The organism is Asticcacaulis sp. DW145, assembly GCF_037101385.1.
GTDB lineage: Bacteria > Pseudomonadota > Alphaproteobacteria > Caulobacterales > Caulobacteraceae > Asticcacaulis > Asticcacaulis currens.
In genome coordinates, this window is sequence record NZ_AP029025.1 from 485158 (window position 1) to 599024 (window position 113867).

Annotated in this window: 100 protein-coding genes and 2 tRNA genes (2 of these 102 only partly in view); 59 read left to right on the top strand and 43 right to left on the bottom strand. The window is 61.4% G+C overall.

Going from position 1 to position 113867, the window contains the following annotated elements:
• On the top strand, positions 1-115 hold the 3' portion of the coding sequence (locus AACH73_RS13410) for an alpha/beta hydrolase (RefSeq protein ID WP_338736270.1). The gene continues 830 nt to the left of window position 1, outside the view; 115 of the gene's 945 nt are visible here — the last part of the coding sequence; its start codon lies beyond the left edge, outside the window; it ends in the stop codon at positions 113-115.
• On the opposite strand, the gene AACH73_RS13415 is transcribed toward AACH73_RS13410, so the two are convergent.
• Positions 86-1090: a calcium/sodium antiporter gene (locus AACH73_RS13415; protein WP_338736271.1), complete on the bottom strand. Its 1005-nt coding sequence runs from the start codon at positions 1088-1090 to the stop codon at positions 86-88. The two genes, AACH73_RS13410 and AACH73_RS13415, sit on opposite strands and share 30 nt — an antisense overlap.
• Positions 1091-1190: 100 nt before the next feature.
• On the opposite strand from AACH73_RS13415, the gene AACH73_RS13420 reads away from it, so the two are divergent.
• From AACH73_RS13420 to AACH73_RS13430, 3 genes are all read left to right on the top strand, one after another.
• Positions 1191-1937 (top strand): 16S rRNA (uracil(1498)-N(3))-methyltransferase, encoded by a 747-nt coding sequence (locus AACH73_RS13420; RefSeq protein ID WP_338736353.1) that lies wholly within the window; start codon positions 1191-1193, stop codon positions 1935-1937.
• Between the two features lie 78 nt (positions 1938-2015).
• The gene (locus AACH73_RS13425; RefSeq protein ID WP_338736272.1) at positions 2016-3389 is read left to right on the top strand and encodes a glutamate--cysteine ligase; all 1374 of its coding nucleotides are present in this window, start codon (positions 2016-2018) and stop codon (positions 3387-3389) included.
• Positions 3390-3529: 140 nt separating this feature from the next.
• Entirely contained in the window at positions 3530-5413 is a 1884-nt protein-coding gene (locus tag AACH73_RS13430) for an oligopeptide:H+ symporter (RefSeq protein WP_338736273.1), read from the top strand.
• A 114-nt stretch (positions 5414-5527) separates the two neighbouring features.
• Here AACH73_RS13430 and AACH73_RS13435 read toward each other — a convergent pair whose 3' ends face one another.
• Positions 5528-7504 carry a hypothetical protein gene (locus AACH73_RS13435; protein ID WP_338736274.1) on the bottom strand — a complete coding sequence of 659 codons (1977 nt, stop codon included), beginning with the start codon at positions 7502-7504 and terminating at the stop codon, positions 5528-5530.
• A gap of 148 nt (positions 7505-7652) precedes the next feature.
• Complete coding sequence (gene tldD / locus AACH73_RS13440; RefSeq protein ID WP_338736275.1) at positions 7653-9092, bottom strand: metalloprotease TldD; 1440 nt, start codon at positions 9090-9092, stop codon at positions 7653-7655.
• A 434-nt stretch (positions 9093-9526) separates the two neighbouring features.
• On the opposite strand from tldD, the gene coxB reads away from it, so the two are divergent.
• From coxB to AACH73_RS13485, 9 genes are all read left to right on the top strand, one after another.
• Complete coding sequence (gene coxB / locus AACH73_RS13445; RefSeq protein WP_338736354.1) at positions 9527-10468, top strand: cytochrome c oxidase subunit II; 942 nt, start codon at positions 9527-9529, stop codon at positions 10466-10468.
• A gap of 23 nt (positions 10469-10491) precedes the next feature.
• Positions 10492-12174, top strand: coding sequence for a cytochrome c oxidase subunit I (ctaD, locus tag AACH73_RS13450; RefSeq protein ID WP_272741604.1), 1683 nt, complete (start codon positions 10492-10494; stop codon positions 12172-12174).
• A 122-nt stretch (positions 12175-12296) separates the two neighbouring features.
• Positions 12297-13265, top strand: a complete 969-nt coding sequence (gene cyoE / locus AACH73_RS13455; RefSeq protein ID WP_338736276.1) for a heme o synthase — start codon at positions 12297-12299, stop codon at positions 13263-13265.
• A gap of 4 nt (positions 13266-13269) precedes the next feature.
• Complete coding sequence (locus AACH73_RS13460) at positions 13270-13443, top strand: hypothetical protein (protein ID WP_272741606.1); 174 nt, start codon at positions 13270-13272, stop codon at positions 13441-13443.
• Entirely contained in the window at positions 13440-13976 is a 537-nt protein-coding gene (locus AACH73_RS13465) for a cytochrome c oxidase assembly protein (protein ID WP_338736277.1), read from the top strand. Before AACH73_RS13460 ends, AACH73_RS13465 begins: the two co-directional genes overlap by 4 nt.
• Before the next feature lie 182 nt (positions 13977-14158).
• On the top strand, positions 14159-15049 hold the full coding sequence (locus AACH73_RS13470; protein WP_338736278.1) for a cytochrome c oxidase subunit 3: 891 nt from the start codon (positions 14159-14161) through the stop codon (positions 15047-15049).
• Between the two features lie 2 nt (positions 15050-15051).
• Positions 15052-15423 (top strand): DUF983 domain-containing protein, encoded by a 372-nt coding sequence (locus AACH73_RS13475; RefSeq protein ID WP_272741609.1) that lies wholly within the window; start codon positions 15052-15054, stop codon positions 15421-15423.
• Positions 15420-16106 (top strand): SURF1 family cytochrome oxidase biogenesis protein, encoded by a 687-nt coding sequence (locus AACH73_RS13480; RefSeq protein WP_338736279.1) that lies wholly within the window; start codon positions 15420-15422, stop codon positions 16104-16106. The genes AACH73_RS13475 and AACH73_RS13480 overlap by 4 nt, the downstream gene beginning before the upstream one ends.
• A complete protein-coding gene (locus AACH73_RS13485) occupies positions 16103-17383 on the top strand; it encodes a pitrilysin family protein (protein ID WP_338736280.1) in 1281 nt (426 codons plus the stop codon). Before AACH73_RS13480 ends, AACH73_RS13485 begins: the two co-directional genes overlap by 4 nt.
• On the opposite strand, the gene AACH73_RS13490 is transcribed toward AACH73_RS13485, so the two are convergent.
• Positions 17380-18534 carry a glycerophosphodiester phosphodiesterase gene (locus AACH73_RS13490; RefSeq protein ID WP_338736281.1) on the bottom strand — a complete coding sequence of 385 codons (1155 nt, stop codon included), beginning with the start codon at positions 18532-18534 and terminating at the stop codon, positions 17380-17382. The two genes, AACH73_RS13485 and AACH73_RS13490, sit on opposite strands and share 4 nt — an antisense overlap.
• Positions 18535-18624: 90 nt before the next feature.
• On the bottom strand, positions 18625-19275 hold the full coding sequence (locus AACH73_RS13495; protein WP_338736282.1) for a YqgE/AlgH family protein: 651 nt from the start codon (positions 19273-19275) through the stop codon (positions 18625-18627).
• 124 nt (positions 19276-19399) lie between these two features.
• Here AACH73_RS13495 and AACH73_RS13500 point away from each other — a divergent pair, with 124 nt between their 5' ends.
• Positions 19400-19882 (top strand): peroxiredoxin, encoded by a 483-nt coding sequence (locus AACH73_RS13500; protein WP_272741614.1) that lies wholly within the window; start codon positions 19400-19402, stop codon positions 19880-19882.
• Between the two features lie 137 nt (positions 19883-20019).
• Here AACH73_RS13500 and AACH73_RS13505 read toward each other — a convergent pair whose 3' ends face one another.
• From AACH73_RS13505 to AACH73_RS13515, 3 genes are all read right to left on the bottom strand, one after another.
• Positions 20020-21804, bottom strand: a complete 1785-nt coding sequence (locus AACH73_RS13505; protein ID WP_272741615.1) for an acyl-CoA dehydrogenase C-terminal domain-containing protein — start codon at positions 21802-21804, stop codon at positions 20020-20022.
• A 70-nt stretch (positions 21805-21874) separates the two neighbouring features.
• Positions 21875-22297 (bottom strand): MerR family DNA-binding transcriptional regulator, encoded by a 423-nt coding sequence (locus tag AACH73_RS13510; protein WP_272741616.1) that lies wholly within the window; start codon positions 22295-22297, stop codon positions 21875-21877.
• 160 nt (positions 22298-22457) lie between these two features.
• Positions 22458-23909, bottom strand: coding sequence for a hypothetical protein (locus AACH73_RS13515; protein ID WP_338736283.1), 1452 nt, complete (start codon positions 23907-23909; stop codon positions 22458-22460).
• Positions 23910-24080: 171 nt separating this feature from the next.
• Between AACH73_RS13515 and AACH73_RS13520 the strand changes: the two genes are divergently transcribed.
• A complete protein-coding gene (locus tag AACH73_RS13520; RefSeq protein ID WP_272741618.1) occupies positions 24081-25748 on the top strand; it encodes a lysine--tRNA ligase in 1668 nt (555 codons plus the stop codon).
• Here AACH73_RS13520 and AACH73_RS13525 read toward each other — a convergent pair.
• Positions 25741-27420: a hypothetical protein gene (locus AACH73_RS13525; protein ID WP_338736284.1), complete on the bottom strand. Its 1680-nt coding sequence runs from the start codon at positions 27418-27420 to the stop codon at positions 25741-25743. The two genes, AACH73_RS13520 and AACH73_RS13525, sit on opposite strands and share 8 nt — an antisense overlap.
• 235 nt (positions 27421-27655) lie before the next feature.
• Between AACH73_RS13525 and AACH73_RS13530 the strand changes: the two genes are divergently transcribed.
• A complete protein-coding gene (locus tag AACH73_RS13530; RefSeq protein ID WP_338736285.1) occupies positions 27656-28816 on the top strand; it encodes a serine hydrolase domain-containing protein in 1161 nt (386 codons plus the stop codon).
• Positions 28817-28955: 139 nt separating this feature from the next.
• On the opposite strand, the gene AACH73_RS13535 is transcribed toward AACH73_RS13530, so the two are convergent.
• From AACH73_RS13535 to AACH73_RS13550, 4 genes are all read right to left on the bottom strand, one after another.
• Positions 28956-29585 carry a helix-turn-helix transcriptional regulator gene (locus AACH73_RS13535; RefSeq protein ID WP_272741621.1) on the bottom strand — a complete coding sequence of 210 codons (630 nt, stop codon included), beginning with the start codon at positions 29583-29585 and terminating at the stop codon, positions 28956-28958.
• Between the two features lie 73 nt (positions 29586-29658).
• A complete protein-coding gene (locus tag AACH73_RS13540; protein WP_272741622.1) occupies positions 29659-30060 on the bottom strand; it encodes a hypothetical protein in 402 nt (133 codons plus the stop codon).
• Positions 30061-30170: 110 nt separating this feature from the next.
• A complete protein-coding gene (locus tag AACH73_RS13545; protein WP_272741623.1) occupies positions 30171-30584 on the bottom strand; it encodes a PaaI family thioesterase in 414 nt (137 codons plus the stop codon).
• Positions 30581-31033, bottom strand: coding sequence for a PaaI family thioesterase (locus AACH73_RS13550; RefSeq protein WP_272741624.1), 453 nt, complete (start codon positions 31031-31033; stop codon positions 30581-30583). Before AACH73_RS13550 ends, AACH73_RS13545 begins: the two co-directional genes overlap by 4 nt.
• 196 nt (positions 31034-31229) lie before the next feature.
• On the opposite strand from AACH73_RS13550, the gene queC reads away from it, so the two are divergent.
• Together queC and queE are read left to right on the top strand one after the other, a co-directional pair.
• Complete coding sequence (gene queC / locus AACH73_RS13555; protein ID WP_272741625.1) at positions 31230-31955, top strand: 7-cyano-7-deazaguanine synthase QueC; 726 nt, start codon at positions 31230-31232, stop codon at positions 31953-31955.
• A complete protein-coding gene (gene queE, locus AACH73_RS13560) occupies positions 31955-32605 on the top strand; it encodes a 7-carboxy-7-deazaguanine synthase (protein WP_338736286.1) in 651 nt (216 codons plus the stop codon). The genes queC and queE overlap by 1 nt, the downstream gene beginning before the upstream one ends.
• On the opposite strand, the gene AACH73_RS13565 is transcribed toward queE, so the two are convergent.
• Complete coding sequence (locus AACH73_RS13565) at positions 32598-33785, bottom strand: Ppx/GppA phosphatase family protein (protein WP_272741627.1); 1188 nt, start codon at positions 33783-33785, stop codon at positions 32598-32600. The two genes, queE and AACH73_RS13565, sit on opposite strands and share 8 nt — an antisense overlap.
• A gap of 266 nt (positions 33786-34051) precedes the next feature.
• Here AACH73_RS13565 and hspQ point away from each other — a divergent pair, with 266 nt between their 5' ends.
• Positions 34052-34432: a heat shock protein HspQ gene (hspQ, locus tag AACH73_RS13570; RefSeq protein ID WP_272741628.1), complete on the top strand. Its 381-nt coding sequence runs from the start codon at positions 34052-34054 to the stop codon at positions 34430-34432.
• A gap of 200 nt (positions 34433-34632) precedes the next feature.
• Here hspQ and AACH73_RS13575 read toward each other — a convergent pair.
• Positions 34633-34709 (bottom strand) — tRNA-Lys (locus AACH73_RS13575).
• Between the two features lie 145 nt (positions 34710-34854).
• On the opposite strand from AACH73_RS13575, the gene AACH73_RS13580 reads away from it, so the two are divergent.
• Positions 34855-35562, top strand: a complete 708-nt coding sequence (locus AACH73_RS13580; RefSeq protein ID WP_272741629.1) for a hypothetical protein — start codon at positions 34855-34857, stop codon at positions 35560-35562.
• Positions 35563-35598: 36 nt separating this feature from the next.
• Here AACH73_RS13580 and tgt read toward each other — a convergent pair whose 3' ends face one another.
• Positions 35599-36729 (bottom strand): tRNA guanosine(34) transglycosylase Tgt, encoded by a 1131-nt coding sequence (tgt, locus tag AACH73_RS13585; RefSeq protein ID WP_338736287.1) that lies wholly within the window; start codon positions 36727-36729, stop codon positions 35599-35601.
• Between the two features lie 93 nt (positions 36730-36822).
• Here tgt and AACH73_RS13590 point away from each other — a divergent pair, with 93 nt between their 5' ends.
• Positions 36823-37365 carry a hypothetical protein gene (locus AACH73_RS13590; RefSeq protein WP_272741631.1) on the top strand — a complete coding sequence of 181 codons (543 nt, stop codon included), beginning with the start codon at positions 36823-36825 and terminating at the stop codon, positions 37363-37365.
• Between the two features lie 4 nt (positions 37366-37369).
• Here the strand turns inward: AACH73_RS13590 and AACH73_RS13595 are convergent, their stop codons facing one another.
• Positions 37370-37960: a hypothetical protein gene (locus AACH73_RS13595; protein WP_272741632.1), complete on the bottom strand. Its 591-nt coding sequence runs from the start codon at positions 37958-37960 to the stop codon at positions 37370-37372.
• Positions 37961-37984: 24 nt separating this feature from the next.
• Positions 37985-38491, bottom strand: a complete 507-nt coding sequence (locus tag AACH73_RS13600; protein ID WP_338736288.1) for a GNAT family N-acetyltransferase — start codon at positions 38489-38491, stop codon at positions 37985-37987.
• A gap of 72 nt (positions 38492-38563) precedes the next feature.
• Here AACH73_RS13600 and AACH73_RS13605 point away from each other — a divergent pair, with 72 nt between their 5' ends.
• Positions 38564-39697 carry an aminotransferase class I/II-fold pyridoxal phosphate-dependent enzyme gene (locus AACH73_RS13605; RefSeq protein ID WP_338736289.1) on the top strand — a complete coding sequence of 378 codons (1134 nt, stop codon included), beginning with the start codon at positions 38564-38566 and terminating at the stop codon, positions 39695-39697.
• Between the two features lie 139 nt (positions 39698-39836).
• Here the strand turns inward: AACH73_RS13605 and queA are convergent, their stop codons facing one another.
• From queA to AACH73_RS13625, 4 genes are all read right to left on the bottom strand, one after another.
• Positions 39837-40883 carry a tRNA preQ1(34) S-adenosylmethionine ribosyltransferase-isomerase QueA gene (gene queA / locus AACH73_RS13610; RefSeq protein ID WP_338736290.1) on the bottom strand — a complete coding sequence of 349 codons (1047 nt, stop codon included), beginning with the start codon at positions 40881-40883 and terminating at the stop codon, positions 39837-39839.
• A 46-nt stretch (positions 40884-40929) separates the two neighbouring features.
• Entirely contained in the window at positions 40930-41355 is a 426-nt protein-coding gene (locus AACH73_RS13615) for a hypothetical protein (RefSeq protein ID WP_338736291.1), read from the bottom strand.
• Positions 41356-41473: 118 nt separating this feature from the next.
• Entirely contained in the window at positions 41474-41941 is a 468-nt protein-coding gene (locus tag AACH73_RS13620; RefSeq protein ID WP_013480115.1) for a peptidylprolyl isomerase, read from the bottom strand.
• A gap of 159 nt (positions 41942-42100) precedes the next feature.
• On the bottom strand, positions 42101-42472 hold the full coding sequence (locus AACH73_RS13625) for a hypothetical protein (protein WP_338736292.1): 372 nt from the start codon (positions 42470-42472) through the stop codon (positions 42101-42103).
• 90 nt (positions 42473-42562) lie between these two features.
• Between AACH73_RS13625 and AACH73_RS13630 the strand changes: the two genes are divergently transcribed.
• The 3 genes from AACH73_RS13630 to AACH73_RS13640 all read left to right on the top strand — a co-directional run bounded on the left by AACH73_RS13630 (position 42563) and on the right by AACH73_RS13640 (position 44196).
• Positions 42563-43279 (top strand): RlmE family RNA methyltransferase, encoded by a 717-nt coding sequence (locus AACH73_RS13630; protein WP_338736293.1) that lies wholly within the window; start codon positions 42563-42565, stop codon positions 43277-43279.
• 75 nt (positions 43280-43354) lie between these two features.
• The gene (locus AACH73_RS13635; RefSeq protein ID WP_338736294.1) at positions 43355-43690 is read left to right on the top strand and encodes a DUF1523 family protein; all 336 of its coding nucleotides are present in this window, start codon (positions 43355-43357) and stop codon (positions 43688-43690) included.
• A 26-nt stretch (positions 43691-43716) separates the two neighbouring features.
• Positions 43717-44196 carry a polyhydroxyalkanoate granule-associated phasin gene (locus AACH73_RS13640; RefSeq protein ID WP_272741640.1) on the top strand — a complete coding sequence of 160 codons (480 nt, stop codon included), beginning with the start codon at positions 43717-43719 and terminating at the stop codon, positions 44194-44196.
• Position 44197: 1 nt separating this feature from the next.
• On the opposite strand, the gene AACH73_RS13645 is transcribed toward AACH73_RS13640, so the two are convergent.
• Both AACH73_RS13645 and AACH73_RS13650 read right to left on the bottom strand, forming a co-directional pair.
• On the bottom strand, positions 44198-45262 hold the full coding sequence (locus tag AACH73_RS13645; protein ID WP_338736295.1) for a metallophosphoesterase: 1065 nt from the start codon (positions 45260-45262) through the stop codon (positions 44198-44200).
• A 61-nt stretch (positions 45263-45323) separates the two neighbouring features.
• Entirely contained in the window at positions 45324-45467 is a 144-nt protein-coding gene (locus AACH73_RS13650; RefSeq protein WP_338736296.1) for a hypothetical protein, read from the bottom strand.
• 226 nt (positions 45468-45693) lie between these two features.
• Between AACH73_RS13650 and guaB the strand changes: the two genes are divergently transcribed.
• The 17 genes from guaB to AACH73_RS13735 all read left to right on the top strand — a co-directional run bounded on the left by guaB (position 45694) and on the right by AACH73_RS13735 (position 63981).
• Entirely contained in the window at positions 45694-47151 is a 1458-nt protein-coding gene (gene guaB / locus AACH73_RS13655) for an IMP dehydrogenase (RefSeq protein ID WP_338736297.1), read from the top strand.
• A gap of 12 nt (positions 47152-47163) precedes the next feature.
• On the top strand, positions 47164-47553 hold the full coding sequence (locus AACH73_RS13660; RefSeq protein ID WP_338736298.1) for an MAPEG family protein: 390 nt from the start codon (positions 47164-47166) through the stop codon (positions 47551-47553).
• A gap of 9 nt (positions 47554-47562) precedes the next feature.
• The gene (locus tag AACH73_RS13665; RefSeq protein WP_338736299.1) at positions 47563-48852 is read left to right on the top strand and encodes an RsmB/NOP family class I SAM-dependent RNA methyltransferase; all 1290 of its coding nucleotides are present in this window, start codon (positions 47563-47565) and stop codon (positions 48850-48852) included.
• 35 nt (positions 48853-48887) lie between these two features.
• Positions 48888-50438, top strand: a complete 1551-nt coding sequence (gene guaA / locus AACH73_RS13670; protein WP_126423652.1) for a glutamine-hydrolyzing GMP synthase — start codon at positions 48888-48890, stop codon at positions 50436-50438.
• Between the two features lie 229 nt (positions 50439-50667).
• Positions 50668-52425 (top strand): ABC transporter permease subunit, encoded by a 1758-nt coding sequence (locus AACH73_RS13675; RefSeq protein ID WP_338736300.1) that lies wholly within the window; start codon positions 50668-50670, stop codon positions 52423-52425.
• Between the two features lie 22 nt (positions 52426-52447).
• On the top strand, positions 52448-53758 hold the full coding sequence (locus tag AACH73_RS13680) for a nitrate/sulfonate/bicarbonate ABC transporter ATP-binding protein (protein WP_338736301.1): 1311 nt from the start codon (positions 52448-52450) through the stop codon (positions 53756-53758).
• 15 nt (positions 53759-53773) lie between these two features.
• Positions 53774-54469: a hypothetical protein gene (locus tag AACH73_RS13685; protein WP_338736302.1), complete on the top strand. Its 696-nt coding sequence runs from the start codon at positions 53774-53776 to the stop codon at positions 54467-54469.
• Between the two features lie 227 nt (positions 54470-54696).
• A complete protein-coding gene (locus AACH73_RS13690; RefSeq protein ID WP_338736303.1) occupies positions 54697-55044 on the top strand; it encodes an ArsC family reductase in 348 nt (115 codons plus the stop codon).
• A 30-nt stretch (positions 55045-55074) separates the two neighbouring features.
• The gene (locus AACH73_RS13695) at positions 55075-56961 is read left to right on the top strand and encodes an FUSC family protein (RefSeq protein WP_338736304.1); all 1887 of its coding nucleotides are present in this window, start codon (positions 55075-55077) and stop codon (positions 56959-56961) included.
• A gap of 101 nt (positions 56962-57062) precedes the next feature.
• Complete coding sequence (locus AACH73_RS13700) at positions 57063-57458, top strand: DUF6249 domain-containing protein (RefSeq protein ID WP_126423662.1); 396 nt, start codon at positions 57063-57065, stop codon at positions 57456-57458.
• A 28-nt stretch (positions 57459-57486) separates the two neighbouring features.
• Positions 57487-58074, top strand: a complete 588-nt coding sequence (locus AACH73_RS13705; RefSeq protein WP_338736305.1) for an RNA polymerase sigma factor — start codon at positions 57487-57489, stop codon at positions 58072-58074.
• Between the two features lie 4 nt (positions 58075-58078).
• Complete coding sequence (locus AACH73_RS13710) at positions 58079-58504, top strand: hypothetical protein (RefSeq protein WP_338736306.1); 426 nt, start codon at positions 58079-58081, stop codon at positions 58502-58504.
• 162 nt (positions 58505-58666) lie between these two features.
• Entirely contained in the window at positions 58667-59488 is an 822-nt protein-coding gene (gene panB / locus AACH73_RS13715; RefSeq protein ID WP_272741654.1) for a 3-methyl-2-oxobutanoate hydroxymethyltransferase, read from the top strand.
• A gap of 188 nt (positions 59489-59676) precedes the next feature.
• On the top strand, positions 59677-60408 hold the full coding sequence (locus tag AACH73_RS13720) for a tetratricopeptide repeat protein (RefSeq protein WP_272741655.1): 732 nt from the start codon (positions 59677-59679) through the stop codon (positions 60406-60408).
• A 40-nt stretch (positions 60409-60448) separates the two neighbouring features.
• On the top strand, positions 60449-61864 hold the full coding sequence (locus AACH73_RS13725; RefSeq protein WP_338736307.1) for a PQQ-binding-like beta-propeller repeat protein: 1416 nt from the start codon (positions 60449-60451) through the stop codon (positions 61862-61864).
• Between the two features lie 92 nt (positions 61865-61956).
• Complete coding sequence (gene der / locus AACH73_RS13730; RefSeq protein WP_338736308.1) at positions 61957-63576, top strand: ribosome biogenesis GTPase Der; 1620 nt, start codon at positions 61957-61959, stop codon at positions 63574-63576.
• 3 nt (positions 63577-63579) lie between these two features.
• Positions 63580-63981, top strand: a complete 402-nt coding sequence (locus AACH73_RS13735; protein ID WP_338736309.1) for a DUF6334 family protein — start codon at positions 63580-63582, stop codon at positions 63979-63981.
• A gap of 11 nt (positions 63982-63992) precedes the next feature.
• On the opposite strand, the gene AACH73_RS13740 is transcribed toward AACH73_RS13735, so the two are convergent.
• The 11 genes from AACH73_RS13740 to AACH73_RS13790 form a co-directional block, all read right to left on the bottom strand.
• On the bottom strand, positions 63993-64829 hold the full coding sequence (locus AACH73_RS13740; protein ID WP_338736310.1) for a PhzF family phenazine biosynthesis protein: 837 nt from the start codon (positions 64827-64829) through the stop codon (positions 63993-63995).
• Positions 64826-66169: an aminotransferase class III-fold pyridoxal phosphate-dependent enzyme gene (locus tag AACH73_RS13745; RefSeq protein WP_338736311.1), complete on the bottom strand. Its 1344-nt coding sequence runs from the start codon at positions 66167-66169 to the stop codon at positions 64826-64828. Before AACH73_RS13745 ends, AACH73_RS13740 begins: the two co-directional genes overlap by 4 nt.
• A gap of 71 nt (positions 66170-66240) precedes the next feature.
• The gene (locus AACH73_RS13750; RefSeq protein WP_272741660.1) at positions 66241-66978 is read right to left on the bottom strand and encodes an SDR family NAD(P)-dependent oxidoreductase; all 738 of its coding nucleotides are present in this window, start codon (positions 66976-66978) and stop codon (positions 66241-66243) included.
• Positions 66979-66997: 19 nt separating this feature from the next.
• On the bottom strand, positions 66998-68494 hold the full coding sequence (gene purF, locus AACH73_RS13755) for an amidophosphoribosyltransferase (RefSeq protein ID WP_272741661.1): 1497 nt from the start codon (positions 68492-68494) through the stop codon (positions 66998-67000).
• Between the two features lie 116 nt (positions 68495-68610).
• Entirely contained in the window at positions 68611-69108 is a 498-nt protein-coding gene (locus tag AACH73_RS13760) for a CvpA family protein (RefSeq protein ID WP_338736312.1), read from the bottom strand.
• Positions 69109-69322: 214 nt separating this feature from the next.
• On the bottom strand, positions 69323-70696 hold the full coding sequence (gene radA, locus AACH73_RS13765) for a DNA repair protein RadA (RefSeq protein ID WP_338736313.1): 1374 nt from the start codon (positions 70694-70696) through the stop codon (positions 69323-69325).
• Positions 70697-70990: 294 nt separating this feature from the next.
• On the bottom strand, positions 70991-72466 hold the full coding sequence (locus AACH73_RS13770) for a replicative DNA helicase (protein WP_338736314.1): 1476 nt from the start codon (positions 72464-72466) through the stop codon (positions 70991-70993).
• 105 nt (positions 72467-72571) lie between these two features.
• Positions 72572-72937, bottom strand: a complete 366-nt coding sequence (locus AACH73_RS13775) for a hypothetical protein (RefSeq protein WP_338736315.1) — start codon at positions 72935-72937, stop codon at positions 72572-72574.
• Positions 72937-74559: a S41 family peptidase gene (locus AACH73_RS13780; RefSeq protein WP_338736316.1), complete on the bottom strand. Its 1623-nt coding sequence runs from the start codon at positions 74557-74559 to the stop codon at positions 72937-72939. Before AACH73_RS13780 ends, AACH73_RS13775 begins: the two co-directional genes overlap by 1 nt.
• A 129-nt stretch (positions 74560-74688) precedes the next feature.
• A complete protein-coding gene (locus AACH73_RS13785; protein WP_338736317.1) occupies positions 74689-77085 on the bottom strand; it encodes a TonB-dependent receptor in 2397 nt (798 codons plus the stop codon).
• Positions 77086-77397: 312 nt separating this feature from the next.
• A tRNA-Leu gene (locus AACH73_RS13790) sits at positions 77398-77481 on the bottom strand.
• A 134-nt stretch (positions 77482-77615) separates the two neighbouring features.
• Between AACH73_RS13790 and AACH73_RS13795 the strand changes: the two genes are divergently transcribed.
• From AACH73_RS13795 to AACH73_RS13820, 6 genes are all read left to right on the top strand, one after another.
• Entirely contained in the window at positions 77616-78152 is a 537-nt protein-coding gene (locus AACH73_RS13795; RefSeq protein ID WP_338736318.1) for a DUF1697 domain-containing protein, read from the top strand.
• A gap of 91 nt (positions 78153-78243) precedes the next feature.
• The gene (locus AACH73_RS13800) at positions 78244-79488 is read left to right on the top strand and encodes a dicarboxylate/amino acid:cation symporter (RefSeq protein WP_338736319.1); all 1245 of its coding nucleotides are present in this window, start codon (positions 78244-78246) and stop codon (positions 79486-79488) included.
• A 3-nt stretch (positions 79489-79491) separates the two neighbouring features.
• The gene (locus tag AACH73_RS13805) at positions 79492-79830 is read left to right on the top strand and encodes a hypothetical protein (protein ID WP_272741670.1); all 339 of its coding nucleotides are present in this window, start codon (positions 79492-79494) and stop codon (positions 79828-79830) included.
• A 191-nt stretch (positions 79831-80021) separates the two neighbouring features.
• Positions 80022-81362: a trigger factor gene (gene tig / locus AACH73_RS13810; protein ID WP_272741671.1), complete on the top strand. Its 1341-nt coding sequence runs from the start codon at positions 80022-80024 to the stop codon at positions 81360-81362.
• Positions 81363-81483: 121 nt separating this feature from the next.
• The gene (locus AACH73_RS13815; protein WP_338736320.1) at positions 81484-81999 is read left to right on the top strand and encodes a DUF2059 domain-containing protein; all 516 of its coding nucleotides are present in this window, start codon (positions 81484-81486) and stop codon (positions 81997-81999) included.
• A gap of 126 nt (positions 82000-82125) precedes the next feature.
• Positions 82126-82755, top strand: coding sequence for an ATP-dependent Clp protease proteolytic subunit (locus tag AACH73_RS13820; protein ID WP_013480178.1), 630 nt, complete (start codon positions 82126-82128; stop codon positions 82753-82755).
• Here AACH73_RS13820 and AACH73_RS13825 read toward each other — a convergent pair.
• Positions 82752-83354 (bottom strand): HAD-IB family phosphatase, encoded by a 603-nt coding sequence (locus AACH73_RS13825; RefSeq protein WP_338736321.1) that lies wholly within the window; start codon positions 83352-83354, stop codon positions 82752-82754. The genes AACH73_RS13820 and AACH73_RS13825 overlap by 4 nt on opposite strands.
• Positions 83355-83613: 259 nt before the next feature.
• Between AACH73_RS13825 and clpX the strand changes: the two genes are divergently transcribed.
• The 3 genes from clpX (at position 83614) to AACH73_RS13840 (ending at position 89226) form a co-directional block, all read left to right on the top strand.
• Positions 83614-84873 carry an ATP-dependent Clp protease ATP-binding subunit ClpX gene (gene clpX, locus AACH73_RS13830; protein WP_272741674.1) on the top strand — a complete coding sequence of 420 codons (1260 nt, stop codon included), beginning with the start codon at positions 83614-83616 and terminating at the stop codon, positions 84871-84873.
• 279 nt (positions 84874-85152) lie between these two features.
• Positions 85153-86592 (top strand): PAS domain-containing methyl-accepting chemotaxis protein, encoded by a 1440-nt coding sequence (locus tag AACH73_RS13835; RefSeq protein WP_338736322.1) that lies wholly within the window; start codon positions 85153-85155, stop codon positions 86590-86592.
• A gap of 204 nt (positions 86593-86796) precedes the next feature.
• Entirely contained in the window at positions 86797-89226 is a 2430-nt protein-coding gene (locus AACH73_RS13840; protein ID WP_338736323.1) for a glycoside hydrolase family 2 TIM barrel-domain containing protein, read from the top strand.
• A gap of 30 nt (positions 89227-89256) precedes the next feature.
• On the opposite strand, the gene AACH73_RS13845 is transcribed toward AACH73_RS13840, so the two are convergent.
• From AACH73_RS13845 to AACH73_RS13860, 4 genes are read right to left on the bottom strand one after another with little or no spacing between them, the layout of a single operon-like run.
• Positions 89257-91641, bottom strand: coding sequence for an ABC transporter permease (locus AACH73_RS13845; RefSeq protein WP_338736324.1), 2385 nt, complete (start codon positions 91639-91641; stop codon positions 89257-89259).
• Positions 91638-92324, bottom strand: a complete 687-nt coding sequence (locus AACH73_RS13850) for an ABC transporter ATP-binding protein (RefSeq protein ID WP_272741678.1) — start codon at positions 92322-92324, stop codon at positions 91638-91640. The genes AACH73_RS13845 and AACH73_RS13850 overlap by 4 nt, the downstream gene beginning before the upstream one ends.
• A 4-nt stretch (positions 92325-92328) precedes the next feature.
• Positions 92329-93501 carry a HAMP domain-containing sensor histidine kinase gene (locus AACH73_RS13855; RefSeq protein WP_338736325.1) on the bottom strand — a complete coding sequence of 391 codons (1173 nt, stop codon included), beginning with the start codon at positions 93499-93501 and terminating at the stop codon, positions 92329-92331.
• Positions 93491-94702, bottom strand: a complete 1212-nt coding sequence (locus AACH73_RS13860) for a response regulator (protein WP_338736326.1) — start codon at positions 94700-94702, stop codon at positions 93491-93493. The genes AACH73_RS13855 and AACH73_RS13860 overlap by 11 nt, the downstream gene beginning before the upstream one ends.
• Before the next feature lie 292 nt (positions 94703-94994).
• Between AACH73_RS13860 and AACH73_RS13865 the strand changes: the two genes are divergently transcribed.
• On the top strand, positions 94995-97043 hold the full coding sequence (locus AACH73_RS13865) for a beta-galactosidase (protein WP_338736327.1): 2049 nt from the start codon (positions 94995-94997) through the stop codon (positions 97041-97043).
• A gap of 142 nt (positions 97044-97185) precedes the next feature.
• A complete protein-coding gene (locus AACH73_RS13870) occupies positions 97186-98715 on the top strand; it encodes a beta-xylosidase (RefSeq protein WP_338736355.1) in 1530 nt (509 codons plus the stop codon).
• Between the two features lie 55 nt (positions 98716-98770).
• Here AACH73_RS13870 and AACH73_RS13875 read toward each other — a convergent pair whose 3' ends face one another.
• A complete protein-coding gene (locus AACH73_RS13875; RefSeq protein WP_272741682.1) occupies positions 98771-99475 on the bottom strand; it encodes an FCD domain-containing protein in 705 nt (234 codons plus the stop codon).
• Between the two features lie 291 nt (positions 99476-99766).
• Here AACH73_RS13875 and AACH73_RS13880 point away from each other — a divergent pair, with 291 nt between their 5' ends.
• The 6 genes from AACH73_RS13880 (at position 99767) to AACH73_RS13905 (ending at position 111010) form a co-directional block, all read left to right on the top strand.
• Positions 99767-100189, top strand: coding sequence for a hypothetical protein (locus tag AACH73_RS13880; RefSeq protein WP_272741683.1), 423 nt, complete (start codon positions 99767-99769; stop codon positions 100187-100189).
• Between the two features lie 343 nt (positions 100190-100532).
• Positions 100533-103979 carry a TonB-dependent receptor gene (locus AACH73_RS13885; protein ID WP_272741684.1) on the top strand — a complete coding sequence of 1149 codons (3447 nt, stop codon included), beginning with the start codon at positions 100533-100535 and terminating at the stop codon, positions 103977-103979.
• A 204-nt stretch (positions 103980-104183) separates the two neighbouring features.
• The gene (locus AACH73_RS13890; RefSeq protein ID WP_338736328.1) at positions 104184-105707 is read left to right on the top strand and encodes a tryptophan halogenase family protein; all 1524 of its coding nucleotides are present in this window, start codon (positions 104184-104186) and stop codon (positions 105705-105707) included.
• A gap of 215 nt (positions 105708-105922) precedes the next feature.
• A complete protein-coding gene (locus AACH73_RS13895; RefSeq protein ID WP_338736329.1) occupies positions 105923-107212 on the top strand; it encodes a glycoside hydrolase family 5 protein in 1290 nt (429 codons plus the stop codon).
• 101 nt (positions 107213-107313) lie between these two features.
• Entirely contained in the window at positions 107314-109353 is a 2040-nt protein-coding gene (locus AACH73_RS13900; RefSeq protein WP_272741687.1) for a glycoside hydrolase family 9 protein, read from the top strand.
• A gap of 67 nt (positions 109354-109420) precedes the next feature.
• Positions 109421-111010, top strand: a complete 1590-nt coding sequence (locus tag AACH73_RS13905; protein WP_272741688.1) for an alpha-L-fucosidase — start codon at positions 109421-109423, stop codon at positions 111008-111010.
• A gap of 122 nt (positions 111011-111132) precedes the next feature.
• Here the strand turns inward: AACH73_RS13905 and AACH73_RS13910 are convergent, their stop codons facing one another.
• Together AACH73_RS13910 and AACH73_RS13915 are read right to left on the bottom strand one after the other, a co-directional pair.
• Entirely contained in the window at positions 111133-112458 is a 1326-nt protein-coding gene (locus AACH73_RS13910) for an alpha-L-fucosidase (RefSeq protein WP_338736330.1), read from the bottom strand.
• Positions 112459-112478: 20 nt separating this feature from the next.
• Positions 112479-113867: the 3' portion of a family 43 glycosylhydrolase gene (locus tag AACH73_RS13915; protein WP_338736331.1), read on the bottom strand. It continues 216 nt past the right edge of the window; the window shows 1389 of its 1605 coding nt (coding positions 217-1605); its start codon lies off the right edge, out of view; it ends in the stop codon at positions 112479-112481.

Consider the following 113867-nt stretch of genomic DNA (forward strand, 5'->3'; position numbering starts at 1 on the left):
AGACAAGAGCCACGGCGAAATCAACAAGATGGTCGGCGTGCCCGGTCCCTATACCGACGCCATCGACGCCTTTATCGCGGCGCGTTTAGGGCAGGCTCTGGGGGCCCACAAATAGCCACGCCATATAGGCGGCATAGAGGCCGAGGAACAGAAGGCCGCTCAGCCGCCCGACCTTTTGAGCGAACAGGATGATCAGCAGGACCAGAGCGGCGACGCCCAAGGCGACCGGCATGTCTATCTGTGCCATCTGAGGCGCTATGCGCAAGGGGGCAATGCAGGCCGTCACCCCTAAAATGCCCAGTATATTAAAGATGTTGCTGCCGATCAGATTACCGAGGCTGACCTCGCCCTGACGGCGGAAGGCGGCGATAATCGTCACGGTCAGTTCGGGCAGGGACGTGCCGACCGCCACCAGAGTCAGGCCGATCACGGCCTCCGAAATGCCGAACCCGCGGGCGACGTTTTCGGCCCCGCGCACCAGCGCGTCGGCCCCGCTGACCAGCATTAGCAAGCCCACCGCTACCCAGATCAGGGCCACAAGGGGTGACCCCTGACGTTCGCTGTCGGGTTCCCCGGCCGGAGCCGTATCCTTACCTGTCAGGACCTTTTCCCAGACATAGACACCCATCAGATAGACGGCGAATATGCCCAGCATGATCCAACCGTGATCCCGCGTCACCACGCCCTGCAAACCCAGCCACAAAAGGCCCGCCGTGACGGCGCACATGATCAGGGCGTCCCGCTTCAGGCTCAGACCCCTCGCCACCATTGGCGACAGCAGGGCGCCAATGCCCATGATCAGCAAGATATTGGCGATATTGGAGCCGACCACATTGCCCACAGCCAGATCAGGCGAGCCTTTGAGCGCCGACTGCACCGACACCATCAGTTCCGGGGCCGACGTGCCCACGCCGACCACGGTGAGGCCGATCACCAGACGCGACAGTCGCAGGTTCAGCGCAAGGGCCACCGCACCCCGGATCAGGCTCTCGCCCCCGACAAACAGCAGGCCCAGCCCGCCGATGATCAGCACGTAATCGAGCCAGGCGGCGTCGATATAGGCGGCGATAAAATTGATAATGGCATCCATGTCCGCACCCCCGGTCATTAACCATCCTGCCCTGAGGGATGCCGAAGGACAAGACTATTCGTCGCTTGGCGGCAGAGGCGTGAGGCAGTATGACAGCCTCATGATCCGACTGTTTATCGCCGAAACCACGCCGCCCTTTGCCGACGGGCTGATCTTCCCGCTCAATCCCGATCAGGCGCGCTATGTCGCCGCCGTGATGCGGCTGGGGGAGGGCGATGAGATCAGCGTCTTCAATGGCCGCGATGGCGAATGGCGTGGCCGTTTGCAGAGCGTCAGCAAAAAGCACGTCCATGTCGAACTTATCGTGCAGACGCGCGCGCAACCGGCCGCAGGCAACGCCCCAAAGCTGTTGATTGCACTGGTAAAACGTGCGCGCTTGGAAGCCATCATCGAGAAAGCGACCGAGCTGGGCGCGGGCGAAATTCAACTGTTGATCACGCGCCGCACCAATGCCGACCACACCAATGTCGCGCGGCTGCAACTGATCGCGCAGGAGGCGGCGGAGCAGACCGAGCGCCTCGACGTACCGCAGGTTCTGGCCCCCGTCAAACTGGAGGCCTATCTGAAAACCGCAGCGGAAATCCTGATCTATGGCGACGAAGATTCCACCCACGAGACGGGGGAACGTACCATCCCGCCCATGCTGGAAGCACTGAGCGGGCTGGGCGAAGGGGCGGTGTCCATCCTGATCGGCCCGGAAGGCGGGTTCGATGCGGTCGAGCGCCAGACCCTGAGTGCCCTGCCGAACGCGGTGGCCGTCAATCTGGGGCCACGCATCCTGCGCGCCGACACGGCGGCCATTTCCGCCCTGACCCTGTATCAGGCCGTAAAGGGTGATTGGAAATAGTTTAGAGTTATTCGCTTGTGCCGCTGGGCCCTTACGCCCATATACCCGTGAATTGCAATTGAGCCTGTTACTTTAGGGATGGGGCGCGTGGTCAAGATTTCGGAACCCATTCAATCGTTTTCGCAGCTTACCGACTATTTTGCGTCGGGTGAAAAGCCGTCTGAGCGCTGGCGCATCGGGGCTGAGCACGAGAAGTTTGTTTTCCACCTCAGTGATCTGCGGCGTCCCGAATATGCGGGACCGGACGGCATCGAAGCCCTGCTGAAAGGGCTTATGCGCTTTGGCTGGAGCGGCGTCTATGAAGACGAACACCTGATCGCGCTGGAACGCGACGGCGCGTCGGTGTCGCTGGAACCCGGCGGTCAGTTTGAGTTGTCGGGCGCGCCGCTTTCGACCATCCACGAGATTTGCAGCGAAACGGGTCAGCACCTTGAGGAGGTCAAGGCCGTGGCCTCCGAACTGGGGCTGGGCTTCCTAGGCGTCGGTTTCTCGCCTCTGTGGACGCGGGCCGAAACGCCGGTCATGCCCAAGGGCCGCTATAATATCATGCGCGCCTACATGCCAAAGGTCGGCACGCTCGGCCTCGACATGATGCTGCGCACCTCGACCATTCAGGCCAATCTCGATTTTTCGTCCGAAGACGACATGGTGCTGAAATTCCGCACCTCTCTGGCCCTGCAACCCATCGCCACGGCGCTGTTTGCCAATTCGCCCTTCACGGAAGGCAAGCTCAACGGCTTTTTGTCGGCGCGCGCCAATGTGTGGACCGACACCGATGCCGACCGCACGGGGATGCTCGGTTTCGTCTTCGAAGACGGCTTCGGCTATGAAAACTATGCCCAATACGCCCTTGATGTCCCTATGTATTTCGTCAAGCGTAAGGGCGCGCCCAATGGCGGCTATATCGACGCCTCTGGTCAGTCGTTCCGTGACTTTATGGACGGCAAGCTGCCCGCCCTGCCGGGGGAGCGCCCGACGATGGACGACTGGGCCGATCACCTGACGACCCTGTTCCCCGAAGTGCGCCTCAAAAAGTACCTCGAAATGCGTGGGGCCGATGGTGGCCCGTGGTCGCGCATCTGCGCCCTGCCGGCCCTGTGGGCGGGGCTCCTCTATGATCAGACGGCGCTGGAAGCCGCCTGGGATCTGGTCAAGGGCTGGCGCATCGAAGACCACGACACCCTGCGCGGCATGGCGGCCAAAACCGGCCTGAAGGGTGAGATCGCCGGGCGTCCGGTGAAGGACTGGGCGCTCGACACCCTGACCATCGCGCGTGAGGGCTTAAAGCGCCGTCAGCGCCTGTCCGGCGGGCTGGTCGATGAAACCGGCTATCTCAGCGAACTGTTTGAAATCGCGGAGAGCGGCGTCACTCCGGCCGAGCGTCTGATCGAAAAATATCAGGGACCGTGGGCGGGCGACCTTCGTAAATTGTACACAGAAGAAGCCTATTAAAACCGTATACCGTTTCCCCTGAAACGGAAGTGCGCTTGCCAACCGGTGCATTTGCTGCTCCTATCGCCGCAAATTAACTGTCTGCTGTCCGATTGCGGCCCGAATGGTGCCCCGGCACAGGCCTTACGGGGCAAGTTTACATGATCAATATCGTTATCGCCGCAGGGATTCTGGTCACCCTGCTGACGGCCATTCCGGTCATCGTGCAGATGCGCCACCATCCGCGTGGCCTGATCGTCTGTTTCTTCGCGGAGATGTGGGAGCGCTTTTCCTATTACGGGATGCGGGCGCTGCTTATCTATTATCTGACGCGCCACTTCCTGTTTCCGGACGACAAGGCCAGTGCGCAGTACGGCTCCTACACGACTCTGGTCTATCTGCTGCCGCTGATCGGCGGTCTGGTCGCGGACCGGCTGATCGGTACGCGCAAGGCGATCGTCTTCGGGGGTATTTTGCTGGTGCTTGGCCACTTCGGCATGGCCTTTGAGGGGAAGCCGACACAGGAATTCCTGCATTATCAGGGCCAGACCTATGGCTTTGAGGTGCGCACCACCAATTCCGGCGACGCGCCGCGTCTGCAGGTGGGGAATGCCAGCTATGAGGTCGGTGCCACCCCCGATGGCGGCTATCAGATCAAGGGCCTGCCTGCGGGTGCGCCCCTGCCGGAAATCCTCGAAAAGGGCAGCTTCACCAAGAGCAAGGCCACCGAGACGCCGTGGGCCGAACACGCCTTCTTCCTGTCGATTGCCCTGATCGCCATGGGCGTCGGCTTCCTCAAGCCGAACATCTCCTCTCTGGTCGGACAACTCTACCGTGAGAAGGACCCGCGCCGGGATTCGGGCTTCCAGCTCTACTATTTCGGCATCAATATGGGCTCGTTCTGGGCCGCTATCCTGTGCGGCTATCTGGGCGAGCGCGTCGGCTGGTGGGCCGGTTTCGGTCTGGCCGGGGTCGGTATGCTGATCGGCCTTTTGTGCTTCATCTTCGGCAAGACACTGCTGGAAGGCAAGGGCGAAGCCCCGAACCCCGCCGCGCTGAAACAGAAGGTGGCGGGCGTTATCTCGAAGGAAAATCTGGTCTATCTGCTGGGCTTTGCCGCCGTGCCGCTGATCTATTTCGTCATTCAGCGCAACGACATTGTCGGTTACGCGCTGGGCGTGGCGACGGTGCTGATCCTCGGCTATGTCTTTACCCAGATGGCCACCAAGTTCAGCCGGGTCGAGAACTTCCGTCTGGGGCTGGCCATGGTCCTGACCCTGTCGTCGGTCGTCTTCTGGACCCTGTTTGAGCAGGCCGGTTCGTCGCTCAGCCTGTTTGCCGAGCGCAACACCGCGCTGGACCTGATCGCCGAACCTATCCGCCTGGGGACGCTGCTGCTGGCCACGCCGGGTCAGGTGAAGGCCATGGGCGGTGTGCCCGAAGGGGCCCTCTGGATCGACATGGGCTTCAATGCGTCGAATACCCAGAGCTTCAACCCCTTCTTCATTCTGGTCTTCGCGCCGATCTTCGCCGGCATCTTCACCTTCCTCGCCAAGCGCGGCAAGGACCCGGATCCGGTCAAGAAGTTCGCCTTCGGTCTGGTCATGGCGGGTCTGGGCTTCTTCGTGCTGGTGTGGTCGATGCCTCTGGCAGGGGCGGACTTCCGCGTGCCGCTGTTCTGTCTGTTCCTGACCTATATGTTCCACACCTGGGGCGAGCTGGCCGTGTCGCCCGTCGGTCTGTCGCAACAGACCAAGCTGTCGCCGACCGTGCTGGTTTCGACCATGATGGCCATCTGGTTCCTTGGTACGTCGGGCGCGCAGTATCTGGCCGCCTTCGTCGCCACCTATGCCTCGACCGAGACGGTCGGTGGGCAGGTTCTCGATCCCAACGCCGCGCTTCAGGCGTCGCTCAAGACCTTCAACACCATCGGCTGGGCGGGTATCATCCTTGGCGGTATTCTGTTCGCCCTGTCCTTCGTGCTGAAGGGCTGGGCGCACGGGGCGTCGGATACGGTGGACGAAGCACCGAAGGCGGGCCACTAAGTCAAGCAGGAGCGGGGTGACATCATCTCGCTCCTTTTGGCCGCTCCAACTGGCTGACACGAAAAACCCCGGCAGTGCTCTACCGCCGGGGTTTTTCTTTTGAATGTGAAGGGCTTAAAGCTCGTTCCGGATGCGCAGATAGAGCTTGGGTTCCGAGTTGCGCTGTGTCGATTCCTCATAGGACAACACATTGCCCGACCGCAGGCCCTCATAGCGCGTTACGTCATAGCGCGTGGTGCGTGCGCCAAGATTCTGCAATTCCGTGCGTACCGACAGCTTGGGCGAGGGCTTGAACTCGGCATAGAGGCTGACCCAGGGCGAACCTTCGGAGTGGCTGACCTCCTTGGCGCGCCAGCTGGTATTGTCCCAGCCGCTATCCACCGACCAGCCCCAGGACATGCCCGGACGGTCCTGATTGAAGCTCAGGGACAGGGAGCGCGGCGTCTGACCGGAGATGCGCCGCTTGCGGCCCGTCACCGGGTCGGTGATCTCGGAGTCGTACCAGGTGGCGTTCAGGCGGATCATGCCGTTTTCGAGATAATTATCCACCGGGACGCTGAGGCGCGTCGAAATCTGCTGATTGGCCCCGTCGCCGACATTGCCGACAATATCCTCGATCCCGCCATTCTGGGTGTAAAGAGGGACGCGCTCGACCGCATCGTCGATGTCGTTCAGTTCGTAGCTGAGCGCCAGTTGCCCCTTTTCCCAGAAGCGGTAATCGACGCTGAACTCGTTCGACCACTGGCGATAGGGGACGAGGTTGAGCGGGTAGAGCAACTGATCCGGGCGCTCATACTGCCAGTTGGCAATCGACACAAAGTCCCAGTAGCCCATATAGCCGACTTCGCGGGCGCGGCTGAGGCGCACCTGAAGCCCCTGATCGGGCTTCCATTGCAGGCTGAGGCGCGGCTTGGGGTATTCGTAGCTCCGCTCGGCCGCATAGACGCCGCGATGGCGGAAGGTCATGCTCTCGACCGCCAGCCCGCTGTCGATGGTCAGGGTGTCACTGGGCCGCCAGTTGCTGGAAATATAGAGCGAGCCGCGTTGTTCCTCGCCGCGCGTGCGGCTGGGGTCGGGCCGCTCGTCATCGCTCAGCCAGGAGCCGATCGACAGGCCCTGTGCGTCGAAAGTGTTGAAGCGGCGCTCCCCCCCGGCCTGAAGCATCAGGGCCTTGGAATAGTGCCAGGTCGCCTGCGCCGCCAGCGAGCCTTCGCTGGTTTCCTTGTCCTCGGTATAGGTGGAAAACTGATCGGGCTTCTGATGGTCGGTGCGGCTGTCGCTGACGTTGCGCTTGCCCCACAGGTTAAGGTTCAGCTTGAATGTCTTGCTGACACTTTTTTCGTAGCGTCCGGACACTTCCTGCGTCAGGTTTTCGTTCTTGCGCTGCTCGTATTCGGTGACGCCGTTCTCATAGACGGCATCAAAGCCCGACCGGTTGTAACGGACCGTGCCGTTGACGTCGAGCCGCCCGCCGCTGGCCGGGCCGGCCCAACCGCCGCGCACCTCTGCGCCTTCGCTCTGACCTTTGGAATCGAGCGCCTGATGCCGGGTCGTGCCGTCGGCATAGGTGGTGTACTTGTCGCCGTGGCCGGTGCCTTCGTCGTGGTTCTGATACAGATTGACCCCGGCCTCCAGATTGCGGCCGTTCTGGTTCTTCTGCCACGTGAAGCCGACCTGCGGCTTGATCTTGCCGTCCGGATAGATGTTGGCTGAAGACTGAAGCGTCACGACGGGCTTCGACATCGACTTGCGCACGATGTTGATCAGCTCGCTGTGGCCCTGCATGTCATAATTGGCGCTGCCCGCGGCAATGCGCTCGATACGTTCGATCTGATTGAACGGCAGACGGGCGAGGGCGTCATTGGTGTCAGACGGGCGCTGACCGTCGATCAGTACGTTGGACGAGCCGCCCGAACCCGTGACGATGAAGTTGGGGATGTATTTCAGGGCGTCGGCGGCCGATTGCACCGGCTTACCCACAAAGTCCGAAGCCGTGTACCGGGCGGCGGCGGCAATGGTTTCCCCCCCCGCCAGGGCCTGTACGGGCAGGAGGGCAAGTGCACACACCGATGTCAGCCACACAAGCCGCATAACGCCCGATCACCTCTGTCTGGAACAACTGAACGGCACCACACCGGCACCTTCGTGAGGCAATATGACGCCATACGGGCGAAATGACAAGTTCGCGGGTGCGAAAAAGACGAATAGATCAGCCTTAACAAAAGCTTGTAAACTTCGGTTATGCGGAGGTCCCGCCCACCGTCAGGCCGCCGATCTTCAGGCTGGGCTGGCCTATCCCGACGGGCAGGCTCTGACCCGCCTTGCCGCAGGTGCCGACACCCGGATCGAATTTGAAATCATCGCCGATCATCTCGACCTGACGCATCACCGCGGGACCGTCACCGATCAGCGATGCGCCCTTGACGGGGGCCGTCACCTTGCCGTCTTCGATCAGATAGGCCTCGGTGCATTGAAAGACGAACTTGCCATTGGTGATATCGACCTGACCGCCGCCGAAATTGACGGCATAGAGGCCGCGTCTGGTCGAGGCGATCATGTCGGACAGCTTGTCCTGACCGCCCTTCATGAAGGTATTGGTCATGCGGGGCAGGGGGGGATGGGCATAGGACTGGCGCCGGCCGTTGCCGGTCGGCGCCACGCCCATCTGACGCGCCGACAGCCGGTCGTGCATATAGCCAACCAGAATGCCGTCTTCGATCAGGGGCGTGGCGTGGGTCGGCGTCCCTTCGTCGTCCATATTGAGCGAGCCACGCGCATCGGCGATCGTGCCGTCATCAACCACGCTAACGCCCCTGGCGGCGACCTGCTGTCCCATCTTGCCGGAAAAGGCCGAGGTGCCTTTGCGGTTGAAATCGCCCTCAAGGCCATGGCCCACGGCCTCGTGCAGGAGGACGCCGGGCCAGCCGGGCCCAAGGACAATATCCATCTCTCCCGTCGGAGCCGGTTTGGCCTCAAGGCTGATCAGGGCCTGCCGCAGGGCCTCATCGACCTGCGCCTGCCAGTATTGGGGATCACTGAGGAGATCGAGCGCGATACGTCCGCCGCCGCCCGCCGAGGCGCTTTCGCGGTGACCGTTCTTTTCGACCGACACCCCCACCGAGAGGCGGACAAGGGGGCGATAGTCGTGGAAGACCTCGCCACCCGCCCGCAGTATGGTGATGTGCCGCTGATCGGCGGCGACCGAAGCCGAAACCTGCACGACGCCCGAATGGAGGTTGCGCGCATAGGCGTTAATAGCCTCCAGCAGCGCAACCTTGTCGCCAAACGGCATGGCGCCGATGGGATCGTGCTCGCCATAATAGCGGTTGTTCGAGCGGGCCGGTGCCGTCGAGAGGTTCAGGCGGACCGCCTGTCCCTGTTTGGCCAGTACCGCCGCATCGGCGGCGCGGCGCACCGCCTCAACCGACAATTCGGCGGCATTGGCGAAGCCGACCGTCTCGCCGGCCACCACACGCAGGCCAAACCCCTGATCCGCGCCGTAGGTGGCGTGTTTCAGCCGACCGTCATCGAAGACCAGTGATTCGCTTTCGCGCGTCTCAAAATAGATTTCCCCGTCGTCGGCCCCCGCGAGGGCGTTTTCGAGAAGGGTCTGACAGGCACCGAGGTCGAGATCGCGCAGGGAGTCAGGCAGGGCGGCGGCGAGGGAAGCGGAGGACATAAGCGGGTACCGGCGTGTAACTGTAGCGCCCTATGTAGGACGCCGCGCGACGCTTGACCAGAGATTCGCGCTCGGAGATGGGGTAACCCTCAGGCGAAGCTCGGGGTGACCTGTCGGGGGCGCGACAAAAGCGCGCAGGCGGGGGCTGTGCAAAAGCCATATACCGCCCTGAGCCGTACCAGATCGCAACTGTCTTCAATGACAGCGCCGCCGCCTTGCTTTTAGGCCTTTGCATTTTGCAAATATGGCATTAATGGGGAAGAACGGGGTGAGACCATGTGTCCCATTGGGACCCATTGTCGCGCCCGAAGACCGAGGATTAAACGGGACTGCGCGGAAACTCCTGCTCACGAGAAGGCAGGCGCGCCGGGCACCCACAGTTAGGGATTGAAGGAATGCGCATCCGAAGGCTGATGGCAGGGACCGCCGCCGTGATGACTGCCCTTGCAGGAGCATTGGGGGCCGGAGCCGTCTGGGCTCAGGAAAAACTGGGGCAACCGACCGACAAATCGCTGGGGCTTCAGCCGGGCGCTGCGCCGCTGAAGCACGACGCGATCTGGTTCCACGACGTCATCTTGCTGCCGATTATCACCGTCATCGTTCTGTTCGTGCTGGCGCTGCTGATCTGGATCGTGCTGCGCTATAACAAGCGCGCCAATCCGAAGCCGGCCAGCTTCTCGCACAATACGGCCATTGAGATCCTGTGGACGGTTATCCCGGTCCTGATCCTTGTCTTTATCGCCTTCTTCTCCTTCTCGCTGCTGCGCAAGTATAACGACATGCCGACCCCGGATGTCGTCGTAAAGGCCACCGGTTATCAGTGGTACTGGGCCTATGATTATCCGGAACTGGGCGTCGAAGGCGTCGAGTCGCGCCTGCTGCCCGAAGCGCGCGAACTGAAGACTGCGCACGCTGCCAAAGTGCCCTTCCTGCTGGGTGTCGATAACGAACTGATCGTGCCGGTCAACAAGGTCGTTCAGGTGCAGGTCACCGGCTATGACGTCATCCACTCCTTCGCCATGCCGGCCTTCGGTCTGAAGACCGACGCCATTCCGGGCCGTCTGAACTCGACCTGGTTCAAGGCCGAAAAGACCGGCATCTATTACGGTCAGTGCTCCGAACTGTGCGGCGTCGATCACGCCTACATGCCGATCGCTATCCGCGTGGTCACCGAAAAGGAGTTTGACGCCTACATCATCAAGGCAGGCGGTAAGACCAAGGCCATGATCGCCGCCGAAGAAGCGGCGGCAGCGGCGGCGGCCCAGCAAACGGCGGCGAACGCGGCCGCTTCGGCAGACGCATCGGCAGCGGCTTCGGCTGCGGCCCCGGCAGAAGCGGACGCAGCGGCCTCGGCCGCGGCCCCCGCCGTTCAATAATTCAGGTAAGAGAGACGCTCGTCATGGCATCGAATGCTTCTGTCGTTCACGATCATCATCACGACGATCACGACCACAAACCCGGCTTCTTCGCGCGCTGGTTCCTGTCCACCAACCATAAGGACATCGGCACGCTTTACCTGATCTTCGCCATCTTCGCCGGCCTTCTGGGCGGCGCGTTGTCGGGCCTGATCCGCTGGGAGCTTTATGAACCCGGCCTGCAAGTCTTCGTCAAAGGCTCGCTGCTCGACCAACTGGGCGTGTTTCAGGGCAAGCACGGCTATAATTCGGTGGTTACCGCCCACGCCGTTCTGATGATCTTCTTCATGGTTATGCCCGCCATGATCGGTGGCTTCGGCAACTGGTTCGTGCCGATCATGATCGGCGCGCCGGACATGGCCTTCCCGCGCCTCAACAACATCTCCTTCTGGCTGCTGGTCGCCTCCTTCATCCTGCTGATGGTGTCGATCTTTGTGCCGGGCGGACCGGGCGGCGCGTCGGAGCACGGCTTCGGCGGCGGCTGGACCATGTATCCGCCGATGTCATCGAACAAGGGCAGCCCTGGTGCGGCCTTCGACCTGATCATCTTCTCCTTCCACCTGTCGGGGGCGTCGTCGATCCTGGGGGCGATCAACTTCATCACCACCATCTTCAACATGCGCGCGCCGGGCATGACCCTGCACCGTATGCCGCTGTTTGCGTGGTCGGTGCTGGTCACCGCCTTCCTGCTGCTGCTGTCGCTGCCGGTCTTCGCCGGTGCCATCACCATGCTGCTGACCGACCGTAACTTCGGCACGGCCTTCTTCGATCCGGCGGGCGGTGGTGATCCGGTCATGTACCAGCACCTGTTCTGGTTCTTCGGTCACCCGGAAGTGTACATCCTCATCCTGCCGGGCTTCGGCATCATCAGCCACGTCGTTTCGACCTTCTCCAAAAAGCCCGTCTTCGGCTATCTCGCCATGGCCTACGCCATGGTCGCCATCGGCTTCGTCGGCTTCATCGTGTGGGCGCACCACATGTACACGGTTGGCATGGGCTTTAACCTGCGCGCCTACTTCGTTATGGCGACCATGGTCATCGCCGTTCCGACGGGCGTGAAGATCTTCTCGTGGATCGCCACTATGTGGGGCGGCTCGCTGGACTTCAAAGTGCCCATGCTGTGGGCCATCGGCTTCATCTTCCTGTTCACCGTCGGTGGCGTTACGGGTGTGGTTCTGTCCAATGCCGGTATCGACTACAGCCTGCACGACACTTATTACGTCGTGGCGCACTTCCACTACGTGCTGTCGCTGGGGGCGGTGTTCGCCATCTTCTGCGGCTTCTACTACTGGTACGAGAAGATGTTCGGCATCAAATACAACGAACTGCTGGGTCAGATTCACTTCTGGCTGATGTTCGTCGGCGTGAATGTCATCTTCTTCCCGCAGCACTTTCTGGGCCTTCAGGGGATGCCGCGCCGCTATGTCGATTATCCGGAAGGCTTCGCCTACTGGAACAAGATCTCGTCCATCGGCTACGCCATCACCGCTATCGGCGTCGTGGTCTTCCTGATCATGATCGTGGAGTCGGTTATCCGTCGCCGCAAGGCCGAAGCCAATCCGTGGGGCGAGGGCGCGACGACGCTCGAATGGACCCTGTCGTCTCCGCCGCCGTATCACCAGTTCTCTGAGCTGCCGGTGATCAAGGACGACGACGGCCACCACTAAACGCTTCGCCCAAACGGGCGGCAGGCTATAGTATAGGGGGATGAAGGCCGGAGGTCGTCATCCCCTTTATTTTACGAGTACCCACTGTGAACCCTGAGCCCGTGACCCCAAAGCCGGTGAATATGACAACGCCCAAGTCCGAACCCAGCCACCCCGCCTATGGGGAGAAGGCTTTGCGCGGCTTGCCGGCGGACTATTTTCAGTTGCTGAAACCGCGCGTCATGTCGCTGGTGGTGTTCACCGGCCTGACCGGTCTGGTCGTTGCGCCGCAAAAGATGGACCCGTTTCTGGCCTTTATCGCCGTCCTGTGCATCGCCTTGGGGGCCGGGGCAGCAGGCGCGCTGAACATGGCGATTGAGGGCGAAACCGATGCCCTGATGCGCCGCACGCGCGGGCGTCCCGTCGCCTCGGGCCGGGTCACCAAATCTGACGCCATGGCCTTTGGCGGCGTGCTGGCCTTCCTGTCGGTGGCCATGATGTGGCTGGCCATCAACGCGGTGGCCGCCGGGCTTCTGGCCCTGACCATCCTCTACTACGTCGTTTTCTACACGATTGTTCTGAAACGCCGCACGCCCCAGAATATTGTCATCGGGGGCGCGGCCGGGGCTTTTCCGCCTGTCATCGGCTGGGCCGCGGCCACGGGCCACGCGCCATTGGAGGCGTGGGTACTGTTTGCCATCATCTTCCTGTGGACCCCGCCGCATAGCTGGGCTCTCGCCCTCTATACCGCCGAAGACTACGCCAAGGCCGGTATTCCGATGATGCCGGTGGCTAAGGGCGCCAAATCGACTCGCCTGCAAATCCTTATCTACAGCCTGATCATGGCCCCGGTGGCCTGTTTGCCCATCGCCTTCAGCCTAGGCGGTATGATCTATGCGGTGGTGTCGGTTTTGGGCGGTGCCTTCTTCATTTTTCTGGCCGTGCGCCTGTTCCTGTCGCGGGCCGGTGACCACCCCGAAGGGGGTGAAAACTCGCTTTACGACGTCAAGAAGGAAGCGCTGGCGGCGCGCAACCTGTTTGCCTTTTCCATCCTCTATCTGACGGCGCTGTTCGCCGCCCTGCTGATCCATCACGCCTTCATGGGAGCCTGAGCCAATGGCCGATAAGGACGTTCTGACAACCCCCGAAGATGACAAGAAGGCCTATCTGGCCGCCCAGAAGCGCCGCAATATCGCGATTGGGCTGGGCCTGTTTGCCTTTGTGGTTCTGGTCTTCCTCGTCTCGGTCATCCGTATGACGCAGGGCGTACAGGCGGCGCACGGCGGATGAAAAAGCTGACCCGCAATCAGACGGTTGTGGCGTGGTGTCTGGCCGGGCTGGTCGGTATGTTCGGCATGGCCTTTGCCTCCGTGCCGCTTTATCGCATGTTCTGTCAGGTAACGGGCTTTGACGGCACGACGCAGCGGGCCAAGGCGGAATCCTCGGTCGTTCTGGACCGCAAGATCCGCGTCTATTTCGACACCAATGCCAACAACATCCCGTGGAGTTTCAAGGTCAAACAGCCGGTGCAGGATACGCAACTCGGCAAGACCAACATGATCTACTTCACGGTGCGCAACGATGCCGACGTGCCTCTGACCGGGCGCGCCAGCTACAATGTGCTGCCCGAAGCCATGGGCGGCTACTTCATGAAGTTGCAGTGCTTCTGCTTTACGGATCAGACCTTGCAGCCGGGTGAAGAGCGCACCTTCCCTGTCGTCTATTATGTCGATCCGAAGATGCTGGAAGATATCGACGCGAAGAACACGAAGGACGTGACGCTGTCCTATACCTTCTTCCCGTCGCAGGTGGTTAAAAAGTAAAGCGTTTCAACTATTTGTGTCGCGTACTTCAATTCGTTTCCTATGGGGGCGCAGCCCGACAAAAACATAGGGGCCGGATTGTGTTCACAGCCGATTTGTCCTAAGACTCAAGGTCAAATCATAAATGGAACCGCCAGTGTCCGATACAGGGGGGCACGGCGCATCGAGGTGAGTTGCCGACTATGTCTAACGACGCCGTCAAACACGATTATCACATCATCAACCCCAGCCCGTGGCCGCTGCTCGGCTCGCTGTTCGCCGTGGTCATGTTTATCGGCCTGGTGATCTGGATGAAGGGGCTGTTCGGCATCGAAAAGACCCCGGTGGTTTTCGCCGGTGGCCTGCTGGGCGTGCTCTACGTCATGTGGGGCTGGTGGGCCGATGTGATCAAGGAATCGCGCGCCGGTGACCATACACCGGTGGTGCAGATCGGTCTGCGTTACGGCATGATCATGTTTATCGCCTCGGAAGTGATGTTCTTCGTGGCGTGGTTCTGGGTCTTCTTCGAAATGGCCCTGTTCCACGAACACCGCGCGGGTATGGCTTCGGCCATCGAAGAGGTACGTCATGCCTGGGCTTCGGCCGGTAGCGCGGACCCCAATGGCTGGCTGCCGGCGGGCGTTGAGGCCGTTTCGGCCTGGCAACTGCCGCTGCTCAACACGCTTCTCCTGCTGCTGTCGGGCACGACCGTCACCTGGGCGCACCACGCGCTTCAGGAAGGCGACCGTACCGGCGCCAAGTGGGGCCTGTTCCTGACTGTGGTGCTGGGGGTCCTGTTCACCAGTGTGCAGGCCTTTGAATATTATCACATCGTCCATCACCACCTGTTCTTCAACGAAGAAGCCGCCAATGCCGGTCTGTACGGTTCGGCCTTCTTCATGGCCACGGGCTTCCACGGTTTCCACGTCCTGATCGGTACCATCTTCCTGCTGATCTGCCTGATCCGCCTGATGCGCGGCGGCTTTACGCCGCAAAAGCACTTCGGTTTCGAAGCGGCGGCTTGGTACTGGCACTTCGTTGACGTGGTGTGGCTGTTCCTGTTTGCCTTCATCTACGTCATCTTCGGAGCGTAAGCATGGCCGGTCCCGATAGCCGCGAGGTCAGTTTCCTCGCGGCGGCGCGGGGCCGCTGCCCCGTCTGCGGTCAGGGTAAGCTCTACAAGGGCTTCCTAAAGATCGCGCCGGAATGCAGTCAGTGTCATACGGATTTTCAGACGGCGGATACCGGAGACGGTCCCGTCGTCTTTGTCATTCTGATCGTCGGCTTCATCGTCTGCTTCGGCTTTATGATCACGGCCCTCAGCCACGACTGGCCCCTGTGGCTGCATATGATCATCTGGCTGCCGCTGGCGCTTGTCCTCAGTCTGGGCCTGATGCCGCCGCTCAAAGGGCTGATGGTGGCCTCGCAGCTCAAAAACCGCGTCAATGACAAGGATCGCTTTAAATGAAGCGTCTGCCCGTCGGTTTGACCATAGCCGTGGGCGTGGCCCTGCTGATCCTGCTGGGGCTCGGCACCTGGCAGGTGCAGCGCCTGCACTGGAAAGAGCAGTTGCTGGCCGATCTGGCGCGCACCCGCGCGATACCGCCCGTGGCGCTCGATGGCTTGCTCACTCAGCCCGACGATCACGTCTGGCGGCAGGTGACGCTTGCGTGCCGCAGCGACCCGCGCGACTTCGTCTATATGCACGGCGTAGCCGATGGTGTAGCCGGGTTCCATGTCCTGACCCATTGCCCAACAGGGCAGGGGGGGATTCTCGCCGATCTCGGCTTTACGGCGCAAAAACCGCTGGCCAGTGCGGTCGCTACGACCACCCTTACCGGTCGGCTGCGGCGCTTTGAAACGCCCAATCCCTTTGTGCCGCCGAACAATCCCAAGGCCGATGACTGGTACACGCGCTCGGTACCGGACCTCTCGAAGCACTGGAACGTTACATTACGAGCTGACTATTTTGTAGCCGCCACGCAGCCTGTGGCCCCCGGTCTGACGCCGGTCGATGCGGCGGCCAACCTGTCCAATCGCCATCTGGAATACGCCCTCACCTGGTATGGGCTGGCGGCGGCGCTGATCGGTGTCTATATAGCGCTCCTGTATTCGCGCCGAAGGGCCGAAATGCGTAAAGGCATAGCATGAGTTTCACCCCTCTTGGCGTGGGTAACGCCTCAGTCGCCACCCTGAGCAACGGCCTGCGGGTGGTCCACGACCCCATCCCCGGCCTGCACACCTTCGCCCTGACGGCCATCATCCATGGTGGGGCACGCTACGAAGCCCCGCATCAGTCGGGCTGGGCCCACCTCAGCGAGCATATGGTGTTCAAGGGGGCGGGCGGGCGCAGTGCGCGCGAGCTGGCCGAAGTGATCGAGCATCGTGGGGGCACCATCAACGCCTCCACAGGCTACGAGCACACCCGTTTTGAGGTGCGCGGCATGGCCGAACTGCTGCCTCTGTCGGTCGAGGTGGTCGGCGACCTGATGTTCCGCCCGGCGCTGGAGACTGATGAGCTGGAGCGTGAAAAGAAGGTCATCGAGCAGGAGATTTCCGAGGCTTTCGACACGCCCGACGATCACGTGTTCGACCTGCTGCAAGAGGCCTGCTTCGGCGACCACAGTCTGGCGCGCCCCATTTTGGGGACACCGCAAAGCCTCGCCCCGGCGCGGCCGGAGACGCTGCGTGCCTATATCGAAGGCCTGTATAATCCGGCGGATATCGTGCTGTGTGTATCCGGCGGCGTCGAGGCGGCGGGCGTACTGGCCGCCGTCGAGGCCCATATGAACGTGCCGGCGCGTGCCGCGCGCGAGGCCGACGGGGCGGCGCGCTTTGTGCCGCGCCACATCCGCCACCTGCGCAAGGTCGAGCAGACGCACCTGACGCTCGCCTTCGAAGGCGTCAATCGCTTCGACGACGACCTGTTTGCGCTCAAGCTGTTCGGCGAAATTCTGGGCGGTGGCATGGCGTCTCGCCTGTTTCAGGAGGCGCGCGAAGACCGCGGTCTGGCCTATTCCATCGACGCCTGGACGACGCAGTTCCGCGATACCGGGATGCTGGGCATCTATGCCGGCTGCGCGCCCAAGGATGCGGCGGACCTCAGCGAACTGATCGTCAGCGTTATGCGCGGCCTGATCGACAAACCGCTGGAGTCCGAGCTGGAGCGCGCCAGAGCGCAATACACCACCTCGCTCTATCTGAACGACGAAAATGCGGCCCAACGCGCCAATACATTGGGCGGGCAGGTCCTGACCTATGACCGCGCCTTTACGCTCAAGGAGCAGGTGGCGCGGCTGGAGGCGGTGACGTTGGATGACCTGCGCCGCGTCGGCGAACGCACGCTGCGGTCTGGCGTGGCGACGGCCATTCTGGGGCCAGCGTTGAAAAGTGATCCGCAGACGCGTCTCAAAGCGGTTTTGGCTTAACCTAAAAACACCTTGCGCGCGGTGACGCCCGTATCGGCAAAGTCGGTAAACAGGCCGTCTATGCCCAGGGCGAACAGTTGCTTGAACTCGGCCTGCGCATCGCCCTTATAGGCAGCGGGCAGGCGGTCATTGCGCAGGGTCCAGGTGTGAACCTTCAGCCCCGCCTTGTGCGCGGCGTCGATCAGGGCGCGGTTTTCGACGATGCGGCAGTCAGCCTCGCTGGTCTTTTCTGTCACCGGCCCGGTGGCCACGGCCTTGAGCAGGTAACGCTTCCAGGGGGCCACGACGTCGGCATAGGTACGCACCTCGGCCAGACCTTCGGGCGTGAGCATGTCGGCATAGACGCCCTTGCGGCCGGCGGCGGCCCAGTCGAAGGGCACCGACGCGCCGACCTCGCCTGTGGCGAAATTGACGTCCCCCCCATCGACCAGTTGCACGCGTTGCAGGGGCGACAGGGCCTTCAGGCGCTTCAGACTGTCGGCCTCGAAGGATTGCAGGAAGACGGCCGAGTCGGGCTTGTTCATATCGCCTTTGGTCAAGGCTTCGATCAGACGCTCTTCCAGCGGCAGACCGGCGGCGCGGTGCAGGGTCGGATGCTTGGTTTCGATATATAAACCCACGCTCTTGCCCGTCGTCTTGAAGTGATTTCTCACCAGGCCGATCACTTCTTCGAGTGTGGGTACCTCGAAACGACCATTATAGCTCTGGTCGCGATCGGCAAAGGCCTGACGCGCGCGCAAGGTCTTGATCTCGGCGAGGGTAAAGTCGCTGGCGAAGAAGTCGGTAAGGCTCATCCCGTCCACGGTAAGGGTCCGCTTGCGGGCCGCAAATTCCGGGCGTTGTGCCACATCGGTCGTGCCGGACAGCATGGGTTCGTGACGGCAGATCAGCACGCCGTCCTTGGTCGCCACCACATCGGGTTCGATATAGTCGGCACCCATATGGATGGCGAGATTATAGCCTTCGAGCGTATGTTCGGGCCGATAGCCGCTGGCGCCGCGGTGGGCGATGATCAGGGGCATCTTGTGCTCCGTCGGCTTCGTGGCGGCCAGTGACGGCCTGAGCCCGATGGCGCCTCCCAGAATGGCCCCGGTGCCGGCGATGGCTCCGAAGGTGAAACGGCGGCGGGCGGTATCGACGGGCAGGGGCATGGCACACTCATCCGGAAGGGGTGATGATGTCCATAGAGCGTGTCGATGACAGGCCTGTGAAAGCCCGGCCTGTGAACCTATTGCGTGCTGTCAGGCCCGTCCGGAATTGAGGCTGAGATGTTCCGGTAAAATACCGAGACTTTTGAGCGCCCTGTTCCATAAACCTGCGGCATCGTGTGAGAACAGAATATCGGCGTTGGAGGGCGCGATCAGCCAGGCATTGTCGCGAATTTCGGCCTCCAGCTGGCCCGGTCCCCAACCGGCATAGCCCAGCGCAATCAGCACGCGCGACGGACCCGCTCCGCGCGCCAGATCGACCAGAATATCGCGTGAGACGGTCAGGCCGACCCCCTCACGTAACTCCAGCGCTTCCGGGTCGATGTCGAGCGGCAGGGTCACCTCATCAATGAAATAGTCGAGGCTGTGCAGCACAAAACCGCGCTCGTTCTGCACCGGGCCGCCATTATAGATGGGGGTGGCGATGTGGCGATCGTCGGTGATGTCGATGCCCAGTTCTTCCATCATGCGCGGGAAGGTCAGGCCGCCTATGGGTTGGGTCAGGACAATCCCCATCGCCGATTCTGCGTCGTGCTGACACATATAGATGACGCTGTGGTCGAAATTAGGGTCGTCCAGGCTCGGCATAGCCACCAGCAGGCGGCCTTGAAGAGAGGTGGCCTGAAGCGACGCGTCCTCAGACGAGGCAGTGGGGTCGGAAGGGTCAGGGCCGATATGGGTCATGTCGCAAAGATGGGCATGGAAGCCTCGGCTGGCAAGAAAAAAGCGTATAAAGACCGCCCGGTCGCTCTGGTCTGTAGGCCGACAGGGGCCTATAAGCAGCGGGCCATTCAACGGAGATTTACCCATGACGATTCAACCCGGTGACAAGCTGCCCGAAGTGAAATTCTCTTCCCCGGCCGAAGATGGCCTGAAGCCGCTGACCACCTCCGAAGTGTTTGCCGGTAAACGCGCCGTGCTGTTTGCCGTGCCGGGCGCCTTCACCCCGACGTGCTCCGCGCGCCACCTGCCGGGCTTCCGCGATCAGGCCAAGGCCTTCCAGTTCAAGAATATCGACGTGGTGGCCTGCACCAGCGTCAATGATGGATTCGTGATGAAGGCCTGGGCCAAGGATCAGGGCATTGCCGACGAAGTCCTGATGCTGGGCGACGGCAATGGCGAATTTGCTGAAAAGGTCGGTCTGGTCCTCGACGCCGAAGGCTTCGGCATGGGCAAGCGCTCGCAACGCTACGCCATGATCGTTAATGACGGCGTGGTCGAAAAGCTGTTCGTCGAAGCGCCCGGCGAGTTCAAGGTCTCGTCGGCGGACTATGTGCTGGAACAGCTCTAAAACCCATTGGCTTTAAGGTCTTGGGGCCGCAGGCCCCAAACCCCCTGGCTGGGAATAAGTTGAAAGGCCGGAGTGTACGAACTCCGGCCTTTCCTTTTGCGCTAAGTCATGGGGTGCGGGGTCTGCGACCCCGCGTCTTAAAAACTATCATCTTCCAGTGCGAACAGCGCTTCCGATCCGGCCTTCATCTTTTGCAGATGCGCCTCGGCTTCGGGAAGGATGCGCTCGAGGAAGACGCGACCGACTTTTAGCTTGTCGGCATAGAAGGGATCGGTCGAGCCCGCGTCGATGGCGGCTTGCGCGGCGGCCGCCTGCTGGGCCCAGCTATAGGCCAGCGCGGTCAGACCGAACAGGCACAGATAATCGAGCGAACCCGCGGCGGCGGCGTCCGGATTGCCCATGCCGTTTTGCATCAGCCACATGGTGCCGTCCATCAGACGCGCCTTGGTGTCCTTCAGGCCCTTGACGAAGGTCGCGGCGCTGCCCGCTTCGTGGTCGGCAACATAGGCGTCGATTTCGGCGAAATAGGCCATCACGGCGCGCCCGCCCTTGGACGGCAGTTTGCGACCGACGAGGTCGAGTGCCTGCACGCCATTGGTGCCTTCGTAGATGAGCGTGATGCGGATATCGCGCATATATTGCGAGGCCGGGAAGTGTTCGGTGAAGCCCGAACCGCCGTGCACCTGCATCGAGTCCTGCGTGACCTTCAGACCCTTTTCGGTGAGATAGGCCTTCACAACCGGCGTCAGCAGGCTGAGGAAATCATTGGCCTTTTCGCGGGTGGCCTCGTCTTCGGCGTATTTGGCCAGATCGGCCTGAAGCGCGACCCAGGTGAGGAAACCCCGGCCGCCTTCGAGCAGGGCGCGGCTTTCAAGCAGCATACGGCGCACATCGGGGTGGACGAGAATGGAGTCGGCGGGCTTGTCCGGCGATTTGGGGCCGGTGAGGGCGCGCCCTTGCAGGCGGTCCTTGGCGAATTCGACAGCGGCGACGTGGCTGGCGTGACCGATGGCGAGCCCCTGAAGGCCGACGCCGAGGCGGGCGTTGTTCATCATATAGAACATGATCTTCAGCCCTTCGTGGGCATTGCCGAGCAGCCAGCCCTTGGCGTCTTCATAGATCATGACGCAGGTGGAATTGCCGTGAATGCCCATCTTGTGCTCAAGACCGGCGCAGTGAAGGCTGTTGCGCTCACCCGGATTGCCGTTCGCATCCGGGATAAATTTGGGCACTAGGAACAGCGAGATGCCCTTCACGCCCGCCGGGGCGCCTTCGATGCGCGCCAGAACGAGGTGACAGATATTGCCCGTAAAGTCGTGCTCACCCGCCGAAATCCAGATCTTCTGACCGGAAATCTTGTAGGTGCCGTCGCTGTCCGGCACCGCCTTGGTGCGCAGCAGGCCAAGGTCCGTGCCGCAATGCGGCTCGGTCAGGTTCATCGTCCCCGACCATTCGCCGGCGATTAGTTTGGGGAGATACAGCGCCTTCAACTCGTCCGTGCCGCCGACGCTGAGCGCCGCCACCGCGCCGTCGGTCAGGCCGGGATACATGGCAAACGCAGAGGACGCGCCGGTGAGCATTTCCGAATAGGCCGTGGCCACGACGTGCGGCAGGCCCTGACCGCCGTATTCCGGATCACCGCCCAGAGCGGGCCACCCGGCCTCAACCATCTGGAGATAGGCTTCCTTGTAGCCCTTCGGCGCGGTGACGCTGTGGTCGGCGTGCAGGACGCAGCCCTCCTTGTCGCCCGGCGCGTTCAGCGGGGCGACCACCTCTTCGGTGAACTTTGCGCCTTCTTCCAGAATGGCCTGCACCACGTCGGGAGAGGCGTCCTGAAAACCCTTCAGGTTGGAATACTGGGCGATGTTCAGCACGTCGTTGAGCAGGAACTGATAGTCGCGCACGGGGGCCTTATACGGCATGGAGGTGCTCCTTGGCGTTAGTGTGAGCTTTAATTTGTTATCTTAAATGTGGGCGTGAGCGCGTTGATTATCAGGCGCTTTTACGATCGTCTTCGGCGTGGGTAGCCTGCGCCGCTTCATGCTTGGCGATCTCGCCTTCCATCCACGCGCAGCCTTCGACCATGTCCTTGATGGCCTGATCAATGTCTTCGCGCTGGCGTTTCAGGTTTTCGATCTGATCGTGATACTTGGCCACGGTGGCGCGCATCTGCTTCACGCCGCGGTCTTCGCGGTTATACAGATCGAGCACTTCGTGAATTTCGATCAGCGAAAAGCCCATGCGCTTGCCGCGCAGGATGATCTTCAGACGCGCCCGGTCGCGCGCCGAATAGATGCGCGTCTGACCCTTGCGTTCCGGGCTGATGAGGCCCTTGTCTTCATAGAAGCGCAAGGCACGGGCGGTGACGCCGAACTCCTTGGAAAGCTGGCGAATAGTGTAGGTACGCATGTCCATGGTGACCCCCTGTATAAGGTCGTTATAATTGACGTTTACGTAAACGTACGCCTAACTTGCCCCAAACGTCAAGAGGCGGCTTTTCACATCTTCGTGCCATGCGAAAAGGCCCCGGTTCGCGGTGGAGCCGGGGGCCTTTGTGCTGACGATAATAAGCGCTTTAATTGAGCTTGAAGACCCGGGCTTTGATGGCGGTACCGCTGGTGTCGCCTAACGCACCGGAATTATCGACCCAACTGGCGACGAAGCCGTTGGTCTTCAACGGGGAGAGCACCATGCTTGTCTGATTGCCGGTCACATAGACATTGACCAGCAATTCGCTGCCAAACTTCGTGCCGCTGGCATCGAAAGCCTGTGCCTTGATCGCCCAGCCGTCTGTGTCGCCGAGCGTTCCGCTGTTGTCACCCCAGGCGGCTATAAACTGTCCGTTCGGAAGGGTGATCACATAGGGAGCCACCTGACGCCCGGTGGTATTGGTTGCCAGCGTAAACGCTGTGCCGACGCGGTTGCCCGATGCATCAAAGATTTGACCATAGGCTTCGTCCGTTGTGCCACCTGAATTGCCTTCCGACCAGACAATGACGAAGGCCCCGTTTGCCAGAGCGCTGACGCTTCCCGGCGATTGCAGAAAACCCGGTGACTCCTTGACTATAAATTCGCCGCCGACCTTCTGACCCGAAGCGTTAAAAATTTGCGCTTTGAGCTTGTTGACGATGTTCGGGCCCACCGAGCCATTGTAGTCCTGCCAGGTGATGACGAACCCGCCATTGCTCAGCGGCGCGGCATACGACTGGCTTTGCTGACCCGCGGTCGAGGTGTTGACGATAAAGGCAGGGGTGAGTTCATCGGCATCGGCCGAATAGAGTTGCGCCCTGACAGACAAGGAGTCGCCGTCGCCGCCGACCGCTGTGGAGGCATTAAATTCCGTCCACGTAGCCAGCAGCCGTCCATCGCTCAAGCGGACTAATTTTGGCTGTCCCTGCGTGCCGTTATTTCCGTAGGAAATGCCATTCTGAATACTGTAGGTCAGGGGAGGCGCCACCGCATCCCCCAGCGCCACGCCTGCGGAGGAAAATTCGCGGGCGAAAATTGGGCCCGAGGTAACGGCCGTCGGGTTAGTGGTGTTCAGATGTCCGTTGGACACATAGAGCAAGCCGAACCCGCCGCCATTGAGCGCTGACAGAGACGGTTGCACATGACGATAAGACGATGAGCTTTGTCGTGTGCCGGTCGAGGCAATAATTTCACTGCCTGATTTCGTGCCGTCGGGTGTGAGGATTTGAGCCCGGATTTCAGCCAGTGAGATGCCACCAATCGTGCCCTGACTGCTCACCCATCCGGCGACCACATTGCCATTATCAAGCGTGGTCAGGGTGACCGCGTTCTGATCATTGTCGGTTACCGTGTTGACCAGTATCTCACTGCCGCCGACATAGGCCGTCGGAGTCGCCGAAGAGGACGACGAAGACCCGGCCCCGGAAGAGCCGCCACCACTGCCGCTTCCTCCGCCACCACCTCCACAGGCGGCAAGAGCAGCGATGAGAAACGGCGTCAGAATGACGCCCAGACGAAATCCGGGATGACGTGTGGCAGATGATTTAACAGGTAGCATAATGACTCCCCCCTATGTATTCATCCTCATCTTAAACGTGAATTACGTCAAGTTTGCAATGCTGAACAGTAGCGGGGTGTCCCGTGTTCCACGGGTTTCATTTGACGCCCGCCGTCCCGCCCTTTAAAGCCACAGCTCTGTTTTTGTTTGCCCCGAAAGGTGTTTTTCCACGTGTCTTCCGAACTGACCCTCCTCGCGCAACAGGGCCGTGCCTGGCCCTTCGAGCAAGCCCGCGCCCTGATTGCGCGCGTGCTGAAAGTGCGTCTGAAGGATCAGGCGGACTCGATACGGGCGAAGGAGCTAATCACGGCAGGCAAGGCCGATGAAGCGCTGAAGACCTTTGAGGCGCTGAACCGTCCGGTGATCTTTGAAACCGGCTACGGGCCGTCGGGCCTGCCGCACATCGGCACTTTCGGCGAAGTGGCGCGCACCACCATGGTGCGTCAGGCCTTTACGGCCCTGACCGGCGGTCACTGGGCGTCGCGCCTGATCTCGTTTTCCGACGATATGGATGGTCTGCGCAAGGTGCCGGAAGGCATCCCTAATCCGGATATCCTGCGCGAAGACCTGTATAAGCCGCTGACCGTGGTGCGTGACCCGTTCGGGACCCACGACTCGTTCGGCGCGCACAATAATGCGCGTCTGCGCGCCTTTCTCGACTCGTTTGGCTTCGATTACGAGTTCAAGTCGGCCACGGATGCCTATAAGTCGGGTGAGTTCGACGCCACGCTTCTGAGGGCGCTGGAACGCTTCGACGACATCCAGAAGATCATGCTGCCGACCCTGGGGCCGGATCGGCGCGCCACCTATTCGCCGTTTCTGCCGATTTCGCCGGTCACCGGTCATGTGCTTCAGGTGCCGACGCTTGAGCGCAATGTCTCAAAGGGCACGATCGTCTTTGAGGAAAACGGCGAAAAGTTCGAGGTGCCGGTTACTGGCGGCCACGTCAAGATGCAGTGGAAGCCCGACTGGGCCATGCGCTGGGCGGCTTTGGGCGTCGATTACGAAATGGCCGGCAAGGACCTGATCGACTCGGTCAAGGTGTCGTCGCAGGTGTGCAAGGTGCTGGGCGGTACGCCGCCGGAAGGCTTCAACTACGAACTCTTCCTCGATGAGCAGGGCCAGAAGATATCGAAGTCGAAGGGCAACGGCCTGACCATGGAAGACTGGCTGCGCTACGGCGCGCCGGAATCGCTGGCCTATTACATGTTCCAGTCGCCGAAATCGGCCAAGAAGCTCTATTTCGACGTCATTCCGCGCGCCACGGACGAGTTCTTCCAGCAACTCGATGCCTTCCCCAAGCAGGAAGAGGCCAAGCAGATCGAAAATCCGGTCTGGTTCGTCCTGCGCGGCGAAACGGGCACGAAGTCGCCGCCGGTGACCTTCGGTCTGATGCTCAACCTCGTTTCAGCGGCCAATGCCTCGGACAAGGAGACGCTGTGGGGCTTCCTGCGCGCCTATATTCCGGGAGCGACGCCGGAAAGTGAGCCCGTGCTCGATCGTCTGGCCGGCTACGCGCTCAACTATTTTGAGGATTTCGTCAAACCGTCCAAGACCTTCCGTTTGCCCGACGATAAAGAAAAGGCGGCGCTGATCGACCTGCGTGACCGTTTGGCGGCGCTGGACCCCGAAACGCGCGACGCCGAGGCCATCCAGAACATCGTCTTCGAAGTCGGAAAGGCGCATGAATTCGAGCCCTTACGTGCGTGGTTTCAGGCACTCTATGAGGTGCTTCTGGGGCAATCCCAGGGTCCGCGCTTCGGCTCCTTCGTGGCCATTTTCGGCATCGAACGGACGCTGGACCTGCTTGATCAGGGTATAGAGGGGCGTCTTATCTGAGGATGAGCTTCTGGGTGCGGATATAATCCTTGCCGGTCGCCGTAAAGGTAATGGTCTGGGGTTTACCCTCCGCGCCTTCGACAACGGCGGTGATGACATCGTGGCCGTCACCGACGCCCCGGCTTTCGACCCGAAGGCGCTTCATGCCTTCGCGGATACCGGCCCTGTAGGCCGGGCCTTCGGGATCGACGGCAACAAAGGCCCCGGCCGCGCGCGACTTGTCCGGGTCGTAGCCCAGGGTGCGAACCGGCACGTCCTCGGACACCACCCGGAATTTTGCGCCAAAGGCATCTTCGGGCAGGGTCATGGCCTCACCCTTCAGCATGTAGCGGTCAATCAGGTCGCCGAAATCTACCCCGTAGGCGGTGGCGGCCCGATTGAGCCGGTCGATCAGTTTCACATGCGGAGCTTTACTCGCCGTGTCGGCCCGGGCCTGATCGCGCAACATATGGATAAAACCATCCATCGACTTGCCCTGAGCGCGCCAGCGGGCATCGAGCAGTACCGCTAGCATGGACCCGCGCTGATACGGGAGTTTCTGCACCAGCGGGTCGTTCCAGAACTTCTCAACGATGACGCTGTTGGGGGCGGTTCGGTAGGGGGAGGCGGCGTAGGCCCGAAGCGCGTCGTTCCAGGTCGCCATGAACTGCTGGGCATCCACGGCCCCGCCTTCATAGGCCAGTTTGCGGGCATAGTAGTCGGTAAAGCCTTCCGAGAACCAGTAACCGCTTTTTTCTTCCTCATCAGGATCAAAGCCGCCCAGGCGCAAAGGATTCCAGCTATGGAAATATTCATGCGCCAGAATGATTTTCAGCGCGCCGAGCTCGGTTTCCGGTGTGGCGACCATGGCAAAGGACTCACCAAGCCCGGAGCCGCGGATCGAGCGCCCACCTTTAGCCGATTCCGATGGGGCAAGGGTGACGAGGAAATGATCCTGACCTTCGCCCCAGAAACTTTGTTCGGCATTGATGATATCGTGCACTGACGCATTGAATGCGTCGGAAGTAAACTGATCGAAATGACCGCGCCACGCGATGCGCAGATCGCCACTTTTGACCTTAAGCTGCGCAATATGCACGTCCTTGCCGGCCAGAAGCACGGATTGCTCCGCCGCTTCGTTCAGTTCAGGCGGGGTGGGATATTGCAGATTGGTTGCCCCCGTCCAGCCACGCGGCAGCGACCACGAAAAGTGCTGTGCCTGAGGGTCGCGGCCTTCGACGACGGCGAACAGGCCCGGGCCCGTAATATAAAACCAGTCCGGGGCTATCACGGGATAGGTATAGTTGGTGTCCAGAGGCACCTCCTGACCGGGGGTGCGGTTGGCCTCCAAACGGTAGGAGACGGTAATAAGGGCATAGGGTTTGGCGTTGATCTCACGCACGGCGGGCTCCGGCGTCGTCACCGTCTTGGCCCCTTTGATGTCGAGGTCTTTGAGCCGCTCATAGAAGCGATCGCCGCCGCCCCAACGGTCGGGCAGTCTCAGGGTGGCCTTGCCGTCCTTATCGGCGCGAAAGCGGAGGCGCAGCCGCACCGTTGTAAGGTGGTCGCCCTGCGTGATCGTGTCCAGATGGTAGGTAACCCCGGAAGGATCAGGAGATTTCGCATTGCCCTCAGCCGAGAGCCCCGTCAGGCTGACGCATAGCAACCAGACGACAATCCCATTTTTTCGCATACTGATCTCCCCCCGGAATGCCAGAGCCCATACCCAAAAGTGGACGCACTTCACGGAAAATGTTTCGACTGAACAGAACTTTAAAGCGAAATAGCTATGCCCTCACAGTCATTGCGCTCTGACACTTAAATTTGAAGAGGAAGACGGCTGAAATGTGGCGTCGGATAATCGCGGTATGAGGGTGCGTTGACGCTTCAACCGGGGCGTGCTGTTGTGACGTATCAAGGAGGCCGCCATGCGCTTTTTGCTTATGCTTTGTGCCCTTGCGGGCGTGTGTGCGTCCGCCCAAGCCGCTGAATCTCCCTCTATACCCAAGCCCGCGGCCATTGATGCGGAGGTGCAGCGGGTCCTGAAGGACACCGGGGCCAAAGGGCTGGCCATCGCGGTCATTGACGACGGCAAGGTGGGTTATGTAAAGGCCTATGGCGTGCGCAACGCCAAGGGTGAGCCCCTGACGACGCAAACCGTGATGTACGGCGCCTCGCTGACCAAGGCCGTGTTCGCCTATGCGGTCATGCAGCAGGTCGATCAGGGGCGTCTGACGCTGGATACGCCTCTGGCGGACATGCTGCCGCAGCCTTTGCCGAGCTATGCGTCGCCGGACATTATTAATCGCTACAGCGACTGGTCGGCGCTGGATGAGCGCTGGCGCAAGCTGACGCCGCGTATTGTGCTGACCCATTCGAGCGGCTTTGCCAACTTCCGTTTTCTGGAACCGGATGAAAAGCTGACATTCCACTTCGATCCGGGGGCGCGTTACGCCTATTCGGGGGATGGTCTGCTGACGCTGCAATTTGCCATGGAAACGGGGCTGGGCCTCAGTCTGCGCGACGAAACCGACCGTATCTTCAAAGGGTTGGGCATGACGCGGAGCAGTCTGATCTGGCGGCCGGACTTTGCGGACAATCTGGCCGATGGCTGGAACGACAGGGGCGAGGTCGAGGCGCACGATGAGCGGTCAAAGGTCCGCGTGGCCGGGTCGATGGACACGACGATCGGTGATTTTGCCCGTTTTGCGGCGGCCTTTGTGCGGGGGGAGGGACTGAGCGCGGGGGCGCGGGCGGACATCACCAAACGGCAGTTGAAGATCACGACGCGGACGCAGTTCCCGCCCTTTCAGCCCGAATTGCCGGCGGATCAGCAGCGGGCCGACCTCTATGCGGGGCTGGGCGTAGTGGTGTTTGACGGACCGCAGGGGCACGGCTTTTACAAGGGCGGGCATAACGACATGACGGCCAATACCTGGGTTTGCGTTGAAAGATCAAAGCGCTGCGTGGTGATCCTGTCGAACGATGTACGCGCGGAAGCCGGCTTTGCGGCGCTGGTAAGGTTCGTGCTGGGAGAGACGGGCGTGCCCTATGAATGGGAGTATGGGGATCATGCGGGGAAGTCGTGACGGGGCGGGTTCCGGGGCGTGGAGTCCGTGACCCCACAAACCTTTATCCCCAAAGACAAGGCCTATCGGGTTACCGATAGGCCTTGTCTTTGGGCGTAGAAGACTTGGGGCCGCAGGCCCCAAACCCCAAAACATCCCGTCACTGACTGGCCCACACAATCCGCGCCATCCACGTCACCTGCGCCCGCTCCAGCACCCGGTTGGAAAAGTCCGGATTAAGCGACCGCAGTTCAACCTGCTTCTCCGTCAACCGCACCAGTTCCTTGGCCATGACCTCGCCTTCGCTGGTCTTCACCACCACCCGGTCGCCCCGCCGCAGGTTCTGACGCAGCGGATCGACGATGATACGGTCGCCGTCGCGGTAAAGCGGCAGCATGGAATCGCCTGAAATCTCAAGCGCATAGAGCCCTTCACCTGCGGGCAGGCCGATCTCGTCCCAGCCCTGTCCGACCGGAAATCCCGCATCGTCAAACAGGCCGTCATTGCCCGCCTGCGCAAACCCGATCAAAGGCACACCCTTCGGCACCGGGCGCGGTTCGGTCAGGGCGGCAAAATCGGAAAAGCTCTGGCCCGTGGCCTCCAGCAGCTTGGCCAGACTCTCGGTGGAGGGCCAGCGCGGACGGGGCGGGTCTTCGGTCGATTGGCGTTTCGACTTGTTGAAGGCCGTAGGGTCAAGCCCCGCCAGTCGCGCCAGCCCCGACGGTGACGTGCCGAGGTTCAGCGCCAGACGGTCGATGGCATTCCAGATTTGGGCGTGCGACAAGGACATGGCGCGTTTCCTGTGAGATATCAGGAAAATAAATCCAGATGCAGGAAAATCAACTTAAATTATGAATTTAATCCTATTTTTTATGAAGTCTGGCCAAGGCGCCCCACGCCATCGCGCCCAGCACGCACGCCGTTGACAGGGTAAGCGCCATCGCCAGGGTGATCGGTCTGATGCGTCCATCGGACAGGGCCAAGACAGGCAGCATGACCGATACCCATTGACACCCAGCGGCCACGACGGGCCACGGATGCGGGGATTTCCATCTCAGTGCCGTCAACAGGCTCAGAAAAAGAGCGTTCAGTACCAGAGCGATGATGGCGTTGCCGCTAAAACTGCCCCAAAGGGCCAGCAGAGGCAGCCCGCTCAGCAACCCGGCCATCCACAGGCGTTGCCGCCCGTCATCCCTGAACACGCCGTCAATTCGCTGATAAATCAGGCGCTTCAGGCCTTGCAGACCTGACACTTCCCCCGGCAAAGCCCCCTCCCGGAAATCATATCGGGAAAGAGTAGAACATCTATAGATTGTGGCAATCCGATTTTCGTACTGGCCGTTTCCCGCGTGTCCTCCAGGGTCCGGACCCTAAGCTAACCGATCAGAAAATGCGCCTGAAGCGTGGCGATGGGTTGCTCACGCAGTTCCTGCCACGCCCAGGCCTCGACATTGGCAATGGTGCGACCGACGCGGTTGATGCGGGCGCGCGCATAGGTGTCGATAGGCTTGCCGGAGCGCAGATACTGCACGCTGACATTGACCGGTTTGGGGATCTGCTCGAACGTCTCGAACACCGACAACTGAGCCGTGGCCGTCAGTTCCAGAAACGCGCCTATGGTGCCGCCGTGAAGGGCCGGCAGCAGCGGATTGCCGATCAGGTGCGGAGCGAACGGCATGACGGTGGTCAGTTCATTACCCGCCATTTCCATGCGGAGGTTGAGGAACTGCGCGAACGGGACGCGGCGGAAAAGGTCTTCCGGGCCGCTGATCATCAGATCGGCAATCATGCGTGGGCCTCGCGGTTTTTCAGGCAGGGGTGGGAGATGATGAAGGCCGCCTGCGCCGCCGCGACCGGGTCGCTCAGGCTGTCGTCATAGGCAAAGCCGCGCACGAAGCCGACACTGCGCGTCAGCTTGTAGCATTTGGCCAGAATGAACAGATCGCGCTGCGGCTGGGCCGGGCGCATATAGTCGATGCGCAGATCCATTGTGGCTATGGGCTTATATTCGTTCAGTTCGTCCCAGACGGCCATACCACAGGCGTGATCGAGCAGGGCGGTCACCGCCCCGCCAGCGATCACCCCTGTCGCCGGGTCGCCGATCAGGTCTTCCCGATAGGGCAGGCACAGTTTTATGCCGTCATCGGAGCGTCCGGCATAGCGGGCCCCGATAGACTTCATATAGGGGATATTCTCGACCAGAAGATCGAAGCCTTCGCGAAAAGGCGCGTGTGACATCGGTTCGCCTCCATGTAAGTTCTTATTCTTATTCGCTTTATCGGGCGCGGAGTCGCGTCTGAGGCCTATAGTGGCGCAAATCCCCTGCGCCGTCAAAACGATTGCCGTTACCGACAGGCGAGTTTGCACTTGCAAAATCGCTGAAACGGTTTCTTTACAGACACAAGACCTGTTTTCCGTAACCCAGAGAGTACCCATGACCCCGTCCGATCTTGAAACCGTGCCCGCCGACCGTTCGGCACTGGTGCTGTTTTCCGGCGGGCAGGATTCGACCGCCTGCCTCGCCTGGGCCCTGACCCATTACGAGCGCGTGGAAACCATCGGCTTCGACTATGGGCAGCGCCATGCCATCGAAATGACGACGCGCACCCGTGTGCTGGAGCGCTTTCCTGACGTGTTCGAACCCGCCCGCACGCGACTGGGTGAAGACCATGTGGTCGATCTCAAAGGCTTCGGGCGCGTGGCGGAGTCGTCGCTGACGCGCGAACAGGAAATCCGCATGGGCGAACGCGGCCTGCCCAACTCCTTCGTTCCGGGGCGCAATCTCGCCTTCTTCGTCTATGCCGCCGCCGTGGCGGACCGCCGGGGCATAGATCATCTGGTCGGGGGCATGTGCGAAACCGACTTCTCCGGCTATCCCGACTGCCGCAAGGACACGCTGGAGGCGATGCAAAACGTGCTCAATCTCGGCATCGAGCGGCCCTATATCATCGACACGCCCCTGATGTTCCTGACCAAGGCCGAAACCTGGGCGCTGACGCACCAACTGGGCGGTGAGGCCTTGGTCGATCTGGTACTCGAAGACACCCACACCTGCTATATGGGGCAGCGCGGCGAGCGTCACGCCTGGGGCTATGGCTGCGGCACCTGCCCTGCGTGTGAACTGCGGGCCCGTGGCTTCGAGCAGTGGCGCAACGGCTGATGGTCTATAGTTTCAAAGAGATATTCCTGACTCTTCAGGGCGAAGGCGGACAGGCCGGGCGCGTAGCGGTATTTGCGCGCTTTGCCGGATGCAATCTGTGGAGCGGGCGCGAACAGGACCGGGCGGCGGCCGCCTGTACCTTTTGCGACACGGATTTTGTCGGCACCGATGGCGAGGGTGGAGGCAAGTTCGACGCCCCCGAAGCCGTGGCGGCAGCGCTGGATGCGCACTGGGGGGCTATCGACCCGGTGCACAAATCGGTCGTCTTCACCGGTGGCGAACCGCTGCTGCAACTGGATGCGCCGCTGATCGCTGCGGTCAAGGCGGCGGGCTATTTTATCGCGGTGGAATCGAACGGTACGCTGCGGGCACCTGACGGCATCGACTGGTTGTGCATCTCGCCCAAGGGCGAGAACCGCCTGCATCAGACCTCCGGGCAGGAGTTAAAGCTGGTCTGGCCGCAGGACCGCGTCGATCCGGCGGAATTTGCCGGCATGGACTTTGAGCGCTTCTATTTGCAACCGAAAGACCCGCTGGATCAGGACCCGGCGATGCAGGCGGCCCATACGCAGGCCGTGATCGACTACTGTCTGGCCCACCCGCAATGGCGGATGAGTGTGCAGACGCACAAGGTCGTGGGGATCAGGTAGATTTACCCCGGCGCGCCCGGCGGCGGCGTGGACGCTTTTTGACCATCGACAGCAGCAGGCCTTCGCGCAGGCCGCGATCGGCGACGCGCAGGCGGTCGCACGGCCACAGGCTTTGCACGGCCTCCAGTATTGCCGCGCCGGCCAGCACCAGATCGGCGCGATCCTTGCCGATACAGGGTTCCTGTTCGCGTCCCTTTTGCCCAAGGCTCAGAAGGCGGTCGATAACGGCGCGGCACTGATCATGGGTCATCCACAAGCCATCGACCTTCGAACGGTCATAGCGCTCCAGTTGCAGGTGCATCCCGGCCAGAGAGGTAATGGCCCCCGACGTGCCGACAATATAGGCCTGCTGCGCATCGAAATGAGGGCGCAGAGGCTCCGGGGCCTTGAAGTCGATCAGGGCCTGACGCACATCCTCGACCATCTGGGCGAACCACGCCTGCTTGTCGCCATCGCCCGGTTCGGGGAAACGTTCGGCCAGATTGACCACGCCTTTGGGGATGGAGATCCAGTATTGCGGGCGTGGCGGTTTGGGGCGCGCGTTCAATCCGCGTGACCCGCTGGCCTCGGTGGGCTCTGTTTCTTCCCCCAGCGGCAGCCAGGATATCTCGGTCGAGCCGCCGCCCACGTCCATGACAATGGCCGCCTTGGCCTCACCATCGAGGAGGGAGGCGCAGCCGACGACCGACAGGCGCGCCTCTTCTTCGGGGGTGATAATGGTCAGCTTGAGGCCGGTTTCGCGCTCGACGCGCTGAATGAAGTCCGGACCATTGCGCGCGATGCGGCAGGCCTGGGTGGCGACGGCACGCGTGCGCACCACCTGCCGACGCCCGATCTTTTCGGCGCACAGTTTGAGCGCGGCGAGCGCGCGTTCCATGGCGCGATCCGACAGATTGCCGGTCTGGCTGAGGCCTTCCCCCAGCCGGACAATACGTGAAAAGGCTTCGACGATCCGGAATTGTCCATTGTGCCAGGCGGCGATCATCAGGCGGCAATTATTAGTGCCGAGGTCCAGCGCGGCGTACAGGGGCGACGGCTCGGCGGCGGCCGGGCGCTGCGGCGGTGCCGGTCTGGGCCGCGGCTTGCCCGCTGGGGCGGTCGCGCTGTGGCCGCTGCCCTTGCGGGCGCGACGCGGACCGCGCTTGCGCGGCGGGCCGCTTTTTGAGGGAGCCTCACTCATGGTGGCTCATACCCCGCTTTATCATAATGTGGGACGCTCAGAGCCGGAGGCCGCGTCAAGTTGCTTTCAGCCTAGAACGCATTTTCCTCCGTGCAAAGCGCTTTTGTGTTAATTTCGTCACGCCGCTGACGGGTAATTCTGCAACGACCCGCCCAGCGCATGAATTGCCTGCGTACCCGACAACCAAAGGGGGAAGGGGGGAGGCGGGGCTGCCGAGTCGCGCTACACCAGACGGGCTGACGATACCGCAACCGAGGGAGGCGCTGATGATGACCGATTCTGTCTCTGGTTCCGTTTCCGGCCCCTATGCCGCGAGCAACGGGGACCGGTCGGCGCGTTTCGGCATTGGTCAGTTGGTTCGCCACGTCCTGTTCGACTTTCGCGGCGTGGTCTTCGACATTGATCCACAGTTTTCCGATACCGAGGAATGGCTGATGGCCATACCCGAAGCGGTGCGCCCGGATAAGGATCAGCCCTTCTATCACCTGCTCGCTGAAAACGGTGACATCTGCTATGTCGCCTATGCGTCCGAAGGCAATCTCTGTCCGGACGAGACGGGTATGCCTCTGCGCCACCCGCAGGCCGACCTTATTTTCGACCGTTTTGAAAATGGGCGCTATCTGCTGAAATCGCGACTGGCTAACTAAGCGTCGCCGATAAGCCGTGCGGCTCATCCCCAGCCCTGTAAGGGGCTGCCGTAATTTTGCCGTGCTGCAATCGTTTCGTCACGCTTAAGGCGCTATTATGCGCAGCGGCAACGGACACACATTCAGCGCCCGTTCATGATGGTTTCTTTATGATAGCGAGTGAAACTGACATAAAAAAAGCTCACCAATTCTGGAAGAATTGGTGAGCCCGCTGGGACTCGAACCCAGGACCCTCTGATTAAAAGTCAGATGCTCTAGCCGGCTGAGCTACGGGCTCATCAAAACGTACCCAATGACCGAAGTCGTTTCGGGTGCGGCCTTCATAGTGGGGACTTTTTGTTTGCGCAAGCGCAAGGTTCAAGTTTTATGTGTTGTGTTGTAGATAAATGGCGTACAGCAGGGTGCGTGGAGGGACTAAAAGAATGAGGATTTGGCGTATCGCTTCGGCCGTTGGCGGGATCGCGTGCCTCTTCGGCCCCCTGAGTGCCTGCGCCAGCAAGCCGGATAAGGTGCACATCGTCGAATCGCGTCCTGTACATGCGGATGACCCTAAAACGCCGGATGACCCCACCCTGACCCAGACCATGCGCAAGAGCGCGACGGATGTCGGTGACGGATTCGGGGAGGCCATCTCCGCCCCTCTGGTCGATCTTAATCTGAAGCGTAAGGAAATCCCGCCGGTTCTGGTGCGGGCCTCGAAAAACACCTACGATCTGGCCAATCTGGAACGCTGTGAATCCATTGCCGGCGAAGTGGCCCTTCTGGATCAGGCGCTTGGGCCGGACTTCGACGAGCCGCCCGCCCCGGAGGGCACCATGACCTCGCGCGGCGGCAAGATGGCATCTGATGCGACCCTGACGGCGGTGCGCTCGGCGGCGACCGATGTCCTGCCTATGCGCGGCCTGATCCGCAAGATGACCGGCGCTGAAAAGCATCAGAAGGCCATGGATCGCGCCATCGCCGCCGGGAATGTGCGCCGCGCCTACCTCAAAGGCATCGGCATGAACAAGAACTGCGCCCCGCCGGCCGCGCCGTCGTGGTTCGTGCCGAAGCAGGCCCGCGTGACGATCGAAGAGGTCGTGGAAGAGCCGGGCACGCCTGCGCAACGAAAAGTCAATCGCCGCAAATAATTAGGCCGATATGTTAAAGCGAGCGACCAGGGCGCCCTATCCGTTTAGATGGGGCGCTTTGAGGTGCGTCTCATGGAACCATTTGCGGAAGGCCTGAAACTCACCGGCCGCGATGGCGGCGCGCATACGGATCATCAGGGCCTGGAAAAAGGCGATGTTGTGCCAGCTCAGCAGCACCTGACCCAGGATTTCCTCGGCCTTGAACAGGTGGTGCAGATAGGCCTTGGAATAGTCGCGGCTGGCCGGGCAGTCGCTGGTGGCGTCCAGCGGCGTGTCGTCTTCGGCAAAGCGGGCGTTTTTGATGTTGATGGGGCCTTCCCACGTCCACACCTGACCGTGGCGGCCAGAGCGGGTCGGCAATACGCAGTCGAACATATCGACGCCGCGCGCCACGCCTTCGACCAGATCAATCGGCTTGCCCACCCCCATCAGGTAGCGCGGACTATCCCACGGCAGGAGCGGCGCGCAGTATTCGAGGGTGTCGCACATGGCCTCATGGCCTTCACCGACGGCCAGACCGCCGATGGCATAGCCGTCAAAGCCGATCTCCAGCAGGCGGTCGGTCGATTCCCGGCGCAAGCGCTCAAAGGTCGAGCCCTGCTGAATGCCGAACAGGGCCTGCGTGTCGCGCTGCCCGAAGGCTTGTTTCGACCGCAGCCCCCAGCGCGCCGACAGTTGCAGCGCCTTCTGCGCGCGCGCTTCGTCGGCGGGCCATGAGACGCATTCATCGAGTTGCATGACGATGTCGGAACCCAGCAGGTCGGCCTGAATCTCCATCGAGCGTTCCGGCGACAGGACGTGCTTTGAGCCGTCGATATGGCTCTGGAAGGTGACGGCCTCTTCGGTGACTTTGGAAATCTGCGACAGGCTCATCACCTGAAAGCCGCCGGAATCAGTGAGGATGGGGCCGTCCCAGCCCATGAATTTGTGCAGGCCACCCAGTCGCTTCACGCGCTCCGCCGACGGGCGCAGCATCAGGTGATAGGTGTTGCCGAGGATGATTTTCGCATGGCTTTGCCGCACCATGTCGAGCGTCAGGGCCTTGACGGTGGCGGCGGTGCCCACCGGCATGAAGATGGGGGTCGGGATGTCGCCACGCGGCGTTTTCAGCACGCCCGTGCGGGCCTGACCATCGGAAGCGGAGATTTCAAAAGGGAATGCGGACATGGGCGGGGTATTAGACGGCCTCAGTATTTAAGTCAAAGCCGTTGCAAGTTGGCTGTCGAAGTTGCACCTTCTGATACAACGAGGGAGGGAGTGATGAAGATATACCTATGGGTCGCAGGCGTAAGTTTTGTTCTTCTCACCCCCATCGCCCACGCCAAAGAAAAACTGGAATGGCGCTACGACCGCGCAAATGAAGGTGTTTTGGTTCTCTATGACGTTGATAGCGGCAGTTACCCTTATGAAGAGCTGTCTTTGACCTGTGAGGACAACGGCGATCTGAGTGTCGAAGCGAGAGGGATACGTTTATGGAGTGACGTAAACGGGCCTGTTATTGATCCCGAAGACCTTCAGAGCTTAGCGATTGAAACGGATATGTTCCGTATTGAAGCGCCCTTACAAAAGGTGACCTCTGAGTATTCAGGATGGGCGCAAGCACGGTTCCCTAAGTCCGGTAGTTTGGTAGAGGGGCTCATGGGCACTTTTTTGGTAGTGCGTGCTGTCAATCGAAATCCGGTGCTTTCACGTCCGCTGGAGCGGGGGGACTACAGCCGACTATATCCCGCGCCCGACTACATGAAATCCGGACCTTTTCGCCAATATTGTGCAAAGCGGATTGTGCCACTAGCAAAACATTGAAAAATCAACTGTTTTGCCATTTGGTGTAGGCGTCTCTGCACAGATCAGACGCGCGTCTGTAAACAGCCTCTTCCTCGGAAAGGCGCTGATGAGCGCGTTCCCAACGCAAAAACGGCGTCAGTTCGCGGTGAACGGAGACAGCCGTGGTGCCCCATGACGGCCCGCCCGATTGTGTGCGAATTTCGCATCCAATGCCGGGTGCCAGGGTTTCGGCGTGGCCGGGCTTTCCGGTGAAGTCGCCGAACAGGAACGAAAGACCCAGTAAGCCGATGGTGGCCATAAAATACCCGAACACAATCGGCAGGACGGTCACGAATTTGAGGATCATACGTAACCCGATGCGTTTGTCGCCTATCCCCCAGCCTTCCCACGCCAGAAAGGCATAGGCCGTATAGGCCAGCGCCAAGGCCATCAGATTGGCGAGGGGTGAGGTGAAGCGCAAACCCACGGCCCATGCGAGGGCAACCACAGCCAGAACCGCGAAGGAGAGGGGCAGAAGCGTGTGGTTTTGGGGCCGCCCGAAGCGTTGTACCAGATAGGCCAACACAGGTGCCCCTAACAGACCGCCCCACAATATCCCCATGCCAATCGTCACGCATACCCTCCCTCGGCTTGGGGTTCAGGGATACCGCTCGAATTGGGTGACTTTGTGACCCTTATAGGTTGTGTCGGCAAAGGCTGTGTACCCCAGAGCCGCGGCCACCTTTTGCGACGGTCTATTGGACGGGTCGATAATGCACACGGTGCGTTGCGGGTGGGTGGCATCAAACCAGTCGTGGGCGGCGCGCACGGCCTCCAGCGCATAGCCGCGCCCCTGACAGGCGGGTGTGATGGCCCAGGCCGCTTCCGGTGACAGATCGAAGTCAGGCCCCAGACCGCGGTGGAAGTCGGCCAGCCCCGTATCGCCGACAAAGCGCCCCGTGTCCTTTTCGATAGCGGCAAACAGACCCCAGCCAAAGGCCGTCCAGTGCCCCATATAGCGCAGCAGGCGGTGCCACACCTCTTCCGGCGACTGCGGAGTCAGGCCCGACAGGCGGTAAAAGTCCGGGTCGCCGAACATGGCACACAGGCCGTTATAGTCCTCAAGGACGTGCGGGCGCAGGATCAGGCGAGGGGTTTCGATCATGACTCCCATCGGTATCTCGCTTTTCTCGAAACGGCAATCTGGCGTGCGGTGGCCGATGGGGTATAAGCGGGCATGACCGCAGACATCGCTCCCTTTTACGCCATAGAGATCAGCCGGCTGGCCCACGCCCTCAAGGATCAGGGGCGCTCCATCATCCATATGGAGTTCGGACAGCCTTCCACCGGCGCGCCGAAAGCCGCCATTGAGCAGGCGCATCGCATTCTCGACAGCGACGGTATGGGCTATTGGGAAAGCACGCCGCTCAAGGCGCGGCTGGCGAAGCATTATCTCGACAGCTACGGCGTCAGCGTCGATCCGGAGCGCTTTATTCTCACCTGTGGGGCGTCGCCCGCTCTGGTGCTGGCGCTCAGTGCGGGCTTTCAGCCGGGTGCGCGTATTGCGCTGGCGCGGCCCGGCTATGTCGCCTACCGCAATGTGCTGAAGGCGCTGAACATGGTGCCCGTCGAAATCCCCTGCGGGCCGGAGGTGCGCTTTCAACTGACCGCCGAGGCTTTGAGCACGCTCGATCCGGCGCCGGACGGCGTGATTATCGCCAGCCCGGCCAATCCGACCGGCACGGTGATCGGGCCGGACGAACTCAAGGCCATCGCCGAGGTGTGCCGGGTGCGCGGCATCCGCATCCTGTCGGACGAAATCTATCACGGCCTGACCTATGAGGCCCCGGCGCGGTCGTTGCTCGAATACGCGCCAGACGCCTGGGTGGTCAGCAGCTTCTCCAAATATTTCAGCATGGTCGGCTGGCGGCTGGGCTGGTGTCTGGCCCCCGAAAGGCAGATTGCCGCCGCGCGTGCCTATGTCGGCAACCTGTTCCTGACCGCGCCGTCGCTCAGTCAGCACGCCGGGCTGATCGCCCTCGACAGCCGCTCTGAACTGGACGGGCACGTCGAAACCTATCGCCGCAACCGCCGCCTTCTACTCGACGCCCTGCCGCAATTGGGGCTGAGCCGCATCGCGCCGCCCGACGGGGCCTTCTACATCTATGCCGATATCGGGCACCTGACCGACGACAGCCTGTCCTTCTGCAAAGCGCTGCTCAACGATACCGGCGTCTGCACCGCACCCGGCATCGACTTCGACCCGGTCGAAGGGCACCACTTTATCCGTTTCAGCTTCGCCGTTTCTACGGCTGAGGTCGAGGACGCGATCACCCGTATGGTGCCGTGGTTTAAGGCGAGAACAAACTAAGAGAAGGGCAGGGGCCCACGCTCAAACAGCGAAGCGGTAGCGCACAAAAAAGCGCCCCTGCACCCCATTACATTTCGCGCTCTATCGTCGATGTTTGCGCTCCAAGTTCTGGGGTGCAGGGGCCTGCGGCCCCTGCATCCTACTTCGATCGGTTGCTGAGCAAGCTCGCATCGCCATACGAAAAGAAGCGATACCCGCTGTCGATGGCGTGTGCATAGGCCGCCTTCATGGCCTGGGTGCCGGCGAAGGCGCAGACCAGCATGAACAGGGTCGATTTCGGCAGATGGAAATTGGTCCACAGCATATCGGCCGAACGCACCGGCACGCCCGGCGTGATGAAGATATCGGTGTCGCCGCTGAACGGATGGATGTGGCCCTCGGTATCGCAGGCGCTTTCGATCAGGCGCAGAGCGGTGGTACCGATGGCGATGATGCGGCCCCCGGCGGCGCGGGCGGCATTGATGCGGGCGGCGGAGTGGACTGAGACGACGCCAAATTCGGCGTGCATCCTGTGGTCTTTGGTGTCTTCGACCTTAACCGGCAGGAAGGTGCCGGCACCGACGTGCAGGGTGACTTCTTCGAACAGCACTCCCTTGTCCCGCAGCGCTTGCAGCAGTTCCGGCGTGAAATGCAGCCCGGCGGTGGGGGCGGCGACGGAGCCTTCGTCGCGGGCAAACACCGTCTGATAGTCGCTTTTGTCCTGTTCGTCTTCCGGGCGTTTGGAGCGGATATAGGGCGGCAGCGGCATCCCGCCCAGCCGGTGCAGGCCGTTCAATACCTCAGACGCCGCCTGCTCGAAGCGCAAGACATAGACGCCGTCTTCGTCTTTTGACAGGACACGCGCGCTGAGGTCGTCAAAACGCAGGGTGTCGCCTTCGCGGATACGGCGACCGGGCTTCAGAAAGGCCTGCCAGCTCTGGCCATCCAGCGACTTGATCAGGGTGGCTTCGAACGCCACGCTCTGGCCGTCGCGCTCACGGCTGCCCTTGAGCTGCGTCGGCAGGACGCGCGTATTGTTGATGACCAGCAGGTCACCGGCCTTCAAAAGCGACGGCAGGTCGCCGACGCGCCAATCTTCGCGCACCTCGCCATCGACCCGCAGCAGGCGGGCGGCCTCACGCGGGGTGACGGGCCGCAGCGCAATGCGATCCTCGGGCAGGTCAAAATCGAAATCGGAAACCTTCATGCCTGCTTAAAAGGCGATTGCGGCCCAAAAAGCAAGAGCGCTCAAATCACGAGGCGCGTGGGGCGTCCTGTGCGGCGGGTGTGGCGGTTTCCTTGCCTTCGATCCAGTTTTCGCCGTCGATCATCTCGGCAAAGATGCGGATGACGCGGGTGGGGAAGGTGACCGGATAGGCCTTCGCACGCGCCAGAACCAGCGGGTCCTGACTGATGATCGCCACCTTGCGCCCCATGTCGCGGCCCTGCGCGATGGTGGCCCACTGCCGCGCCAGACGCCCCAGTTCATCAAAGGGGACGAAGCCTTCGAAGCGGCGCATGTCGATAATGATGTCGTAGAGCCAGACCTCACCCACGGTTTCGAGATAGCGCGCGATGCCGCTGACGATCTCCTGACCATCCAGATCGCCGATATAGCGGATGGTGATGCGCTTCTGTTCGTCGTTCTGCGAGAAGTTGAGGCGGGAGCGTGGGGGCATGGTTCAGGCTCCGGGAGGGTTACGCTCTGTCTTAACCTAAGGACACCTTGTTCACAAACAAAAAACCGGCCGGACAGGTGTCCGACCGGTGGGTTCTGTCAAAGCGGGCTTACGCGGCTCAGGCGGCGTCGGCAGCGACCTTGAAGCTGACGATCTTGCCCGGCGCGCGCGGCGGCTCTCCCTTGGGCAGGGCATCGACGTGTTCCATGCCTTCGGTCACTTCGCCCCAGACGGTGTATTGGCCATCGAGGAAGCGGGCGTCGGCAAAGCAGATGAAGAACTGGCTGTCGGCCGAATCGGGGTTTTGCGAGCGCGCCATCGAGCAGACGCCGCGCACATGCGGCTCACGCGAAAATTCGGCCTTCAGCTTCTTGCCCGAGCCGCCATAGCCCTGACCTTCCGGGTCGCCGCCCTGAGCCATGAAGCCCGGAATGACGCGGTGGAAGACGATGCCGTCATAGAAGCCCTGACGGCACAGTTCCTTGATGCGGGCGACGTGGTTGGGGGCGAGGTCGGGGCGCAGCTTGATACGCACGTCACCGCTTTCCAGCGTCAGGATGAGGGTGTTTTCCAGATCTTCGGACATGGGGGCTCCAGTTTAGAGCCTCATGCCGAAAAGTGGGCACCACTTTTCGGAAAAACATGAGGCGTTGTAAAAAAATTGAGCGATACGGCGGCTCAACTGAGCCGGCGGATGCTCAAGGTTTGCGGCTGAAATAGGCTATTCGTCGGGCTTTGACAAATCCTATCCGGTGCATTCGGCGGGCTTTTGCTCATCGGCCCCGTAAAGCGCGCAGGAGCGCCTGATCTCGCCCTCAATCATTGGACATGGGTTTTTGACGTTGCAGGGCGGGTGCGTCGCCGGGCTGACGGTGCGGCAGCGCTGCACCAGCTTGTCGGCTTCGAGCTGGCCTTTTTCCTCCAGGCAGGTGGCGGTCGAGGCGCTTTTGGGGTTCAGCGTGGGTTCGGCATAGGCCAGAGGCGCTTCGGACGCATCGACGGCGGCCACGGATTCGGCGGTGGCGTAGGACTGATCCGCTTCGCTGACGGCCACGGGTTTGCAGGCTGTTAAGGCTGCCGCGATCAGCACGGGGGCGAGCAGGGGCGTCAGGCGCATGGGGACTCTCCTTTTGCGCCTGAGCTTATCGGCCCGGACATAAAGGCAAAATGATTTTCCGTGTGCGACAAAACCCGTTATAGACGCCGCATGAGTAACGATACCCCCGAAGAACCGCGCCGCCGCATGGTGAAGCCGCCCGAAGGCGGCAACCTGTCCGGTCGCGCCAAGGGTCATACGGCGGTCAAGACCGCCAAGCAACGCACGCAATCCTCGGCCAAGTGGCTGGAGCGCCAACTGAACGATCCCTTTGTGCAAAAGGCCAAGGCCGAGGGCTGGCGCTCGCGTGCGGCCTTCAAGCTACAGGAAATCGACGATCGGTTTCACATCCTCAGGCGCGGTTCGCGCGTGGTCGATCTGGGCTGCGCGCCGGGGGGCTGGGTGCAGATGGCCAAGTCGCGCGGGGCGGCGCACGTCGTGGGGGTGGATCTGCTGCCCGTCGATTCCATTCCCGGTGCGGATATGATCGAGGCCGACTTCACCGATCCGGCCATTCCGGGGCGGCTGATGGAGATGATGGGTGATAAGCCGGACGTGGTGCTGTCCGATCTGGCGCACAATACGGTCGGCCACCGTCAGACCGACCACCTGAAGATCATGGGGCTTCTGGAACTGGCGTCGGATTTCGCGCTGGATAATCTCAAGCCGGGTGGCGCGTTCGTCGCCAAGGCCTTTCAGGGCGGTGAGACGGAGCATCTGCTGCTCAAGCTGAAACTCGCCTTCCGCGATGTGAAGCACTTCAAGCCGAAATCGAGCCGGGCGGATTCGTCGGAAATCTACATCGTGGCGCAAGGTTTCAAGGGCTAGGGCTTCAAGGGGTAAGGAACCATATTGCCTCTTTAGCCCGCGCCCCCCGAAATGCCGGGGAGAAGAGGGCGCACGATGAAACGATTGAAAACGATAGGTCTGACCGTTCTGGCGGTTCTGACCGTGGCGGTGCTGGGCTGGGCAACGACGCCCTACTGGAGCCACGGTGAGGCGGTGGTTGAGGTGACGGGGACAACCACCAAGCGTGAAGGCGGCAGAGACGTCTATCTGGTCTTCACCACCTCGGGAACCTTCCGCAATACGGACAGCCTGCACTATCTGAAGTTCGATTCTTCCGATCTTCAGGGCAAGCTGAACCGGCCCGGCCGCTACCGCATAAATTATTATGGTTTTCGTGTTCCTGTGTTATCTCTGTACCGGAACATAACCAGAGCCGAAGAGGCTCCATAAACAGTATGCGTACCCCAAGGAAACGAATGACCCAATTACCGCTTAATCCGTTCTTTGCCTGGACGTCTCTGGCGCTCAAAAGTTCGGAAATGCTGATGGCTTCGGCGGAGGTCATCACCCATCGCGTCAACCGCATGGCCAATGCTGACGCCATCCCCAGTGCTGAGGATCAGCGCGAATTCACCCTGATGGGGCAGGAAAAGCTCGAAGCCGGGACCGAATCGCTGATGGCGATGAGCCAGTACTGGATGAACCTCAACCACGAGGTCAGCACGCAGGCCTTTCACAACATGATGGATATGGGCCACAGCCTGACGGCGCTGGCCACCAGCCGTTCGGCGGCCGAGGCCCTGACGCATCAGGCGCGTCTGGCCGACAGCGTGATGCGCGGTGTCAACCACGCCGCTGACCTGTCGGGTAAGGCGGCGGCCCTGACCGAGCACGGCCTGAAACCGGTGCATAGCCGCGCCGTGGCCAATGCCAAGCGTCTGAAAAAGCGCAAATAACTCAATCTGCGTCCGGGCCCGGCGTCTCGCGGCCCGGCACTTCGCCGGTCAACAGGCCACGCGCGGTGAGGGGCGGCATTCGGGACAGGTCGATGCTGACTGTGGTCACGTCGCGCACGCCCCAGCTTTTGTCCTTGTCCGATCCGGCATCGCCCGCCGCGTTCAGCCGCCACAGATTAGCGGCCTTGTCGGTCAGGCTGTCGCCGGGCAGGTCGCCCTGGGTCAGGGTAAAGGGCGAGGTATCGCCGTGGATCAGGAAGACCGGCTTCCCGAAGGCGCGGCTTTCATGGATCAGGGCCGCGCGCACCGGCAAGAAGCCATCGCACAGGCGCTTGTCGTCGGCGGCCACGTCGTGACAGGGGACAAAGCGCGCCTCGGCCTTTTCATTGAACATATCGGCCTGAGTGGCGACGATCACCGCTGCGGCACCGCGTTTGCGGGCATGGGCAAAGGCGGCTTTCAGCCACGCCATAGTATGGGCATCGCGCGCATCGGCGGCGCTGGCGGCCACGCTCAGATCGTCGCCCATCACCGAGTCCCGGCCATTATTGGTGCCCACCACATTCATCGTGACCACGACGAAACGCCCATAGTCGAAGCGGGCGTTTTCCGGCATGTCCGGCTGCTGAACATAGTGCCATTTGGCCTCTCTGACCGGCGGCGTGGCAAAGAAGCGCTGACGCAGGCCCTCCAGCCTTTGCAATTCCGAGAATTTGCGCCCCGTCGCCGGATCGTCCTTGCGGTCGCAGTCGGTCCATTCATTGTCGCCGGGGGTGTAAAAGACCGGAATGGGCTTGAGATCAGACAGCATTTTGGCAAAGGCCGCATCCGGCGGGCCGCAGACTTCGCCGCCCGACTGCGTATCGCCGACGTGCAGGATAAAGGGAGGCGTTTGCGCTTTCACCGCCGGTATGGCTCTGGCCAGCATGGCGCGGTCGGTATCGTCATAGGGGGTGTCGTTGATGACGACGAAATCGACCCGCGCGGGCTCAGCGATGGGAAGCAAAGCACAGCCGCTCAAACTGGCGGACAGGGTAAGGGCCGCAACGATCGACAGACGCTTCATCAGTACCTCCGGAAATCTCCGCAGGCTAATCCGCCTCTGTGACAGATACAAGAAACGGGAATTAAACCGCCAGCTTCAGCTTCAGGCGGTGGGCGCGCATCATCGTCCTGAACCGCGCCTGACGGAAGAAGGCCGTAAGCCCATAGGACCGTTCCACCAGCCAGCAGGCGATGCAGTATTCGGTGCGGATTTTCAACTGGCTCATGGGGTGTCTTTCAGACGAGGCAGGCAAAGAGGGGCGGGCAGACCAGAGGACCGCTGTGGACAGTTTAGCCGCAAAGGCTGAACAGGCCGCCAACAAACACGGTTAAGCAAAGGTTTGCGGGGGCGATACGCACGTCTGAAACAATATTTCCCCAAAAGTGACGCGCCCCCTCTTTACGCGGCGCGGCGTTTCGCTTAAGCCCAACCCGCAAAATGGAGAGTCCCTTATGGATATACGCGAAGGCTTAACCTTCGACGACGTTTTGCTGGAGCCCGGTCCCTCGGACGTGGTGCCCACTCAGGTCGATACGAAGACCCGCTTCACCCGCACCATCAAACTCAACATCCCGCTGGTCTCTTCGGCCATGGATACCGTGACCGAGGCGCGTCTGGCCGTCGCCATGGCGCAGGCCGGGGGTCTGGGGATCATCCACCGCAACCTGTCCAATGAGCGTCAGGCCGAGGAAATCCGCGAAGTGAAGCGTTACGAGTCGGGCATGGTCATCAATCCGGTGACCATCCACCCCGAAACGACGCTCAGCGAAGTGCGTGACATCATCGCGCGGCGCCACATTTCGGGCTTCCCGGTGGTAGAGCGCGACACCAACAAGCTGGTCGGCATCCTGACCAACCGCGACATCCGCTTCGAAAGCGACGGTTCAAAGACCGCGGCCGATCTGATGACGCGCGACGCCCTGATCACCGTGACCGAGGGCGTCAACCAGAGCAAGGCGCGCGAACTGATGGCGCTGCACCGCATCGAGCGCATCATCGTCGTCGATGACGCCTATCGCGCCGTCGGCCTGATCACCGTCAAGGACATGGAAAAGGCGCAGGCCTATCCGACGGCGGCCAAGGACGAGTCCGGCCGTCTGCTGGTCGGGGCCGCCTCGACCGTCGGCGATGCCGGCTATGAGCGCTCGCAATTCCTGATCGACGCCGGGGTGGACGTGTTGGTCATCGACACGGCGCACGGCCACTCGTCGCTGGTCGGGCAGGCGGTTGAGCGCCTCAAGCGCGAATACAACCACGTTCAGATCGTCGCGGGTAACGTCGCCACCTATGAGGCGACGCGCGCCCTGATCGACGCCGGGGCCGATGGGGTCAAGGTGGGGATCGGGCCGGGTTCGATCTGTACCACGCGCATGGTCGCCGGTGTCGGCGTCCCGCAACTGACCGCCGTGGCCGATTGCGTGCGCGCCGCCAAAGACTCAGGCGTACCTATCATCGCTGATGGCGGTATCAAGCTGTCGGGCGATCTGGCCAAGGCCATTGCCGCCGGGGCTTCGACCGCCATGCTGGGGTCGATGTTCGCGGGCACCGAGGAAGCGCCGGGTGAGATCATCCTCTATCAGGGCCGCTCCTATAAGTCCTATCGCGGCATGGGCAGCGTCGGGGCCATGGCCCGCGGCTCGGCCGACCGCTACTTCCAGAAAGACGTACAGGACTCGATGAAGCTGGTGCCCGAAGGTATCGAGGGTCAGGTGCCGTACAAGGGCCCCATCGCCCCGGTCATCCATCAGCTTGTTGGCGGCTTACGCGCCTCGATGGGCTATGTCGGCGCACCGACCATCGAAGAGTTCCAGAAGCGGGCGAAGTTCGTGCGCATCACCAATGCGGGCCTGCGCGAAAGCCACGTCCACGACGTGATGATCACGCGCGAAGCCCCCAACTATCGCCAGTAAGGGAGTGCGGGCATGACGGTGGAATTACAGGTTCTGGTCTTTGCCGCCCTGTGGGGCGTGGCTCAGATCCTTATCGCCGCCGTCGCGCCCGCCTTCAAACCGGGCTATTTCCAGTGGAACGCCAGCCCGCGTGACGAAGACTTTGATGTCGGCCCCGCCGCCGGGCGGATGCGTCGCGCCTATCAGAACTATCTGGAGACCTTCGCGTTTTTCGCGGTGATCGTCATTGCGCTGGCCTTTGCGGGCAAGTCGAATGACGTGTCGCGGCTAGGGGCCCATATCTATCTGCTGGCGCGTGTCGCCTATTTCCCGGCCTATGCCCTGGGCACCAAGCTACGCAGTGCCTTTTACCTGCTCTCGCTGGTCGGTATCGGCATGTGCGTCTGGACCTGTTTTGCGTAAGGATAAAGAGTGACCCCCGCCGCCCGTCTGCAAGCCGCTTCCGATATTCTCGACCTTCTGGGCAAGACGCGCCGTCCCGCCGAAGAGGTGTTGAAGGACTGGGGCCGCAACAACCGCTATGCCGGGTCAAAGGACCGCCGCGCCATTGCCGATAAGGTCTATCAGTGCCTGCGCGCGCGCGAACGCTTGTCTTTTGCAATGGATTCGTCGGCGGGGCGTTCACTGGTGCTGGGGGCGCTGCACTTCCTTGACGGCGTAAGCCTTTCCGAGATCGACAACCTCTACACCGGCGAAGGCTATGCCCCGCCCAAGCTGTCGGTTGCGGAGCGCAAGCGACTGGAGGCGGGGGATGGCGAAGCGCCCGAATGGCTGGAGTCCGGCCTGCCGGCCTTTGTCGTGGAACGCCTCAAAGGCGTCTATGGCGACCACTGGCTGAAAGAGGCCGAGGCCCTGATGCTTCCGCGCGCGCCCATCGACCTGCGCGTCAATGGCGACCGTGCCCCCTTGATCGCCGGGCTGGAAATGCTGGGCTACAGGCCCGAACCGACGCCGTTTTCGGCCTTTGGCGTGCGCCTGCCTGCCGATCCGCCGCCCAATGTGCGCGCATTGCCCGCTTTCCGGCAGGGCACGATCGAGATTCAGGATGAGGGCTCGCAACTGGCGGGCTTCCTCGCCGGGGCTCGGCCCGGCATGACGGTGGTCGATTATTGCGCCGGAGGCGGCGGCAAGACTCTGGCCCTGCTGCAAGCCATGCAGGGTGAGGGTCGTCTGATCGCCTCGGATGTCGAAAAGACGCGCCTCAACAATATCAAACCCCGCCTGACCCGTGCCGGTCTGGAGGCGGAGTTGCGCCAGCTTGGCCCGGACGGCGAGGGGATGGAAGACCTCGAGGCCCAGGCCGATCTGGTGCTGGTCGATGCGCCGTGCTCTGGCTCAGGCGTCTGGCGTCGCCGGCCCGAAACCGCGCATAAGCTGGAAGAAAAAGAGGTGGCGCGCCTGCACGAATTGCAAAGCGCCATCCTGCACCGTGCCTCGCGTCTGGTGAAGCCGGGCGGGCTTTTGGCCTATGCCACCTGCTCGATCCTGCCGGACGAGAATGAATTGACCGCAGACCGCTTCGAAGCCGACCACCCTCACTTTACACCGCGCCCGGTCGCCGATGCGCTGGACAGCGCCGCGGTGACCCCGGAAGGCGCGGAGACTTTGAAAAAGATTGCGCAGGGCCATCGTCTGCGCCTCAGCCCCGGAACCAGCCACACGGACGGGTTCTTCGTTTCGCTATACCGGCGCAAGCCATAAGACAATTGGTCGAAAAACCATAGGAAAACAGGCGCATGTCGCATCACGAAAAAGTCCTGATTATTGATTTCGGATCGCAAGTGACTCAGCTCATCGCGCGGCGCGTGCGCGAATGCGGCGTCTATTGCGAAATCCATCCCTTCACCAAAGCGGCCGAGGCGATCAAAAGCGTCGCCCCCAATGCGGTGATCCTGTCCGGGTCGCCGCACAGCGTCGTCGAAGCCGGTCCGACCCTCGACAAGGCCCTGTTCGATATGGGCCTGCCGGTGTTCGGCATCTGCTATGGCGAGCAACTGATGTGCGACCTTCTGGGCGGCAAGGTCGAAAGCGGCCATGACCGCGAATTTGGCCGCGCCGAGATCGAAATCGCCGCCGACACGCCGCTGTTCCGCGGTCTGGGTAAGCCGGGTGACAAGGAAATCGTGTGGATGAGCCACGGCGATCGTGTCACCGCCATCCCCGACGGCTTCAAGGTTATCGCTGTCTCCGAAGGCGCGCCGTTTGCCGCCATCGCCGATGAGGCCCGCCGCTTTTATGCCGTGCAGTTCCACCCCGAAGTGGTCCACACGGTGCGCGGCACCCAGATGATCCGCAACTTCCTGTTCGAGATCGCGGGGCTAAAGGGCGACTGGACCATGGCCGCCTTCCGTCAGGAAATGATCGAAAAAATCCGGGCTCAGGTCGGATCGGGGCGCGTTATTTGCGGCCTGTCGGGCGGGGTGGACTCGTCGGTCGCCGCCGTGCTGATCCACGAAGCCATCGGCGAGCAACTGACCTGCGTGTTTGTCGATACGGGTCTGTTGCGCAAGAACGAAGGCGAGCAAGTGGTGTCGCTGTTCCGCGATCACTATAACATCCCGCTGATCCATGTACAGGCGCAGGACAAGTTTCTGGGGGCGCTCAAAGGGCTGTCCGACCCCGAACAGAAGCGCAAGACCATCGGCCGTCTGTTTATCGAGGTCTTCGACGAAGAGGCAGCCAAGATCGACGGTGCGGAATTCCTCGCTCAGGGCACGCTTTATCCCGACGTGGTCGAAAGCGTCTCGCCGCACGGCGGGCCTTCGACCGTCATCAAGAGCCACCACAATGTCGGCGGTCTGCCCGACTATATGAAGCTGAAACTGGTCGAACCCTTACGCGAACTCTTTAAGGATGAGGTGCGCGCTTTGGGCCGCGAACTGGGCCTCAGCGAAGCCTTTGTCGGCCGCCATCCCTTCCCCGGACCGGGTCTGGCCATCCGTATCCCCGGCGAAGTGACCCCGGAAAAGGTAAAGACGCTTCAGGACGCCGACGCCATCTATCTCGATGAAATCCGCAAGGCGGGTCTGTATGATGATATCTGGCAGGCCTTTGCCGTGCTGCTGCCGGTGAAAACCGTGGGTGTCATGGGCGATGCGCGCACCTATGAGGACGTATTGGCCCTGCGCGCCGTCACCTCATCCGACGGCATGACGGCAGACTTCTATGAGTTCCCGTGGCCCGTGCTGGGCCGCTGCGCCACGCGCATCGTCAACGAGGTGAGGGGGGTCAACCGCGTCGTTTACGACGTAACCTCCAAGCCTCCCGGCACGATCGAGTGGGAATAAGTCCCGTTCTGCAAATTACCGTTTGACAACGATTGCGCGCGGGCCTAATGGCCGCGCGCATTCTTGTTTCACGGGGTTATCCTACCCTTTGGAACAGGCTTATCAGGAACCTAAACCCATGCCCGACGACAGTAGTCGATCCACATTGCCGCAAGGACCGCGCATCGGGTAAACGGGTTTCGGGCTTACCGATACCGGCCTTTGCGGCCTCAGTATCAAAGGTAAGCCGATGGTCTTCTTTTTCGAAGATAGTCAGGGCGCGCGCCCGCTCGTGCGTGCGTCCCGCACCGATCGTTATGGTGTGTCCTTTCCCGATCTCGCCGCCTTCCTGCTGCTGGCCGGCGCTGCGGTGCTGGTCTTTCATGGCGCGTCCGCCATGGATCAGCCGCTCTCCCAACTGCGTTCCGCACCGGTGACGCTCGACCTGGCGCAACTGCCTGAATATGCTCTGCGCTCGACGCTACGCATGTTTGCGGCGCTGGCGGCGTCGCTGGTCTTCACCTTCACCGTGGCCACTCTGGCGGCCAAGAGCCGCCGGGCAGCCCTTCTGATCATTCCGGCGCTCGATATCCTTCAGTCCGTCCCGGTTCTGGGCTTTCTGACCTTTACAGTGACCCTGTTTATGGGCCTGTTTCCGGGCAATCAGTTAGGGGCCGAAGCCGCCGCCATCTTCGCCATCTTCACCAGTCAGGCGTGGAACATGGCCTTCAGCGTCTATCAGTCGCTGACCACCCTGCCGACGGACCTTGATGAGGTCAGCCGCCAGTTCGGTTTTTCGCCCTGGCGGCGCTTTATCCGGCTGGAACTGCCCTACGCCATGCCGGGGCTGGTGTGGAACATCATGATGTCGATGTCGGGCGGGTGGTTCTTCGTCGTGGCCTCAGAAGCCATCACGGTGGGCGATACACACCTGACCCTTCCGGGGATCGGTTCGTGGCTGGCTCTGGCGATCGACCGGGCGGACTTCCGCGCCGTCGGCTGGGGCGTGTTCGCCATGGGGCTGGTTATCCTGCTCTACGACCAGCTCTTGTTCCGGCCGGTGGTGGCCTGGGCGGATCGCTTCCGCTTCGAGCAAACGGCGTCGGGTCAGGCCCCGCGCTCGTGGGTACTGGACCTTCTGCGGCGCTCGCGCGGTCTGGAGCGGCTGGGGCAGGCCCTGCGGCAACCCTTTGTGTGGTGGGAAGCCCGCTGGCCCGCCGCCGCACCGCGCCGCATCCGCCGCCCGACCCCGCGCAAGGCATCGCCCGTAGCTGATCTCCTGTGGGCCGGTGCGTTGGGCGTCGCCTGTCTGTTCGCCCTGTGGACTCTGGGGCATTATGTGGCCGCGCATCTGAGCCTCAGCGATATAGGCACGGCCTTTGGTCTGGGCAGCCTGACTTTGTTGCGGGTGGTGGTGCTGATCGCGCTGGCCAGTCTGATCTGGGTGCCGGTGGGTGTGTGGATCGGTTTGCACCCGGTGTGGGCCGAGCGGCTTCAGCCTCTGGCGCAGTTTCTGGCAGCCTTTCCGGCCAATGTGCTGTTCCCCTTTGCGGTCATGCTGATCGTCGGCCTGCACCTCAATGCCAATCTGTGGCTGTCGCCGCTGATGGTGCTGGGGACGCAGTGGTACATCCTCTTCAACGTCATTGCCGGGGCCAGCGCCATTCCGGGTGACATGAAGGAGGTGGCGCAGATGTTCCGCATCCGGGGCTGGCAATGGTGGCGTCAGATCGCCCTGCCGGCGGTGTTTCCCTACTATGTGACCGGTGCCCTGACGGCTTCGGGCGGGTCGTGGAACGCCAGCATCGTGGCCGAAGCCGTGGACTGGGGCCATACCCACCTCGAAGCGGCGGGCCTTGGGGCCTATATCGCCCGCGCCACCGCGGCGGCCGACTATCCCCGCGTGGTGCTGGGCATCGCCGTGATGAGCCTGTTCGTCATCGCCTTTAATCGCATCGTGTGGCGCCGCCTCTACGTCTTCGCCGAACGCCGCCTGCGTCTGAACTGATTTTATGTGTTGGAGCTTTCCCATGACCCACACCCAATTCACCCCCGCTTGCCCTCTGGTCGAACTGCGTCAGGTGTCGCACGTCTATGAAAAGGGCAAATCCACGGGCCACACCGTGCTGGACAAGGTCGATCTGACCCTGAATGCCAATGAGATCGTCGGCCTTCTGGGGCGCTCAGGCTCTGGCAAATCGACCCTGCTGCGCACCGTAGCGGGCCTGATCGAGCCCAGCGAAGGCACGGTCCGCTTCCCCTCTGCGCCGGACGGGCAGGCCAATGTCGGCATGGTGTTTCAGAGCTTCGCCCTGTTCCCGTGGCTGAGCGTGCTGCAAAACGTCGAGGTCGGCCTTGAGGCGCAGGGCGTGGCTCCGGCCATCCGCCGCGAACGCGCCCTGAAAGCCATCGACCTGATCGGGCTCGACGGCTTTGAAAACGCCTACCCCAAGGAGCTGTCGGGCGGGATGCGTCAGCGCGTCGGTCTGGCGCGGGCTCTGGTCGTCGATCCGGATATCCTTTTGATGGATGAGCCCTTTTCGGCGCTCGACGTGCTGACGGCGGAAACCCTGCGCACCGATCTGCTCGACCTGTGGTACGAAGGGCGCACGCCGCTCAAGTCGATCCTGATCGTCACGCACAATATCGAGGAGGCGGTGCTGATGTGCGACCGCATCCTCGTCTTTTCCTCCAATCCGGGGCGGGTGGTGGCCGAAATCACCGTCGATCTGCCGCAACCGCGCGACCGTCTGGACCCGGCCTTTCGCGCGCTGGTCGAAGACATCTACCGCCGCATGACCACGCGCACGCCCAAGGCTCCGGTGCAGGAAGGCCTGTTTGCGGGCATGGGCATGGCCATGGTCCTGCCGCGCGTCTCGACCAATATTCTGGCCGGTCTGATGGAGGCGCTGGCCGGATCGGCCTATGACGGCAAGGCGGACCTGCCGGCGCTGGCGGCGGAGCTTCAGTACGAAGCCGATGAACTCTTCCCCATTGCCGAAGTGCTGCAACTTTTGCGCTTTGCCGAGCTGGAAGGCGGCGATCTGCTGCTGCTGCCCGCCGGTCAGGCTTTTGTTGAAGCCGATGTCGATGGACGCAAGCACCTGTTCCGCGAGCAGCTTCTGACCCATGTGCCGCTGGCGACCCATATCCGCCACGCGCTCGAAACCGGCGGCGAGGCCGGGCTGAGTGCGCGGCGCGTGCGCGACCAGTTGCAGACCCACATGTCCGAAACCTTTGCGCAGCAGACCCTGCGTTCAGTGGTTCAGTGGGGCCGTTACGCCGAGGCCTTCGACTATGACGAAAAGGCCGACCGCTTCAGCCTTGAGGACGTGGTGTAAGAGGAGGGCGTCGCTATGAAAAAGGTTCTCGGTTACGCGCTCCTCTGTCTGGCGGTGCTGGTGACTTCGCCACAGCGGGCGAAGGCTGCGGCGGGTTCGCATGTGGTGGATGACTCTGGCGTGGAAACGCCGGGCGTCTGCCATGTGGAATCCTGGGCCACGCGCTATGATGACCGCCGGGGGTATCTCAACCTCTCCCCGGCCTGCACCCGCAAGGTCTGGCCCCGGCTGGAAATGGGCGGCACGGTTCAGGCGATTCGGGACGGCAGGGACGATGTGCTGTTCGGCCCGGCCGTGAAACTGAACCTGCGCGCCCCTGCGTCCGGCCGCCCTGTCCCCGGCCTCGCGGTCGCCGTGGGCGGCACATGGAGCGGACGTTCGGGGCAACTGGAAGCCGCCAGTCTCAACCTGCCCGTGACCTTCAATGCCACGGACCGCCTACAGATCAACCTCAATACGGGCTGGGCCTATACGCGCCAGTCTGCGCATCCGCACGCCCTGACCTATGGCGCGCAGATATATGCCAGCGTCACCGATACGCTCGGTCTGATGGCGGAAACCTTTGGCCGCGACCGGGGCAAGCCGGGCGCGCAAGTGGCCGTGCGCTGGACCCCGGGGAACGGACCCTATGATCTGGATGTTGTTGTGGGGAACCGCGTGGACGGTCTGAGCCCGCGCGCCATCAGTCTGGGGCTGACGGTTCGCCATTAATCAACCAGCGACACATCCTCTTCACGCCGGAATTGACAGCGCCGATCCGCTTCCGCCAGATCAGGCTCTATGATTCCGGACAGGCCGATGGCCTGCGCCGATTGTTCAGAGCGTTCGTCGGCTCAGTTGCGCCGCCGAATGGTTCTAAATATTTGTTTGGTCGATATATTTTTGTCGAAAGCCGCTCACGCTTTTCGACATATCGCTTAAGATACAGGAGTTCCTCTATGGCCTTGACCCTCTACGGCATCAAAAACTGCGACACGGTGAAGAAGGCGCGGGTGTGGCTGGAAGGGCAGGGCCAGGCCTACACCTTCCACGACTATAAGGTCTCCGGCATTGACGAGGCGCATCTGAAGGACTGGTCTTCCAACGTCGGATGGAGCGTCCTGCTCAACAAGGCGGGCACGACCTTCAAGGCCTTGCCGGAGGCCGATAAGGCCGACATAGATGAGGCTAAGGCCATCCGCCTGATGCTGTCCAATCCGTCGATGATCAAGCGCCCCGTGCTCGACAGGGACGGGACGATCACGGTCGGGTTCAAACCGGACCTTTATGCCGGCCTGTTTGAATAGGACGGCCATGGCCAGCGAGGGAAGCGCCCTATGACCCCAAGGCTCAGGCGTGTGTGGCGCTGGCTCGAAATCGACCGCGGCGGTGTCTTTCAGGCCCTGCGTCTGGCCTTCGCGGCGTGGTTGGCTTTTGCCATTGCGGCCCTCCTGCACGTCGAACACGCCTACTGGGCGGCCATGCCGGTCTGGGTGGTGTCGCAGCCGTCGCGCGGTCTGTTGCTGGAGCGCGCCTTTTTCCGCGTGCTGGGGACGCTGATCGGGGCCGGGGCAGGGTTCGTCATCCTCTGGCTGGCGGCGGGGCCGGGGGCGGGGATCGTGTTTCTGGCCCTATGGGTGGGGGTCAATGCCGGGCTGACGCACATCTTGCGCGGCGTGCACGGCTACGGGGCGCTGATGGCGGGCATGACGGCCGCGATTGTTGTCCTGCCGTCGCTGCTGACGCCGCAGGCCGCCAGCGAGGTGGCGCAGGCGCGCGTCGTCTGCACCCTGATCGGCGTGGCAGTGGTGACGGTGGTGACCGGCTTCTTTACGCCCGTCTCGCCGCGTGAGGAACTGTATCGCCGCCTGCGTCTGATTTCGCAGGAGGCGCAGGGCTTCGCCGCCAAGGCTATTGAAGCCCCCGACCTGCCCGATAGCCCCGAGACCGAGCGGCGTATTCTGGCCGAGATCAGCGATGTGGAAAACGCCGCCATTCTGATTTCCGCCGGATCGGTCGAGGGCTATCGCCGCCTGCGGCACCTTGACGCGCTGATCGCCGCCACACTGGCTGTCATGGCGGCGGGGCGGGCGGTCAGGGCGCGGCTGCGTCGCGGCGATACCCTGCCCGCGGACCTGCCCCGGCATCTGAACGACCCGGCGTGGCTGGCGGCCCTGCCCGGAACACAGCTCATCCCCGAAGCCGATCGTCTTCTCGACGCGCTGACGCAGCAGGCCGAGGCCGAACGCCGCCTGTTCGCCGTCTCGTCTAGGGCCGATGCGGCCTCTTTCGGCGACAAGGCGGTCTATCTGGCCCCCAATCGCGACCGCAGCATGGCCTTCCGCGCCGGCGGGGTGGCCGGGGGCGCGACCCTGATGGCCGTCGGACTGGCCTGGGCCGTGAAATGGCCTCTGGCCGAACTGACCGCCATGGGGGTGTGCATCTTCTCGATGGTGCTGGGGCAGATGCCCCGTCCGCAGGTCACGGGTGTGCAACTCCTGCAAGGCATGGCCTGCGGCGTCGTCGCGGCCCTCCTCTATCGCCTGAGCCTTCAGCCTTATCTGCATGGGCCGGGGGCTGTGCTCGTCTCGCTGATTCCTGTCTTTGTGCTGGGCGCGCTGGCGCAGGTCAGCGTCAAAACGACGCCCTGGGCGGTCCACGCCAATATGGGCTTTCTGCTGACCAGTCAGGCCGGGGCGGCCGCCATTCCCATAGACCACGCGCTGGTCTCGTCGCTGGCCTTTCTCAGCGGGGTCGCCCTGGTTTGCGCGGGTTTCACCCTCTATCCGCCACAGGCGGTCAATCACGCGGCGGATGCCGCCAGCCGTATCCGCCGCGATCTGGAGGCCATGATCCGTCGTCAGGGCCCGCTCCCGGCGTCTCAGTGGCGGCCGCACACATCGCGTCAGATATTGCGCCTGATGCTGCATTTGGGGCGGGCGGGTAAGCTGGGGCAGGCGGCCCCCGACGGCATTCTGGCCGCGCTCAATCTGGGCCACGCCGTCACCCGGCTGCAAAGGTTGGCTGCCGATCAGGCGACGCGCGAGGGGGCGACTCTGGTTCTGCACCGCCTCGAAGGCTTTGCCGACCACACCGCCGAGACGGTGGCGGAGTTGCGGCGTCTGAGACTGGCGGACGCGGCGGTGCAGCGGGCGCTGGACAATACGATTGACGGGCTGGAGGCCGCCACGCCGCTCTTTGTCTTCAGCCATGCCGCGGATTAATTTTATTTAATTCCGTTGCGTGCATCCAAACGGCCCTGTCTGCGCCTCTTATCCTACAGAGGCGGATTTTCGCCTGACACTTTCTCAAGGGAGATCGTAACATGCACGGTTTCGAAGCGGCACTTCTCATCCCCATCATCTCTATCCTGATGCCTATTTTTATCGTGGGCATCGTTATGTACTTCCGCGCCAAGGACCGGGCGGAAGTGCAGAAAACCATCCGAATGGCCATCGAAAAGGGGCAACCCCTGCCGCCGGAGTATCTGGACAGCCTGCAAAAATCCGGAGCAACGATCGGCAAGATGAAAACGCCGGTCAACGATATTCGCTCCGGTCTGATCCTGATGGCCGTGGCGCTGGGTCTGGTGGTCATGGACTATGTCGGCAATGACTACACGTTTGAGACCCTGTCCGGCATTGCGGCCATTCCGGGCTTTATCGGCGTCGCCCTGCTGATCATGGGCATTGTCGGTCTGAACAATCAGAAGAAGTCCTGAACCGTAACGCTTTCAGGATAGACCCGCCATGTCCGCCCCTTCCACCGCTGCCGGTTACCGACATCTGAGCGATCATGACCTGATCGCTCAGGCGGTGCTGGGCGCGTCCGACGCCTTCGGTGAACTGGTCAGGCGACACTCAGCCGCCCTGCGCACACACCTGCGGCGCATGGGGGCGCAGGGGGCCGATGCCGACGACATGGCGCAGGAGGCCTTTATCACGGCCTATGAGCGCCTGACCGAGTACCGGGCCGATGGGCCGTTTCTCAACTGGCTGAAGATGATCGCCGCCCGGCGTTACCTGCGTAAGGTCAAGACGACGCAGAAATACCTTCTGGTCGAGGACGTGACCCCCTATGAGTCCCCGCCCGACCTGCACAGGTCCGGGCAAGGCGAGGGGGCGGCGCGCGATCTGGACGGGGCCTTGTCGCGGCTGCGGCCGGCGGAACGCCTGTGCGTGACGCTGAATATTTCCGGCGGCCTCAGCCATCAGGAGGTCTCGAACGAGACGGGCCTGCCGCTGGGGACGGTCAAGAGCCATATCAAACGCGGACTGACGCAACTGAGGGCGATGCTGGACATGGCTGAGGCCGTGCCGGTCGCTATCGAGAGGTGATGTCATGAAGGATGAAGACCTTTACCATCTGTTCCAGACGCCGATGCGCTTCGACGACGAACCGGCGTTTCAGGCGCGGGTAATGCGCCGCCTGGGCGCGAAAAACTGGCTGCGTCAGGGCCTGATCGCTCTGGCGGGTCTGCTGGGCGGGCTTTACGCCCTGACCCAGATCGTGCGCATCCCCGGCCTGTCGCCCACGGCGCAGGCCGCCACGCGACCGGCGGCGGCGCCGGATGCCACCTTCGAAGCCGGACTCGGTTTCGGGCGTGAACTGTTGGAAAATTTGGCCAACGGGCTGGCGCTGACCTTAAGCAAGTCCACGGATTATTTGGCCTTCGCGCAATCGCCCCTCTTTTTTTGGATCAGCTTTTCGCTATGTATGAGCATTGTCGGCCTGTACCTCGTCAACATGCGTGAAGAGGGGATATAGAGCGCAATCCGATAAAGTGCCATAAAAGCTTCTTGGCGCTTTTCGGAAAAATTGCGCGCCCGAACAAAAACCTAGAACATTCGGCGACCGAACTGAGCCGACGAATGCTCTAGGCCACTCCCTGCCGGTCATTCGTCCGGCTGAGCGAAAGGTGCCTTCAAGGTGAGCAGCCATACCCCATCCCCCGTCAAGCGCCTGACCGCGCCGGAAATCTATGCGCGCAAGGGCGGTACGCCCCTGGTCAGCCTGACTGCCTATGACGCGCCGATGGCGGAAATTCTTGACGATCACTGCGATATCCTGCTGGTCGGCGACAGCGTCGGCATGGTGGTGCACGGCCTGCCCAATACGCTGGGCGTGACGATGGACATGATGATCCTGCACGGTCAGGCGGTGATGCGCGGGGCCAGACGCGCCTTCGTCGTCGTCGATATGCCGTTCGGCTCCTATGAGGGCGATCCGGAAGTGGCTTTTGACAATGCCGCGCGCCTGCTGAAAGAAACCGGCGCACAGGCGGTCAAGGTTGAAAGCGGCCCGACGGTCGCCCGCACCATCGCCTATCTGACGCAGCGCGGCATCCCGGTTATGGGCCATATCGGTCTGCGCCCGCAGGCGGTCAATGTCGATGGCGGTTTCCGCGCCAAGGGCCGCACCCCCGAAGAGCGCGAAAAGGTCCTTCAGGAGGCCCGCGATACCGACGCGGCCGGGGCCTTTGCCATCGTGATCGAGGGCGTGGCCGCCGATCTGGCCGGGGAAATCACCGCGGCGGTAAAGGCCCCCACCATCGGCATCGGAGCCTCGGCGGCCTGTGACGGGCAGATACTGGTCGTCGATGACATGCTGGGTCAGTTCGACTGGTCGCCAAAATTCGTGCGCCGCTACGCTGCCTTACGCGAAACCATCGGGGAGGCGGCTGCGGCCTACGCCAAAGATGTCAGAAGCCGCGACTTTCCGGCCCCACAAGAGACATATTTTGCGAAGTAGAATGACAACCCTGATGGGGCGTCATCTTCTGGGGTCACATGCCCTGTAAGAAAAACCGGTTTCCACTTTTTCGGGGCATGTTCTAATGGTGATTGCGCATCCGGCCTGTTGCGGCTAGGTTCGCGCCAGATTTACGGGTGACCGCCGTGCGGCGGTCCCGTCAGTGTGTTCTGAGACAAGGAATAAACGTGAGCGATATTTTCGAGGAAGCCGAAGAAGGTCTGCGTCAGGACCGTTGGGCCGCCATCGCAAAAAAGAGCGCCCCCTGGGTTGGTGGCGCACTGGCCGTGGCGCTGATCGGGGCTCTGGGCTTCTGGGGCTATACGTCGTGGGAAGCCGGGCGCATCAGCAAGGCATCCGAATCCTATGTTGTCGCTCAGGACGCCCTGACCAAGAATGATAAGGGCGCAGCCAGGACGGCCCTGCAAAAGGTCGTGGACGCAGGCGCGCCGGGTTATAAGGCCCTGGCCCTGTCGCAACTGGCCGGGCTGGCCGTTGAGGACAACAAGACCGACGAAGCCGTCAAGCTGCTGGAAGAGGCGTCGAAGACCTCTTCGGACCCCTTGATTGCCGATCTGGCGACGCTGAAGGCTACCTTCCTGATCATGGACAAGGCGTCGTTTGACGACGTTGAAAAGCGCCTGACGCCGCTGACCAAGGAAGGGCGTCCCTATGCGGCGCTGGCCAAGGAAGCGCTGGCCATGGCCAAGATCCAGAAGGGCGACCTTCAGGGCGCGCGTGGCGATCTTCAGGCGCTGGCCTTCTCGCTCGATGCGTCTGACCCGCTCAAGCAGCGCGCCCAGATGGCGGTGGCCCTGATCGACTCCGGCGGGGCCGAAGTGGCACGTCAGGCGATCAAGCTGCCCGAAGTAAAGGCGCAGCCGCAGATGGCGGCACCGCTCAACCTGCCGCAACAGTAACCTACCCACCCGACTAACCCGCCTTGATGAGAAAGCCCTGATGACGGCAAAGACTTCCCACCATAACGGCCACCAAACCGGTCGTATCCTGACCGCCACGGCTATGGCGCTGGTGCTGGGCGCGGGGCTTTCGGGCTGCTCGACCATCCAGAAGATCAACCCGCTCAAGAAGGAAGAGCCGAAAGAGGTCGCGACGCAGGGCGAACGCATCTCCATCGTCGCCTTCGAGCAAAAGGTGCAGCCGTCCGAGCGCCTGGCGGGTAAGGACTTTTACCTGCCGTCGCCGCAACCGGTCGCCGACTGGCCTTTTGCCAGCGGCCCGACCACGACGGTCGAACATGCGGCTGCGGCGGAGCAGTTCAAAATCGCCTGGTCGAAATCGGTGGGTACGGGCTCGTCGCGCACGGCTCAGGTCGTCGCCTCGCCGGTATCGGATGGCAAGGTGATCTATGCCATGGACGGCGAAGCGCGCATCCGGGCCTTCGACGTAAATAGCGGCAATGAGCTGTGGACGCGTGACCTCAATCCGGACATCCGCCGCGACAAGGACGCCTTTGGCGGCGGTCTCGCCGTTTCGGGCGGCAAGCTCTATGTGACTTCCGGCTTCCGTCTGGCCGCCGCCGTCAACGCCTCTACGGGCGAAGTCCTGTGGACCAAGACGTTCGACAGCCCGCTGCGTGCCGCCCCGGCGGTGAACGGCAATGTCGTGGTCTTCAGCGACGTCGATAACCAAATGATCGCGCTGAACAAAGAGACGGGTGAACCCGCCTGGACCTATCAGGCGCTGGTGGAACCGGCGCGCATCCTGCGCACCACCTCGCCGGCCATCTATGAAAACCTGTTTATCGCGCCGTTTTCATCGGGCGAACTGGTCGGCCTCGATGCCAATAGCGGTCAGCAGGTGTGGACCCAGACCCTGGCGCAATCGACACGCACCAACGCCCTTTCGGAAATCCGCGACATTTCCGGCCGTCCGCTGGTGGCGAACAACCTCGTCTATGCCGCCAGCCATTCGGGCGTCTTTTCGGCGCTGGATGCCAAGTCGGGTCAGCGGCGCTGGTCGGTCAATGCCGATTCGACCAATGCCCCTTGGGTGGCGGGCGATGCCGTCTATCTCTCGACGCTGCAAAGCGAGCTGATGGCGGCCAATGCCGCTTCGGGTCAGGTCTATTGGCTGGTCGATCTTAATCAGGGCCGCACCAAGACCAAAAAGACCTTCTTCGGTCTGGGCAGCGCGAAAAAGGTCAAGAACCTGCCCGTGTGGACCGGTCCCATCCTGGCCTCCAACCGCCTGATCATGGTCAATTCCGAAGGCGAAATGGTCGCCTTCGACCCCAAGACCGGCGCGCGCAAGGAGACGCTGAAACTGGGTGATGCGGCCTATCTGGCCCCCATCGTGGTGGGGGACAAGCTGTTCGTTCTGACCGACAAGGCAAAGCTGATCGCCGTCCACTAAGCGATCCCACCGCTAGGAACATTCGGATGCAGGAGGCGAGCCTCCTGCATCTTTTCTTTTTTTTACACGGTATCTCCTGTAATAACCCCCTCATGACCTTAAAAATCGCCATTGTCGGCCGTCCGAACGTCGGCAAATCCACCCTGTTCAACCGTCTTGCGGGTAAAAAGCTGGCCATTGTCGATGACCAGCCCGGCGTGACGCGCGACCGCCGCTACGCTTCGGGCCATATCGGCGACATTGATCTCGACCTTATCGACACCGCCGGTTTCGAAGACGTGGCTGACACCTCTCTGGAAGCGCGGATGCGCCAGCAGACCGAAAAGGCCATCGAGGAATGCGACGTCGCCCTGTTCGTCATGGACGCCCGCGAAGGCGTGGTGCCGCTCGATCGCATCTTTGCCGACATTCTGCGCTTCAAGGACAAGCCGGTCATCCTGATCGCCAATAAGGCCGAGGGCCACGCCGGTTTTGCCGGGGCCGAAGAGGCGCACGTTCTGGGTCTCGGCGCGCCGCTGCACCTGTCGGCGGAGCACGGGGAGGGGATTTCCGAGCTTTATGAGGCGCTGGAAAAGTACCGCCAACTGATCGAAGGCGATTTCATCGCCGATGAGGGCGAAGACGAGGATGAGGACACCAAGCCCGTCCGCATCGCCATTATCGGGCGTCCCAATGCCGGTAAATCGACCCTGATCAACCGCCTGCTGGGCGAAGACCGCCTGCTGACCGGGCCGGAGGCGGGTATCACCCGCGACTCGATTTCGGTCGATTGGGAGTATGAAGGGCGCAAGATTCGCCTCGTCGATACGGCGGGTCTGCGGCGCAAGGCGCGCGTGCAGGAAAAGCTGGAAAAGCTCTCGACCGCCGACACCATCCGCGCCATCACCTTCGCCGAGGTGGTGATCCTGGTCATGGATCAGGAAAACGCCTTTGAAACGCAGGACCTTCAGATCGCCGATCTGGTCGAACGCGAAGGCCGCGCCCTGATCTATGTCATCTCCAAATGGGATACGGTCGAAGAACCGCAGGCGCGCCTGCACGAACTGAGCGAGATCGCCGAGCGCATGTTGCCGCAACTGCGCGGGGCCCCGTTTGTGGCCCTTTCGGCGCTGAACGGGCGCGGGCTCGACCGGCTGATGCCCGCCGTGCTGAAGGCCTATCGCAACTGGTCGGCCAAGGTGAAGACGCGCGACCTCAATGATTGGCTGAAACTGGCCATCCAGCGTCACCCGCCCCCCGCCGTGGACGGCAAGCGCATCAAGCCGAAATATATGGCGCAGACCAAGGGGCGCCCGCCCACCTTCGTGCTGTTCGCCAGCCGCGCCTATGCCATGCCGGCCCACTATCAACGCTATCTTATCAATAGCTTGCGCGAATCTTTTGATATGCCGGGCGTGCCTATTCGCCTGAGCGTCAAGGCCAATTCCGGTGTCAATCCCTTCGATGAAGGCGGCAGCAAGGACACCAGCGGCCCGCCGCGTGTGCGCGCCAAGCCGAAGATCAAGCCGGGCGAAAAGCCGGCTCACCCCAACCGTGTCAAGCAGAAGCCAAAAGAGCTCAAAGAGCGAAGCGTTAGCTCAACCAAAAGCATGCCTGCGACGCCCAAGGTGGTGGTCAAGGCGCGCACCTCGCGCAGCCTTGGGCCTTCGACCAAGCCCGGTGCCGCCGCCCCCGGTGGCCGCAGCAAGCCCGCGGGCAAGGGCAAGCGGTAAGTCATGCGTCGCCTTGATTGGGAAGTCTTTCAGGGGCGACGTATTCAGGCCATTTATGGATACTTTGATGATCAGTCCGTACCGGATGCTCGACCTGATCGCATAGTCTTCGCCTGTGACGGTGTGGGCTTATCCATGAGCGTTGATGCAGATACGGATCAATTGATCCTCGAAACGACCGCACTTGAGTCGTCATCTCAATGCCACCCTGTGCCCGCTCTGGACTTCTGCATAGGTCAGGAATTTGGCTGGGCGTGGTTTGCAGAAAACTATCTGGGATATAACGATCTGTTCCTGATTGGTTTTTCCAAATCAGGTCAGCCTGGAGAAGCTCTGACGCCGGCGATAGGCTTCATCGGAGAAGGCTCGGTGATAGGTATTTTGAGGCTGTCACCCTTACTTTGAAGCTGTGGCCCTCAAAAACTGCCTGTGCCGCTGAACAGCGTGCGCGTCTCGCCGCCGATCCAGATATCGCCGTCGGCTTCTGACACATGGACGCGCCCGGCGCGGCCCAGCTTTGTCCCCTGAGCCGCGACATAGGGCGCGGTGGCGCGACCATCGGCCAGCAGGCACTGGGCGATCGAGGCATTGAGCGAACCCGTCACCGGGTCTTCGATAATGCCGCCTGAGGCGTCGCTGAACAGGGCGCGGATTTCAAACGCCGTCTCGTGCCCCGCCGGATGCGCCCCGACCAGACCGATTTCAATGCGGCGATCCAGATAACGCAACGGATCGACGGCCAGCACGGCGTCGGCGGAGGCCAGTTGCACCAGCATCCAGCCGGGCCCGTTATCGGCCCATTCGGCGCTGAGGATGTCGTCCGGCTCTATACGCAGCACCTCGACAATTTCGGACCGTTTGGCCGCATCAACCGGGCCCTTGCGCACCAGCGGCGGCGCGGCAAAGGCCGGACGGTCGCCGTCAAAGCGCACCCGGACCAGACCGACCGCGCATTGCTGCACCACCTCGGTCTTGTCCGAACCGGCGGCCAGACGCCACGCATGGGCCGAACCCAGCGTCGGATGACCGGCAAAGGGCAGTTCACGGTCCAGCGTAAAGATACGCACGCGGTAATCGGCTCCGGGCGTCTCCGGCGGCAGCAGGAAGGTCGTTTCCGACAGGTTGAACCAGCGCGTGATACGCTGCATGTCTTTGGTCGTCAGGCCCTCAGCGTCGAGCACCACGGCCACCGGATTGCCGCTGAACGGCCCCGAATGAAAGACATCGACAAGCTGGAAACGGCGTTCGCTCATAATTGCCCCAGCAGTCTGCCCAGCTTGCGGATCAGGTCGTCGATCTCGGCCTCCGTCACGTCCAGAGGTGGCCGGAAGCGGATCGAGTCGGTGCCGGCCCCCAGCAGCAGCAGCTTTTCCTGCTCCAGCGCCATGTCGATCAGCCGCCCCTTGTTCGGGGCATAGAGCAGGCTGAAGCCCTGATAGAGGCCCAGTCCGCGCACATTGCCGAGTGTGTCGGGGTATTTTTCAACGAGGCTGTTCAGCCCGCCAAACAGGCGCGCGCCCTTGCTTTCGACGCTTTGCAACAGCCCTTCGTCCTCGACGATCTGCCATTCCTCGCAAAAGCGCACCATGTCGGACAAGGTGCCGCCCCAGGTCGAGTCGAGGACCCCGATATCTTCCATCGAATTGAGCATATAGACGACGCCATTGCCGAACTTCTTGGCCGTGGCGACGGCCTGCGGCGGGTGGGGGACGTCGAACAGGTCGATGGAGAAGACCTCGCCCGTTTGTCCGCCGGAGGTTTGCACCTCGTCCAGCCCCCAGCTTATGCCGTGGTGGTGGCACAGGCGCGACAGCTCCTGATAGAAGCGCGGCAGAGCCAGACGATGCCCACCGGCCCCCTGAAGCGGCTCAAGAATGACTCCGGCGATTTCATCGCGATAGGTAGACATCAGATAGTCGAGCGTCGCCAGACACTTATCGACTTCGCGCTGATTGTCGGCCTCGCGGCGGCGGCTGTCATACTCAGGGAAGGGCACCTGAAGATTGCCCTGAATCAGGCCCTGGTAGTCGCGGGTGGCGATGGGGTCGTTCGACAGCTTGGTGATATTGAGCGCGTAGACGGTGCGCCCGTGGAAGGCCTGTTCAAAATAGATGAAGCGGTGGTTGAGGACCGTCTTGCCCTGTGCCTGCATCTTCTTGTGGTGGAGATTGATGAGGTATTTCATCATATTCTCAACCGCTTCGGCGCCGGAATTGACGGCATAGACCTCGACGCGCTCACCGCGCATACATTTGGGGCGCAGGGCGTGCAGCAGACGGTAATAGTCGAGACATTCGCGCGTCAGAAAGTCCGGATTGGCCATCTTGGTATTGGCCGCCACCACCAGCCGCCGCATATAGTCGGGCGCATAGAGACGCGGGTGGTTATAGCCGATCAGGCGCGAGCCGTAGAGGCCGCACCAGTCGGTTATACGGTCGCCATCGACGGTCGCCAGTTCCATGCCGCGCGACGCTTCCAGATCGACGACGAACGGATAGGGCTCAGCGATAACGTACTGGCCGAGTTCGTCCAGAAGCGCGGCGCTGGCGGGTTTGGGAAAGGAGAGGTCGGTATTGAGCAAGGCCTGGGTCATGACTCTATTAGACGGAATTGCGCCAGAAAGTGAACCGTAAACCTTGTTTTTTCTGGAAAAATCTTCGCAGGTTATGCGTGTCCGGAATGAGCCCATTCCCGAAACTGGATCGTCTCCAGCGTCGGCACGCGGTCGGCGCGTGACAGCTCGACCATCAGCGGGATGATCTCTTCGGGCAGGGGCAGGGTTTCGGGGTCTTCGCCCGGAAACGCCTCGGCGCGCATCCGCGTCCGCATGGCTCCCGGATTGACCAGCGCGCAGCGAATGGGGGTCACTTCCATCTCGTCGGCCCAGGTGCGCACCAGCGCCTCCATACCGGCTTTTGAAGCGGCATAGGCCCCCCAGAAGGCGCGCGGATTTGAGGCCGCGCCCGACGAGACGAAGATAGCGCGTGCGGCCTCCGACAGCTTCATCACCGGTTCAAGCTGACGGATCAGGCGATAGGTGGCGTTGAGGTTCAGCGTGATGACGCGGTTGAAATCCTTGGGCTCATAGTGCGAAACCGGCGTCAGTGAGCCCAGAGTCGCGGCCGCATGGATGAAGATGTCGAGCTTTTTAAAGCGCTCATAGACCGCCCCGCCGATCCGTTCCAGCGCCGCCCCATCGGCGAGATCAAACGGGATCAGGGTGGCATGGCGGCCGGTTTCGGCAAAGATCTGATCGTCCAGATCTTCGAGCGCGCCGGTCGTGCGGGCGCAGGCGATCACATGCGCCCCAGCCCGCGCCAGTCCCAGCGCCGTCGCCCGGCCAATGCCGCGCGACGCACCGGTGATCAGGGCGATACGCCCCTGCAAAAGGGTATCGGTCATCGCCCTGTCCTTTATATTTTTAGTGGGTGTTGGCCAGAAGCGACAGTTGCTGACCGCTGGCTTCGGCCTCGGCGGCGATGTCTTTATCCGTCAGACGGGTCGGATAGTCGCCGGTGAAGTAGTGATCGGTATATTGCGGCTGATCGTTATTGCGGCCGTCATGGCCCATCGCCTTGTACAGGCCATCGACCGAGAGGAAGCCCAGGCTATCGCATTCCAGCATCTGGCGCATTTCCTCAATGGAATGTTGCGCCGCCAGCAGCTTGGCACGATCCGGCATGTCGATGCCGTAATAGTCGGGCCACAGGATGGGGGGCGAGGCCGAACGCAGGTGGACCTCCTTGGCCCCGGCGGCGCGCACCATGCGCACGATCTTCACCGAGGTGGTGCCGCGCACGATGGAATCATCGATCAGTATGACCTTCTTGCCTTCCAGCACCACGCGGTTGGGCGAATGCTTCTTGCGCACCCCCAGATCGCGGATGTTCTGGGTCGGCTGGATGAAGGTGCGCCCGACATAGTGGTTGCGGATAATGCCGAGTTCGAACGGCAGACCCGATTCCTCAGAAAAGCCCAGCGACGCCGGGACGCCGGAGTCCGGCACCGGCACTACGATATCGGCATCGGCAGGGTGCTCGATGGCCAGTTGTCGGCCCATCGCTTTACGCACCTCGTAGATCGACTTGCCATTCACAACCGAATCCGGTCGCGCGAAATAGACGTATTCAAACAGGCAGGGGCGGGCGGCTTTGCGCTCGAACGGCTTGAAGGATTTGAGGCCGTCCTCGTCGATCTGCACCACTTCGCCGTGCTCGACATCGCGCACAAAGACGGCGCCGATCATGTCCAGCGCGCAGGTTTCCGAAGCCAGCACATAGGCGTGGCCCAGCTTTCCGATCACCAGCGGGCGGATACCGAGCGGATCGCGCGCGCCGATCATGCCCTTGCGCGTAATGGCGACCAGCGCATAGCCGCCTTCGATATCGCGCAGGGTGTCGATGAAGCGGTCGATGATCTTGATGCTGCGCGAGCGCGCGATCAGGTGCAGTATGACCTCAGAGTCCGAGGTGGACTGGAAGATCGCGCCTTCGGCCACCAGCTTGGTGCGCAGGAACATGAAGTTGGTCAGGTTGCCGTTGTGGGCGATGGCGATGCCGCCCGAATCGAGATCGGCGAACATGGGCTGCACATTGCGCAGATGCGAACCGCCGGCGGTAGAATAGCGCGTATGCCCGATGGAGGCGTGGCCCTGCAGACGCTTGATCAGGTCGGCATCGGTGAAGACGTCGCTGACCAGACCGTGCGAGCGTTCGGTGTAGAAACGGCGGCCGTCGCACGAGGCGATACCGCAGGCCTCCTGTCCGCGGTGTTGCAGGGCGTGCAGGCCAAGCGCGGTGACCGCCGAAGCGTCCTCCATGCCGTAAATGCCGAACACGCCACATTCAAGGCGCAGGCTGTCGTCGTCGGGATCGCGCGAAACGAAGCTATCCGACAGTTCCGAGGGCGAGGTCAGCATAGTGATACCTTTTGGGCCGGTGAAGGCCTGACGCGAGACAGGGGAGGGGCCGCCTCCATATAGTCGGTATAAGGAGAAATGGAAGCCCCGGTGAAATCCCGCAGTCCCATATCGGCCTATTGGTCGGGCGAGGCCACGCTGTCGGCATATTTCGCCCACGAAGGCGCGACCGACACGATGGCCTTGGCGCACTGAACGCTCAAGGGATAGACCTTGGCTTCGGTGAACCAGTCGGGCTTTCCTTTAGGCAGTACGACCGAAAAAAGCAAATGGATAAAGCCCAGAATGGCCAAAGCGCGCAGCACGCCGAAGGCCACGCCCAGAGTGCGGTCGGCATAGCCCATCATCTGCTGCTGATTGACCTTTTCCGACAGTGAATTACCGAGCGCCCGGATACCGAAATAGGCCGCGATGAACACCACGATGATGACCACCAGCGCGAACATCTCGCCCAGATGGAAGGTCGATTGCAGCCACGGCGACAGCCAGATGGCGATCAGTATAGCCAGAATGAAGGAGGCCGTGCCGACGATTTCGCGCGTCGCGCCGCGTGTAAAGCCCGACAGGCAGGAAAACAGCAATATGCCCAGAAAAATCAGATCGTAGCCCTGCATGTGCGTCCCCTCACAATGGCTTTAGACCCATACCGGCGTTATGGGTGTGTATTAACCATTCTGGCCTTTTTTATAAAAAAGCGATAGCCCTGATTTAAACCTCATGCCGAAACGAAGTTCGGCGAAGCCAAAAGTGGACACCGCTTTTCGGAAATACATGAGGCGTTACAAAAAATTAGAGCCATGCGGCGGCTCAACTGAGCCGACGAAGGCTCTAACTTTGGAGGTCGAAGGCGCTCATGGCATTGACCAGATGCGAGTAGGTCTTGACCTCGAACGGCGCATTGTCCTGAGCGGCGACAGGGGCGATGGCGTTGGAAAAGCCGAGTTTCAGCGCCTCTTTCATGCGTGCTTCCATGCGCGACACGCCGCGCACCTCGCCCGACAGGCTGATTTCCCCGAAGATGACCGAGGCCTTGGGCAGGGGCTGATCGAGCAGGGCCGAGACCAGCGCCATGGCGGCGGCCAAATCAGCGGCGGGTTCGTTGATCTTCAGCCCGCCGGCCACATTAAGATAGACGTCCTTACCACCGAAGCCCAACCCGCAGCGCGATTCCAAAACGGCCAGAATCATGGCCAGCCGCCCGGAATCCCACCCCACTACGGCGCGGCGCGGCGTGCCTAATGCCGACGGGGCGACCAGCGCCTGAATTTCGACCAGCACCGGGCGCGAACCTTCGATACCCGCGAACACCGCCGAACCCGATGAGCGCTCGTCATTGTCGCCGAGGAACAGGGCGGAGGGGTTGGGCACTTCGCGCAAACCGCCATCGCCCATTTCAAACACGCCGATCTCATCGGTCGCCCCGAAGCGGTTTTTGGAGCCGCGCAAGATGCGGAACGGATAGCCGCGTTCACCCTCAAACGACAATACGGCATCGACCATGTGCTCGACGACGCGCGGCCCGGCAATCTGGCCTTCCTTGGTGACATGGCCGACAAGAATCATGGCGATGCGGTTCTTTTTGGCCAGCCGCACCAGTTCCCCGGCGCAGGCCCGCACCTGCGATACCGAACCCTGCGCTGCGTCGATGGCGTCCGACCACAGGGTCTGGATGGAATCGATGATGACGAGGTCGTAGGTGTCGCGTTTCAGCGCATCGAGAATGGTGCGTAGCGAGGTTTCAGCGGCCAGATCGACAGGGGCCTTGCTGACCCCCATGCGAGAGGCGCGCCCGCGCACCTGCTCAACAGCCTCTTCGCCCGAAATATAAGCGACCTTCAGGCCGCGCAGCGCCGCATGGGCGGTGACCTGCAACAACAGGGTCGATTTGCCGACGCCGGGATCACCGGCCAGCAGGATGGCCGAACCCGGCACAATGCCGCCGCCGCACACCCGGTCGAACTCCTCGATGCCCGTCACCATGCGCTGAGGCGCCTCGTCGGGCGCATCAAGAGTTTCAAAGTTCAGCTTTGAAAGCCTTGATATTTTCGAGGGCGAGGTTTCCGGTTTCAGACTGCCCGGCGGCGCGGAAAAGCTCTCCTGCACCAGAGTGTTCCAGCTCAGACACCCCGAACACTGACCCGCCCATTTGGTATGGGTCATCCCGCAGGACTGACAGACAAAGACGGCCTGAGCCTTGGACATGATTCGCTCGCGCAACGGGGTTTATGCTGCGCAACCGATAGCCTGAACGGCTGCAAAAATACAGAACAAATTGCGAACTTTTGCGCGCGGAATTGCTCTCCACAGAAGCACACAGATAGTCTCAGCGTGTGGCGGGCAAACTGAAGTTTAAACCACAGATTACACAGATTGGCGCTTCGCGCCTTTTAGCCTTTATCGCTCTGGGTTCTCGCTTGAAACACAACCATCTGTGAAATCTGTGTAATCTGTGGTTCCTGAATACCTTTGCGACCAACTGTAGAGAAAACCCTCACTCTATTCGTAGCTGCTGTACCGGTCCTGACGTGCAAGGTTACCAAACCGCGTGACGTTTTCGTCAAACGACAGGCGCACCGTGCCGATGGGGCCGTGACGCTGTTTGCCGATAATGACTTCGGCGGTGCCGCGCAGCTTGTCCATATCCTCCTGCCATTGCAGGTGTTCGGGCGTGCCTTCCTTGGGTTCGGCGCGGCCCAGATAATAGCTTTCGCGATAGACGAACATGACGATATCGGCGTCCTGTTCGATCGAGCCGGATTCCCGCAGGTCCGACAGTTGCGGGCGCTTGTCGTCGCGGCTTTCGACCTGACGTGAAAGCTGCGACAGGGCGATGACCGGCACCTGAAGCTCCTTGGCCAGCGATTTCAGACCCATGGTGATGGTCGAAATTTCCTGCACACGGTTCATATTGCTGTCGCCCGTGGTGACCAGTTGCAGGTAGTCCACCACGATAAGGTCAAGGCCGGCCGTGCGCTTCAGACGGCGGGCGCGGGCGGTCAGTTTGGCGAGGCTGAGTCCGCCGGTATCGTCGATATAGAGCGGATAGGAGGCGATCTCCATGGCCGCGTCCTTGAGCCGTCCGAATTCCACCGCGTCGATTTCCCCCTTGCGCAGGCGGTCGGAGGAGACGCCGGAGGCATCGGCCAGCAGACGGGTGGCCAACTGGTCGGCGGACATTTCGAGCGAGTAGAAGGCGACCACGCCGCCATCGACCGTCTTGCGCGTGCCGTCGGGCTGAATCTCGAAGCGGTATTTCTTGGCCACGTTCATGGCGATATTGGTGGCCAGCGCCGTCTTCCCCATCGAGGGACGCCCGGCTAGGATCAGCAGGTCAGACTTATGCAAACCGCCGATCTGCCGGTCGAGGTCGTCCAGGCGGGTGGCCAGACCCGACAGGCCGCCGTCGCGGTGGAAAGCCTCTTCGGCATTGGAGATGGCCCCGGTGACGGCTTCGGAGAAGGTCTTGAAGCCGGTTGAGGAGGTGCCCTTTTCGGCCATTTCATAAAGCTGGGCTTCGGCGCGCTCGATCTGTTCGCGGCCATTGCCTTCCTGCGTGGCCGAGCGGGCGATCTCGCCGCCCAGACGGATCAGGTCGCGGCGCAGCGCCAGATCGTAAATGACGCGCGCGTAGTCCGAGGCATTGGCCGAGGGCGGGGCGCGATCGACCAGATCGGCCAGGTAGCGGATGCCGCCCAGATCATTGAAGGCCTGATCCGTCTTGAACTTGTCGAGCAGGACGATGGGTTCAGCCAGATGCCCGATACGGATCTGTTCTTCTATGGTGGCAAACAGCTTCTGGTGAAACGGCTCGTAGAAATGCCGGGCACTCAGACCATCATACAGGCGCTCATAGGCTCCGTTGTCGAACATCAGCGTGCCGAGCAGGGCCTGTTCGGCTTCGAGATTGTGCGGCAGGGCCTGTGGCGTGTCGGCCGAAACGGGCAGGGGGGCGTCGAGCATGGTGGTGTTCATAGCGATGTTTAAGCAGGTCAGGGACGGGCTGTCGCTGCCCCTATGCGGCGCGGTGCCGACTGTCCACTTAACTCCGATTCACAGCCTGTGAATAATGGGGATAAGCTATTCCCGCACGGGACGGCAGGTAACACCCTTCAGCTCGGTTTCGGCCCCTGTATCGTGCCGCACGGCCAGACACTTGCCGTCCTTAAGCACCACATCGAAGATCGTCGGCACGGCAGTGGAATGGGTTTCCAGCGGCCCCAGAGGCGGCGGCAGGACGCCGAGCAGGGTGGTCTGGGCCGCAGCCGAGGGACCAAACTCGATATTGGCCCGACCGATCACCGGGGCCAGGGCGGCCTTGAGGCGGCTGACGGTTTGCGGATCGCTCATATCGACGCTGGCGGGGACGGCCTTTCCGGCCGCCAGGGTCTGACAACCGACCAGCTCCAGTGCGCACAACAGACCGGCAGGGATGAGCCCACGCATCAGCGGCCCCCCGGCAGGGTCATGTCGCGGTTGACCTCCATGATCCATTTGGGCGGTACGATGGCCGGGCCTGAGCCGCTGCCGACCGGGCCCGCCGACTGGACCGCCGCACTGGCGGCGGCAAAAGCCGTGGCGGGTGCGGGGCACGAACTGCTGCGGCGATAGCTGAGCGCTGTGCTGACCAGCCCTTCGCCGGCGACGCCCAGATCCTTGCTCAGATCATCGCTGGCCACGCAGCCGGGCAGCTTGACGCCCGTGGTCGAGGTGGTGTTGGTCGGCACGAAACCGTCGGCATAGTCGCCAAATCCGAGGTCATTCACGCCCTGAAACTGAATGGTGTAGTAGGTCTCACCGCAATTGTCCTGCGGGTAGAAGCCGTAGGGTTTGCCGCAGGTCTTGCCGCCGATCAGTACCACATCGACGCCGACGCCACGCAGGCCGTTGATCACCGCTTCCGAGGCGCTGCACGTGTCCGACGTGGTCAGAATATAGACGCGCGACAGGTTGAGCGTGGGCAGGGCGGTGCCCGCCGTGACGCTGAATCCCAGACCCTGATTATAGAAGGGGACAGGGTTATTGGGTTGCCCCGTGACCGGGTTGGTGTTGCCAGCGGCGGCATTGAATTTCAGCGTTTCAAAGGTGCGGTTGCTGGTGCGCGTATTGCCCGCGATCATGTAGCTGAGTTGTGAGGCCACCGCCAGCAGCCCGCCGCCATTATAGCGCAGGTCAAGGATCAGATCGTTGACCCCGGCGGTCTGCATGTCGCGCATGGCCGAAACGATCTCGGTTTCGCTGGAATAGGGGCTGAAGGTATTGAACAGGATGTAGCCGACCTTTGCCCCTCCGTCGGTCAGGACCGTAGCCTTATTGACTGGCTTGGGGCTGACATTGGCCGAGGTCAGGGTGACGGTTTTCGAAGTGCCATCCACAAGCCGCAAAACAAAGGTCGTCGAGGTGCCGGTTGCGGTCGGGAACAGAGCGGCATTCAGCGCATTGACACCCGCCTGCGTGTTGTCGTTGACAAGGTCGATGCCGTTGACCGTCAGGATGCGGGCGCCGCGCGGCACCACACCGGCGGCGGGAGATCCCGGCTCGGTATAGAGAACGCGGAAATCGCGCGGCGTCGTGGTCGAGATAGCCGTCAGTTCCATGCCATAGCTGGCGGTCGCAGCGGCGTTACGGCGTGCCAGATACTCCGTTGTCGGCTCGCTGAAATGGAAATTGTCCTTGTCCTTGCCCGATGCCGTTTTGGCAAAGGTCTTCAGGTTCGCAAAATACTGGGTCCGTGTCCCCCCGCTCGCCGGATCGCTGTCGGTCACCTCGGTGTTCCACAGATAGGTTTCGCGCGTCCACGACCGCAGCCAGTTCTTTTCGTCAAGCGCCGTACCCGCCTTGTCTGTGAAGCGGTTGCCTTCGATATCGACGCCGCTGCGTGCGGTTTCGCACTTGTCCTTGAAGGTGCTGGCGGCCTGAAATACGCCGCTGACCCAGCCGGTTACGTTGCCGCCTCCGCCGCCGGTTGATCCCGTCGCGGTTGACCCGCCGCCGCCTCCACCGCCGCCGCCACAGGCGGTCAGGGCCGCCGCGGCGGCTGTCAGAACGAACATACGGGCGAGGGTCATCAGGCGTTTTGTCATGGCGCGATGATGCCACGAACTGGGCCGCCCGCAAGTCCCTCTTTCGCGGGAGGAAACGATAAAAAAAGCCCCCGCAGAGAGGTCTGCGGGGGCTGGGGCCGAAGCGGTTTTCGCTTACCAGTTGTGCGTTACGCGCGTATACAGATAGCGGCCATTGAAGCCGAACGGCGAGAAGCGCGAGAAGGCCAGCGCGCCCTGCGACCCTTGCAGCGAAGCGATGGTCTTGTCCGGATAGACGTCAAAAACATTGTCCGCGCCGAAGGTGAACGAGGTCTTGTCCGTCAGCTTATAGCTGGCCGACAGGTCGAGCAGGGTCTTTTCACCGGTATGGATATCGTTCGGGAAGATCGCCGCGGCGTCGATCACGTCACCGTAATAGGTGGCACGACCATTGACGGCCCACTTGCCGCCGCTCCAGTCCACCGTGGCGCTGCCCTTGTTCTCAGGCGTCGAGTTGGTGAGGATATACTGACGGATGCGCGCGAATAGCACCGGCGGATTTTGCAGGCTCGATACCGTATTGGCCCCCGGCAGACGGGTGATTTCGGTATTGCCCGAATTCCAGGCGAAGTTGAAGTTGAAGCGGCCGTAATCATCGGTCGGCAGACGATAATTGGCCACCAGATCAATACCGGTCGTTTCGCTGTCCACACCATTGGTGAAGAAGCGCGCCGCCGTGACGCCATAGGGCTTCAGCAGGTTGGTGATTTCCGTCGTGCCCGACAGGTTCTCCGTCAGCACGATGCGGTTATCAATATTGATACGGTAGGCATCAACCGTCAGTTCGAACCGGCCTTTGCGATAGACAAGGCCTGCCGCATAGTTGGTGGACTCTTCGGCCTCCAGCGCCGGAGCGCCCAGGGTTCTGGCCACCGCAGACGAGGCCGGGAAGGTGCCGGTTTCGACCACGACGCCACCCGACACGACCGAAGCGGTCGAGGTGAAGTACTGCTGTTGCAGGGACGGCGCACGGAAGCCCGTGGACACCGAGCCGCGCAGGGCCAGATTATCGGTCAGTTCGTAGCGCAGCGACAGCTTGCCCGACAGGTTATCGCCGAAGTCCGAATATTTTTCGGCGCGCGCGGCAAAGTCGAAGCTCAGTTGCGGCACAACGGTGGCGCTCAGTTCGGCGTAGAGGCCGAAATTGTCGCGGTTGACGTCCACGGCATTCGACGGCTGGAAGCCGAAGAAGCCCTGTGCCCCGGCACCAGCCGTGGTGATCGGCCCCAGCGCCCAGGATTGTTGTTCCCCGGCCGTGATCTCATAATTTTCGTGGCGGCCTTCGACGCCCAGCGCGAAGGTCAGGGGGCTGTAGAAGCCGATGGGGAACTGACGGCTGATGTCGGCATTGAGCACCAGTTGGTCATAGACGACCTTGCCGTCATAGAAGCTGGTCTTCGAGGCGGTGCCATAGGAGGCATTGACCGAGTTGAGCGTGTTGTATTCCAGCTCATTGCGGCCCCAGTTGACCGAATAGTCGGACGTCCAGTCGCCCCACTGACCGCGGGTGCCAAATGTCGCCGAATAGTTCTTCGACTTGACGCTGATCAGCGGCAGGAAGCCGTCCGGATAGATCGACACGACGTTGCCGGAATTGTTGGACGGACGGAAGAAGGCCGCACTTTCGGACTTCAGGTCCTGCACGCCGCCGAAGCCATACAGTTCCCAGCCGTTTTGCAGCGGCTTACCGGCATTGGCGAACAGCGCCAGGCTCTCCTGCTTCGGATCGCCGTAGCGGCCCGTCACGCGGTTGGGCGTGACGCGCGGATCGGTGTCGGCGCGGTTGGTCGCTTCGCGGTTACGGTATTCACCCGACACGGTCAGGAAGCCATCCGACCCCAGCGGCAAGCCGACCCAACCCGCGACATTCGAGGTGCGGCCGTCGTTTTCCTTACGCGACGAGCGGGCGGCTTCGACCTCGGTATTGTATTGACCATAGCTGGCCGACACGCTGCCGCCCGAACGGGCTTCGCGCAGACGCAGGTTGACGACGCCGGCAATGGCGTCCGAACCGTATTGCGCCGAAGCCCCGTCGCGCAGGATTTCGACCGTGCTGAGCGCCGAGGTCGGGATGGCGTTGAGATCGGCCGGGGCCGAACCGCGACCGGCGGAGCCATTGGTGTTGACCTGCGCCGAAGTGTGGCGACGCTTGCCGTTCAGCAGGACCAGCGTCTGGTCCGGGCTGAGGCCGCGCAGAGAGGCCGGGCGCACGCTGTCGGTGCCGTCCACGGCGGACGGGCGCGGGAAGGTGAGGGAGGGGGCGGCGCGCGACAGGGCCTGCGCCAGTTCGGTCGAGCCCTGTGCATCCAGTGCGTCCTTACGGATCACATCGACGGGGGCGAGGGTATCGAGGCGCGAACGCGGCTGTGTGCGGCTGCCGGTGACGACCACCTCGGTGACGTCGCTGTCAGCAGACGCCTGCTGGGCGAAGGCGGGGAATGAGATAAGGGTGAGGGCCGTCGTCGCCGTCAGTGCGGCGGCCAGGGTGCGATGCGAAGCGCGGATGGACATGTGAATGCTCCTGAACAGATCATGGCTTAAACTGGGCCATATCTTGGGGCGGCATAGACCCGTTTAAAGGGATGAGCCGAGGCATATGTTCTAAGGGCGACGATTAGTTTTGCTAATTCGTCAGGCGGGACTTTTGGGATAAATATCTGTAAATCAGAGACTTCTAGTTATTTTGCGTGAAAATTAATAAACGGGCTTCGGGGGTGCGTTCAGATTTAAAATAAAATCAGTAGGAATATAGTGGCAATTATGAGACGGCCCGCTTAGCCGTGTTTGCGACCGGAAGGACCGGTGGGTTTCATCAAGGGAGGGTGGTGCGGCTAGAGGGACTCGAACCCCCACGCTTTTGGCGCCAGAACCTAAACCTGGTGCGTCTACCAATTCCGCCATAGCCGCGCTGGCTCTCCTTTAGACATATCGGCTGGCTTTGACTAGGGGGCGTGTCACAATTGCCATCTGTGTGCGGAAAAACCTGTGGCTAACGCCCGCTTCCCGTTCTATCCGTTAAGCCAAAGGGACAGGAGGCGGGCATGACGGTCTATATAGCGCTGCTGCGCGGCGTAAATGTCGGGGGCAATAACAAACTGCCGATGAAGGCGTGGTGCGAAGGCCTTGCGGCTCTGGGGCTCGATAATGCCCGCACCTATATCCAGAGCGGCAATGCGCTGTTTGAAAGTGACCGGGCGGCGGAAAGCCTGCCGGACCTGATTGCCGCCGACATAGGGGCGCGCTTCGGGTTTACGCCCGAATGTCACGTCCTGAGCCTCGATCAGGTCCGTGCCGCGCGTCAGGCCTGCCCGTATGCCCCGGAGGGGGAGGAGGCCCACAAGCAGGTGCATCTGATGTTTATCAAAGGCGACATAAAGACCTATGACCCCGACGGCCTTGCGACGCTGGCCACACAGGGTGAGCGGTTTCACATGGGCGAGGGCGTCTTCTATCTCTATACGCCGCAAGGCTTTGGTAAGTCGGTGGTAGCCGAAAAGCTGCCGCGTTTCCTCAAAGCCCGGACGACCGCGCGCAATCTGCGCACCGTGGAGACGCTGATCGAAATGGCGGCTGATTAAGGGATTGTCCCAAGCCGCTCCGCCGTCCGCCTCTTGCCATTATGGCCCACATGTTTAGTGTCAGCGGCAACAGATACGGCGGGAGCACTCCGTGAAAAACAAGTTCGCACTCTTTATCATCGCGGCCATGGTGCTGGGCGTGGCCACGGGATGGGCCAGCAATCAGTACCTCGATGCGGCGCAACTCGAACAGGCCATTTCGATCTATGGCCTGCTGACCAAGGTCTTTCTGCTGCTGATCAAGATGATCATTGCGCCCCTCGTGCTGTTCACGCTGGTGGCGGGGATCGGTCATATGGAAGACGCGGCGGCCGTCGGCCGCATCGGCGGCAAGGCGCTGGGCTGGTTCATCGCCGCCTCCATCGTGTCGCTGCTGCTCGGCATCGTGATGGTCGAATGGTTGCAGCCGGGCGCGGGCATGAACCTGCAAACGGCGGCGGACGCCATCAACGCCCCCAATACCTCGAACTTCACGCTGGAATACTTCATCACCCACATGATTCCGTCGTCGATCATCGACGCCATGGCCAAGAATGAGATCCTTCAGATCGTCGTCTTCTCGGTCTTTGTCGGCACCGCCATCGCCATGCTGGACGACAAGTCGCCCGACATCATGCGTCTGGCCGAACAGGGCGCGTCGATCATGCTCAAGGTGACCGAACTGGTGATGAAGTTCGCCCCGTTCGCCATCTTCGGTTCGCTGGCGGCGACGGTGGCCAAGCAGGGCCTGCCCATCCTCGTCACCTATGCCAAGTTCATCGGCGGCTTTTATTCGGCGCTGGGTGTTTTGTGGATCGTGCTGATTCTGGCCGGGCTGGTCTTTGTCGGCGGGCGCATGTTCAAAATTCTGGGGGCGGCGCGTGAGCCGGCGCTTCTGGCCTTTTCGACCGCCTCGTCCGAAGCCGCCTATCCCAAGCTGCTCGAAGGCCTGCCCAAGGTCGGCGTGTCGCGCAAGATCGTCTCTTTCGTCCTGCCGCTGGGCTATTCGTTCAATCTCGACGGCTCGATGATCTACTGCACCTTCGCCACCCTGTTTATCGCACAGGCGCACGGGGTCGATTTTACCACCGGGCAACTGGTGATGATGCTGTTCCTGCTGCTCGTCACCTCAAAGGGCATTGCCGGGGTGCCGCGCGCCTCTCTGGTCGTCATTATGGCCACGCTCAGCTATTTCGGCCTGCCGGATGCGTGGATCGCCATTGTGCTGGGGGTCGATCATCTGCTCGACATGGGCCGCTCAGCAACCAATGTGGTGGGCAATACCGTCGCCTCGGCGGTGGTGGCCAAGTGGGAAGGTCAACTGGGCGACCCTGAGCCGGAAACCCCCAAGGTCTAAGCTATGCGGCGGATCGTTTCGCAATCAGATCTGGATAGGGAATACAGGTGGCAAAGTGCAGGAACGTGGTCATTGGTCTGGATGTCTCCGTTCCTCGCGGCCCTGCCCATAACGCTTGTCTGGTGGCTTTTTGACAGGTCGTCCGATATTGAGACGATCTGGAGACATTTTCTTTTCACCTCGGTGGTCATGATCATCGTGCTAGCGATGAATGTGTTTTCCGTATCGTGGAAAATGGCATTGGGAAGCGCGCTGGCTCAAAGCACGATCATAGCTCTGCTGTACGTGTTGTCTCCACATCTTCTCAAGCTACTGATGGCCGCGCGAGCTCTTTTTGCCTGAACCGACCGATTGCCGGGAAAGACAGCACCTCTAATGCTTTTATCGTTGACCTTGGCCCCGCTCATGCCATAAGAGCGCATCTTTAATTTTGCCGCCCGCGGTCTGCGCGGGCGGTTGTTTGTCTCTAACGGCGAACCGCGGAACGAACGCGATGTTCGGTAGCTGCCCTTCGCAACAGGTAAAATAGATCGATGCAAGTCGTTGAAAAACTGAATGAAGGTCTGTCGCGCGTCTATGAAGTGACCGTGGCCAAGGACGTCCTGGCCGCCAAGCTCGACGCCAAGATCAAGGACATCGCGCCCAAGATGCAGATCAAGGGCTTCCGTCCGGGCAAGGTGCCCGCGGCGCACGTTCGCAAGCTGTATGGCAAGGAACTGATGAGCGAAGTCCTTCAGGAGCAGCTCAACGAAACCTCGCAGGCCACGCTGGAGCAGCACAAGGTGCGCCCGGCCAGCCAGCCGGAACTGAACCCGATCGGCGACATCGACGCCGTGATCAAGGGTGAGGCCGATCTGGCCTATGAAATCTCGGTCGAGCAGATGCCGGAATTCGAGCCGGTCGATCCGGCGACCCTCGAACTGAAGCGTCCGGTCTATGAGCCGACCGAAGCCGAAGTGAACGAGCAACTCGAAAACATCCTCAAGCAAACCAAGTCGTATGAGCCCAAGGGCGGCAAGGCCCCCAAGGCGGCGGACGGCGACAAGCTGAAGATCGACTTCGTGGGCAAGATCGACGGCGAAGTCTTCGAAGGCGGCTCGATGGAAGGTGCTGAGCTGGTCATCGGTTCGGGCCAGTTCATTCCGGGCTTCGAAGAGCAACTGATCGGCGCCAAGAAGGGCGAAGAGCGCGTGCTGAACGTGACCTTCCCGGCCGATTACGGCGCGGCCAATCTGGCTGGCAAGGCGGCGACCTTTGAAACCACCGTGCACGAAATCTCGGCCCCCAAGGACGCCGTGGCCGACGATGAGTGGGCCAAGGGCCTTGGCCTCGAAGGTCTGGACGCGCTGAAGGACCTGCTGAAGGGCCAGTTGCAACAGCAATACGCTCAGGCCGCCCGCTTCAAGATGAAGCGCGCCCTGCTGGACATCCTCGACGAAAAGCACTCGTTCGAACTGCCGAAGAAGATGCTGGACGCCGAATTTGCCGGCATCTGGCAGCAGGTCGAGCAGGACAAGGCCGCCGGTCAATTGTCCGAAGAAGACGCCGCCAAGTCGGAAGACGAGCTGAAGGGCGAATATATGAAGATCGCCGAGCGCCGCGTGCGCCTCGGTCTGGTCCTCGCCGAAATCGGCACCAAGAACAATGTGCAGGTTTCCGAGCAAGAAGTGGCGCAGGCCATCGCCCGCGAAGCCCGCAACTTCCCCGGTCAGGAGCGTCAGGTGTTCGAGTTCTATCGTCAGAACCCCGCCGCTGCCGCTCAGATCCGCGCCCCGATCTATGAAGAAAAGGTCGTCGATCACATCTTCGCCATCGCCAAGGTGAGCGAAGAGCCGATCAGCAAGGAAGACCTGCTGGCCGACGAAGAGGACTGATCCCGTTTCGACGGTATGGCCTGAATAAGAAAAGCGCAGGAGAAGGCTCTCCTGCGCTTTTTTGTGGGCGCGCCGTCTGGATCTGCTATGCAGGGCTGTCATTTTTTTAGGGGGGAAGGCCATGCGCCGTTTTCTGATCGCTGTCACACTGTTTTTCACCGCCACCGGGCTGGCGCCTTCGGTCATGGCTCAGGAAGCCGCCACGCCGGAAAAGATCGCGCTGGTGAAGCGTTACTACGCTCTTGTAAAGCTCGATAAGATGTTTGAGCAGATGTTCGACCGCATGGGGCCGGCGATGATCGAGCAGATCAAGGCGCGCGATCCCAATGTGAGCGAGGAACAGACCCGGCTTTTTCTCAAAGTGAGCGGCGAGGCCACGACGCAGTATCTGAATAAAATGATGGATCGCTCAGCCACTGTCTATGCCGAGGTCTATACTCTGGACGAACTGAAATATATGGTGTCGTTTTACGAAGACCCGCGTGGCAAGGCCATGATTGAAAAAATGCCGCTGGTCATGGAAAAGGCGTCGCAAATCGCGGTCAGCCTGATGCCGGAATTTCAGGACGATCTGATGAAGCGCATGTGCGAAGTTACGGGCTGCAAGGCACCCAAGGCGACGAAGCCCAAGGCGTAACGTTTCTCCACTTGAAAACGCGCGGGCAAATTGCCAATTTAAACGGGACGGGGACTGCGCACACCTTCGGTTAATCAAATCAGCCTTAGATGCGGTCTCATAACCCATAACGCTTTAGGGACTTCCATGCGCGATCCAGTCGAAAACCTGACCAGCTACCTGATCCCCACGGTCATCGAGCAATCGAGCCGCGGTGAGCGCGCCTACGACATCTATTCGCGGATGCTGAAGGAACGCATCATCTTCCTCACCGGCCCGTTCGAAGACGGCATGGCCACCTCGATCTGCGCCCAGTTGCTGTTCCTTGAATCGGAAAACCCGAAGAAGGAAATCTCCATGTATATCAACAGCCCCGGCGGTCAGGTGACCTCGGCGCTGGCGATCTACGACACCATGCAGTACATCAAATCGCCGGTCACCACCGTGTGCATGGGCATGGCCGCTTCGGCGGGCTCGCTGATCCTTCAGGCCGGTGAAGCCGGTCAGCGTATCTCGCTGCCCAATTCCAAGATCATGGTGCACCAGCCGTCCGGCGGGGCGCGCGGCATGGCTTCGGACATCGAAATCCAGGCCGAAGACATCCGCAAGACCAAGAAGCTGCTCAACGAAATCTACGTCAAGCACACGGGTCAGCCCTATGACGTGATCGAGCGCACGCTGGACCGCGACCGCTATATGACGGCCGCCGAAGCGAAAGAGTTCGGCCTGATCGACCACGTTTATGAGAAGCGTACCGATCCGGTCAGCAACGCCTAAACAGGCTTTTGCTTGAACCGTCTGTAGTGACCATTCCGGGCGGCCTTGAGCATCTCAAGGTCGCCCGCTGTGTCTCCATAGGCGGCTTCGAGGTCCAGCGCCGCACCATAAACCTCACGCAGGCGACGCATCTTTTCTTCGCTGCGGCAGTTCAGACCGTCCAGATGCGGCGTCAAACGGTCCTGAGCATCGAACCCCAGCCGCGTGCCGATGGTGCGCTCAGCCCTCAGTTTTTTGCCGAACTCCCCCACCAGCATTTCGGGGGAGGCGGTGACGATCACCCGTTCGGCCCGCTGTCCCACTTCGACCCAGGTGCGCAGGGCGTCCGGCCGGAACAGGCGATCACCCATCGCTTCGGCAAAGGCGGTAAAGCGCGCTTGCAGATCGCCCCGGCGGACTGGCCCCATCAGATGAAACAGCAGGTGCGATTTCAGCGCGCCCCGGTCACGGGTGCGCAGATAATCCGTCAGCATGTAGGGGTGGCGCACAAAGGCGAGGGCCAGCCGGGCATGGCCGCACTGCCACGCCAGAAAGGCGGTAAAGCTGTCTTTACAGGTAAGGGTGCCGTCGAAATCGAAGGCGTGGACGGGGAGGGGCATGGCTGACAATCCGGTTCCCTCTCCCCATATAGGCAACAGGGTTCGCAAAAAAGCCCCTTAACCATAGCTTGCGGGGCCGGGGTGGTTGAGGGCTGGTCTAATCTGTGCATAGATGGCGAAAGCGGTGTGGGTCTGGCCCAAAATCGTACCGGAATGACCTTTTCTTAAGGGTCAAAGGTGCATAGTATCGGTTGAATAGTGCCTTGGCATTTTCTCTTTTCAGGGAAAGCGCCAGCGCAAATGAAGGTGAGAAGCGCTTATGACGAAAGCCGCCAGTGGCGACAGCAAGAGCACCCTCTACTGCTCCTTCTGCGGAAAGAGCCAGCACGAGGTGCGCAAACTCATTGCCGGTCCGACCGTTTTCATCTGCGATGAATGCGTCGAACTGTGCATGGACATTATCCGTGAAGAGCACAAGATCGCCTTCGTGAAGTCCAAGGACGGCGTCCCCACGCCGAAGGAAATCCGCGAAGTCCTCGACGATTACGTCATCGGTCAGGCCCAGGCCAAGAAGGTCCTGTCGGTCGCCGTGCACAATCACTACAAGCGCCTGAACCACGCGGCCAAGGGCAATGACGTGGAACTGGCCAAGTCGAACATCCTGCTGATCGGGCCGACCGGTTCGGGGAAGACCCTGCTGGCGCAGACCCTGGCCCGCATCATCGACGTGCCGTTTACGATGGCCGACGCGACCACCCTGACCGAAGCCGGTTATGTCGGTGAAGACGTCGAAAACATCATCCTGAAACTGCTTCAGGCCGCCGACTACAATGTCGAACGCGCTCAGCGCGGCATCGTCTATATCGACGAAGTGGACAAGATTTCGCGCAAGTCTGACAACCCCTCCATCACCCGCGACGTGTCGGGTGAAGGCGTGCAGCAGGCCCTGCTCAAGATCATGGAAGGCACGGTCGCCTCCGTGCCGCCGCAGGGCGGGCGCAAGCATCCGCAGCAGGAATTTCTGCAGGTCGATACGACGAACATCCTGTTCATCTGCGGCGGTGCTTTCGCGGGTCTGGAAAAGATCATTTCCGGCCGTGGCAAGGGCACCTCGATCGGTTTTGGCGCCACCGTCAAAGACCCCGAAGAACGCCGTCTGGGTGAAGTCCTGCATCAGGTCGAACCCGATGACCTGATGAAGTTCGGCCTGATCCCGGAATTTATCGGTCGTCTGCCGGTTCTGGCGACGCTCGAGGATCTCGACGAGGCGACCCTAGTCAAGATCCTGACCGAGCCGAAGAACGCGCTGGTCAAGCAGTATGCGCGCCTATTCGAGATGGAAAACGTCACCCTGACCTTCACGGAAGAGGCCCTGTTTGCCGTCGCCAAGAAGGCCATTGTGCGCAAGACCGGCGCACGCGGTCTGCGCTCGATCCTCGAAGGCATCCTGCTCGACACCATGTACGAACTGCCCAACATGCAGGGCGTCGAAGAGGTGGTCATCAATGCCGAGGTGGTCGAAGAACGCGCTCAGCCGCTGCTGATCTACGCGGAAAAGCGTGGCGGCGGCGCGGCTTAAGTCTGATGTGAGAGGCCGGTTCGGTTCGGCTCACGAGACATTAAAAAAGCGGCACCGGAAACGGCGCCGCTTTTTTTTACGCAAAAATGCATTTTTTCGCCCCCTGACTGTGAACCAGCGCGTCTTAGGAAGCGTATGTTTACCCCTAAATTTTGTAACGTTGTTATTGCGCCGTTAACGACTCCGTCTCAATCTGTGGATAATGCGTACAAAGTGGCGACGGGAGGGTCGGCCGTGCTTTTCAATAAAACTCACAAAACAAACAGCCGGGGCAGCGGCGTGACGGCAGAAAACGTCCTCAAGGCCGTGGAAACGTCCATGGCGGTCATTGAGTTCAAACCGGACGGCACCATTATCCGTGCCAATGACGGCTTCCTCTCCGTTGTCGGCTATGCGCTGAACGAGGTTGCCGCGCATCACCACAGCATGTTTGTCGAAGCCGACTATGCGAAGTCTCAGGATTACCGTCAGTTTTGGGAGTCGCTGCGGGCGGGCAAGCCTCAGAAGGGCGAGTTCAGGCGCCTCAACAAGGCCGGGCGTCAGGTGTGGCTCGAAGCCAGCTATTGCCCGGTGTTTGACGATAGCGGGCGGGTAGTGTCGGTGACGAAGTTTGCCTTCGACATTACCGAAAAAAAGAACGAGGTGACGCGTCTTCTGACCATGATCGACGGGATGCCGGTCGCGGTTATGACGGTCGATCCCAAAAACGACTTCAAGATCAATTATCTCAACGAAACCTCAAAAAAGACGCTCAAATCCATCGAGCCGTTCCTGCCGATCAAGGTCGATCAGATGCTGGGTTCATCGGTGGACGTGTTCCATAAAAATCCCGAACACCAGCGTCGTATGCTGACCACCGACGCCATGCTGCCCTTTTCGACCAAGATCAAGATCGGCCCGGAAGTGCTGCGGCTTCAAATCACAGCTATCAAGGACTCCTTTGGGGCCTATATCGGCCCCATGCTGACCTGGGCGGTGATCACGGCGCAGGAAACGGTCGCCAGTGAGGTATCGAGCGTGGCGGAGGCCCTTCTGGCTTCGTCCCTGTCGATGACCGGTTCCTCTCAGGGCCTGCGCGATGCGGCCGAAAACGCCAGTCAGCAGGCCGCTTCGGCGGCCGCCGGCGCGGAACAGATGTCAGGTGCCATCCACGAAATCGTCTCGCAGGTGACGCGGGTGTCGGACCGGGCGTCGGAGATCGCCTCTCAGGCGCAGTCCATGGACGACCGCGTCAAGGCGCTGGCGGACAACGCGGGCAAGGTGGACTCGGTGGTCGCCCTGATCAAGGATATTGCCGCCCAGACCAATCTGCTGGCGCTCAACGCCACCATCGAAGCGGCGCGCGCGGGCGAGGCGGGCCGAGGCTTCGCCGTCGTGGCTTCCGAAGTCAAGGCTCTGGCCTCGCAGACCAGCAAGGCGACGGACGAAATCACCCAGCAGGTGCTGGCTATCCAGTCTTCGAGCCATGAGGCGGTAAAGTCGGTCGAAGAAATTTCCAACGCCGTGGCCGAACTGTCAGGTCTGACCACCTCGATGGCGGGGGCGATGGAGGAGCAGGCGGCAACGACGCAGCAAATGACGAGCAATATCAGCAATGTCTCGCATTCGGCCACGGAAACGGGCACTCTGGCGACGGCTGTGCAGGAAACCGCCTCTGGCCTGTCGGGCCACGCCGAGCGGATGCGCGGCAGTATCGAGGGCCTGCTGAAGGCGGGTTAAAGCGCCCTTTTCCAAAGTAAATAATATAGTCTGACAAATATCGCTTGCCGGATGACCGACGCCTTTGTTAGCATGGAGGTCACACGTGGCGACCCTGTCCGGCACCTGCGCTTTCGCGCCTGTGATCTGAAAGCCTCTGCCCGCTTGTCGGGAGGGAGCGGGTGCGCCCGTATCTGAGGATAAGCGGGCGCAAGGAGGCCACGGGTGCGGTTGAAAAGCATGGGTCAGGCGGCGTCGGTCGCTGTGTTCGCCTCAGTGTTTATAGCTATAGGGTCGTGTGAGGCTCTGGCGATTGAGCGTGACCTCTCGCAGGGATGGCGCTTTCACGCCGGTGATACCCCCGATGGCGCGCAAAGCGATACGCCCGATAGTCGGTGGAAAACGGTCGCCGTGCCGCACGACTGGGCCATCATGGACAAGGCGGACGGGCAGCCGCCGTTTGATGCGCACGCCGTGGCGGGGCAGGATTCGGGCTATCTGCCGGGCGGAGTGGGCTGGTACAGGCGGCATATCCGGCTCGACGCCACGGAGGCGCAAAAGGTCGTGCGTCTCACCTTTGAAGCGATCTATATGGATGCCGAAATCTGGCTCAATGGCGAGCCTGTGGCGCGTCACCCCTATGGCTACACGGCCTTTACGCTCGATCTTACGGGGAAGCTGCGCACGGGCGATAATGTGATTGCCGTGCGCTTTGATCACAAGGACCCGTCGTCGCGCTGGTACGCCGGGTCAGGGATTATCCGCCCGGTCAAGCTGGAACTTCTCGACTGCGCTCATATTGTGCCGGACAGCGTCTTCGTCGCCACGCCGCAGGTCTCTGCACAAACGGCCACGGTCTCGGTGCAGTCGCGGGTCTCGGACTGCGCCGCCTCAAAAGGCGCGGTAGAGAGGGTGTGGACCCTGCGCGACCCGACCGGAAAGATCGTGGCGCAAGCGACGCGCAAGGGCACCGCTGACGTCCGGGATCAGAGCCTGAGTGTGGCCACGCCCCGCCTGTGGTCGCCGGAAACGCCCCACCTCTATACGCTGGTGGAGGAGTTGAAAGTGAATGGCGTCACTGTGGACGAAAGACGCACGCGCTTCGGCATCCGCAGCGTGACGATGGACGCGGTCAACGGGCTGCGGATCAATGGCAAGCCCTACAAGCTGAAGGGCGGCAATATCCACCACGACAACTATATGCTGGGGGCCGCCGGCTGGCCGGATGCCGACCGGCGCAAGGTCGCCCTGATGAAGGCCGCGGGCTATAACGCCATCCGCAGCGCCCACAATCCGGCCAGTCAGGCCACGCTTGAGGCCGCGGACGAATTGGGGATGCTGGTCATCAATGAGGCTTTCGACAGCTGGAACCGCTCCAAGCGCGATCAGGACTATGCGCGCTTTTTCGCCGACAACTGGCGCTCGGATATCGACAGTCTGGTGCTCAGCGGGCGCAATCACCCCAGCGTCATCCTGTGGAGCATCGGCAACGAAATCCCGGAGCAGGGTACGCCGCTGGGGGTGGACACGGGTAAGGCGCTGGTCGCCCGTATCCGCGCCCTCGATCCGTCGCGCGCGGTGACGCAAGGGGTGAATGCCGACCCGCCCTTCAGCGATGCGCAGTTCGCTGTGCTCGACGTGGCGGGCTACAATTATCGCGTCAACCGTTTTGACCCCGACCATAAGGCCTTCCCCGATCGCGTGATGTACACTTCGGAATCGACGCCCAAGGACGCCTTTGACTATTGGCGCGCGGTGGAAACCAAGCCCTGGGTCATCGGCGACTTCGTGTGGACCGCCGTGGACTATCTGGGGGAAACGGGCATCGGCTGGATGGGCTACAGTCAGGACTGGCAACAACTGGGGCCCTATCCGTGGCATCTGGCCTATTGCGGCGAAATCGACGCCACGGGCCGCAAGCGTCCGGCGGCCTATTACCGCGAAGTGCTGTGGAGGACCGGCAAGACGCCGGTGTCGATGTTTGTGCGTCAGCCGGAGGGCACCGAAGACCTGCCCGACCGGCAGTATTTCCCGACTACACCGCCGCATCTGGACTGGTCGCTGGAAGACATCCACCCCAACTGGACGTGGCCCGGTCAGGAGGGTAAGCCGCTGGAGGTGGTGGTATTCTCGGAATGGCCGGAGGTCGAGCTGTTCCTCAATGGCCGCAGTCTGGGGCGCAAGGCCGTGTCGGTCGAGACGCAATACCGCGCCAGCTTTAAGGTGAGATACGCACCGGGGCGGCTGGTGGCCGTCGGGTATCGTAACGGGCGAAAGGCGGCGCAATGGGAGCTGCGCACCTCAGAGGCGCCGGTTCAGGCGAAGGTGGTAGCCGAGCGCCGCCCCCTGCGGGCCAACGGTCAGGACCTCGCCTATGTGACGGTTGAACTGTTCGATGCGCAGGGGACGCCGATTTACACGCAGGCTTCGGATCGTCAGGTCACGGTGCGGGTGTCGGGGGCGGGGACGCTGGCCGGTTTCGGCAATGGTAATCCCCGCGACGCCAGCAGCCTTCAGTCGGGCATACGTCGCACCTTCCACGGGCGCGCCGTCGCCGTGGTGCGTGCGGGAACAGAGGCCGGTCCGGTCTGGCTTGACGTTCAGGTCGAGGGACTCGCGCCGCAGCGTGTGGGGCTGCAAGCGGTCAAGCCCTGAGGCTTCACAGCCTCTTTTGCGGCCCGGCGCTCAGACGTCCTGACGCAGGAGGGCGATCCGGACCCTGCGGTTCGACCACATGGCGTGCAGCAGGATGGCGCCCAGTGCGCTGGCGCTGGTCACCAGACTGGCCTGCACAAAGGGCAGGGGTGTCAGCGTCACGTGGGCGGCAAAGGTCTCCAGCCACTGTTGCAGGACCAGCCCGGCCAGCGGCCAGGCGGCGATATTGGCGATCAGCAACGGCAACAGAAACGGCCGGATACGGTAGAGCAAAAGATCGCCGAAATGCGCCCCCAGCGCCTTGCGGATCGCCAGTTCGCGGCTCTGATGGCGGGTCAGAAACACGCACAGTCCCATCAGGCCCAAAGCGGACAGCAGGATGGCCACCCCGGCGACGAGGCGGCTGACCGCCACCTGCTGATGCAGATCGTGATACTGGGAGCGCAGATAGTCGCGGAAACCTTGCCGTTCTATGGGCTCCGTGCCCCCCGTATGCCGCAGCCAGATCTGATCAATCTGTCTCAGGGTTTCGGCTTCGTTGCTGGGTTTCACCCGGATGCTGAAGTGCGTGAAAAACCGGTCGAAGCCGTCAATCATCATGGGCGGCGTAGCGTAGTGGACGGTGGAGAAACGGATGTCGGGGACCACGCCGATAATCCGCGACTGCATATGGGTGCGGTCGGTTTCGTATCCGAGCACGTGCCCCAGGGCTTCGCGTGGGGAGGCAAAGCCCAGCGCCCGCACTGCCGTTTCGTTGATCAGTATGTCCTTCGGCGCGACCACCTCGGAAAAGGTGTGGTCCAGATTGCGTCCGGCGCGCAGCGGGATGCCATAGACGCCCAGAAATTCGGGAGAAACAGAGGTGCGGGTAAAGGACAGAAGCCGCCCGTCCTTCCCCCTGACCAGTGCCGGACGCACGAAGTTGGAGGTCGGGGCCCCGAAGGCCTGAGCGACGCTGTCTACGCCCTTTAATTGCCTGATCTCGTTCAGAAAGGCGCGATTGATCCACGGATTGTCGCTGAGATCGACGATGGCGACGTGCTGACCATCAAAGCCCGGTGCGCTGTCGAGGGCATAGTCCCACTGACGCGACACGACCTGAGCGGCGATCAGCAGGCTGATGACGAGGGTGAACTGCGCGATCACCCAGCCCTGCCACCTCTGCGGCGGCCGGGTGCGCATCCGGGCCCGGCGCACCGGCGACGGGGCGGTGACAATGATTGCGGGCAGCAAGGCCGACAGGAGAGCCAGCGCGACGGTCAGCAGCAGCATGAGCCCCATCAGACCCGGCGGCGCGCTCCATAGTCTGAGGTCTAGATTGAGGCTGTGATTCAGGTGCGGCAGCAGTCGCTCGGTCAGGGCCAGGGCCAGCAAAAGGCTGAGGAGGTGCACGATCAGGCTTTCGCGGAGCACGGTGGCCAGCAGATGCGCCCGACCCGCCCCCAGCGCCGACAGCAGCCCCATTTCCGCGCCGCGCTCATCGGTTTCCGCCAGCACAAGCCCGGCATAGTTGGCGCAGGCGATCAGCAGGATGACAACGGCCACCAGCGCCAGCGCCAGAAGCGTATCCACATGGCCGCGCGCCTTCATCTGAAGATCGCCGCGTTCGTGCAGATGCAGGTCTTTCAGCGCGATAAGCTCATAACTGACCGGAATATTGTTCGGTCCCTGCCAGTTCTGATGCGTCAGCCGCGTCAGTTGTCTTGCCACCGCCTCAGGCCCCACATCGGATCGCAGTTTCACATAGGTGTAGCAGATGCTCCACAGATAGGTGGGGTTGGCGTCATGCAGGGACAGGACGCTGTAGGGATAGCCCCCCGAAACGAAGAGCTCGCGATCCAGATGGGTATTGGCTGGAAAGTCCCTGAGGATGGCCGTGACGCGCAGGCGGCGGTTGTCGCGCGTCGTCAGGCTGCGCCCCAGTGGGTTCTGATCCCCGAAATAGGCTCTGGCCATGCGCTGCGTCATAACGATGCTGTCGCGGGCGCGCAACGCGGTCTTCAGATCCCCGGCGACTGCGGGCAGATCAAGCACCTCGAACAGGTTGGGGTCGGCCCAGAAAAAGCGCTCGCGCGCGATGCGGCGCGGGGTGGATAGCGGCCATTCGACCGGGGACAGGCGCGTCACCTGCCGGGCTTCGGCCATGTCCGCGCGCATCCAGCGGGCGACGCCGGCGGGGGTGATGTCGCTGCCGACCAGCGGCTTGTTTTCCAGCCCGTACAGCGCCGACACCAGATAGACGCGGTCAGAGCCGCGGATAAAGCGGTCGAAGCTCAGTTCGCTGTGGATAAACAGGCCGACGATCAGGGTCAGGGTCAGGGCCAGGCCGGTCCCTGCCATCATCAGGGCATAGACACCCCAGCGCCGCGCCACGCTGCGAAACAGGAGACCAAAGTCGTGCCGCGCATTCTTCATGCGAGGCGACGGGTCGAAAGGTGGATGCGGCCATCGTGCATTTCGACCACCCGTCCGGCGCGGTCGGCCTGACTGGGGGCGTGGGTGACGATGACGAGGGTCGTCCCCCGGCTGTTGAGTTCGGTCAGAATGCCCAGAACCTGAGCGGCGTTCTGAGAGTCGAGACTGCCGGTCGGTTCGTCCGCCAGCACGATCTGCGGGTCGCCGACAATGGCGCGGGCAATGGCGCAGCGCTGTTGCTGCCCGCCGGACAATTCACGCGGCAGGTGGTCGGCGCGGTGGGCCAGCCCCACCCTGTCCATGGCGCTCAGCACCCGCTCGTGTTCATTTTTGACGGGTTCGCGCCGGTAGCGCAGGCCCAGACGGATATTTTCAAACACGGTCAGGTGGTCGATCAGGTTGAAGTTCTGAAAGACGAAGCCGATGCGCGACGCCCGCAACTGTGCCCGTTCGCGGCCCGACATGTCGGAGACGGATGTGCCGTCAAAGCGATAGACGCCCCGGCTGGGGCTTTCCAGCGTGCCGATAATGTTGAGGAGGGTGGACTTGCCGCTGCCCGAAGGGCCGACAATGGCGACGAACTCCCCGGCCTCTATCGACAGGCTGACGCCGCTCAGCGCGCTCACCGGGCGGCCATTATCGGCGTAGGTATGATGGATGTCATCAAGCTGGATCAGCGGCATGGGGCTATCCGGTGACCGGGAAGGTGAAGGCAAACACCGTAGAGGCGGACGGGTCTTCGATCAAACCGAGATTACCGCCATGCGCCAGAGCGATTTGTCGGGCCAGATTGAGACCCGTGCCTGACCCGTGCGGTTTGGTCGTGGTGAAGGTCATGAACAGACCGGCCCGCACCGTTTCGGCTATGCCCTGACCATTGTCGGCGATGCGGATGACGACATCGTGGGCCGTGTGGGAGACGCTCACCCGGATAAGACGCAGGCCGGTATTGGCCTCGGTGGCTTCGACCGCGTTGGTGAGTATGTTGATCAGCGCCTGCCCCACCTGGGCTTCGTCAAGCGCCACCCACGGCACATCCTCGGCGATCTCCCTGTCGAACCGCACCTCGTTCAGGGCCGGATTGCGGGTGAAGAAGCTCAGCACGTCCTCGACCAGACGCCCCGGATGCACGGGCTGCACCTGCGGTGGTGGCAACCGCGCTAGGCTGCGATAGGCCTCGATAAAGCGCGTCAGGCTGGCTGACCGGCGCGACAGGGTGGACAGGGCTTCGCGGGCCTTGTCGGCGGCTTCGTTCTGCATCGGACTGAGGTAGTCATGCGCAATGTCCGCCAGGGACGATATGGGCGTCAGCGAGTTCATGATTTCATGGCCCAGCACCTGAAGCGTATCGCGCAGCGTGGCGGCTTCGGCGCGATGCAGTTCCGACTGCACATCCGTGAGGGTGGCCAGCCGGAACGGGCCGTCCTGGGTCTGAACCTCGGTGACGGTCAGGGCGTAGCGCCGCCCGAACAGGTCCAGTCGCGGCTCATTCGGGGGCGTCAGGGCGGCCAGCAGAGCGTCCCGACCGCGCACAATGGCGTCATCGGTCTCAAACAGGGTGCGGGCGGCGCGATTGACAGCCTGAGGCATGCCGCCGGGGACCAGGCTGATCAGGGGCAGGGGTATCTGATCCAGAAAGACGTGCACCGGATCGGCGGCGCCATTGACAGACGAGGCAATCGGCGCTGCCACCGAGCGTCTTTGCGCGCTCATCAGACCGGCGAACAGGATCGTGCCGATCAGCATCCCTATGGCCGCATTGGCCCACAGCGCCTTCATCAGCGCATCGCAGGTGAAGGCGGCGCTGAGGATGAGGGCCACAAGGGCGAGCGCCCGCAACGGTCGCGACTCAAAGGCCATGTTTGGCCATCCGGCGATAAAGGGAAGGGCGCGTCAGCCCCAGATCGGCAGCGGCCGCCGAAACGTTGAAATTATGCCGGTTAAGCGCATCTTCGATCAGTCGTTTCTCCGATTGCGCCAGATTGCCTTTCGGCAGGTCCGCGCTCAGACCGGGACGGTCGTGCAGGTGCAGGTCGGCGGTGGTCAGGGTGGGGTTGTCCGAAAGGATGAGCGCGCGCTCGATCACCTGCTTCAGCGCGTGGACATTATCGGCCCAGGCTTCGGCCTGAAGGCTGGCGCGGGCCTCGGCAGACAGGGTGCGCGGGCTGAAACCATGCAACTGACAGGTGGTCAGGATAAAATGTTCCGCCAGAGGCACAATGTCTTCGACCCGTTCGCGCAGGGGGACGAGGGCGATATCCATGGTGCTGAGGGCATATAGCAGACCGCGGTCCAGCCCGATTTCGGCGCGGGGGCGCGTGCTGGTCGAAAGGACGCGGCAGTTGGAACGCGGGGCGCGGTGCAGATAGCCGAGCAGGGCCGGGATGCTCTTGTCCGGCAGGCGGTCGATGTTTTCGAGGATCAGGGTGCGGTTGGGGGTATCGTCCAGATCGTCGGGCGACAGGGTGGCGCATTCCACTACGCTGAGGGTGGACCGGCGCGACTGATGATGCAGGACCGTGGCCGCCAGAGACTTGCCCGTCCCCGTCTCCCCCGTAAACAGGACGGGGATGGTCAGGGCGGCGCAGCGGTCCATGGCCGCCATGATGCGGCGCATGGGTTCGGACAGGCCGATCAAGACCGGGGGGCGGGCGGCGACAAGCGTATCCGTGCGTCGGGCCGCGAGGGTCGCTTCCACCGTCGCCAGCAGGCGGTCATTGTTCCACGGCTTCATCACGAAGTCACGGGCCCCGGCGCGCAGGGCCTGAACAGCGATCTGAAGCCCGCTGTGACCGGTCACGACGATGACACTCAGGGTGGGGGCGTGACGCAGCATGTCCCCCAGACAGTCAAGGCCTTCCTGACCGGAGGTCTGGGACTTGGAGAAGTTCAGATCGAGAAGCACCAGATCGACCGGCGTGGTCGCCACAAGGCTGAGGGCGCTGACCGGCGACGCGGCCTCCAGATAGGTGTACCCCGCCCGACGGAACAGAAGTTCGGCCGTCTTGCGCACATCCGGATCGTCGTCAACAAACAGAAGGGTCGGGGCGGGCTTGGTCATGTACGCTTTCGGACAGGGCGGTCAATATTGCGGACACTTTGTGAGTGTCCGTGAAAAACGTCAACTAATACCGTCTGTTATATGTGGTTTGAGCGTCTGGTAAACTGTGCAGACGCACACCGCTGATTCGGCCGGGTAGCGCCCGAAACCCGCAGGTGTCAAAAAACGAGCAGCGAAACATAATTCTGAGTTCCTGAGTGATCTCTCTATGTTAGTCTGACAATAACACAAAAAATCCGCTCCGTATGCGTCAAACATGCGGCCAAGGATAACGGAACAGGGGAGATGGTGGATGAAGCTCAAAGCGACCTTGGTGGGGGCGTGCGCCCTGTTATCGGCTGTGGCCGGTGGGGCGTTCGCGCAGGCCCCGGCGGGGCAGTTGCGCGTGCCCGACTCGCATCTCTATGTCGGTGCCAATTATCAGCCGGTGGACCGCACGCCCGTGCAGATTCATCAGGACATTGCGCGCATGAAGGCCGCCGGTTTCACCGTGGTACGCATGGGGGATCTGTCGTGGGATTATTTCCAGCCAGCCGAGGGCGTCTTCACCTTTGAGGCCTTCGATGCGGTTCTGGAGGAGATGCATCGCAACGGCATCAAGGTGATTGTCGATATTCCGGGCCAGCCGGCCCCCATGTGGCTGCACAAGGCCTATCCGGGGGTCGATCTTGTCACACAGAACGGCACGCGCCTTTATGCGGCCGAGCGCTATATGGATAATACCAGCGATCCTGACTATCTGAGGCTGGTCGCCGCGTTGGCCGAGGCCATGACCAAACGGTATGGTCACCACCCGGCGGTCATTGCCTTCGGCTACAATAACGAAATCGGCAATGGCTTCATGTCCTATTCCGAGGCCGATAAGACGCGTTTTGTGGCGTGGCTGCAAAAGAAGTACGGCTCTCTGGACACTCTGAACAAGGCCTGGGCGACGCAGCGCTGGTCACGCACCCTCACCGCATGGGATCAGGTGGAAATCCCTTATGGGGATGGGCCGGGTCCGTTTGAGCGCTATCTGGATCTGCGCCGGTACTGGTCAGACGCGACGATCAACGTCCTGATGATCCTCGAAAACGCCCGGCGCAGGAACGCGCCGGACAAGCCGGTCATTTCCAACCTCTGGGACAGCAGCGATCGCAAGGGGTTCGACTATCTGTCCACCTACAAACAGTACGTCTCGCACGGGTCGCACGGCTATTATAATGGCGATGCTATCGGTGGCGCTTTCGAAACCCTGATGATGCGCGGTGCCCTGCCGACACCGAGCTGGTTTTCCGAGTTTCAGGCGGGCGGCGGTGGCTATTACGGCACCAAAGGCCGGTCGCGCATGTGGGGCTATTTCGGCCTCTTGAATGGGGCGCAAGGCATGCTGGCCTGGACGTTCAACACGCATCTGGGGGGTGAGGAGCAGGCCTTGTTTGGCCTGATTGATCACGACGACACCCCGTCGTGGAAGCTGGACGAATGGGCCACCATGGCCAAAGAGTTCAAAACGCTTGAAAAACTGGGCTTCCCCCGCGAACTGAAGCCGCAGGTCGCCGTCGCCTATTCGTTCGAGGCCAGGACCGCTTCGAGCCCCAAAAGCGGGTCGAATACCGTCGCCCAGTACCTGACCACGCCCTATATGGTTCAGGCGCACAATGCCTTTGCGCCGGTCTATAACGACAATATCGACATCGCTGTGATCAATGTCGGCAAGGAGGATCTCAGCCGCTACAAGATGGTCGTGGTGCCGGGCCTCTACCTGATGGACAAGGCCTCGGCGGACAATATCCGTAGCTATGTACGCAACGGTGGCACGGTCATCATGACCGCCATGTCCGCCAAGGTCAATGAGACCAATCAATGGTTTAACACGCCTTTGCCGGGCTATCTGTCAGATGTCTTCGGGGTGAAAACGCGCGAATTCTACCGCAGGGACGCCGCTTTGAGCGGCCAGATCGGGGCGGCGTCGATCAACACCACCATTCACTTCTATGAGGTGCTGGAACCGACCACCGCCACGGTTCTGGGCCGTTTTTCCAATGTCGAGGGAACGCCCCCGGTGGCCACGATAAACACCTATGGAAAGGGGCAGGCCATTTATGTCGCAACACCCGCTCAGCCGTCGGTGCTGCAACCCTTATACCGCAGCCTCTATGGCCGATTGGGGATCACGCCGGGACCCTCGACCCCTGAAGGCGTCTATGCGCGGGTGGTGAACGGACGCACCCTGTACGTGAACGCGTCCTACGGTCCGAAAGATATCCGTATTGAAGGCACGAAAACGGGATTACTTTCCGGGAAGACGTGGTCGGGCACTCTGCATCTGGAGGCCGACGGCGTGGAAATTTTGCAATAGCTCGCCCCGCGCAGCTCCCACCTTCGCGAGTACCCCACACAGATTTTACGGTTTCCTGTCTCCGGAAACGCGACCAATGAGGTAGATCATGGCCAAAGCCATTTCCCGTCGTTACCTGACCACCCTGACCGCCTGTGCCCTGATGGCGGCCGCCACCCCGGTGACGGCCAAACCGACGGCCCCACGCAATGTCGTCCTCGACGTCCGTCAGGCCACGCAGCCGCTTGACCGCTTCTATGATCTGTCGGTCGGGGCCGACTATCCGGGCACGACGATCCGTGAAGCGAATCTGGCACAACTGGAAATCGCCGCAAAGGAACTGGGGTTCCGCTATATCCGCTTCCACGACATCTTTCACGATGAGCTGGGCACGGTGAAGAGGGTCGATGACAAGCTGGTCTATGACTGGACCAAGATCGACTATCTGTACGACCGCCTGCTGAAGATGAAGATCAAGCCCTTCGTCGAGCTGGGTTTTACGCCGTCGGCGCTGAAGACCTCGGATCAGACCATCTTCTACTGGAAGGGCAATACCTCGCCGCCACGCCTCGATCTGTGGAAGCAACTGGTGCACGATTTCACAAAGCACCTGATCGACCGCTATGGTATCGAAGAGGTGCGTAGCTGGTATTTCGAAGTGTGGAACGAACCCAATCTCGACGGCTTCTTCCAGTATGCCGATCAGGAGCAGTATTTCGCCCTTTATGGCGTCACGGCCCGCACGCTGAAAGCTATTGACCCGCAATTGCGCGTCGGCGGCCCCTCTACCGCCGGGGCGGCCTGGGTGCCGGAGTTGCTGGCCTACGCCAAGGCGACGAACACGCCCGTCGATTTCGCCACCACCCACACCTATGGCGTCGATTACGGCTATCTCGACGAAGAGGGCAAGATGGACCTTCAGTTGTCGAAGAAGCCGGATGCCATCATCGCCGACGTCAAAAAGGTGCGCGCCGAGATCGAGGCCTCGCACCTGCCCGGCCTGCCGCTGATCTTCACCGAATGGAGCACCAGCTATAACCCGCGCGACTTAAGCCACGATTCCTACGTCGCTGCGCCCTACATCCTCAGCAAGCTGAAAGCGACGCAGGGCGTGGCGCAGGGCATGAGCTACTGGGTCTATTCGGACCTGTTCGAGGAACCCGGCCCGCCCAACGCCCCCTTCCACGGCGGTTTTGGCCTGATGACCCGTGAAGGCATCCGCAAGGCTTCGTGGTTTGCCTATAAGTATCTCAATACCCTGAACGGTAAGGAAATTCCTGTGTCTGACGCGCAGGTGTGGGCGGCCTATGACGGCAAGGGGGCGTCGGCGGTTATCTGGGACTTCCAGTTGCCGGACCAGCAGGGCCGGAGTAACAAGACCTTCTTCTCGAAGCTGGTCCCCAATACCGGATCGGCCCCGGTCAGCCTGCAATTGACGGGCCTGAAACCCGGTACCTACCGCCTGACGGTTCAGCGCACGGGCTATAAGAAGAATGACGCCTACTCCGCCTATATAGAGCTGGGCGCGCCGGACAATCTGACGCCCGCGCAGATCGCGAAGATGCAGGCCCTGACGGCCGATACGCCAGAAATCGACCGCAAGGTAACGGTGGGATCAAACGGCACGGCGTCGCTTAAGCTGCCTATGTCGAGCAATGATGTCGTTCTGGTGAAGGTGGTACCGACGCATTAATCGGATTGTGCGTGAACCGGTCTTCACGGGCCGGTTCACGGCTGATCCTGAGCCGTCAGTCTTCGGCCGGTGTCGCCGCCGCGGCCTCGACCTGCCGCAGGGTGGCCCGCAGCAATTCCCGCATCAGCGCTTCGGCGCCGGCGGCATCCGCCTGAGCGATGCAGGTCATGATCTGCTCCTGAAACGAAGCGGTCAGCGGGCCGGGGCTGACGTGCGAAAATTCCATGTGTAGCGCCGTGCTGATCAGGGCCAGCAGGCGCGTGAAAAAGGCATTCCCCGATTCCAGCACGATCGTCTGATGGAACTGGATGGCGGCATTGAGCCTGTCTTCTGATTGCGGGGGGCTCGATAAAAGGGTCGTCAGGTGTGATTGTAGTGACTGGATGACGCGGGCATCCCCGCGCGCCGCCGTCAGCCCGGCGGCGACAGGTTCCACGGCAAGACGCATCTGGATAAATTCCCGGAAGGTCTCCAGCGAAAAGGGGCGTTTGCGCAGCCAGTAGCTGATCTCCGGATCGAGCAGGTTCCAGGCCGCCAACGGCTGAATACGGTCGGCCCGCTGGCGCATACTGATCAGGCCCTTGCCCATCAGCATACGGATCGCCTCGCGGATCACCGTGCGGCTGGCCCCATAGCGCTGACTTAGCTCGGCTTCGTTGGGCAGGCCCGTACCATCGAAATCCCCAGCGACAATGGCTTCACCGAGCAGGCGGTGAACATGCACGGCCATCTTGGCGCCCGTCTCGATAACTTCAGTCATTGCGCCCTCAACTCGTACCGCATCCATTCGGCCTACACATTACCGCATTCACTGTGCACTTTAAAGCATAATGGCGCGATTATAATACTTTGCGCCAGCAACCGGGCAGGGCGGACCATTTGTCCGAAATCGTACATACCGGACATATGCCATCAAATTTTGAGTAAGGTTGGAAATAATGTCAATTTTATCAGTTGGTTAGGATTGGTCTCCGGGCGCGCTATACTCTTTGAAAAACGGGACGAAACAGGTCCTCACAAGGTCAGGGAGTTGAGTATGCGCAGAGCCGGTATGGCCGCCATCACGATGAGCGTCGATCCGCAGGCGAGGGAGGCGGGCGAAACGGCGGCAATCTGTGACTTTGCCGGTTCGGACCTGCGATACGGTTCCCCTCATCTGTGGGTGAATGAGGGGCGCGCTTTCATCTCATTCCGCGTGGATAACCCCACGGACGACCCTCTGACAGAATTTGTACAGATATTTGCCCTGACAGGCCAAGAAGAGGCGCACCTGATCGGATGGGAAGGATGCCGTGTACCGGCGGCCGGCCATCGCTACATCCAGTTCTATGTCGAGTCTGTGCGGGGAGGGCCGCTGAGTGACGGCGCGTTCGACCCTGCTCGCGTGCGCGAGGTGCAGATCCGCAGCCTGTCTCAGGTTCGGGCCCGTCGGGACTGTGGCGAGGGCTTTGAGCTGATAAAAAGCCCTCGCTGAACAGGGAGATAAGGTTCAGCGAGGGAAAAGTGACCTCGTCCAGCGCGGGAAGAGGCTTGATGCTCAGTGCAGTGCCAAAACCAGTTGGCTAAAAAGTAATATACTCATACAAAAAGAGGCGCAAGTGATTTTTTCATATTTTCACCTGTGAGCTAAAAATGACTTTATTTTTCAATATGCCGTTATCATTACGACCTCCGATGTGACGTTTTTGCATCAAATATGAAAACAATTGCACGGTTGCTAAAATCATACTTGTCGTACAATAGCATAATAGTGTTGGAATAGAACGGTGGTCCGAGCGAGTCTCTGCGGTCACGATCAAGCAAAAACAGAGCCGGTCATGCGCTGGCTCACAGGGGAGGCAGGAATGTTGCCAATGAAATCGCGCTTTTTAGCGCTCGTTGCCGGAACCTCGGTCATTGCCTTGTCGATGGCGATGCCGGGCTGGGCGCAAACCGCAAGCGAAAACAAAACCAAGGAAACGGAAGCGTCCAGTTCCGACGTGGATGCGGTTGTGGTCGTGACGGCGCGCCGTAAGGCGCTTCAATCGGCTATTGAAATCAAAAGGAAGGCCGACACGATCGTCGATTCGATTGTGGCCGATGAGGCGGGCAAGCTGCCTGACAATTCGATCACCGAGGTGCTGCAACGCGTTTCAGGGGTGTCGATTTCGCGTTTCGGCGCGACCAACGGCGGCAGCGCCGCGTTCCAGATCGAGGGGACGGGCATCACCGTGCGCGGTCTGCCCTTCAATTCCAGTACGCTCAACGGCCGACAGCTGTTCAGCGCCAACGGCGCCAGCGCCATCAGCTGGAACGAAGTGACGCCCGAACTGATGGCCGGTGTCGATGTCTATAAGGCGTCGCGCGCGGACCTGATCGAAGGCGGTACGTCCTTGATCAACCTGCGCACCCATCTGCCCTTCGATTTCAAGGCTCCCCAGCTTAACCTCACGATGGGCACCAGCTACGGCAGCCAGGTGAAAAAGGCTTCGCCGCGGGTTTCTGCCCTGTTTTCCAAGCGTTTCGATACGAATATCGGTGAAATTGGCGTGTTGTGGGATTTCGCCTATAGCCGCCTGAATCAGCAGGGGAGCAACCTCCAGGTCGGGGCCATGTTTGGTCAATATGTGCCCACCTCGGTCCGTGACGACAAACTTGCCTTCGTGCCCAGCTCGTTCGACTGGGGTTACGACCGCAGCCAGCGCGACCGTTTCGGTGCCTATCAGGCCATCCAGTGGCGGCCGACGGAAAGCCTGACGCTCACCAACACCGTCTTCTACACGCAGTATTCAACCGAAAGACTGTCGAACAACGGTGGCTTGGGGCAAAGCCCAAGCGCGTCGGCGGCGATTCAGCCCAAGGTGGGTTCACCGGTCGAATATGATGCCAATGGCGCCTTGGTTAGAGGTACGCTCGTGTATGGCTCTACCGGCAAACGGGATCCATTGGGGAATACTTCCGTTGATGTTCCGGGATGGGAGTGGTTGCCGTCGCAGTATAAGATTGATTGCGGTGCTACCTATGGTGCTCCTGCGTCAACAATTCAGTGGGACTGGTCGGGCGGGCCCATTCTGGCGCAGTGCAGCCCTCCCGGTGCGCTGAATGTGAATAGCTCTGCCGGGGCGTCGCGGACCAAGAACTCCACCCTGGACATTTCGCAGAGCTTCGTCTGGCAACCGAGCGACCAGCTCGCGGTGCGCGGAAGTTTACAATATGTCCTTTCGCGCTCGACCGGGAAGGACATCAGCATCGGTATGGGCAGATATAACAGCAAGCTTTCCTCGTTTGACGTTGATCTTACGGGAGAGCTGCCGGTTCTATCGGGTTTTGACAGTGCGCTTGTGCTCGATCCTTCGACGGTCCACTTTGCATCCTTTGCTTATCATGAACCCGATAACAAAGGGGAGATGTACGCGGGTAATCTGGATTTTGAATACACGTTTAGCGAGGACGGCTTCCTGCGTAAGATTTCTGCCGGTATTCGCGCCTCTCAACGTGTCGAAGACGATAACTTTGCGGGAACCTACTGGACCTCGCTTGGGCAAACGTGGAATCAGAAGCCGGCGGGGGCGGCCTGGGCTGCCTCAGGGCCAGGTAATATCCAGTTTCTCAACAACCCGAATGTACCTCAGGCAGACTGGACGACCACAACCTTCCCGAACTTCTTCGGCGGCGATGTGGCGGTTCCGTCACAGCTTCTGGTTGCCAGCCCGGCGCTCCTTCAGCGGTATGACTGGTACTATTTGCTCAAGACGTACAACGGTCTCCCCGTCACTGTGGGCGGTGTTGCCGTACCTCAGCCCACGCCTGAGCAGTACTTCTATGATCGGATCGAAAAAGGTCTGGCGCGGGTAAAGACGCGTATCGACAACAGGGCTGCCTATATATCGGCCAGGTTCGCGCATGAAGGCATGGGTATCATTCCCGCGTTTTCGGGCAATATCGGCGTTCGCGTATTTCAGGACAAGCTTATTGGGACCGCTCTTGTGAGAACCGGTTCAGGCGATCAGCGCTTTGCCGCGAGCATTGCTGACAGCAACGCATACTTCCTTGCAAATCCTCCGGGAAACCAGCCAGGAATCGCACCTGCCCCGGGGGCGGTGCCAAAGATCTATACTTTCCGTGAGTCTTTTACGCCGCAAACCCGGACATACGAATACACGCGGGTTCTGCCCTCGTTCAACATCAAGTTCGACGTAACCGACAAGTTCATCATTCGCGCGGCGGCGTCGGTTTCTGCTTCCCCGCCAAACCTCGATGCGTCTCGTCCCGGCGGTGATGTCACGCCAAGGTCTGTGCCGAACCCTACCAATTCTCAGGCATTGCCGATCCTGACAGGTTTCACCGTCAATGGAGGGGGCGCGAATCTGAAGCCCACAATGATCAACAGCCAGGATATTACCTTCGAGTATTATCCGTCTTCCTCCAGTTTCCTTTACGTCGATGTCTTTGCGAAGCAAATAAAGGATCAGCCGCAGTTCTATTCCTTCATCGCTAACAATCTTCCTGTTCCGGGCAAGCAGGTGACCATTAATGACCAGGGTAAGGTGGTACTTGACGGCCCGGCATCTACAGGGCAGCCCATCCTGACGGATGTGTCGCTTGATTTGCCATGGCTCTATCTGCAGGATCGCCCGTCGCCGGAAAAGGCCACGATCAAGGGCTTTGAACTTGGTGGCCGCAAGTTCTTCGATCAACTCCCCGGCTGGCTTCGCGGGTTCGGTATCGATGCCAACCTGACCTATATCGACAGCCGAAACCCGGCCCAGCTGGCCAACAGCGTGCTGACCCCGCCGCCGGCAAACGGCTCGCAGCCGGGCCTCAATCCGGACGGCACGGTGCCGCAGACCTACCCCAACCTCCCCTATGCCGGGTTGTCGAAGTGGGCCTACAACATACAGTTGCTGTATAACTACAAGAAGGTCAATTTCCGTCTGGCCTATAACTGGCGTGACAAGGCCTTGCTGTCCACCAACGTCAATCCGCTGTCCTTTGCGACGAGCGGCGGCAACCCCTACATCCTCAACACCAGCCCGACCAACTTTGACAGTACCCATTCCTATCCGGTGTACAACATGGTTCCGGCCTATATGGACGCGGCCGGTTATCTGGACCTGGGATTTGACTACACTGTAAGTGAGACGGTTTCCGTGTCCTTCAACGCGAACAACCTTCTCAATACGAAGTCGAAAACGCTTCAGGAGCCCGTGCCCGGCGTGTTCCAGCCGTACGGCTTCAACGTCAGCGATCAGCGGTACGAACTCACCGTTCGGGCGCGCTTCTAACGGTCGGAACGGGGAAGGGCGCTTTATCGCGAAGCGCTCTTGCTCTTCTAGATCATTATGATTTCTGGTGGAAACACAATGATCTAGATTTTTGTTTAGCCCTCGCCGGGCGGTGGCTTTGCCACCTTGGCCGCCGCCTCAATGGCGGCTTGAGCGGACTGATTTCAGGAGAAATCAGTCCGCTATAAATTCAGAAAGCGCTCTATGAACAGCGTACAGCAACAGGAGATCGTCATACTGGGCGGCGGCGCGGCCGGGTGGATCGCGGCGGGGTTGCTGGCGCGCAAGACGGATCGCCGTCACACCCGCATCACTGTGGTGGAATCCGAGGAGATCGGCATCATCGGTGTCGGCGAGGCGACGGTGCCGGTACTGGCCCAGTGCAACGCTTTGCTCGGTATCGACGAACATGACTTTATTCGTCGCACGCAGGGCACGTTCAAGCTGGGGATTGAGTTCTGCGACTGGGGCGTTGTGGGGAACCGGCATTTCCACGCCTTCAGCGACTATGGTCACCCGGTGGAGGGAGTATCCACCCATCACTACTGGCTGAGATTGCGGCAGGCCGGTGATCCGCATCCCATCGATGACTATTCATTCGCCTACGCCGTCGCCCGTAACAACCATTTTGCGCCCGGCGATCCGCAGACTGCGCGCTACCATTACGCCTATCATTTTGATGCGGCCTTGTACGCCCGCTATCTGCGCGACGTGGCGACCGGGCTGGGCGTGCAGCGTGTCGAAGGTCGGATGACGCACGTCGATCTGGACAGTACGTCTGGCCATATCACCGCCATCCACCTTGCCGATGGCCGCAAGGTGCCCGGCGACCTGTTTCTGGACTGCACCGGCTTCGCCTCCGAATTGCTGGGAAAGGCGCTGGGCACGCCGTTTGTGGACTGGTCGCATTGGTTGCTGTGCAACAGTGCCATGGCGGTCCCGACGACGCGTACCGGCGCGCCCATGCCGTTTACGCGGTCCACGGCTCACGCCGGGGGCTGGCGCTGGACGATCCCCCTGCAACACCGCAGCGGCCACGGCATGGTCTATAATTCGGACCTCTGGAGCGACGACGCGGCGCGCGACGCCCTGCTTGGTGCCGTTGATGGCGAACCGCTGGCCGAGCCCAGGGTGTTCCGCTTTACCTCCGGCCATCGCAAGGCGTTCTGGAACCGCAACTGTATAGGGATCGGTTTCGCCTCCAGCTTTCTCGAACCGCTGGAATCCACCGGGCTACAGTTGATCGTCATGGGCGTCCTGAAGTTGCTTCAGTTCTTTCCCGAAAGGACGATCGACCCCGTTTTGCGCAACGAATATAATCGGATATCCACGCGCGAGATCGAACGCATACGCGACTTCATCATCGCGCACTATTACCTCTCACGCCGGCCTGAGCCCTTGTGGGCAGCGTGCCGCGACATCGAAATTCCCGACACGCTTCGGCACAAGCTGGATGTATGGAACGCCAGCGCGCACATCCCGCTGGGTGATCTGGAATCCTATATGGAACCGAGCTGGCTCGCCATCCTTCTGGGTAATGGGGCCGTGCCCGCGCGCTACGCCATAGCGGCCGACCTCCACCCGTTGGAACAGATCAAAAAGGGTATGGATTTGCGCCGCGAAGAGATCAGGCGCTCCGCGCAGGCGGTCACGGCGCATCAGGATTTCATCGACCGGTACTGCAAGGCGGCCTCTGAGCGGCCTCACACACAATTAGGGATAGCTTGACAGTCCGCAAATGGCTTTATTATCATATAATCATTCAATTTATCAATCTGGGAACGCAAGGGTCTATAGGCCACGGAATGGGGGCTCCCTTGCCGGTATAGAGGCTGTAACGACACCTCCGCGAGGCCGATGCCACTGTCGGTTTTAATATCCGGATATCCCCACACAGTCACAAATAGAGCCGTGAACGGCCTGTAAAAATGAGGAAGTACCCTATGACAAAACAAACCGGAAAGACGCCAGCGGGTCTGAACCGTCGTCACCTGATTATGGCCACCGCCTGCGTGGTGCCCCTGTCGGTCGTGGCCTGCGGTGGGGGGGGCGGTGGGGGCGTATCGACGGCCTCCGCAGGCGGCACTTCGTCTTCGTCATCGTCTTCCTCCTCCTCCTCCTCCTCCTCCTCAGCCAGCGGTTTGTATCCTAACTATAATACAAGTCCGCTGTCGGCGAACGCGACCGGGATGACCCGCACGGCGGCCGAGATCGCCGCCAAAATCAAGCTGGCCATCAATATCGGCAATACGATGGAGGCCATGGGCGGGGAGACGGGCTGGGGTAATCCGCTGATCACCCAAGCGCTTGTCAACACGTATAAAGCCCTGGGATTTGACGCCGTTCGACTGCCGTGCGCCTGGGACCAGTATGCGGATAAGACAACCGCGAAGATTTCCGGTACCTGGCTGGATCGCGTCAAGACGGTTGTTCAGTATTGCATCAACGCCGACCTCTATGTGGTGCTGAACATCCACTGGGATGGGGGCTGGCTTGAGAAGCACATAGATGAGGCCAGCAAGGACGCGGTCAACGCCAAACAGAAAGCGTTCTGGGAGCAGATCGCCACCCACCTGCGCGACTTCGACGAACGCCTGATCTTCGCCAGCGCGAACGAGCCGGACGCCGGTACCGAAGCGAACACAAAAATCCTACTCAGCTATCACCAGACGTTTATTGACGCTGTGCGCGCGACCGGTGGCCGAAACGCCTACCGCACCCTCGTCGTGCAGGCACCGCAAACCAACACCGAACTCGCCGTTTCGCTGTGGCCAGGTATGCCCACCGATACCACGACGAACCGTCTGATGTTCGAAGTCCACTATTACGCGCCGTCGCAGTTCATGATCATCGACAAGGATGCGTCCTGGGGCAAGATGTTCTACTACTGGGGCCGCGACAACCATTCGACGATCGAGCCGGACCGCAACGCGACCCACAGCGAGGAACCCTATGTCGATCAGCAGATGCTGGCGATGAAGACCCATTTCATCGACAAGGGTATCCCCGTCATCATCGGCGAGTATGGCGCGTGGCGCAAAACCCAGCCGCTGGACATGCCCAAGCACAATGCCTCGGTGGATTTCTGGAACCGCTATGTCACTCAGCAGGCCCGGGCCAATGGCGCCGTGCCCTTCTTCTGGGACACCGGAGCGCTCATCGACCGCACGACGCTTGCCGTCAAGGATCAGGCGATGCTGGACGCCCTGCTCATCGGGGCCGGCAAGAAATAACAAACTGGCGGAACCATCCGCTCAGGCACAGGGCCTGAAACGCACAGAACAGTCCACGGCAAGGCAGGGACCGCCTTCCCGTCATGCGAAGGATATTGCTTATGACCACCCCCGTTGACTCCACCCGCCGTCGTCTGTTGCTGGCCGCCGGCATCAGCCTGATCCCGTTTGGCCTTCTGAGTTGCGGTGGTGGGGGCGGTGGGGGCGGCAGCTCCGGCGGCGGGGGGGCGTCTTCGTCCGCCTCATCCGCTACACCCGCCGTGTTGCGCCCTTCGACCATGACGCTGGGCCTGCCGATTGTCGTCGATCAGTTCGGCTACCTGCCGACGCAGGCCAAGGTCGCCGTCATCCGTGACCCGCAGGACGAGGCCGTGGGCACCCTGAGCGATGGGACGCAGATCATCAGCTTCGACGCCGCCGATTCCTTCACGCCCGGCACGGCCTATGAGGTGGTCAATGCCACCACGGACGCCGTGGTGTTTACGGCGGCCCCCGTGGCCTGGAACAACGGCGCGACTGACAAGAGTTCCGGCGACAAGGTCTGGCATTTCGACTTCAGCAGCGTTACCGCCGTCGGCGAATACTACATCCGCGACGCGCAGAAGAACGTCAGATCCTATACGTTCAGAATCGCCAGCGACGTCTATGCCGCCGTGCTGAAGGCGGCGGTGCGTTACTTCTATTATCAGCGCGCCGGGCAGGAAAAGACCGTGGCTCATGCCGGGGCTGGCTGGGCCGATGCGGCTTCGCACGTCGGGCCGGGTCAGGACCGCAATGCGCGCCTGTACAGCGACAAGACCAATGCCGCGACCGAACGCGATGTCTCCGGCGGCTGGTACGACGCGGGCGATTTCAACAAATATACAAGCTGGACGGCCGGATACGTGACGGCCCTGCTGTTCGCCTATGCCGAAAAGCCGTCCATCTGGGGAGATGACTACAATATCCCGGAATCGGGCAATGGCATTCCGGACATTATCGACGAAGCCAAATGGGGGCTCGACTGGCTGCGCCGCATGCAGCAGGCCGACGGCTCGGTCCTGTCGATTGTCGGGCTCAGCCACGCATCGCCCCCGTCGGCGGCCACGGGCCCCAGCTATTATGGCCCGGCCAGCACATCGGCGACCCTGAACACCGCCGGGGCCTTTGCACGGGGGGCCAGGGTGCTGGCAGGCTTTACGCCCTTTGCCAGCTATGCCGCCGATCTTCAGACGCGGGCCGAAAAGGCCTGGGACTGGGCCGTGGCCAACCCGAATGTTGTTTTCAACAACAATGACTCCTCTAACGGATCACAAGGGCTGGGGGCCGGTCAGCAGGAAACGGACGACCGAGGACGTCTGCTGGCGCGCCTGATCGCAGCGGTCTATCTCTATGACGCGACGGGCAAGACCATCTATCGCGATTTCGTCGAAGCCAATTACGGGCAGGCCAACCTGATCCGCTTTGGCAACTATGTGTCGCCCTATGATGGCGGGACGCAGGATGCGCTCCTGCACTACGCGACCCTGCCGGGGGTGCCCTCGGCCACAGCCAATGCGATCCGCACGAACTACCTCAACGGCGTCAATGCGGAATGGGTGCGCGGCAAGATCACCACAAAGGCCGACCCGTATCAGGCCTTCATTCCCGACTATGTGTGGGGCAGCAACAGCATCAAGGCGAATTTCGGCCTGCTGTTTACGGCGCTCAATGTGTATAATCTGAACACGACGCATAGCCCGACCGATAATCTGAACGCGGCCGCGGCCTATATCCACTACATGCACGGCGTGAACCCGCTGGCCCTGTGCTATCTGACCAATATGTCCGGTCTGGGCGCGGAAAACTCCGCCACTCAGATCTTCCATTCCTGGTTTGTGGACGGTTCGGCCAAATGGGACAGCGTGGGCACCTCGACCTATGGCCCGCCGCCGGGCTTTGTGCCGGGCGGCCCCAACCAGACGCAATGGGACTGGGACAGCCGTTGTCCGTCGGTCAGCAACCTGTGTGGCACCAAGCGTCCTTCGCCGCCCTATGCGCAGCCCGCGCAAAAATCCTACAAGGACTTCAATGATGGCTGGCCGCTGAATTCGTGGCCGATCACCGAGGTGTCGAACGGCTATCAGGTGGCCTATATCCGCCTGCTGTCCAAATTTATCTAGATCATGCGTACAACCGACTGTTTTATATAATGTTCAGCAAGAGCTGGCAGGCACAAAGGAAAAGATCATGGTGAAATTAACCAAGCGCAGCCTGCTGGGCGGTGTGCCGTTGATGGGGGCGTGGGGTGCGGTTGCCGGGGCCGGTTTTGCGGCCCCCAAGGCCACGGCGGCTTCTGATGGCGATGCCTGTCAGCCCAAACCGCCGGTCCGCTACGATCTGCCGGTCGCCAAGGGGCCGTTTCAGCCGACGCCGGAGTCGCTCAAGACCTATCAGGCGCCCGACTGGTTCCGCGATGCCAAGTTCGGTATCTGGTCGCACTGGGGCCCGCAGGCCGTGCCGCGCGTCGGGGACTGGTACGCGCGTAACCTCTATATTCCTGGCCACTACCACTATAACCACCACGTCAAGACCTACGGTCAGCCGTCCAAATTCGGCTATAAGGACATCATCCCCCTGTGGAAGGCCGAAAAGTTCGACCCCGAAGGCTTGATGGACCTTTATGCGGCCGCCGGCGCCAGATACTTCGTCAGCATGGGCGTCCACCACGACAATTTCGACCTGTGGAAGTCGAAGCACCATAAATGGAACGCGGTCGCGATGGGCCCCAAACGCGATATTGTCGGCGAATGGGCGGCGGCGGCGCGCAAGCGTGGCCTGCGGTTCGGCGTCTCCGAGCATCTGGGGGCCAGCCACAACTGGTTCCACCCCAGCCATCTGTATAATCAGACCTGGCCGGAAAACGGCGTCGCCTATGACGGGGCCGACCCGCAATACGCCGACCTCTATCATCCGGCCCATAACGAGCCCTATCGCGGTACGGCGGACACCTGGTACACCAAGGACCCGGCCTTCCATCAGATCTGGTACAACCGTATTCAGGACCTGATCGACAGCTATGAACCGGACCTGCTCTATTCCGATGGCGGTCTGCCCTTCGGTGTGGTGGGCCGCAGTCTGGTCGCGCACATGTACAACAAGAGCGTGGCGCGCGCCGGGCGCAACGAAGCCGTCTATAATGGCAAGGATTTCGGCTCCGGTGAGTTCTACCGCGAGGCCTTTGTGCAGGACGTCGAACGCGGCGTGCTGAAAGGTATCAATCCCTATCCGTGGCAAACCTGTACGTCCAACGGCGACTGGTTCTATTCTGACGGGTTCAGGTACAAGACCAGCACCGAAGTGATCCATATGCTGTGCGACATCGTCAGCAAGAACGGCAATCTGCTGATGAATGTGGTGCAGTATCCCGACGGCAGCCTGCCGCCGGAATCGCAAACCCTGCTGGCCGACCTGAGCGCATGGATGAAGGTCAATGGTGAGGCCATTCACGGCACCCGCCCGTGGACGCAGTTCGGAGAAGGCCCGACCGAGGCTGCCGAAGGGGCGTTTCAGGAGGGCACCGCCTATACGGCGCAGGACATTCGCTTCACAACGCGCGGCATGACCCTGTATGCGATTTCGCTGGGCAAACCCGAAGGTCGTCTGGCCATTCAGGCCCTCGGGAAAAATGGCAAACAGGCGCGGGCGGTGAGGCAGGTGCGCTTGCTGGGTACGTCCAAACCCTGCCGGTTCCAGCAGGAGGCGGGGGCACTGGTGATTGAGGTGCCTCAGGGGGCCTCGTCCACGGCCAGCGCGTTTGAAATCACCTTCCGCGGTTAAGGCCCCAAGCCGATAGCCAGAAAAAGCGGCATCCGACCATCCGGACGCCGCTTTATTTGCTAAATTTTTGTTTTGTCGCGATATTTTTGTCGAAAACCGCTCACACTTTCCCGCACATCGCTCTAAGCACAGGTCAGTTCGATAACGGTGAGCGGGTCACCGCGCGATCCCGCATCGACCCGAAGCGTCAGCTTGCCGTCCTGCTGCGACCAGACGACCTTGCCGCCCGTCACACTGACCGCCGTTTGCACGGTTTTGGGGAAACCGCTCAGAGTCAGGCTGTCTTCGGGCCATGAGAAGATATGCACAAACACCTTGTTTTTACGGAAGGTTGTTCCGAAAACGCCGTCGCGTGGCTGAAGCGGTCCGGGGCGGGTGTTCTGGATCGTATAGCCGTATTTGCCCATCCATTGCCCGATACCTTTGAGGGTTTCGGCCTGAGCGGGCGGGATACGCCCTTGCGGGTCGGGTCCGACATTGATCAGGGCATTGCCATTGCGCACGGCGGCGTTGACGATGAAGGGGACCACCTTTTGCCACGACATGGCGTAATTATCCGGCGTGTAGCCCCAGGCCGAGCCGAGGGCAAACGTCTTTTCCCACGGACGCGCCCGGATCGGCCCTGAGATGGTGCCGTGGCCTTCTTCGGTGTCGAAATCGCCAATCCATCCCGAACGCGGATTGATCAGGATCTTGGGCTGGTATTTGCGCACCATGCCATTGAGTTTGGCCGGCTCCCAGAACCACGCCGCGTCGGCATCCGTCCCCGTGTGCGCCAGCCAGCCGCCGTCCCACCACAGGACGTCGATCTTGCCGTAGTTTTTCATCAGTTCGCCGACCTGATCATAGGTCTGCATTTTCAGTAGCCGGGCGTTTTCCGGCAGTTCGCGCGGGTGGAAATAGGCGGGGAAGCGCCAGTCGAGCGGCGAATAATAGAGCCCGACCTTCAGCCCGGCGCGCCTCACGGCGTTCACATAGGGCCGGATCAGGTCGCGGTGCGCCCTGGCGTGCATAGCGTCGAACTGCTGGAAGCTGGACCGGCTGTCCCACAGGGCGAAGCCGTCATGGTGGCGGGCCGTCATCACCATGTAGCGGGCCCCGGCCTGTTTGGCCAAGGCGGCCCACTGGTCCGGATCATAGGCCTGCGGATCGAACTGATCGGCCAACTTGCGGTATTCGCCGGGTGGCACCTTGTCGCTGAACATGTGCCATTCGCCGCGGCCGGGAATGGCGTAAAGCCCCCAGTGCACAAAGATGCCGAACTTGGCGTCACGCCACCACGCAAGGTCCTTTTCGGGTAACAAAAGCTCAGGGGCCAGCGCCGGATCGGCATTGGACAGCTTGGCGGCTGATTTCTGCTCGTCTGTCTGGGGGGCGGCAAAAGCCGCTGCCGGAGCCGCCAGCGCGCAGGCGCCCGCCATCAGAAAATGTCGTCTGCCGATCCTCATGGTCGTCTCCTTTTGTTTTATTAGGCCAGCGCCTGATAGGTGAAGTCTGTCACGCGCACAGCGCCGTCACCGGTGCAGTAAATCCCCGGCTTCAGACTGAGAAAGCCACCGAACACATTGTGGTGCATCCCGGAAACCTCCATGCGCGTCGGATGGCGCGTCCAGCTTCGACCGTCATCGCCCGAATAATGCCAGGTCACGACGTTAGCCTCATTGGTCAGGCGCAGGCGCACCTTGCGGCTTTTCAGAGTCTGACGGTTCCACGCCTGATCCTCGGCATATTGCCAGGTGCGGGTGCGTTCGCCGTCAAAGCCGATACCGACAAAGGCCTTGTGATTATAGAACAGCAGGAGCCCCGCTTCGGCCATACCCTCCAGTTCCAGGGTCACCTCGATGCGGTAGGACCGGTCCCCGACGCCGCAGGTCAGGGGCGCGCTGTCGGCCGGTGAGGTGCCACGCCCGGCGATGCGCACGGTACGGCTTTGCCGCCGGACCCGCGTCATCTCGTCCGGCTTGGGGTCGTGAAAGGCCCACTGCACGCCGAAACGATCTTGACTGAAGTCGTCGGAGAGGGCAAAGCCCGCCGTTCCCGTTTTGCCGCCTTTGGGCTTGGGCAGGGGTTTCGACAGATCACCGCCCCTGGCGCGGAACCAGCCGTCTTTCGTCCATTCTATCGGCTCCAGCAGGGTCTGACGGCCCAGCGTGCGATAGCCGTTTTCATAGGCGTGATAGACCATCCACCAGTCGCCGGCAGGTCCTTCGACCAGTGTGGCATGGCCGCGCGACCACCACGGTTCGGCGTCGCTTTGCGTGCGGACCAGCGGATTGTGCGGGCAATGGGTCCAGGGGCCGTGAATGGATTTCGAGCGGGCGGCAATGACCATATGCCCGGTCACCGGGCCGGCGGTACCGCCCACGGCTGTGATCAGATAAAAATAGTCCCCGTGCCGCAGAAGCTTTGGGCCTTCGGGGGCAAAGTTTTCCGTCACCCAGTCGTCGGGGTAGGTCCACGGCTGATAGGCAGCTTCCAGATCACCGTCGGTGGCCAGACCGTCGTCGGTCAGGCGGATTTTGCGGATACCGTTGACGAACAGATAGCGCTTGCCGTCTTCACCGACCATGTGGCCGGGGTCGATGCAGCCCTTTATCTTGAGATCGACCGGATCGCTCCACGGGCCTTCGATGCGGTCGGCCCAGATGGCAAAGATCGACCATTCACCCCCATCCGGCGCGGCGGGGATGTAGATGAAATAGCGGTCGCCGTGCTTGCACAGGTCCACGGCCCAGATGGTGCCCAGCGGCTTCGACAGGGCCGGGCTTACGGGCGTCCAGTTCACCAGATCGGTCGAATGCCACAGAATCAGGCCGGGATAGGAATAGAAGGACGAAAACGTCATGTAGTAGTTTTC

What these genes read in the sequence shown, in the direction of transcription:
- AACH73_RS13415 (WP_338736271.1), bottom strand. Translation starts at nt 1,090, where the DNA reads ATGGATGCCATTATCAATTTTATCGCCGCCTATATCGACGCCGCCTGG.
- AACH73_RS13420 (WP_338736353.1), top strand. Translation starts at nt 1,191, where the DNA reads ATGATCCGACTGTTTATCGCCGAAACCACGCCGCCCTTTGCCGACGGG.
- AACH73_RS13425 (WP_338736272.1), top strand. Translation starts at nt 2,016, where the DNA reads ATGGGGCGCGTGGTCAAGATTTCGGAACCCATTCAATCGTTTTCGCAG.
- AACH73_RS13430 (WP_338736273.1), top strand. Translation starts at nt 3,530, where the DNA reads ATGATCAATATCGTTATCGCCGCAGGGATTCTGGTCACCCTGCTGACG.
- AACH73_RS13435 (WP_338736274.1), bottom strand. Translation starts at nt 7,504, where the DNA reads ATGCGGCTTGTGTGGCTGACATCGGTGTGTGCACTTGCCCTCCTGCCC.
- tldD (WP_338736275.1), bottom strand. Translation starts at nt 9,092, where the DNA reads ATGTCCTCCGCTTCCCTCGCCGCCGCCCTGCCTGACTCCCTGCGCGAT.
- coxB (WP_338736354.1), top strand. Translation starts at nt 9,527, where the DNA reads ATGACTGCCCTTGCAGGAGCATTGGGGGCCGGAGCCGTCTGGGCTCAG.
- ctaD (WP_272741604.1), top strand. Translation starts at nt 10,492, where the DNA reads ATGGCATCGAATGCTTCTGTCGTTCACGATCATCATCACGACGATCAC.
- cyoE (WP_338736276.1), top strand. Translation starts at nt 12,297, where the DNA reads ATGACAACGCCCAAGTCCGAACCCAGCCACCCCGCCTATGGGGAGAAG.
- AACH73_RS13460 (WP_272741606.1), top strand. Translation starts at nt 13,270, where the DNA reads ATGGCCGATAAGGACGTTCTGACAACCCCCGAAGATGACAAGAAGGCC.
- AACH73_RS13465 (WP_338736277.1), top strand. Translation starts at nt 13,440, where the DNA reads ATGAAAAAGCTGACCCGCAATCAGACGGTTGTGGCGTGGTGTCTGGCC.
- AACH73_RS13470 (WP_338736278.1), top strand. Translation starts at nt 14,159, where the DNA reads ATGTCTAACGACGCCGTCAAACACGATTATCACATCATCAACCCCAGC.
- AACH73_RS13475 (WP_272741609.1), top strand. Translation starts at nt 15,052, where the DNA reads ATGGCCGGTCCCGATAGCCGCGAGGTCAGTTTCCTCGCGGCGGCGCGG.
- AACH73_RS13480 (WP_338736279.1), top strand. Translation starts at nt 15,420, where the DNA reads ATGAAGCGTCTGCCCGTCGGTTTGACCATAGCCGTGGGCGTGGCCCTG.
- AACH73_RS13485 (WP_338736280.1), top strand. Translation starts at nt 16,103, where the DNA reads ATGAGTTTCACCCCTCTTGGCGTGGGTAACGCCTCAGTCGCCACCCTG.
- AACH73_RS13490 (WP_338736281.1), bottom strand. Translation starts at nt 18,534, where the DNA reads ATGCCCCTGCCCGTCGATACCGCCCGCCGCCGTTTCACCTTCGGAGCC.
- AACH73_RS13495 (WP_338736282.1), bottom strand. Translation starts at nt 19,275, where the DNA reads ATGACCCATATCGGCCCTGACCCTTCCGACCCCACTGCCTCGTCTGAG.
- AACH73_RS13500 (WP_272741614.1), top strand. Translation starts at nt 19,400, where the DNA reads ATGACGATTCAACCCGGTGACAAGCTGCCCGAAGTGAAATTCTCTTCC.
- AACH73_RS13505 (WP_272741615.1), bottom strand. Translation starts at nt 21,804, where the DNA reads ATGCCGTATAAGGCCCCCGTGCGCGACTATCAGTTCCTGCTCAACGAC.
- AACH73_RS13510 (WP_272741616.1), bottom strand. Translation starts at nt 22,297, where the DNA reads ATGGACATGCGTACCTACACTATTCGCCAGCTTTCCAAGGAGTTCGGC.
- AACH73_RS13515 (WP_338736283.1), bottom strand. Translation starts at nt 23,909, where the DNA reads ATGCTACCTGTTAAATCATCTGCCACACGTCATCCCGGATTTCGTCTG.
- AACH73_RS13525 (WP_338736284.1), bottom strand. Translation starts at nt 27,420, where the DNA reads ATGCGAAAAAATGGGATTGTCGTCTGGTTGCTATGCGTCAGCCTGACG.
- AACH73_RS13530 (WP_338736285.1), top strand. Translation starts at nt 27,656, where the DNA reads ATGCGCTTTTTGCTTATGCTTTGTGCCCTTGCGGGCGTGTGTGCGTCC.
- AACH73_RS13535 (WP_272741621.1), bottom strand. Translation starts at nt 29,585, where the DNA reads ATGTCCTTGTCGCACGCCCAAATCTGGAATGCCATCGACCGTCTGGCG.
- AACH73_RS13545 (WP_272741623.1), bottom strand. Translation starts at nt 30,584, where the DNA reads ATGATTGCCGATCTGATGATCAGCGGCCCGGAAGACCTTTTCCGCCGC.
- AACH73_RS13550 (WP_272741624.1), bottom strand. Translation starts at nt 31,033, where the DNA reads ATGTCACACGCGCCTTTTCGCGAAGGCTTCGATCTTCTGGTCGAGAAT.
- queC (WP_272741625.1), top strand. Translation starts at nt 31,230, where the DNA reads ATGACCCCGTCCGATCTTGAAACCGTGCCCGCCGACCGTTCGGCACTG.
- queE (WP_338736286.1), top strand. Translation starts at nt 31,955, where the DNA reads ATGGTCTATAGTTTCAAAGAGATATTCCTGACTCTTCAGGGCGAAGGC.
- AACH73_RS13565 (WP_272741627.1), bottom strand. Translation starts at nt 33,785, where the DNA reads ATGAGTGAGGCTCCCTCAAAAAGCGGCCCGCCGCGCAAGCGCGGTCCG.
- hspQ (WP_272741628.1), top strand. Translation starts at nt 34,052, where the DNA reads ATGATGACCGATTCTGTCTCTGGTTCCGTTTCCGGCCCCTATGCCGCG.
- AACH73_RS13580 (WP_272741629.1), top strand. Translation starts at nt 34,855, where the DNA reads ATGAGGATTTGGCGTATCGCTTCGGCCGTTGGCGGGATCGCGTGCCTC.
- tgt (WP_338736287.1), bottom strand. Translation starts at nt 36,729, where the DNA reads ATGTCCGCATTCCCTTTTGAAATCTCCGCTTCCGATGGTCAGGCCCGC.
- AACH73_RS13590 (WP_272741631.1), top strand. Translation starts at nt 36,823, where the DNA reads ATGAAGATATACCTATGGGTCGCAGGCGTAAGTTTTGTTCTTCTCACC.
- AACH73_RS13600 (WP_338736288.1), bottom strand. Translation starts at nt 38,491, where the DNA reads ATGATCGAAACCCCTCGCCTGATCCTGCGCCCGCACGTCCTTGAGGAC.
- AACH73_RS13605 (WP_338736289.1), top strand. Translation starts at nt 38,564, where the DNA reads ATGACCGCAGACATCGCTCCCTTTTACGCCATAGAGATCAGCCGGCTG.
- queA (WP_338736290.1), bottom strand. Translation starts at nt 40,883, where the DNA reads ATGAAGGTTTCCGATTTCGATTTTGACCTGCCCGAGGATCGCATTGCG.
- AACH73_RS13615 (WP_338736291.1), bottom strand. Translation starts at nt 41,355, where the DNA reads ATGCCCCCACGCTCCCGCCTCAACTTCTCGCAGAACGACGAACAGAAG.
- AACH73_RS13620 (WP_013480115.1), bottom strand. Translation starts at nt 41,941, where the DNA reads ATGTCCGAAGATCTGGAAAACACCCTCATCCTGACGCTGGAAAGCGGT.
- AACH73_RS13625 (WP_338736292.1), bottom strand. Translation starts at nt 42,472, where the DNA reads ATGCGCCTGACGCCCCTGCTCGCCCCCGTGCTGATCGCGGCAGCCTTA.
- AACH73_RS13630 (WP_338736293.1), top strand. Translation starts at nt 42,563, where the DNA reads ATGAGTAACGATACCCCCGAAGAACCGCGCCGCCGCATGGTGAAGCCG.
- AACH73_RS13635 (WP_338736294.1), top strand. Translation starts at nt 43,355, where the DNA reads ATGAAACGATTGAAAACGATAGGTCTGACCGTTCTGGCGGTTCTGACC.
- AACH73_RS13640 (WP_272741640.1), top strand. Translation starts at nt 43,717, where the DNA reads ATGACCCAATTACCGCTTAATCCGTTCTTTGCCTGGACGTCTCTGGCG.
- AACH73_RS13645 (WP_338736295.1), bottom strand. Translation starts at nt 45,262, where the DNA reads ATGAAGCGTCTGTCGATCGTTGCGGCCCTTACCCTGTCCGCCAGTTTG.
- AACH73_RS13650 (WP_338736296.1), bottom strand. Translation starts at nt 45,467, where the DNA reads ATGAGCCAGTTGAAAATCCGCACCGAATACTGCATCGCCTGCTGGCTG.
- guaB (WP_338736297.1), top strand. Translation starts at nt 45,694, where the DNA reads ATGGATATACGCGAAGGCTTAACCTTCGACGACGTTTTGCTGGAGCCC.
- AACH73_RS13660 (WP_338736298.1), top strand. Translation starts at nt 47,164, where the DNA reads ATGACGGTGGAATTACAGGTTCTGGTCTTTGCCGCCCTGTGGGGCGTG.
- guaA (WP_126423652.1), top strand. Translation starts at nt 48,888, where the DNA reads ATGTCGCATCACGAAAAAGTCCTGATTATTGATTTCGGATCGCAAGTG.
- AACH73_RS13675 (WP_338736300.1), top strand. Translation starts at nt 50,668, where the DNA reads ATGGTCTTCTTTTTCGAAGATAGTCAGGGCGCGCGCCCGCTCGTGCGT.
- AACH73_RS13680 (WP_338736301.1), top strand. Translation starts at nt 52,448, where the DNA reads ATGACCCACACCCAATTCACCCCCGCTTGCCCTCTGGTCGAACTGCGT.
- AACH73_RS13685 (WP_338736302.1), top strand. Translation starts at nt 53,774, where the DNA reads ATGAAAAAGGTTCTCGGTTACGCGCTCCTCTGTCTGGCGGTGCTGGTG.
- AACH73_RS13690 (WP_338736303.1), top strand. Translation starts at nt 54,697, where the DNA reads ATGGCCTTGACCCTCTACGGCATCAAAAACTGCGACACGGTGAAGAAG.
- AACH73_RS13695 (WP_338736304.1), top strand. Translation starts at nt 55,075, where the DNA reads ATGACCCCAAGGCTCAGGCGTGTGTGGCGCTGGCTCGAAATCGACCGC.
- AACH73_RS13700 (WP_126423662.1), top strand. Translation starts at nt 57,063, where the DNA reads ATGCACGGTTTCGAAGCGGCACTTCTCATCCCCATCATCTCTATCCTG.
- AACH73_RS13705 (WP_338736305.1), top strand. Translation starts at nt 57,487, where the DNA reads ATGTCCGCCCCTTCCACCGCTGCCGGTTACCGACATCTGAGCGATCAT.
- AACH73_RS13710 (WP_338736306.1), top strand. Translation starts at nt 58,079, where the DNA reads ATGAAGGATGAAGACCTTTACCATCTGTTCCAGACGCCGATGCGCTTC.
- AACH73_RS13725 (WP_338736307.1), top strand. Translation starts at nt 60,449, where the DNA reads ATGACGGCAAAGACTTCCCACCATAACGGCCACCAAACCGGTCGTATC.
- der (WP_338736308.1), top strand. Translation starts at nt 61,957, where the DNA reads ATGACCTTAAAAATCGCCATTGTCGGCCGTCCGAACGTCGGCAAATCC.
- AACH73_RS13735 (WP_338736309.1), top strand. Translation starts at nt 63,580, where the DNA reads ATGCGTCGCCTTGATTGGGAAGTCTTTCAGGGGCGACGTATTCAGGCC.
- AACH73_RS13740 (WP_338736310.1), bottom strand. Translation starts at nt 64,829, where the DNA reads ATGAGCGAACGCCGTTTCCAGCTTGTCGATGTCTTTCATTCGGGGCCG.
- AACH73_RS13745 (WP_338736311.1), bottom strand. Translation starts at nt 66,169, where the DNA reads ATGACCCAGGCCTTGCTCAATACCGACCTCTCCTTTCCCAAACCCGCC.
- AACH73_RS13750 (WP_272741660.1), bottom strand. Translation starts at nt 66,978, where the DNA reads ATGACCGATACCCTTTTGCAGGGGCGTATCGCCCTGATCACCGGTGCG.
- purF (WP_272741661.1), bottom strand. Translation starts at nt 68,494, where the DNA reads ATGCTGACCTCGCCCTCGGAACTGTCGGATAGCTTCGTTTCGCGCGAT.
- AACH73_RS13760 (WP_338736312.1), bottom strand. Translation starts at nt 69,108, where the DNA reads ATGCAGGGCTACGATCTGATTTTTCTGGGCATATTGCTGTTTTCCTGC.
- radA (WP_338736313.1), bottom strand. Translation starts at nt 70,696, where the DNA reads ATGTCCAAGGCTCAGGCCGTCTTTGTCTGTCAGTCCTGCGGGATGACC.
- AACH73_RS13770 (WP_338736314.1), bottom strand. Translation starts at nt 72,466, where the DNA reads ATGAACACCACCATGCTCGACGCCCCCCTGCCCGTTTCGGCCGACACG.
- AACH73_RS13775 (WP_338736315.1), bottom strand. Translation starts at nt 72,937, where the DNA reads ATGCGTGGGCTCATCCCTGCCGGTCTGTTGTGCGCACTGGAGCTGGTC.
- AACH73_RS13780 (WP_338736316.1), bottom strand. Translation starts at nt 74,559, where the DNA reads ATGACCCTCGCCCGTATGTTCGTTCTGACAGCCGCCGCGGCGGCCCTG.
- AACH73_RS13785 (WP_338736317.1), bottom strand. Translation starts at nt 77,085, where the DNA reads ATGTCCATCCGCGCTTCGCATCGCACCCTGGCCGCCGCACTGACGGCG.
- AACH73_RS13795 (WP_338736318.1), top strand. Translation starts at nt 77,616, where the DNA reads ATGACGGTCTATATAGCGCTGCTGCGCGGCGTAAATGTCGGGGGCAAT.
- AACH73_RS13805 (WP_272741670.1), top strand. Translation starts at nt 79,492, where the DNA reads ATGCGGCGGATCGTTTCGCAATCAGATCTGGATAGGGAATACAGGTGG.
- tig (WP_272741671.1), top strand. Translation starts at nt 80,022, where the DNA reads ATGCAAGTCGTTGAAAAACTGAATGAAGGTCTGTCGCGCGTCTATGAA.
- AACH73_RS13815 (WP_338736320.1), top strand. Translation starts at nt 81,484, where the DNA reads ATGCGCCGTTTTCTGATCGCTGTCACACTGTTTTTCACCGCCACCGGG.
- AACH73_RS13820 (WP_013480178.1), top strand. Translation starts at nt 82,126, where the DNA reads ATGCGCGATCCAGTCGAAAACCTGACCAGCTACCTGATCCCCACGGTC.
- AACH73_RS13825 (WP_338736321.1), bottom strand. Translation starts at nt 83,354, where the DNA reads ATGCCCCTCCCCGTCCACGCCTTCGATTTCGACGGCACCCTTACCTGT.
- clpX (WP_272741674.1), top strand. Translation starts at nt 83,614, where the DNA reads ATGACGAAAGCCGCCAGTGGCGACAGCAAGAGCACCCTCTACTGCTCC.
- AACH73_RS13845 (WP_338736324.1), bottom strand. Translation starts at nt 91,641, where the DNA reads ATGAAGAATGCGCGGCACGACTTTGGTCTCCTGTTTCGCAGCGTGGCG.
- AACH73_RS13850 (WP_272741678.1), bottom strand. Translation starts at nt 92,324, where the DNA reads ATGCCGCTGATCCAGCTTGATGACATCCATCATACCTACGCCGATAAT.
- AACH73_RS13855 (WP_338736325.1), bottom strand. Translation starts at nt 93,501, where the DNA reads ATGGCCTTTGAGTCGCGACCGTTGCGGGCGCTCGCCCTTGTGGCCCTC.
- AACH73_RS13860 (WP_338736326.1), bottom strand. Translation starts at nt 94,702, where the DNA reads ATGACCAAGCCCGCCCCGACCCTTCTGTTTGTTGACGACGATCCGGAT.
- AACH73_RS13865 (WP_338736327.1), top strand. Translation starts at nt 94,995, where the DNA reads ATGAAGCTCAAAGCGACCTTGGTGGGGGCGTGCGCCCTGTTATCGGCT.
- AACH73_RS13870 (WP_338736355.1), top strand. Translation starts at nt 97,186, where the DNA reads ATGGCGGCCGCCACCCCGGTGACGGCCAAACCGACGGCCCCACGCAAT.
- AACH73_RS13875 (WP_272741682.1), bottom strand. Translation starts at nt 99,475, where the DNA reads ATGACTGAAGTTATCGAGACGGGCGCCAAGATGGCCGTGCATGTTCAC.
- AACH73_RS13880 (WP_272741683.1), top strand. Translation starts at nt 99,767, where the DNA reads ATGGCCGCCATCACGATGAGCGTCGATCCGCAGGCGAGGGAGGCGGGC.
- AACH73_RS13885 (WP_272741684.1), top strand. Translation starts at nt 100,533, where the DNA reads ATGCGCTGGCTCACAGGGGAGGCAGGAATGTTGCCAATGAAATCGCGC.
- AACH73_RS13890 (WP_338736328.1), top strand. Translation starts at nt 104,184, where the DNA reads ATGAACAGCGTACAGCAACAGGAGATCGTCATACTGGGCGGCGGCGCG.
- AACH73_RS13895 (WP_338736329.1), top strand. Translation starts at nt 105,923, where the DNA reads ATGACAAAACAAACCGGAAAGACGCCAGCGGGTCTGAACCGTCGTCAC.
- AACH73_RS13900 (WP_272741687.1), top strand. Translation starts at nt 107,314, where the DNA reads ATGACCACCCCCGTTGACTCCACCCGCCGTCGTCTGTTGCTGGCCGCC.
- AACH73_RS13905 (WP_272741688.1), top strand. Translation starts at nt 109,421, where the DNA reads ATGGTGAAATTAACCAAGCGCAGCCTGCTGGGCGGTGTGCCGTTGATG.
- AACH73_RS13910 (WP_338736330.1), bottom strand. Translation starts at nt 112,458, where the DNA reads ATGAGGATCGGCAGACGACATTTTCTGATGGCGGGCGCCTGCGCGCTG.